General features: G+C 65.3%; 102 protein-coding genes and 1 tRNA gene (2 of these 103 cut by a window edge). 44 read left to right on the forward strand and 59 right to left on the reverse strand.

The features are described 5' to 3' along the window. The 4 genes in view from FA87_RS14850 to glyA are tightly spaced (at most 41 nt apart) and all read right to left on the reverse strand, a layout consistent with a single transcriptional unit that may run on beyond the window. A protein-coding gene (locus FA87_RS14850; RefSeq protein ID WP_043695593.1) for a Gfo/Idh/MocA family oxidoreductase crosses the window boundary here: on the reverse strand, positions 1–137 show its beginning. 850 nt of this gene lie to the left of the window's left edge; only the first 137 of its 987 coding nucleotides appear in the window; the start codon lies at positions 135–137; its stop codon lies off the left edge, out of view. Beyond that, on the reverse strand, positions 134–1198 hold the full coding sequence (ribD, locus tag FA87_RS14855) for a bifunctional diaminohydroxyphosphoribosylaminopyrimidine deaminase/5-amino-6-(5-phosphoribosylamino)uracil reductase RibD (RefSeq protein WP_036117160.1): 1065 nt from the start codon (positions 1196–1198) through the stop codon (positions 134–136). Before ribD ends, FA87_RS14850 begins: the two co-directional genes overlap by 4 nt. Positions 1199–1239: 41 nt before the next feature. Beyond that, positions 1240–1755, reverse strand: coding sequence for a transcriptional regulator NrdR (nrdR, locus tag FA87_RS14860; RefSeq protein WP_036110772.1), 516 nt, complete (start codon positions 1753–1755; stop codon positions 1240–1242). Positions 1756–1758: 3 nt separating this feature from the next. Next, positions 1759–3015 (reverse strand): serine hydroxymethyltransferase, encoded by a 1257-nt coding sequence (glyA, locus tag FA87_RS14865; protein ID WP_036110770.1) that lies wholly within the window; start codon positions 3013–3015, stop codon positions 1759–1761. 229 nt (positions 3016–3244) lie between these two features. On the opposite strand from glyA, the gene FA87_RS14870 reads away from it, so the two are divergent. Next, positions 3245–4210 (forward strand): hypothetical protein, encoded by a 966-nt coding sequence (locus FA87_RS14870; RefSeq protein WP_043695596.1) that lies wholly within the window; start codon positions 3245–3247, stop codon positions 4208–4210. A gap of 5 nt (positions 4211–4215) precedes the next feature. On the opposite strand, the gene FA87_RS20000 is transcribed toward FA87_RS14870, so the two are convergent. Then, positions 4216–5406 (reverse strand): hypothetical protein, encoded by a 1191-nt coding sequence (locus tag FA87_RS20000; RefSeq protein ID WP_052191371.1) that lies wholly within the window; start codon positions 5404–5406, stop codon positions 4216–4218. A gap of 256 nt (positions 5407–5662) precedes the next feature. Between FA87_RS20000 and ettA the strand changes: the two genes are divergently transcribed. The 3 genes from ettA (at position 5663) to FA87_RS14890 (ending at position 8797) form a co-directional block, all read left to right on the forward strand. Further along, entirely contained in the window at positions 5663–7321 is a 1659-nt protein-coding gene (ettA, locus tag FA87_RS14880; protein WP_036110767.1) for an energy-dependent translational throttle protein EttA, read from the forward strand. A gap of 157 nt (positions 7322–7478) precedes the next feature. Next, entirely contained in the window at positions 7479–8294 is an 816-nt protein-coding gene (gene pyrF / locus FA87_RS14885; protein ID WP_036110764.1) for an orotidine-5'-phosphate decarboxylase, read from the forward strand. Positions 8295–8413: 119 nt separating this feature from the next. After that, complete coding sequence (locus tag FA87_RS14890; protein ID WP_036110760.1) at positions 8414–8797, forward strand: hypothetical protein; 384 nt, start codon at positions 8414–8416, stop codon at positions 8795–8797. Between the two features lie 132 nt (positions 8798–8929). Here FA87_RS14890 and def read toward each other — a convergent pair whose 3' ends face one another. Further along, complete coding sequence (gene def, locus FA87_RS14895; RefSeq protein ID WP_043695599.1) at positions 8930–9466, reverse strand: peptide deformylase; 537 nt, start codon at positions 9464–9466, stop codon at positions 8930–8932. A gap of 199 nt (positions 9467–9665) precedes the next feature. Between def and FA87_RS14900 the strand changes: the two genes are divergently transcribed. Then, on the forward strand, positions 9666–11741 hold the full coding sequence (locus FA87_RS14900) for a carbon starvation CstA family protein (protein WP_036110758.1): 2076 nt from the start codon (positions 9666–9668) through the stop codon (positions 11739–11741). A 10-nt stretch (positions 11742–11751) separates the two neighbouring features. Further along, positions 11752–11958 carry a YbdD/YjiX family protein gene (locus FA87_RS20425; RefSeq protein WP_081996606.1) on the forward strand — a complete coding sequence of 69 codons (207 nt, stop codon included), beginning with the start codon at positions 11752–11754 and terminating at the stop codon, positions 11956–11958. A 47-nt stretch (positions 11959–12005) separates the two neighbouring features. Here FA87_RS20425 and FA87_RS14905 read toward each other — a convergent pair whose 3' ends face one another. Beyond that, positions 12006–12713, reverse strand: a complete 708-nt coding sequence (locus FA87_RS14905) for a FadR/GntR family transcriptional regulator (RefSeq protein WP_036110755.1) — start codon at positions 12711–12713, stop codon at positions 12006–12008. Positions 12714–12850: 137 nt separating this feature from the next. On the opposite strand from FA87_RS14905, the gene FA87_RS14910 reads away from it, so the two are divergent. Beyond that, positions 12851–13981: an aldose epimerase family protein gene (locus FA87_RS14910; RefSeq protein WP_043695602.1), complete on the forward strand. Its 1131-nt coding sequence runs from the start codon at positions 12851–12853 to the stop codon at positions 13979–13981. A gap of 3 nt (positions 13982–13984) precedes the next feature. Here the strand turns inward: FA87_RS14910 and FA87_RS14915 are convergent, their stop codons facing one another. The 6 genes from FA87_RS14915 to FA87_RS14940 form a co-directional block, all read right to left on the reverse strand. Then, on the reverse strand, positions 13985–14887 hold the full coding sequence (locus tag FA87_RS14915; RefSeq protein WP_043695605.1) for a DMT family transporter: 903 nt from the start codon (positions 14885–14887) through the stop codon (positions 13985–13987). After that, the gene (locus FA87_RS14920) at positions 14884–15738 is read right to left on the reverse strand and encodes a glycosyltransferase family 2 protein (protein WP_043695607.1); all 855 of its coding nucleotides are present in this window, start codon (positions 15736–15738) and stop codon (positions 14884–14886) included. Before FA87_RS14920 ends, FA87_RS14915 begins: the two co-directional genes overlap by 4 nt. A 16-nt stretch (positions 15739–15754) precedes the next feature. Then, positions 15755–19618, reverse strand: coding sequence for a phosphoribosylformylglycinamidine synthase (gene purL, locus FA87_RS14925; protein ID WP_043695610.1), 3864 nt, complete (start codon positions 19616–19618; stop codon positions 15755–15757). Between the two features lie 95 nt (positions 19619–19713). Further along, positions 19714–20463, reverse strand: coding sequence for a DsbC family protein (locus tag FA87_RS14930; protein ID WP_043695613.1), 750 nt, complete (start codon positions 20461–20463; stop codon positions 19714–19716). Positions 20464–20551: 88 nt separating this feature from the next. Continuing rightward, positions 20552–21484, reverse strand: a complete 933-nt coding sequence (gene xerD, locus FA87_RS14935) for a site-specific tyrosine recombinase XerD (protein ID WP_043695616.1) — start codon at positions 21482–21484, stop codon at positions 20552–20554. A gap of 54 nt (positions 21485–21538) precedes the next feature. Continuing rightward, the gene (locus FA87_RS14940) at positions 21539–21889 is read right to left on the reverse strand and encodes a hypothetical protein (protein WP_036110735.1); all 351 of its coding nucleotides are present in this window, start codon (positions 21887–21889) and stop codon (positions 21539–21541) included. A gap of 184 nt (positions 21890–22073) precedes the next feature. Here FA87_RS14940 and FA87_RS14945 point away from each other — a divergent pair, with 184 nt between their 5' ends. After that, positions 22074–22562: an RDD family protein gene (locus tag FA87_RS14945; protein WP_043698238.1), complete on the forward strand. Its 489-nt coding sequence runs from the start codon at positions 22074–22076 to the stop codon at positions 22560–22562. On the opposite strand, the gene FA87_RS14950 is transcribed toward FA87_RS14945, so the two are convergent. Beyond that, positions 22555–24567 (reverse strand): hypothetical protein, encoded by a 2013-nt coding sequence (locus tag FA87_RS14950; protein ID WP_043695620.1) that lies wholly within the window; start codon positions 24565–24567, stop codon positions 22555–22557. The genes FA87_RS14945 and FA87_RS14950 overlap by 8 nt on opposite strands. 58 nt (positions 24568–24625) lie before the next feature. After that, a complete protein-coding gene (locus FA87_RS14955; protein WP_052191372.1) occupies positions 24626–25630 on the reverse strand; it encodes a hypothetical protein in 1005 nt (334 codons plus the stop codon). A 183-nt stretch (positions 25631–25813) separates the two neighbouring features. Here FA87_RS14955 and fusA point away from each other — a divergent pair, with 183 nt between their 5' ends. Further along, positions 25814–27853: an elongation factor G gene (fusA, locus tag FA87_RS14960; RefSeq protein ID WP_043698244.1), complete on the forward strand. Its 2040-nt coding sequence runs from the start codon at positions 25814–25816 to the stop codon at positions 27851–27853. Positions 27854–27947: 94 nt separating this feature from the next. Here fusA and FA87_RS14965 read toward each other — a convergent pair whose 3' ends face one another. Continuing rightward, positions 27948–28493 carry a type 1 glutamine amidotransferase domain-containing protein gene (locus tag FA87_RS14965; protein ID WP_043695622.1) on the reverse strand — a complete coding sequence of 182 codons (546 nt, stop codon included), beginning with the start codon at positions 28491–28493 and terminating at the stop codon, positions 27948–27950. A gap of 104 nt (positions 28494–28597) precedes the next feature. Beyond that, on the reverse strand, positions 28598–29077 hold the full coding sequence (locus FA87_RS14970) for an SET domain-containing protein-lysine N-methyltransferase (protein WP_036110728.1): 480 nt from the start codon (positions 29075–29077) through the stop codon (positions 28598–28600). A gap of 152 nt (positions 29078–29229) precedes the next feature. On the opposite strand from FA87_RS14970, the gene FA87_RS14975 reads away from it, so the two are divergent. The 3 genes from FA87_RS14975 to FA87_RS14985 all read left to right on the forward strand — a co-directional run bounded on the left by FA87_RS14975 (position 29230) and on the right by FA87_RS14985 (position 32113). Beyond that, the gene (locus FA87_RS14975; protein ID WP_052191373.1) at positions 29230–29730 is read left to right on the forward strand and encodes a hypothetical protein; all 501 of its coding nucleotides are present in this window, start codon (positions 29230–29232) and stop codon (positions 29728–29730) included. A 39-nt stretch (positions 29731–29769) separates the two neighbouring features. Beyond that, entirely contained in the window at positions 29770–31545 is a 1776-nt protein-coding gene (locus tag FA87_RS14980; RefSeq protein WP_043695625.1) for an acyl-CoA dehydrogenase C-terminal domain-containing protein, read from the forward strand. A 91-nt stretch (positions 31546–31636) separates the two neighbouring features. Next, entirely contained in the window at positions 31637–32113 is a 477-nt protein-coding gene (locus tag FA87_RS14985; RefSeq protein ID WP_036110721.1) for a GNAT family N-acetyltransferase, read from the forward strand. 63 nt (positions 32114–32176) lie between these two features. Here the strand turns inward: FA87_RS14985 and FA87_RS14990 are convergent, their stop codons facing one another. Continuing rightward, on the reverse strand, positions 32177–32935 hold the full coding sequence (locus FA87_RS14990; protein ID WP_043695626.1) for a SapC family protein: 759 nt from the start codon (positions 32933–32935) through the stop codon (positions 32177–32179). A 269-nt stretch (positions 32936–33204) separates the two neighbouring features. Between FA87_RS14990 and FA87_RS14995 the strand changes: the two genes are divergently transcribed. Both FA87_RS14995 and dxs read left to right on the forward strand, forming a co-directional pair. Then, positions 33205–33807 (forward strand): HNH endonuclease, encoded by a 603-nt coding sequence (locus FA87_RS14995; protein ID WP_139382817.1) that lies wholly within the window; start codon positions 33205–33207, stop codon positions 33805–33807. Between the two features lie 76 nt (positions 33808–33883). Next, positions 33884–35779 carry a 1-deoxy-D-xylulose-5-phosphate synthase gene (dxs, locus tag FA87_RS15000; RefSeq protein ID WP_036110713.1) on the forward strand — a complete coding sequence of 632 codons (1896 nt, stop codon included), beginning with the start codon at positions 33884–33886 and terminating at the stop codon, positions 35777–35779. 24 nt (positions 35780–35803) lie between these two features. Here the strand turns inward: dxs and FA87_RS21020 are convergent, their stop codons facing one another. Together FA87_RS21020 and prmC are read right to left on the reverse strand one after the other, a co-directional pair. Continuing rightward, the gene (locus FA87_RS21020; RefSeq protein WP_043695629.1) at positions 35804–36940 is read right to left on the reverse strand and encodes a hypothetical protein; all 1137 of its coding nucleotides are present in this window, start codon (positions 36938–36940) and stop codon (positions 35804–35806) included. Continuing rightward, positions 36937–37761, reverse strand: a complete 825-nt coding sequence (gene prmC, locus FA87_RS15010; RefSeq protein ID WP_043695632.1) for a peptide chain release factor N(5)-glutamine methyltransferase — start codon at positions 37759–37761, stop codon at positions 36937–36939. Before prmC ends, FA87_RS21020 begins: the two co-directional genes overlap by 4 nt. 66 nt (positions 37762–37827) lie before the next feature. Here prmC and FA87_RS15015 point away from each other — a divergent pair, with 66 nt between their 5' ends. Together FA87_RS15015 and FA87_RS15020 are read left to right on the forward strand one after the other, a co-directional pair. Then, positions 37828–38685, forward strand: a complete 858-nt coding sequence (locus FA87_RS15015; protein WP_043695635.1) for an alpha/beta hydrolase — start codon at positions 37828–37830, stop codon at positions 38683–38685. Positions 38686–38795: 110 nt separating this feature from the next. After that, positions 38796–39692 carry an alpha/beta hydrolase gene (locus tag FA87_RS15020; RefSeq protein WP_052191374.1) on the forward strand — a complete coding sequence of 299 codons (897 nt, stop codon included), beginning with the start codon at positions 38796–38798 and terminating at the stop codon, positions 39690–39692. Between the two features lie 65 nt (positions 39693–39757). Here the strand turns inward: FA87_RS15020 and FA87_RS15025 are convergent, their stop codons facing one another. Then, positions 39758–40660, reverse strand: a complete 903-nt coding sequence (locus tag FA87_RS15025) for a phytanoyl-CoA dioxygenase family protein (protein WP_051943334.1) — start codon at positions 40658–40660, stop codon at positions 39758–39760. 141 nt (positions 40661–40801) lie between these two features. On the opposite strand from FA87_RS15025, the gene FA87_RS15030 reads away from it, so the two are divergent. Further along, a complete protein-coding gene (locus tag FA87_RS15030) occupies positions 40802–41920 on the forward strand; it encodes a Gfo/Idh/MocA family oxidoreductase (RefSeq protein WP_043695637.1) in 1119 nt (372 codons plus the stop codon). Between the two features lie 35 nt (positions 41921–41955). Here the strand turns inward: FA87_RS15030 and FA87_RS15035 are convergent, their stop codons facing one another. Both FA87_RS15035 and FA87_RS15040 read right to left on the reverse strand, forming a co-directional pair. Continuing rightward, on the reverse strand, positions 41956–42987 hold the full coding sequence (locus tag FA87_RS15035; RefSeq protein ID WP_197062423.1) for a LacI family DNA-binding transcriptional regulator: 1032 nt from the start codon (positions 42985–42987) through the stop codon (positions 41956–41958). A 43-nt stretch (positions 42988–43030) separates the two neighbouring features. Next, positions 43031–43510 (reverse strand): hypothetical protein, encoded by a 480-nt coding sequence (locus FA87_RS15040; protein ID WP_156128562.1) that lies wholly within the window; start codon positions 43508–43510, stop codon positions 43031–43033. A 175-nt stretch (positions 43511–43685) separates the two neighbouring features. Here FA87_RS15040 and FA87_RS20430 point away from each other — a divergent pair, with 175 nt between their 5' ends. Further along, on the forward strand, positions 43686–44111 hold the full coding sequence (locus FA87_RS20430) for a DUF4879 domain-containing protein (protein WP_079522636.1): 426 nt from the start codon (positions 43686–43688) through the stop codon (positions 44109–44111). A 70-nt stretch (positions 44112–44181) separates the two neighbouring features. On the opposite strand, the gene FA87_RS15050 is transcribed toward FA87_RS20430, so the two are convergent. From FA87_RS15050 to FA87_RS15060, 3 genes are all read right to left on the reverse strand, one after another. Further along, positions 44182–46866, reverse strand: a complete 2685-nt coding sequence (locus FA87_RS15050) for a M1 family metallopeptidase (protein ID WP_043695643.1) — start codon at positions 46864–46866, stop codon at positions 44182–44184. Between the two features lie 179 nt (positions 46867–47045). Then, positions 47046–47588, reverse strand: a complete 543-nt coding sequence (locus FA87_RS15055) for a carboxymuconolactone decarboxylase family protein (RefSeq protein ID WP_043695646.1) — start codon at positions 47586–47588, stop codon at positions 47046–47048. Between the two features lie 260 nt (positions 47589–47848). Further along, the gene (locus FA87_RS15060) at positions 47849–48397 is read right to left on the reverse strand and encodes a peroxiredoxin (RefSeq protein WP_036110690.1); all 549 of its coding nucleotides are present in this window, start codon (positions 48395–48397) and stop codon (positions 47849–47851) included. Between the two features lie 153 nt (positions 48398–48550). Between FA87_RS15060 and oxyR the strand changes: the two genes are divergently transcribed. Then, a complete protein-coding gene (gene oxyR / locus FA87_RS15065) occupies positions 48551–49510 on the forward strand; it encodes a DNA-binding transcriptional regulator OxyR (RefSeq protein ID WP_043695649.1) in 960 nt (319 codons plus the stop codon). Positions 49511–49522: 12 nt separating this feature from the next. Continuing rightward, positions 49523–50128 carry a hypothetical protein gene (locus FA87_RS15070; protein ID WP_043695652.1) on the forward strand — a complete coding sequence of 202 codons (606 nt, stop codon included), beginning with the start codon at positions 49523–49525 and terminating at the stop codon, positions 50126–50128. Between the two features lie 9 nt (positions 50129–50137). Here FA87_RS15070 and FA87_RS15075 read toward each other — a convergent pair whose 3' ends face one another. Continuing rightward, positions 50138–50656: an adenine phosphoribosyltransferase gene (locus FA87_RS15075; RefSeq protein ID WP_036110682.1), complete on the reverse strand. Its 519-nt coding sequence runs from the start codon at positions 50654–50656 to the stop codon at positions 50138–50140. A gap of 30 nt (positions 50657–50686) precedes the next feature. Further along, the gene (locus tag FA87_RS15080; RefSeq protein WP_043695654.1) at positions 50687–50962 is read right to left on the reverse strand and encodes a DUF2007 domain-containing protein; all 276 of its coding nucleotides are present in this window, start codon (positions 50960–50962) and stop codon (positions 50687–50689) included. Positions 50963–51062: 100 nt separating this feature from the next. Between FA87_RS15080 and FA87_RS15085 the strand changes: the two genes are divergently transcribed. From FA87_RS15085 to FA87_RS15125, 9 genes are all read left to right on the forward strand, one after another. Next, the gene (locus tag FA87_RS15085) at positions 51063–52790 is read left to right on the forward strand and encodes a glutamine--tRNA ligase/YqeY domain fusion protein (protein ID WP_036110679.1); all 1728 of its coding nucleotides are present in this window, start codon (positions 51063–51065) and stop codon (positions 52788–52790) included. Next, entirely contained in the window at positions 52790–53347 is a 558-nt protein-coding gene (locus tag FA87_RS15090; protein ID WP_043698254.1) for a nucleoside deaminase, read from the forward strand. The genes FA87_RS15085 and FA87_RS15090 overlap by 1 nt, the downstream gene beginning before the upstream one ends. Before the next feature lie 16 nt (positions 53348–53363). Beyond that, complete coding sequence (locus tag FA87_RS15095) at positions 53364–54056, forward strand: VTT domain-containing protein (protein ID WP_043695658.1); 693 nt, start codon at positions 53364–53366, stop codon at positions 54054–54056. Positions 54057–54119: 63 nt separating this feature from the next. Continuing rightward, entirely contained in the window at positions 54120–56030 is a 1911-nt protein-coding gene (locus FA87_RS15100) for a hybrid sensor histidine kinase/response regulator (protein ID WP_043695661.1), read from the forward strand. A gap of 87 nt (positions 56031–56117) precedes the next feature. Next, the gene (locus FA87_RS15105; RefSeq protein WP_036110667.1) at positions 56118–56882 is read left to right on the forward strand and encodes a response regulator transcription factor; all 765 of its coding nucleotides are present in this window, start codon (positions 56118–56120) and stop codon (positions 56880–56882) included. Between the two features lie 116 nt (positions 56883–56998). After that, positions 56999–57988: a phosphate/phosphite/phosphonate ABC transporter substrate-binding protein gene (phnD, locus tag FA87_RS15110; RefSeq protein ID WP_052191375.1), complete on the forward strand. Its 990-nt coding sequence runs from the start codon at positions 56999–57001 to the stop codon at positions 57986–57988. Positions 57989–58092: 104 nt separating this feature from the next. Further along, positions 58093–59481, forward strand: a complete 1389-nt coding sequence (locus tag FA87_RS20005; RefSeq protein ID WP_052191376.1) for a HAMP domain-containing sensor histidine kinase — start codon at positions 58093–58095, stop codon at positions 59479–59481. A 77-nt stretch (positions 59482–59558) separates the two neighbouring features. After that, positions 59559–60503 carry a DedA family protein/thiosulfate sulfurtransferase GlpE gene (locus tag FA87_RS15120; protein ID WP_197056491.1) on the forward strand — a complete coding sequence of 315 codons (945 nt, stop codon included), beginning with the start codon at positions 59559–59561 and terminating at the stop codon, positions 60501–60503. 66 nt (positions 60504–60569) lie between these two features. Beyond that, a tRNA-Lys gene (locus tag FA87_RS15125) sits at positions 60570–60645 on the forward strand. Between the two features lie 21 nt (positions 60646–60666). On the opposite strand, the gene queC is transcribed toward FA87_RS15125, so the two are convergent. The 18 genes from queC to FA87_RS15215 form a co-directional block, all read right to left on the reverse strand. Further along, complete coding sequence (queC, locus tag FA87_RS15130; protein WP_043695669.1) at positions 60667–61350, reverse strand: 7-cyano-7-deazaguanine synthase QueC; 684 nt, start codon at positions 61348–61350, stop codon at positions 60667–60669. Between the two features lie 23 nt (positions 61351–61373). Continuing rightward, complete coding sequence (gene queE, locus FA87_RS15135) at positions 61374–62066, reverse strand: 7-carboxy-7-deazaguanine synthase QueE (protein WP_043695672.1); 693 nt, start codon at positions 62064–62066, stop codon at positions 61374–61376. Between the two features lie 4 nt (positions 62067–62070). Continuing rightward, complete coding sequence (ybgF, locus tag FA87_RS15140; RefSeq protein ID WP_197062424.1) at positions 62071–62928, reverse strand: tol-pal system protein YbgF; 858 nt, start codon at positions 62926–62928, stop codon at positions 62071–62073. Between the two features lie 3 nt (positions 62929–62931). Further along, a complete protein-coding gene (pal, locus tag FA87_RS15145; RefSeq protein ID WP_036110655.1) occupies positions 62932–63441 on the reverse strand; it encodes a peptidoglycan-associated lipoprotein Pal in 510 nt (169 codons plus the stop codon). 245 nt (positions 63442–63686) lie between these two features. Continuing rightward, positions 63687–65015 (reverse strand): Tol-Pal system beta propeller repeat protein TolB, encoded by a 1329-nt coding sequence (gene tolB / locus FA87_RS15150; protein WP_156128563.1) that lies wholly within the window; start codon positions 65013–65015, stop codon positions 63687–63689. Positions 65016–65125: 110 nt separating this feature from the next. Beyond that, positions 65126–66067 (reverse strand): cell envelope integrity protein TolA, encoded by a 942-nt coding sequence (locus FA87_RS15155; protein ID WP_036110649.1) that lies wholly within the window; start codon positions 66065–66067, stop codon positions 65126–65128. Then, entirely contained in the window at positions 66054–66506 is a 453-nt protein-coding gene (gene tolR, locus FA87_RS15160; RefSeq protein ID WP_043695681.1) for a protein TolR, read from the reverse strand. The genes FA87_RS15155 and tolR overlap by 14 nt, the downstream gene beginning before the upstream one ends. Positions 66507–66518: 12 nt before the next feature. Continuing rightward, the gene (gene tolQ / locus FA87_RS15165) at positions 66519–67202 is read right to left on the reverse strand and encodes a protein TolQ (protein ID WP_036110643.1); all 684 of its coding nucleotides are present in this window, start codon (positions 67200–67202) and stop codon (positions 66519–66521) included. A gap of 32 nt (positions 67203–67234) precedes the next feature. Next, positions 67235–67639: a tol-pal system-associated acyl-CoA thioesterase gene (gene ybgC / locus FA87_RS15170; RefSeq protein ID WP_036110640.1), complete on the reverse strand. Its 405-nt coding sequence runs from the start codon at positions 67637–67639 to the stop codon at positions 67235–67237. After that, the gene (ruvB, locus tag FA87_RS15175; protein ID WP_036110638.1) at positions 67636–68676 is read right to left on the reverse strand and encodes a Holliday junction branch migration DNA helicase RuvB; all 1041 of its coding nucleotides are present in this window, start codon (positions 68674–68676) and stop codon (positions 67636–67638) included. The genes ybgC and ruvB overlap by 4 nt, the downstream gene beginning before the upstream one ends. Before the next feature lie 22 nt (positions 68677–68698). Further along, complete coding sequence (locus FA87_RS15180; RefSeq protein ID WP_036110636.1) at positions 68699–70600, reverse strand: potassium transporter Kup; 1902 nt, start codon at positions 70598–70600, stop codon at positions 68699–68701. 3 nt (positions 70601–70603) lie between these two features. Next, the gene (gene ruvA / locus FA87_RS15185) at positions 70604–71203 is read right to left on the reverse strand and encodes a Holliday junction branch migration protein RuvA (RefSeq protein ID WP_036110633.1); all 600 of its coding nucleotides are present in this window, start codon (positions 71201–71203) and stop codon (positions 70604–70606) included. Next, positions 71200–71721 carry a crossover junction endodeoxyribonuclease RuvC gene (ruvC, locus tag FA87_RS15190; protein WP_036110629.1) on the reverse strand — a complete coding sequence of 174 codons (522 nt, stop codon included), beginning with the start codon at positions 71719–71721 and terminating at the stop codon, positions 71200–71202. Before ruvC ends, ruvA begins: the two co-directional genes overlap by 4 nt. A gap of 41 nt (positions 71722–71762) precedes the next feature. Further along, positions 71763–72512 (reverse strand): YebC/PmpR family DNA-binding transcriptional regulator, encoded by a 750-nt coding sequence (locus tag FA87_RS15195; RefSeq protein WP_036110626.1) that lies wholly within the window; start codon positions 72510–72512, stop codon positions 71763–71765. A 50-nt stretch (positions 72513–72562) separates the two neighbouring features. Beyond that, positions 72563–73207, reverse strand: a complete 645-nt coding sequence (locus FA87_RS15200; RefSeq protein ID WP_036110624.1) for an alpha/beta fold hydrolase — start codon at positions 73205–73207, stop codon at positions 72563–72565. A 20-nt stretch (positions 73208–73227) separates the two neighbouring features. Continuing rightward, positions 73228–75000, reverse strand: coding sequence for an aspartate--tRNA ligase (gene aspS / locus FA87_RS15205; protein WP_036110622.1), 1773 nt, complete (start codon positions 74998–75000; stop codon positions 73228–73230). A gap of 73 nt (positions 75001–75073) precedes the next feature. Continuing rightward, complete coding sequence (locus FA87_RS15210) at positions 75074–75634, reverse strand: DUF3011 domain-containing protein (RefSeq protein WP_051943329.1); 561 nt, start codon at positions 75632–75634, stop codon at positions 75074–75076. Positions 75635–75733: 99 nt separating this feature from the next. Beyond that, on the reverse strand, positions 75734–76045 hold the full coding sequence (locus FA87_RS15215) for a zinc ribbon domain-containing protein (protein WP_036110620.1): 312 nt from the start codon (positions 76043–76045) through the stop codon (positions 75734–75736). 380 nt (positions 76046–76425) lie between these two features. On the opposite strand from FA87_RS15215, the gene FA87_RS15220 reads away from it, so the two are divergent. Further along, positions 76426–78852, forward strand: a complete 2427-nt coding sequence (locus tag FA87_RS15220; protein WP_081996697.1) for a TonB-dependent receptor — start codon at positions 76426–76428, stop codon at positions 78850–78852. Between the two features lie 77 nt (positions 78853–78929). Here FA87_RS15220 and clpB read toward each other — a convergent pair whose 3' ends face one another. Next, the gene (clpB, locus tag FA87_RS15225; protein ID WP_197062425.1) at positions 78930–81512 is read right to left on the reverse strand and encodes an ATP-dependent chaperone ClpB; all 2583 of its coding nucleotides are present in this window, start codon (positions 81510–81512) and stop codon (positions 78930–78932) included. A 165-nt stretch (positions 81513–81677) separates the two neighbouring features. Between clpB and otsB the strand changes: the two genes are divergently transcribed. Together otsB and otsA are read left to right on the forward strand one after the other, a co-directional pair. Beyond that, on the forward strand, positions 81678–82463 hold the full coding sequence (otsB, locus tag FA87_RS15230) for a trehalose-phosphatase (RefSeq protein WP_051943327.1): 786 nt from the start codon (positions 81678–81680) through the stop codon (positions 82461–82463). Beyond that, positions 82460–83875: an alpha,alpha-trehalose-phosphate synthase (UDP-forming) gene (gene otsA, locus FA87_RS15235; RefSeq protein WP_051943325.1), complete on the forward strand. Its 1416-nt coding sequence runs from the start codon at positions 82460–82462 to the stop codon at positions 83873–83875. The genes otsB and otsA overlap by 4 nt, the downstream gene beginning before the upstream one ends. Before the next feature lie 10 nt (positions 83876–83885). Here otsA and pgeF read toward each other — a convergent pair whose 3' ends face one another. Then, positions 83886–84620, reverse strand: coding sequence for a peptidoglycan editing factor PgeF (gene pgeF / locus FA87_RS15240; RefSeq protein WP_043695690.1), 735 nt, complete (start codon positions 84618–84620; stop codon positions 83886–83888). Between the two features lie 2 nt (positions 84621–84622). Further along, positions 84623–85597, reverse strand: a complete 975-nt coding sequence (gene rluD, locus FA87_RS15245) for a 23S rRNA pseudouridine(1911/1915/1917) synthase RluD (protein ID WP_036110604.1) — start codon at positions 85595–85597, stop codon at positions 84623–84625. A 69-nt stretch (positions 85598–85666) separates the two neighbouring features. On the opposite strand from rluD, the gene FA87_RS15250 reads away from it, so the two are divergent. After that, positions 85667–86494: an outer membrane protein assembly factor BamD gene (locus tag FA87_RS15250; protein WP_036110601.1), complete on the forward strand. Its 828-nt coding sequence runs from the start codon at positions 85667–85669 to the stop codon at positions 86492–86494. Positions 86495–87516: 1022 nt separating this feature from the next. Here the strand turns inward: FA87_RS15250 and FA87_RS15255 are convergent. Both FA87_RS15255 and FA87_RS15260 read right to left on the reverse strand, forming a co-directional pair. Next, on the reverse strand, positions 87517–89133 hold the full coding sequence (locus FA87_RS15255) for an NAD+ synthase (RefSeq protein ID WP_043695692.1): 1617 nt from the start codon (positions 89131–89133) through the stop codon (positions 87517–87519). Between the two features lie 60 nt (positions 89134–89193). Then, positions 89194–89907, reverse strand: coding sequence for a M15 family metallopeptidase (locus tag FA87_RS15260; RefSeq protein ID WP_043695695.1), 714 nt, complete (start codon positions 89905–89907; stop codon positions 89194–89196). A gap of 69 nt (positions 89908–89976) precedes the next feature. Between FA87_RS15260 and FA87_RS15265 the strand changes: the two genes are divergently transcribed. From FA87_RS15265 to FA87_RS20010, 5 genes are all read left to right on the forward strand, one after another. Beyond that, entirely contained in the window at positions 89977–91125 is a 1149-nt protein-coding gene (locus tag FA87_RS15265; RefSeq protein WP_043695697.1) for a DUF819 family protein, read from the forward strand. Between the two features lie 13 nt (positions 91126–91138). Next, entirely contained in the window at positions 91139–92533 is a 1395-nt protein-coding gene (locus FA87_RS15270; protein ID WP_043695699.1) for an SH3 domain-containing protein, read from the forward strand. A 9-nt stretch (positions 92534–92542) separates the two neighbouring features. Continuing rightward, complete coding sequence (locus tag FA87_RS15275) at positions 92543–93634, forward strand: dipeptide epimerase (RefSeq protein ID WP_043695702.1); 1092 nt, start codon at positions 92543–92545, stop codon at positions 93632–93634. 12 nt (positions 93635–93646) lie between these two features. After that, positions 93647–94402 carry a L,D-transpeptidase family protein gene (locus FA87_RS15280; RefSeq protein WP_043698262.1) on the forward strand — a complete coding sequence of 252 codons (756 nt, stop codon included), beginning with the start codon at positions 93647–93649 and terminating at the stop codon, positions 94400–94402. Positions 94403–94779: 377 nt separating this feature from the next. Then, on the forward strand, positions 94780–95478 hold the full coding sequence (locus tag FA87_RS20010; protein ID WP_052191377.1) for a reprolysin-like metallopeptidase: 699 nt from the start codon (positions 94780–94782) through the stop codon (positions 95476–95478). 177 nt (positions 95479–95655) lie between these two features. On the opposite strand, the gene sucD is transcribed toward FA87_RS20010, so the two are convergent. Together sucD and sucC are read right to left on the reverse strand one after the other, a co-directional pair. Then, positions 95656–96528 (reverse strand): succinate--CoA ligase subunit alpha, encoded by an 873-nt coding sequence (gene sucD / locus FA87_RS15295; protein WP_043695705.1) that lies wholly within the window; start codon positions 96526–96528, stop codon positions 95656–95658. A gap of 13 nt (positions 96529–96541) precedes the next feature. Then, entirely contained in the window at positions 96542–97702 is a 1161-nt protein-coding gene (gene sucC / locus FA87_RS15300) for an ADP-forming succinate--CoA ligase subunit beta (protein ID WP_036110570.1), read from the reverse strand. Positions 97703–97996: 294 nt separating this feature from the next. On the opposite strand from sucC, the gene FA87_RS15305 reads away from it, so the two are divergent. Next, positions 97997–99619, forward strand: a complete 1623-nt coding sequence (locus FA87_RS15305) for an ATP-binding protein (protein WP_043695708.1) — start codon at positions 97997–97999, stop codon at positions 99617–99619. Positions 99620–99686: 67 nt separating this feature from the next. Next, positions 99687–101093 (forward strand): sigma-54 dependent transcriptional regulator, encoded by a 1407-nt coding sequence (locus FA87_RS15310; protein ID WP_043695710.1) that lies wholly within the window; start codon positions 99687–99689, stop codon positions 101091–101093. A 491-nt stretch (positions 101094–101584) separates the two neighbouring features. Here FA87_RS15310 and FA87_RS15320 read toward each other — a convergent pair whose 3' ends face one another. The 4 genes from FA87_RS15320 to FA87_RS15335 all read right to left on the reverse strand — a co-directional run bounded on the left by FA87_RS15320 (position 101585) and on the right by FA87_RS15335 (position 107998). Beyond that, complete coding sequence (locus tag FA87_RS15320; RefSeq protein ID WP_043695714.1) at positions 101585–103147, reverse strand: hybrid sensor histidine kinase/response regulator; 1563 nt, start codon at positions 103145–103147, stop codon at positions 101585–101587. 27 nt (positions 103148–103174) lie between these two features. Beyond that, positions 103175–103621: a response regulator gene (locus FA87_RS15325; RefSeq protein WP_036110558.1), complete on the reverse strand. Its 447-nt coding sequence runs from the start codon at positions 103619–103621 to the stop codon at positions 103175–103177. Further along, positions 103618–105414, reverse strand: a complete 1797-nt coding sequence (locus FA87_RS15330; protein WP_043695716.1) for an ATP-binding protein — start codon at positions 105412–105414, stop codon at positions 103618–103620. The genes FA87_RS15325 and FA87_RS15330 overlap by 4 nt, the downstream gene beginning before the upstream one ends. A 235-nt stretch (positions 105415–105649) precedes the next feature. Further along, complete coding sequence (locus FA87_RS15335; RefSeq protein WP_043695719.1) at positions 105650–107998, reverse strand: GH92 family glycosyl hydrolase; 2349 nt, start codon at positions 107996–107998, stop codon at positions 105650–105652. 145 nt (positions 107999–108143) lie between these two features. Here FA87_RS15335 and FA87_RS15340 point away from each other — a divergent pair, with 145 nt between their 5' ends. From FA87_RS15340 to FA87_RS15355, 4 genes are all read left to right on the forward strand, one after another. Beyond that, positions 108144–109193, forward strand: a complete 1050-nt coding sequence (locus FA87_RS15340) for a LacI family DNA-binding transcriptional regulator (protein WP_036110551.1) — start codon at positions 108144–108146, stop codon at positions 109191–109193. 116 nt (positions 109194–109309) lie between these two features. Next, positions 109310–110545, forward strand: coding sequence for an L-fucose:H+ symporter permease (gene fucP / locus FA87_RS15345; RefSeq protein WP_239709178.1), 1236 nt, complete (start codon positions 109310–109312; stop codon positions 110543–110545). Between the two features lie 75 nt (positions 110546–110620). Continuing rightward, a complete protein-coding gene (locus FA87_RS15350; RefSeq protein WP_043695721.1) occupies positions 110621–111601 on the forward strand; it encodes a carbohydrate kinase in 981 nt (326 codons plus the stop codon). Continuing rightward, positions 111598–112815, forward strand: a complete 1218-nt coding sequence (locus tag FA87_RS15355; RefSeq protein WP_043695723.1) for an AGE family epimerase/isomerase — start codon at positions 111598–111600, stop codon at positions 112813–112815. The genes FA87_RS15350 and FA87_RS15355 overlap by 4 nt, the downstream gene beginning before the upstream one ends. 48 nt (positions 112816–112863) lie before the next feature. Here FA87_RS15355 and ligD read toward each other — a convergent pair whose 3' ends face one another. Next, the gene (gene ligD / locus FA87_RS15360) at positions 112864–113745 is read right to left on the reverse strand and encodes a non-homologous end-joining DNA ligase (protein WP_052191379.1); all 882 of its coding nucleotides are present in this window, start codon (positions 113743–113745) and stop codon (positions 112864–112866) included. 4 nt (positions 113746–113749) lie between these two features. Next, positions 113750–114349, reverse strand: the 3' portion of a protein-coding gene (locus tag FA87_RS15365) for a Ku protein (RefSeq protein ID WP_043695725.1). 354 nt of this gene lie beyond the right edge of the window; the window shows 600 of its 954 coding nt (coding positions 355–954); the start codon falls outside the window, past its right edge; it ends in the stop codon at positions 113750–113752.

Here is a 114349-nt window from a genome sequence, read left to right on the forward strand (position 1 = left end):
TCGCGCGCCTTGTCGCCATCGCGGCGCATCACCGCGACCAGCGAGGAATCGGGGACTTTCTGGAACGCGGGGCCGCTCTTCACCTCGGTCACCGCGCCGCAGCCGATGATGCCCCAGCGAACACGCGCGTACGTCATGACGTCGGGCGCAACTGCAGTCGCGTGTCGTCACCGACCTGGCGACGATCCACCGTGGTCAGACGCCAGCGCGACGCCATGTCGTCGAGCGGCGGAAGGTGCAGCATCGGTCGCCCGGTGTGACCCAGCAGGATCGGCGCGACGTAAACGAGCAGTTCGTCGGCAAGCCCGGCGGCGAACAAGGCACCGCAAAGCACCGGCCCCGCCTCCACATGAACCTCGTTGACGTCACGCAGCGCCAGCCAGTGGAGCACGGTGCGCAGGTCGAGGCCTCCGGACGCTTCGCGACGCAGGGGCGCGCGCTGCACGTCGGCAAGATGCGCGGGAATCGCCGCATCCGCGGCATGGAACAGAACCGTCGGCGCCGACCCGTCGAGCACGCGCGCACCGGCGGGCGTACGCAATGAGGTATCGATGATGGCCCGCAGCGGAGGCACGAAGGACTGGCCTTCCGGCAGGCGGACGGTGAGTTGCGGATCGTCGGCGAGGACGGTGCCGCTGGCGGACAGGATCGCCGAGGAGCGCGCGCGCCAGCGCTGCACATCCGCGCGCGCCGCTTCGCCCGTGATCCATTTCGACGAGCCGTCGGCGAGCGCCGTGCGACCGTCGAGGCTCATGGCGAGTTTGACGCGCACCCACGGCCGACCGCGCTGAATCCGGCTGAAGAACCCGATGTTGAGTTCGTGCGCGGCGTCACGCATCAGACCGACCTGCACGCCGATGCCCGCCGCACGAAGTTTTTCGATGCCTTCGCCGTCGACCTTGTCGAAGGGGTCCTCGTGCGCGATGACCACACGACCGACACCCGCGGCGATCAGCGCATCCGCGCACGGTGGCGTGCGGCCGTGATGTGCGCATGGCTCGAGGGTCACGTACGCCGTGGCGCCACGTGCCGACTCACCGGCTTCGTGCAGGGCGAAGATTTCCGCATGCGGTTCGCCGGCACGCGGGTGCCAGCCCGTGCCGAGCACGGTGTCGCCACGTGCGATGACGCAGCCCACGCGAGGATTCGGCTGGGTGGTGGCGAGCCCGTGCCCGGCGAGCCTAAGCGCGTGCGCCATGTGGACGTGATCCACGGCGGGGAAGAACGGCCGCGACATCCTCAGCCCTTGCGCCCGCGCCTGGCCGCATCCAGCAGCGGCAATTGCAGGCCTTCGACCGAGGGCAGATCGCGCTCGAGCTTTTCGATTTCCTCGCGGAACGCGTGGACGTCCTCGAACCGGCGATAGACCGACGCGAAGCGCACGTAGGCCACCTGATCGAGGGGTTTGAGCTCACGCATCACGAGTTCGCCGACTTGGCGCGACGGGACTTCGCGCTCGCCGAGCCGACGCAGATCGTTGATGACCGCGCGCACCGCGGTGTCCACCGCATCGCTGGCGACAGGCCGCTTCTGCAGCGCCCTCTCGAAGCTGACGCGCAGCTTGTGTTCGTCGAACGGCTCGCGACGATCGCCGGATTTGACGATCGCCGGGAGCTTCAGTTCCGCCGTTTCGAACGTGTTGAACCGCTCGCCGCACTGCGGACACTCGCGCCGGCGACGCACCGTGCTCCCGTCTTCGGTGAGGCGGGAGTCGATGACGCGGGTGTCTTCATGCTGGCAGAACGGACAATGCATCGATCAGCCGTAAACCGGGAACCTGGCGCACTGCGCCGTGACCTTCTCGCGGACCGAGGCGATGACCGCCTCGTCGCCCGGCGCGTCCAGCACGTCGCAGATCCACTGGGTCAGCTCGATGGTGTCCGCTTCCAGATAGCCGCGGGTGGTGATCGCCGGCGTACCGACGCGCAGGCCCGAGGTGACGAACGGCGAGCGCGGGTCGTTAGGTACGGCATTCTTGTTGACCGTGATGTGCGCCTTGCCGAGGGCCGCTTCCGCGTCCTTGCCGGTGACATCGCGGCCGATCAGGTCGACCAGCATCAGGTGGTTCTCGGTACCGCCGGAGACCACCTTGTAGCCACGCTCGATCAGCGTCTTCGCCATGGCCTTGGCGTTCTTCACGACCTGACCCTGGTACGCCTTGAACTCGGGCTCGAGCGCTTCCTTGAAGGCCACGGCCTTGGCCGCGATGACGTGCATCAGCGGACCGCCCTGGATACCCGGGAACACGATCGACTGGAGCTTCTTCTCGAGCTCCTCGCCAAGACCCTTCGCCACGATGATGCCGCCGCGCGGACCGCGAAGCGTCTTGTGCGTGGTGGACGTCACGACGTGGGCATGGTCGATCGGGCTCGGATAGTGCCCCGTGGCGACGAGGCCGGCGATGTGCGCCATGTCGACGAACAGGTACGCACCGACCTTGTCGGCGATCGCGCGGAAACGCGCCCAGTCCATGATCTGCGAATAAGCCGAGAAACCGGCGACGATCATCTTCGGCTTGTGCTCGACGGCGAGCTTTTCGATCTCGTCGTAGTCGACCAGACCCGACTCCGGGTCGATGCCGTACTGCACGGCATTGAAGATCTTGCCGGAGAAATTGACCTTGGCACCGTGGGTCAGGTGACCGCCGTGGGCGAGGCTCATGCCGAGAATCGTGTCACCCGGCTGCAGCAGCGCGAAGTACACGGCCTGATTGGCCTGCGAGCCGGAATGCGGCTGCACGTTGGCGTAGTCCGCCCCGAAGAGCTTCTTCAGACGCTCGATGGCCAGCTTCTCGGCGATGTCCACGTATTCGCAGCCACCGTAGTAGCGCTTACCGGGATACCCCTCGGCATACTTGTTGGTCAGCGACGAACCCTGGGCCTCCATGACGCGTGGGCTGGCGTAGTTCTCGGAGGCGATCAGCTCGACGTGATCTTCCTGGCGACGGGTCTCGTCGGCGATGGCCCTGGCGAGTTCGTCGTCATAGCCAGCGATCGTTGCATCCTTCGGGAACATCTCGACCTCATGGGGCAGGTGGGGAAACAAGACCGAAAGTGTAGCGGTAGCGGCGATTTGCGGCCACTGCCGCCCCGTCTCAAGGCAATTGGGACCCGCACCTACGTATCGCCGTTGCCACGCCCCGCCCGACTCCGGGGCGGGCGCCGACTCTGTGCGCCTTCGCTCGCAAAGTAAGGTTTGTCCGCGCTATGTGCGCATTTCCCCACACAGAATGGATTCTGCATCGATGCACCTGCCTCGCTCCGGCCGACTCGCCGTCAGCCTGATTCTCTTCGCCACCGCGTGGCACGCGGGCGCCACGACCGCCGATGCCCGGGTCACCACCTTCGACAAGCACGTGTCGGCCGGCCTCCCGCAGGCGTTCTCCCTCCCGGTCGAAGATGGCCAGACCGCCCGCCGGGTGCTCGTGGCCCGGCGCCTCAACAGCGACGTGGTGCTTCCGGACGGCAATCACGCCACGCTGTATACGGGTAACGTCGCCGGCCAGGAAGCCGTGTTCTCCCGGACTGGCGAGACGCTGAATATTTCCGTCGACGAACCCGCGGAAGGCAAGCTGGCGCGTTCCCGGCGAGCCGCCGCCCTTGCGAACCGCTCGCCGACGCCGCCGGAGAACGACGACGACCCGGCGGGGCCCGATGCGTTGCGCTTCTGGATCTTCCTGCACGACCGCGCGGGTGAGCCCGATTACGCGAAGTTCCATCACTGGTACCTGGGCTGGTGGATCAAGGATATGGAAACGGCGGTGCGGCCCGGCGTCGCGATCAAGGTCATCCTGCAGGCCAACGTACCGGGTATCACCGATCTCGATTACATGAATGCAAAGCCGGAGGCGCTCTATCGGGAGCTGCTGGTCAACGCGCGGAAGTACGCGGAGGCGCGGGGCGAACGACCCGATCGACTGACCAAATACATGCTTTTCGTCGGTGACAGACCGACCCGATGGAGGCAGGAAGGCACGTACGGTGAATCCGAAGCCCTGCGAGGAGTGGCCATGGCCACGGGCTGGGGGCCGCGTCACATCGTGGCTCATGAATTCGGTCACCTGCTGGATGCGCGCCACGAATACGCCGAGACCCGCTGGTGCGTGACCAACATGAAGGACTACACCATCGGCTTCGTCAGCTGCCGCTACTACTCCAGGCGCAACGACGACCAGATTCGCGCCTACGTGAGGCGCGCCCTGGAACCCTGACCGGCTCAGTTCAGGATCATGGAAAAGCTGCGTTCGGCCAGCACCTCCGGGTCGGGACCGTGCCGGAGATATGAACGGATGCGTCGGGCGTTGTCGTACGAAAAGCGGTGGCAGTCGCCGATGAGATCGTCGGTACCTGTAGCCATGTTGGTCACGCACCACCACCAGCCTTCGTAACGTCGCTCGGCCAGTCCGTGCTCGGCGCCCAGAGTGTGACCGAACTCGTGGGCCACGATGTTGACCCGGCCTTCGGTGGACGCCATGGCCTCGTTGCCGCCCTCGAACGCCACCCCGAACGCATCCGTCATCGGGCGGTCGCGGCTCATGAGCAGGTATTTGTGTTTGTAGGTCTTGCCATGGGCCAGGCCGTAAAGTTCGGCATAGGCCTTGACGGTCTCGTGCCAGTTGTCCAGCGCCTCGGGGTAGCCGTAAGGCATGTCGGTGACGCCGGGTATCCGATAGCGGTAGGACATGCGGATGTTCTCCGCCGGCAGGATCTTGCGCGCGAGTTCCGTAAGCCACCAGGCGGCGAACACGGAGTGGATATGCAGCGGTCTGGCGTCGAGATCGTCGTGAATCAGAACGAAGAAATGAGGGGAATAGGCCAGCGGATCCTCGATGGCGCGGACGCCGCGCCCCAGCGATGCCTGCTCCGACGATAACGGCGGGTCCATGTCGAACGGCCACCCCGGCATGACGTGCGACTCGTCACGCGGCCGGGGGACGGGACGGCGTCCCGGCTCGGGAGCGTCGGGGTTCCGTACACGCTCCCGCAGCACATCCGGACTCCCGGCCGTATAGCCCGTGACATCGACACCGTCCCGGACGGGCACGCTGATATCGACCTGAGTGCCGATCCGGGTGATCGCCGCCTCCCGCCCGCCAAACAGACCGCGATACATGCGCCCGGCGGGCATCCCCGGAATGTCTACCTCAATATTCAGAGCATCCTGCACGACGAGCTGCGCCGCCGCGACGTCGCGGCGCGGGCGGTGGACGTCGACCGGCACGGCGAGGTCGGCGGGCAGCCCGGCAGCCACCGCTTTATCGAACGCCTCGACGAAGCCACTCACCGGATCGTCGGCGGGCGCGGCGGGCGGGAGCGGATGTTCCGGCCCGTGCGCGAACGCACACGGCGTGGCGAGGAGGAGAGCCGCCAGCAGGCACGGGCCGGCACGAAAGACGGGGAGAAACATGCATTCAGTCCTTGAATGAGGGCGGAAGACCCGCCGGGGAGAGGAAGGTTACCGGCCTCGGACCGCCGCGGTGGGTCCACGGACAACCGCCGGGCGGCTGGCCTACGGGAATATCCGCCCTGCTCCCGGAACCGGTCGCAGACCCGCCCGGGGCGTCACTGGCACCTCCCGCGACCCGCTATAATGGGAGTTTGTACCCGCGCGTCGACGCCCCCTCCACCTCGGAGGGCAGGCGGCCGCGCCTTCCGGAGGCCGCATGCAATACATCTACACCATGAATGGGGTGAGCAAGATCGTCCCCCCGAAACGCCACATCATCAAGGACATTTCCCTGTCCTTCTTCCCTGGCGCCAAGATCGGCCTGCTTGGTATCAACGGCTCGGGCAAGTCGACAGTGCTGCGGATCATGGCCGGCGTCGACAAGGACTTCCAGGGTGAGGCCCGCGCCAATCCGGGTACGAAAATCGGCTATCTCGCGCAGGAGCCGGACCTCGACCCGAACAAGACCGTACGCGAAGTGGTCGAGGAAGGCGTCTCCGAGGTCCTGGACGCCCAGAAGCGCCTCGAAGAGGTCTACGCGGCCTACGCGGAAGAAGGCGCCGACTTCGACAAGCTCGCCAAGGAGCAGGAGGCCCTCGAAGGCATCCTCGCCGCCAACGATGCGCATGCGCTCGAGCGCCAGCTCGAAGTGGCCGCCGACGCGCTGCGCCTGCCGCCCTGGGATGCCCTCGTCGGCCCCCTCTCCGGCGGTGAGAAGCGCCGCGTCGCCCTGTGCCGCCTGCTTCTCTCCAAGCCGGACATGCTTCTGCTCGACGAGCCCACCAACCACCTCGACGCCGAGTCGGTCGACTGGCTCGAAACCTTCCTGCACGATTACCCGGGCACCGTGGTCGCGGTCACCCATGACCGCTACTTCCTCGACAACGCCGCCGAGTGGATCCTCGAACTCGATCGCGGTCGCGGCATTCCCTGGAAGGGCAACTACACCGAATGGCTCGAGCAGAAGGGCGAGCGCCTGAAGCAGGAAGCCAATCAGGAGAAGTCGCGCCAGAAGGCCCTGCAGAAGGAACTCGACTGGATCCGCACGGCAGCCAAGGGACGTCAGTCCAAGGGCAAGGCGCGTATCAACCGCTTCGAGGAACTGAACTCGGTCGAGTACCAGCGCCGTAACGAGACGAACGAAATTTTCATTCCGCCGGGTGAGCGCCTGGGTCAGGAGGTCATCGAGTTCAAGAACGTCACCAAGTCGTTCGGCGACCGCATGCTCATCGAAGACCTGTCGTTCAAGATCCCGCCGGGCGCCATCGTCGGCATCATCGGCCCGAACGGCGCCGGTAAGTCCACGCTCATGAAGATGATCATGAACCTGGAAAAGCCGGACTCGGGCGAGGTCAAGCATGGCCATACGGTCAAGCTCGCCTACGTCGACCAGTCGCGCGACGCCCTGGATCCGAAAAACAACGTGTGGCAGGAAGTGTCGGGCGGCTCGGACATCCTCACCATCGGCAACTTCGAAATCCAGTCACGCTCGTACATCGGCCGCTTCAACTTCAAGGGTACCGACCAGCAGAAGATCGTCGGTCAGCTGTCGGGTGGTGAGCGTGGCCGCCTGCACATGGCCAAGACGCTGCTCCAGGGTGGCAACGTGCTGCTGCTCGATGAGCCGTCCAACGATCTCGACGTGGAAACCCTGCGCGCGCTCGAAGACGCCCTGCTCGAGTTTCCGGGCTGCGCCGTGGTCATCTCGCATGACCGCTGGTTCCTCGATCGCATCGCCACACACATCATCGCGTTCGAAGGCGACTCGCACGTCGAGTTCTTCCCGGGCAACTACAACGAATACGAAGCCGACAAGAAGCGTCGCTTCGGTGATGACGCCGGCCCGAAGCGCGTCAAATACAAGAAACTGGTCTGACGAAGTCGTCACCCTGTGTAGGAGCGCGCCCTGCGCGCGAAAGGCCTGTCGCGAGAATGCCTTTCGCGCGCAAGGCGCGCTCCTGCCGGAACCTGTTACAAAAAATTACTTAAGTAATCTCTTGTAACACCCCCAAATTCAGCGAGCGAAGCCATCCATGAACTTCATGACCGCACTGAAGGACGCCTGGCGTCGCAACGATTCATTGCTCTGCGTGGGCCTCGACCCGGAACCGGGTCGTCTGCCGGCCGGGCTGTCCGGCAACGAAGGCATTTTCGAATTCTGCCGCGCCATCGTCGATGCGACGGCAGGCCTGGTCTGCGCCTATAAGCCGCAGATCGCTCATTTCGCCGCGCAGCGCGCGGAGGATGCGCTGGAGCGCGTCATCGCGCATATCCATGCAACCCAGCCAGGCATCCCCGTCATTCTCGACGCCAAGCGTGGCGACATTGGATCGACGGCGAAACACTATGCCGCCGAGGCTTTCGACCGTTACGACGCCGATGCGGTAACGCTCAATCCATACCTCGGTCACGACTCGATCGCCCCGTTTCTCGAACGCGCGGACAAAGGCGTGATCCTGCTTTGCCGCACGTCCAATCCGGGCGGGAAAGATTTTCAGGCACTCGATTGCGGCGGACAGCCGCTTTACATACGCGTCGCCGAAACGATCGCCCGCGAATGGAACACAAACGGCAATTGCGCCCTCGTGACCGGTGCGACGTGGCCGGAAGAGCTTGGCAGGGTGCGTTTGGCGGTGGGTGACATGCCGCTCCTCGTTCCGGGCATCGGAGCACAGGGCGGTGACGTGGAAGCGGTTCTCAGGCAAGGAAAAACCGCCGATGGCACGGGACTGATGATTTCTTCCTCGCGCGCCATCCTTTACGCTAGCGGCGGTCCGGACTTTGCGGACGTAGCACATCGCGCCGCTGATGACTTGAGAAAGTTGGTCAACTTGCACCGCGAGCACTAAGCAAAACAAAAGGCAGTCGCAAATTGCACGACTTGGCAACTGCAAAAGGCTTACGCTCGCGCTGCACGCTATCCAACAATACCGGGCTTAAGGCGCCACCGCGTTCTACCGGAGTTGTCATGCCACCTATGAACCGAGGTTTTTCCCAACGCCTGCATGTCGCGCTGGACATGGCTGGCGTGAAGAAAGGCCGCGGCCGCATCACGCAGCTGGCCGATCTTTTCGATGTCAGCCGTGAGACGGCACGCAAGTGGCTGAGCGATCTTGGCCTTCCCGAACTCGAGCGCCAGATCGATATGGCGACCCGATTTGGCGTGAACTTTGAATGGCTTGCGACAGGTCGCGGCTCCCCCAATGGCGCCACCGGCGTGCGCGAGAGTCCGGCTCTCTACCGCGCGGATTCGCGTGAGCAGCTACGCCTTGTCGGTCTTGTAAGCCGGCTTCCGAAGGAGCGTCGCAAGGCGTTGCTGGTGATAGTCGAGGCGCTCGCGGAAGCGGAATAAGCGCCGCAGCTTCGCCAGCCGTGCCATGTCCTGCCAGGCCCGGAACCGTATCACGCGAGATTCCGGCAAGAAATTACTTAAGTAATTTCGCCGTATAGGCGTCTATACGGCGAATCTTAAAGAAGAACGCCTTCAGTCGTCGCCGACGTCCATGCCGGGGAAAAGCACCTCGGTGAAGCCGAATTTCGTAAAGTCGGTGATCCGCGACGGATACAGCCGACCGATGAGATGATCACACTCATGCTGCACCACGCGGGCATGAAAGCCTTCGGCGGTACGATCGATCGGCGCACCGCTGGGGTCCACGCCCTGATAGCGAATCAGCGAATAGCGATTCACCGCCCCGCGCAGGCCGGGCACCGAAAGGCAGCCTTCCCAGCCCTCTTCCATATCCTGGGACAAGGGCGTGATCACCGGATTGAGCAGGATCGTCTGCGGAACCGGCGGCGCGTCCGGATAGCGCTCGCTCGAATCGAAGCCGAAGATCACCAGCTGCAGGTCCACGCCGATCTGCGGCGCGGCAAGGCCAACGCCGCCTGCGTCATGCATCGTGTCGAACATGTCCTGGATCAGCGTGTCCAGTTCGGGCGAACCGATCATCGCATCGGGCACCGGCGGTGCCACGCGCAGCAGGCGCTCGTCACCCATCTTGAGAATGTCGCGGATCATGGTCGTGCCCGGGGAGTGGGATTGCCTCAAGCATGGCGGCGGACGGCGCCGGGCTCAAGCCTCCCGTCGCCGCACCGCAGCACGCGCCCGGGTACGGAGCCATACGACCAATGGCTAATGCGTGAACCGCTCCTGGGACATTGACCCCCATCCCGGGCAGGACGACCCTTGTCACATCTGCAAGGGGAGCACCCAAACGATGCAAAGCGCCATTCCCAAACCCAGTCCCGCGGGGAAAATCCTGTGGGCCGCCATCGCCATCGTCGGCGCATGGTGCCTCGGCGTCGTCGCCCTGCGACGCGGCGAGCCCATCAACGCGATCTGGCTGGTGACGGCTTCCATCGCCGTTTTCCTGATCGGCTACCGTTTTTACAGCCGCCTGATCGCCGACAAGGTGCTTCAGCTCGACCCGAGCCGCGCGACACCGTCGGTGCTGCGCAATGACGGGCTGGACTATGTCCCCACCGACAAGTGGGTGGTCTTCGGGCACCACTTCGCCGCTATCGCCGGCGCCGGTCCCCTCGTCGGTCCCGTTCTCGCGGCTCAGATGGGCTATCTGCCGGGCACGCTCTGGATTCTGGTCGGCGTTGTCTTCGCCGGCGCCGTCCAGGATTTCATGATCCTCGGACTGTCCCTGCGTCGCGATGGCCGCTCCCTCGGCCACATGCTTCGTGCCGAACTGGGTGAAGTGCCCGGCGTCATCGCCATGGTCGGCGTACTGGTCCTGATGATGATCGTGCTGGCCGTGTTGGCGCTGGTCGTGGTCAAGGCACTGACGCACAGCCCCTGGGGAACGTTCACCGTCGCGGCAACCATCCCCATCGCCCTGCTGATGGGTCTCTATCTGAGGTACGTCCGACCCGGACGCATTCTCGAGGTATCGATCATCGGCCTCGTTCTGCTGCTGGCGTCCATCTGGTACGGCAAGACGGTGGCCGATACGCCGGCCCTGGCGAACCTGTTCGACTACGACGCCAGGGCGCTGGCCTGGTGGCTGATCGGCTACGGCTTCTTCGCCTCCGTCCTGCCCGTCTGGCTGCTGCTGGCACCGCGCGACTACCTGTCGACCTTCCTCAAGATCGGCACGATCGCCCTGCTCGCCCTCGCGATCTTCCTGGCGGCGCCGACCCTGCAGATGCCGGCGGTCACCAAGTTCATCGACGGCTCCGGGCCCGTCTTCGCCGGCAACCTGTTCCCGTTCCTGTTCATCACGATCGCCTGTGGTGCGGTATCGGGCTGGCACTCGATCATCGCGTCGGGTACCACCCCCAAGCTGCTGGCCAATGAGGGCGAGGCCCGTATGGTCGGCTACGGCGGCATGCTGATGGAGGCCTTCGTCGCCATCATGGCCCTGATCGCCGCGTCGTCGCTGCACCCGGGGGTGTATTTCGCCATGAACTCCCCCGGTGCCCTGGTCGGCACCACCGCGGAAGCGGCCGCTCAGGCCATCAGCGGCTGGGGCTTTACGGTGACTCCCGCCGAGCTGACGGACACGGCACGCAACATCGGTGAAAGCACCATCCTCGGCCGCGCTGGCGGCGCGCCAACCCTGGCCGTAGGCATGGCCCAGCTGCTGCACGGGATCATGCCCGGCGAAGGCATGATGGCGCTCTGGTACCACTACGCGATTCTGTTCGAAGCGCTGTTCATCCTCACCACCGTCGATGCCGGCACGCGTGTCGGCCGCTTCATGATCCAGGAACTGGCCGGCATGGCCTGGGCGCCGCTCAAGCGGACCGATTCCTGGCTGGGCAATGTCGTCGCCACCGTGATCTGCGTCGGCCTCTGGGGTTACTTCCTCTATCAGGGCGCCGTGGACCCGCTCGGCGGTATCAATACGCTGTGGCCGCTGTTCGGCATCGCCAACCAGATGCTGGCCGCGATCGCGCTGATGCTCGCAACGGTGGTGACGGTGAAGCTGAAGCGCGAGCGCTATGTGCTGGTGCCCGCGGTTCCCGCCGCCTGGCTGGTGATCTGCACGCTCACCGCCGGCTGGCAGAAGCTGTTCGACGCGAAGATCAGCTTCACGGCTGCCATGCAGAAGTACGCCGACGCCGCCGCGTCCGGCAAGCTGCTCGCACCCGCCAAGACCGCTGATGAAATGCAGCGCATCATCACCAATAACCGCGTGGACATGATCCTCACCGCGCTGTTCATGCTGCTGGTGCTGACCATGCTGTTCTTCTCGCTGCGTGCGATCGTCCGCGCGTGGAAGGCCAACCGCCCGACCGCGCAGGAAGAACCCTACGTCGCGCTGTCGAGCGTGGCGAACTGAGGAGGCCGCCATGGACACGAACACACCGAACGCGCCGCGCTCGCTATGGAAGTGGGCGGTCCAGACCGCCCGCCTCTGCTGCGGCGTGCCGGATTACGACGTGTATGTGAAACACCTGCGCGAGCATCACCCCGAACGCGATATTCCTACTTACTCGCAGTTTTTCCGTGAGAGGCAGGAAGCGCGGTATCGGGGGACGGGTGGGCGTTGTTGCTGATATCGCCCGTCGGCGTTTGAGCGAGGGCCGCGACGGAAGTCGCGGCCCTATTTTTTCCGCCCCTTACGCATGTTCGCCCGCGAATCGGCGATCAGGGCACGCACGGCCACGGCGGCCTCATTCGGACGACGTCGACGAATGGCTTCGTACACCGCCCGATGCTGCGGCAGCGAGTATTTGAAATGCTTCGCCGTGCGCGCGGACATCACGAAGAACGTCGCCAGCGCCGTCTCGATCACCGAAAACAAGGCGCTCAGCAGTTCGTTATTCGTCGCGGCCAGCACCGCCTCATGGAAGCGCAGGTCCGCCGCGGCCCAGGCATCGAGGTCGGCGGCATCCTCCATACCCTTCAGTGCCGCGGCGATGACGGCAAGCTGCTCCGGCTCGCGTCGCCGCGCCGCGGCCATGACGGCGGCGGGCTCGATGATCTCGCGCATCTCGACCAGCTTCTCGACAAAGTCTTCCGTCGGCATGGACGCGCAGCGCCAGCCCAGCACGTCGGCATCGAGGTGCTTCCAGAACTTCGGCTCGCGCACGCGCATACCGGTCTTCTGGCGTGTCTCGATCAGGCCTTTCGAGGCCAGGACCTTCAGCGCCTCGCGCAGCACGGTCCGGCTGACCGACATCTGCTCGGCGAGCACGGCTTCCCCGGGCAAGGCATCGCCCGGCGCGAAGACGCCGCTGACGATGGATTCGCCGATGTCCTCGGTCACTCTCGCATGCAGATTCTTCGCCCCGCCCGCCTTCCCAGCCATCACACCATGCCTTTTCCGCAACGACCCGCCCATCCTAGCGACGTAACGGCGTTACGCGATGATGCAGCGCAACTTGTCACTTGTCGGACAAATATGATCTGGTCGTAGGACTACCCACCCAAAGGAGTCGAGTTGTGATGAAACCGGTAAGCGCACTGGTCTCGGCGATCCTCCTGGCAACTTCCGCCGCGGCAACCGCCGGCGAAGCTTCCAGGGCCTCTTTCGGCACGACGCCGGATGGCAAGGACGTCACCGTGGTCACCCTCACCAACGGCAAGGGGATGACCGCGAAAGTCTTGTCGCTCGGGGCCGCGCTCTATGCACTCGAAGTGCCGGATCGCAACGGTAAACCGGGTGACATCGTCCTCGGCTACCCCGACCTGAAGGGCACTTTCGACAATCCGCAGTACTTCGGCAACACCGTTGGCCGGTATGCCAACCGTATCGCCAGGGGCAAGTTCACGCTCGATGGAAAGCAGTACTCGGTGCCGGTGAACAATGGCCCGAACTCCCTCCACGGCGGCAAGGTCGGCTTCGACAAGGTCATCTGGACCGTCGACAAGGTCGAATCCGGCGCCACCCCCAGCGTCACGCTCACCTACGTCAGTCCCGATGGCGACCAGGGTTACCCCGGCAAGCTCACCGCCACGGCGAAGTACTCGCTGGATGACAAGAACGAGCTGACCATCGAATACACCGCGACGACGGACGCGCCGACCATCGTCAACATCACCAACCACACCTACTGGAACCTCAGCGGTGAAGGCAGCGGCAGCGTCATGGACCAGGTACTGATGATCGCGGGCGATGCGTATCTGCCCACCGACGCGACGGCGATTCCGCTGGGCGAAGTGCGCAACGTGGCGGGAACCGATTTCGATTTCCGCAAGGCCAAGCCGATCGGCAAGGACATCCGCGACTCGAAAGAACAGCAGCTGGTCTTTGGCCGGGGCTACGACCACAACTGGGTGATCTCACGGAAGGAAGCCGCGCAGCCGCGCGAGGTGGCGCGGGTGACGGATCCGAAGAGCGGACGCGTGCTGTCGCTGTGGTCGGCACAGCCGGGCCTGCAGTTCTATTCGGGTAATTTCCTCGACGCGACGTCGTCGGGCAAATCGGGCGGTATCTATCGTCAGGGCGATGCCTTCGCGCTCGAGCCGCAGATCTTCCCCGATACCCCGAACCATCCTGACTTCGGCTCCGCGCGCCTGGAGCCGGGCAAAACCTACAAGAACACGATGACCTACAAGTTCACGACCACGAAGTAACCGCTATCCGACGTCGTGATGCAACGCTTCCGCCGGCCGACGCCGGCGGAAGCGGGGCGCCAGCTCCACGAGATACATCGCGGCAAGCACCATCGTTCCGCCAACGACCATGCGCGTCGTAAGCGCGTCGACGCCAAGCAGGACGGCGAATCCCGCCGCGAACACCGGCTCGGTCGTCATCACGATCGCGGCGCGGGTCGCCGGCATGTGCGCCTGTGCCCAGGTCTGCACCAGCATCGCAAAGGCGCCCGCGACCAGCGCCATGTACAGCACGGCGACCCAGGCCTTGCCGTCCGGCGGCAACGACGGGCCATGATGGGGCAGCGTCGCAAGCAGACATACGGCGGCGATACCGACCATCTGGACGGCCGACATGCCGAAGGCATCGCCCGGTTTCGACCAATGGCCCAGTCCAACGATGTGCAGCGCGTACAAGGCCGCGGACGCGAGGGTCAGCAGCACACCGATATCGATCTGGAAGCCGTTCAGGGCCAGAACCCCGAGGCCCGCGGTCGCCAGCACGACGGCCAGCCATGTACTCAGCGGCATACGCTGGCGGAACAGCACGAGCGCCAGAATCGGCGTAAGCACGACATACATGCCGGTAACGAAGCCACTGACACTGGGCGAGGTCAGCGCGAGGCCTTCCGTCTGCAGCCACTGCGCGAACCCATAGAGCACGCCGAGTGCGAGGCCACGCCTGCGCTCCGCACGACCAAGACGCCAGACCGGCCGCGCGAAGAGCACGAGCATCACGATGGCGGCGAGAAGGAAGCGCACGGCAAGAAAATCGACCACCGCCATACGACCGACGACGTCCTTGATGAGGACGAAGGTGGATCCCCAGATCGCCGTGACCGATAGCAGCCCGATAGTGGCGAGACCACCGCCTTTCCGCGCGCTCATCGCGGCTTGCGCATCAGCTGGCCGGGGATCTTCAGCAGGAAATGACTCCAGATGCCGAGCCAGACCGCCCAGCGCACGAAGGGGTTACGCGCGGAGGGATCGTGCCGGCGAAACCAGAGGTACATGCTGCGATGCTTGTGGCGGCTGACGAAAACGGGACGATGACGGCTGGATCCGCCCTTCCCGTGCAGGACGCGCACGTCGCCGGAGAGGACGACCCGGTATCCGGCGTCGCGCGCACGACGACAGAGATCCATATCCTCGCAGTGGAGGAAGTAGGTTTCATCGAAACCCGCCAGGCGGTCGAACACCTGACGCGGGATAAGCATGATGGCGCCGGAGACGATCTCGACCTCTTCCGCGCCACTGGGAATGGGCCCCTGAATATCGATACCCGCGTCACCGGCCAGTCCCAGCTTGGTACGCAGCGCGCGAGCCAGCAACGGATCGCGGCGGCGCGATGCCGGGTCGGGATGACCCTCGTTGTCGCATACGACCGCGCCGACGATGCCGGTGTGGACATCGATGTGTGCGGACATCCGCGCGATGGTGTCCGGCTCGACGAGGCAGTCGGGATTGAGGATGAGCAGACGTTCCCCGCGCGCCTGCGCCGCACCGCGGTTCACGGCGGGGCCGAAGCCGAGATTGGCGCGGTTGTAAACGACCCGCACCCGGTCGTCGCCCGCATAGGCGCGGTCCAGCGACTCGGGGACGCCATCGGTCGAGCCGTTATCGACGACGATGACTTCGACGGGCACGTCACTGGCGAGCGCGTGATCCACGCACTCGCGGGTGAACGGGCCGCTGTCCGCAAGGACGACGACAACGCTCGTGAGGCCGGGTGTATTCACCGTCTTCTCCGGGGAATCAGCCGACCCAGGCCCGCGCGTTGCGGAACATGCGCATCCACGGGGAGTCTTCGCCCCAGTTTTCCGGATGCCAGCTCAGCTGCGCGCTACGGAACACACGCTCCGGGTGCGGCATCATGATCGTGACGCGACCGTCGGCGGCGGTGAACGCGGCGAGACCACCCGGCGACCCGTTGGGATTGAGCGGGTAGCTCTCGGTCGGCCTGCCGCGGTTGTCGACGAAACGTGCGGCGCCGTGGCTCTTAGAGGGGCTGCAGACGTTCGGGAAGTACACACGGCCTTCGCCGTGCGCGACCGCGACCGGAATGCGCGAACCCGCCATGCCGCGGAAGAAGACGCTCGACGTGTCGAGGATCTCGAGCGTGGCCACGCGGGCTTCGTACTGCTCCGACTGATTGCGCAGGAACTGCGGCCAGTGCTTCGCGTCGGGAATGATGTCCTTCAGCTGCGAAAGCATCTGGCAGCCATTGCACACGCCCAGCGCGAACTTGCTGCCGTCTTCGAAGAACCGGGCGAACTGCTCGCGCAGCGCGTCGTTGTAGAGGATCGAGGTAGCCCAGCCGCGACCGGCCCCCAGGACGTCACCGTAGGAGAACCCACCGCAGGCCGCGAGGCCCACGAAGTCCTTCAGATGATGACGACCGGAAACGAGGTCGGTCATGTGCACATCGACCGCGTCGAAGCCGGCACGATCGAACGCGGCGGCCATCTCCACCTGGCCGTTCACGCCCTGCTCGCGCAGGATCGCCACGCGCGGGCGCTTGCCGGACTGAATGTACGGCGCGGCGATGTCGTCGGCAGGGTCGAACGTGAGCTTCGGCGAGATGCCCGGATCGGCATCGTCGAGGCGCCACTCGCTTTCCTGGTCGGCGCTGTGCGGGTTGTCGCGCAGACGCTGCATGGCGTGACTGGTCTCGTTCCAGGCGCGGAACAGCTCGGTCCAGTTCCACTTGAACGCGGTTTCGCCGTTCAGGTGCATCTTGATGCCGAGCTTTTCCTTCGGGCGACCGACCATGTGGGTCATACCCGCGAGGCCGTACTTCACCAGCAAGGCTTCGAAGGCTTCGCGATTGGCCGAAGCCACCTGCACCACCGCACCCAGTTCTTCGTTGAAGAGTGCGCGAAGCGTGGCTTCGGCCCAGCCGTCGAGACGGATCTCGAGGCCGCAATGACCCGCGAACGCCATTTCGAGGAGCGTGACGATGGCACCACCGTCCGAGCGATCGTGATACGCGAGCAGCAGGCCGGAGCGATTGGCTTCCTGGATGAGCTCGAACATGGCGCGCAGGCGCTTCGGGTCATCCAGATCCGGCGGCACGCCGCCGCCGCGGTTGAATACCTGGGTGAGCGCGGAGCCGCCGAGACGATCGCGACCGGCCCCCAGATCGATGAGCCAGAGCTCCGTATCGCCACGATCGAGCTTGAGCTGCGGCGTGAGCGTGCGGCGCACGTCGTCGACGCGGGCGAAGCCGGTAATGACGAGCGATACAGGCGAGACGGTCTTCTGCGCCTTGCCCGCCTCGTCGGTCCACACGGTCTGCATGGACAGGGAGTCCTTGCCGACCGGCACCGAGATATCCAGCGCCGGGCACAGATCCATGCCGACCGCCTTGACCGCGTCGAACAACGCGGCGTCTTCGCCGGGGTGATTGACCGCGGCCATCCAGTTGGCGGACAGGCGCACTTCATCCAGCTTCAGTGAGGCGGCGGCGAGATTGGTGATCGCTTCACCCACGGCCATGCGCGCGGCATCGGCGCTGGACAACAGCGCGATGGGAGCACGCTCCGCCATGGCCATCGCTTCACCGGTGTAGCCGTCGAAATCGGTCATGGTGACGGCGACATCGGCCACCGGCACCTGCCACGGGCCGACCATGGGGTCGCGCGCGTTGAGGCCACCGACGGTGCGATCGCCGATGGTGATGAGGAAGTTCTTGCTGCCGACGGCGGGCAGGCGAAGCACGCGCAGCAGCGCTTCATCCATGCCCATACCGGAGAGGTCGGCGACCAGGTCGACGCGCGGTTTTACCGTCACGGCGTCGCGGTGCATGCGCGGCGGCTTGCCGAACAGCACATCCATGCCGAGATCGATCACGGTGATGTCGCGTCGCGTGTCGCGAACGATCAGGCGGGCTTCTTCCGTCGCATCGCCGACGACCGCGTACGGGCAGCGTTCGCGCGCGCAGTACGCCTCGAACTCGGGGAGTTCGTCCGGCCCGATGGCGAGGACGTAGCGCTCCTGCGATTCGTTGCTCCACACCTGCATGGGCGAGAGCGTCGGGTCGTCGCAAGGCAGCTTCGACAGGTCGATGATGCCACCGACGCCGGCGTCGTTGAGGATTTCGGGGATGGCGTTGGACACACCGCCCGCGCCGACGTCGTGGATGCTGACGATGGGGTTGTGCTCGCCGCGCGCCCAGCAGGCGTCGATGACCTGCTGGCAGCGACGCTCCATTTCCGGGTTATCGCGCTGCACGGAGGCGAAATCGAGCTCCGCGCTGGAAGTACCCGACGAGACCGACGAGGCGGCACCGCCGCCCAGGCCGATCAGCATCGCGGGACCACCGAGCACGATGACCTTGTCGCCCGGACGGACGGCACGCTTCTGCACGTGGTCGGGACGGATGGCGGCAAGACCGCCGGCGATCATGATCGGCTTGTCGTAACCACGACGAACGCCTTTCTCGCCGGTTTCCTGCTCGAAGGTGCGGAAGTAGCCGCCCAGCGCGGGACGACCGAATTCGTTGTTGAACGCGGCGGCGCCGAGCGGACCGTCACGCATGATTTCAAACGCCGAGGCCATGCGCGGCGGCAGCGGACGATCTTTTTCCCACGGGCGCGGCAAGCCCGGAATACGCAGGTGCGACACCGAGAACCCGGTGAGGCCGGCCTTCGGCTTGCCACCGCGGCCCGTGGCACCCTCGTCGCGGATCTCGCCACCGGCACCGGTGGCCGCGCCCGGCCAGGGTGCGATCGCCGTCGGATGGTTGTGCGTTTCCACCTTGATCGCGTACGGCGCGGATTCCGCCACCGTGCGGAACACGCCGTCGGCGGGATCGACGAACAGGCGCTGGCCTTCATAGCCTTCGATCACCGCCGCGTTGTCGTGGTACGCGGACAAGGTGTGCGCGGGCGACTTCTGGTGCGTGTTCTTGATCATGCCGAACAGCGAGATGTCCTGCGGTTTGCCGTCCAGCGTCCAGCTGGCGTTGAACACCTTGTGCCGGCAGTGCTCGGAGTTCGCCTGGGCGAACATCATCAGCTCGGCGTCGGTCGGCGGACGACCCATCTCGGCGTAACGATCCGCCAGGTACGCGATTTCGTCGTCGGCCAGGGCCAGGCCCAGTTCCTTGTTGGCGGCGGCCAGCGCCGCGCTGGCGTCGCTGCCCAGTTCCACATGACCCAGAGGACCCGGCTCGCCCGCCAGGAACAGGCCGGCGGCGTCATCCAGACGGGTCAGCGGCGACTGCACCATCGGGTCGCAGAACGCGGCCATCACCGAGGCGTAGGCCGGATCGCCGGCCGCCGGCATGCCGGTGACCTGCCAGGCGGTGCCACGCTCCACACGGCGCACGTCGAAACCCGCGCCGTGAAGGATGTCGGTGGCCTTGCTCGACCAGGGGGAAATCGTGCCCAGCCGCGGCACGACCCAGAACGTCGCGTTTTCGGGGGCCGTGGTCTTCGCCTCGAGCACGGCGAGCAGACGCGCACGCGCCTCACCCTCCGGCGCGGCGGAGCCGTCCACGAAGTACGTGAACCAGGCGGCCTGAACCCGCGTCCCGTGATGCAGGGCATCCAGGTGGGCGTTCAGTCGTTCGAGGCGAAATGGAGAGAGGGCGCTCTGCCCGTCGAGTGCGATCATGCGGGGAGGTATAGGCGCTGAAGGAAAACGCCCATTCTACATGATGTTGCGCGGCAACATCGGGGCGGGCCCGATGTTGCCGGCGACCGGCCGGATCAGCCGCCGCGAATGGCGCCGGCCGGAGCCTGAAGGGCCTTCAGCAGCTGAGCCGGGGTGACATAGCCACCTACGACGTCGCCGTTCTCGGTAACGATGGTCGGGGTGCCGTTCACGCCCAGACGCTCGCCCAGCTCGAACTCGTCCTTCACCGGATTGGCGCAGGTGGCGGCCTTGGGGGTCGCGCCGCTCATCGCCGCATTGAAGGCGCTCTTGCGGTCGGCGGCGCACCAGACCGAGACGGCCTTGGTATACGAGGGGGTGTCGTTGCCCGCCGTGGTCTTCACGCCCTCGCGCGGCCAGAACACGTATTCCACCGCGATACCCTGCTTGTTGTACTCGGCGATCTGCGAGTGCAGCTGGCGGCAGAAACCGCAGTCGACGTCGGTAAAGACGGTGACGGTGTGCCTGGGGTTGGCGGGCGCGTAGATGAGGCGCTGCGAGGCCGGCACCTTGGCGAGCTCGACCTTGCGTGTGGCGGCCCAGCTGGCGGCGCTGAGATCGGTTTTCGACTTCAGGTCGATCAGGTTGCCGTTGATCATGTAACGGCCATCGGCGCTGACATAAACCATGCGGCCCGAGGCCACGACCTGATAGAAACCCGGCATCGGCGCGGCGGAGATGCTATCCACCGTAATGCCCGGGCCAAGCGCCTCGACCGCGTCGCGGACGGCTTTCGTATCGTCGGCGGCGTGGGCGCCCATGGCGAAAGCGCCAGCCATCAGCGCCGGGAGGATTTTTTTCAACATCGGTACGACTCCATCTGTCACCGGGGGGATGCGGGAGAGCGTTGGAACACGTTCGCCGCTTTCGGTTCCCCCGATTGTGGCATGGGCATCAGCCGCGCGGGTGGTGCTGGGCGTGAAGGCGCTTGAGACCTTCCTTAGCCACCAGGGTATAGATCTGCGTGGTGCTCAGCGAGCTGTGACCGAGCAGCATCTGCAGGGCACGGAGGTCGGCGCCGTGATTGAGAAGATGCGTAGCGAAGGAGTGACGCAGGACGTGCGGGGATACCCGTTTCGATGGAATGCCCACTTGCACGGCATAACGTTTGACGAGGGTCCAGAACATCTGCCGGGTCATCGCTCCGCCCCGCTTCGAAAGGAACAACGCCGCCGGCTGGCCGTGCCCTTTCGCCAGCAGGGGACGCGCCTCGCGCAGGTAGGTTTCCACATGCGCCAGCGCCTCCTCTCCCACGGGCACGAGCCGGTCCTTGCCCCCCTTGCCGGTGACCCGCAGTACGCCCTGCCGCGTGTTCAGACCCGCCAGTGGCAGATCGACCAGTTCCGACACCCGCAAGCCGGAGGCGTACATCAATTCGAGCATTGCGCGGTCACGCTGGCCCAGCGGAGTGCCGATGTCCGGCGCGACAATCAGCGACTCGATCTCCCGCTCGGCAAGCGCCTTGGGCAGTCCACGCGGCATGCGCGGGCGCTGCATCAGCAAGGTCGGATCCTCTCGCGCACCGTCGTCGCGCGCCAGCTGCGCGTAAAACCGGCGAAAGGCCGACTGTCGCCGCGCCATGCTGCGCACGGCGACGGGCTGGCTGCCGTGATACGCGGACAGATCGTCGCGACCGGCCGTGGCCAGTCCCTTTCCCCGCGTGCCGAGCCAGCGCGCCAGCCCCTCAAGGTCACGTTTGTAGGCTTCGAGCGTGCGCTCTGCGAGACCGTCTTCCGACCAGACGCGCTCGATGAAGCGGGCGATCAGGCGCGTATCGTCGGCGGCGAGTTCGGCGGGGCTTACGACAACTGACGCGGCGGAGGGCATGGCAAAGACGATCGAGGGATACGCCGCGATAGTCGCACGTCTGTTACGGATCGCTCAAAGCCGCTGAAGAGTTGACTGATAACCTGCAATCACATACCCGAGCTGATGCTCCACCGCTTCTTTGAGCACCTCGCGCTGCTCCGCGGACAGATGCTTCTTTCTTGCTTCCAGCGCGCACGCCTGCATCGTCTCCACGAGCGTATCGGCGGCCTGCCTAAATGCGCCGGTAGCGATCTCGGTGACACGCGAAAGATGATCGTCCGCGTCACGACGAAGCAGCAGGAATTCTTTCGGGACCATTTGCTGGTCCGCATCGAATGCGCGAAGGTAGGTATCCAGTGCGGAGAACGACGAACTCAGTCTGAGCGCCATGTCGAAGCGTCCTTGGTCGGTGACGCGGCCCATCACCGCATCCTCGTCGACAGCCTAGGAAGACGGACCACGCGGGGTCAATGAGAAGCATTTCACACATAGTGCTTAAAAACCATTGACTTGAGCGATAAGGAGCCGGATTCGGCTGTCGATTTATCGCGCCGCTTGCATGACGCATCCCGTCTACAATGCCGCGTCGCCAACGCCGTGGAATCGCATGACTCCGACTTCGCCCGCTCCCGCATGGCGCCGCTTCGCGGCGATCGTCTACGACGCGCTCGCGGTCGTCGCCATCGTGATGGTGGTGGGCCTGCTCGCGCAGATGGTCACCGGCGGGAAGCTCTTCGACGAGCACGGGCGGATGCTGACCTGGTGGTATCAGCCGCTACAGGGCCTCGTGGTGGGCGCTTATTTTCTGCTGTCGTGGGTTTCCGGCGGACAGACGCTCGGCATGCGGCCATGGCGCATCCGTGTCACGGATGCCAGGGGCGAGCCAGCGAGCTGGAAGCGCGGATCCGTGCGCCTCGTCATCGCGGCGCTTCCGCTCGCGCTCGTGCTGATTTTTCCGCTGACGTCGCTGAAGGCGGCCCTGTGGGCGCCGGTCATCGGGTGGGCGATCCTGCTGAGTCCCGCCTGGTTCGATCAACGGCGCCGCGCGATCCACGACATGGTCGCGGGCACCGAGATTCGCCGTCTGCCTACTTGAACTGATCGCTCGCGGGTACCCACGAGCCGGAATTCGCCGACGGCGCGGGCACATTGATCTTGATCGACCCCTCGCAACCGGGTGGCAAGGGCCCGCCGGTGATGCGCGCCGTCGTGCAGAGCGCGGTGTTATCCAGTGCGACCGGTGCGGCGGCGACGGTGGAGCTGTTCGCGGGCGGCAGGTTCTCCGCCAGCGGCTTCGCCGGCGCCATGGTCTGGGTCTTCGCCACGGCGTCCTGACTGGCCGGCTTGGGCGGACCGTCGCCACCGCTGCAGCCCAGCGTCAGCAGGGAGATCGCATTCATTCCCGGATTGCCCGCCGCCTTGCTGCCGGCGTTACCCGGACCCGCCGTGCAATTGAGGCGGATGCCGCGAGGGAGCGGCACCGCGAACTTCACCGTCGTCGCCTCGACACCATGACGCACGGCCGTATCGACGGACGATTCGCCCTTGGGCGTCCAGGCGCCGTCGAAACGGGTCGCCTTGTAATCGATATGCACGCGCGCGCCGTTCTGCGGCAGGACGTTTCCGCGTGGCCTCAGCTCGGTGTACGCGCCGACCTGCCCCGCTTTTTCGCCCTGCCCGCCAGCGACGCCGTCGCTCCGATCCGACGTGCCATTGGCCCCGGTGACGCGATCACCTTCGTCCGCGCCCCTGGCCGCGCCCGGTTTGCCGGACTCCTGATTCGCGCCAGGAGTGTTGGAGCCGGCGACGTTGGCGTCGCCGGGGGACGCCTTGCCCGCCGACTGGCCTTGCACGGGCTCGGCCGCCTTGTTGTTGCCCTGCTTGCCCTGGCTGGCGGCCGCCTGTGCGGTCGATTCACCGGCGGCCGTGTCGCCCGGGGCCTGACCAGGCGCCGATGGCGCCGTCGCGGCGCCGGCCACCGGACGCTGCATCTCACCCGGCGCCACCGCCGGTGCCTGCACCGCCGGGCGGTCCACCGTAGCGACGGGTGCCGACACCGTCGGTCTGGCCGCCGCGTCCGGGAGCGGTACGGCCTCGAGATCGGCATCGGCCTCGACCGGCGGCGCGGTCACGGGCTGGACGGACACCTTCGGCGGGACGGGGCGCGTATCCATCGCCAAGTCGGGCTTCGGCGGCGCCACCGGCTCGGGAGCGACCTCGGGCAAGGGCACGTCCTGTGGCGTCGGCGGTGCCGCGCTTTCCTCCACATCCGGCCGCGGAACCGTCGCCAGCGTCATCGACGTTTTGGGGATGGGCGCCGTCCTTTCGGAGGTGATCGTGGGCGGCGTCGGCGTGACGGTCATCTGCGACGCTGGCGTCGGCGGAATCGCCAGCGAGGCCGGGGGAGGCATCGGCGCGAGGCCTTCCGCTTGCGGCGGACGCACGGGTTCCGGCTGGAATGTCGGGGGCACGACCTGGGGCTTGGGCGTATCCATCGCCAGATCGGGCGGTGTCTGAGTGGGAACCGGGACCTTCTCCAGCTCGGGCTGCGGTGGCGGCGCCTTGGGCTGAACCAAAGGGCGATCCGCGACTGCCGCCATGCTCGGCGGTGGCGCCGCCGGCTTTGGCGCGGCCTTCACCCTGGGGGCTTGTGCGGCCGGCACCGCCACGGCGGGGCGCGATGGGGTTTTCGCCGCCGCCACGGCGGCCGCGTGCGAACCCTGGGCCGCGCGGCTGGCTGCGGTGGACCACTTCGTGGTGTATTTGACCTTGGCCACGGCGGCCGTCGACGGCGTGCCGCGCACGGGTGGCTTCGGCGGTGGCGGCTTGTCGATGAGGCGCACCTGCAGGGCGTCCGGGTGCTCCGGTTCGGGCGGTGGCGGGAGAACGTCATACGCCGGCCCCAGGATCATCCCGAACAGAAACAACAGATGGATGACCAGCGTGCCGACCCAGCCTGCGATCCGGCGGCCGCTCGCCCGCGGCTTCTCACGCAGCAGACGACGGTAGACAAGCGCGTGCATCGCCGCCTCGCGCGGCGAGACGGGCAGCGATGTGGCGGCGTCGGGTCGCTCGCTGTCCGGTGGCAGAGTGTTCGGCATCGGGCGCTAGTGTCCACGCTGACGCCGCGGCGCACAATCGTGGCGTGCGTCGCAGGCGTCAGTTACCGGTTCGGCGTGCGCGCTCGGCGTTTTCCTGATCCATCGCCTTCAGCGGCGTGTCGGTCGGGCAGCCCTCCTTGACCCGCTCGTCGGCACGGTACGCGGCGATGCATTCGGCTTCCGTGCGCTGAGGCGGCGCGCCCGGCAGATCCTTTACCAGCGGTGCATTAGCCATGTTCAGGCGTGTGTCGCCGTCCTTATGCGCGGCCTTCGAGGGGTCCTCGCCACCGCAGCCCACCGGCAGCACGAACAAGACCGTGGAGCAGTTCACCCGCGTACCGTGACCGAGGTCGATGGTCTTCTTCACCGTGGTCTTCTCGATGACGCGGCGCATGCCCTGACTGACCACGTTCTCGTCGCGCGGTGCCCAGTCCTTCTCGAAGCGGGTCTGCGTGTAGGTGACCGTGGTCTTGTGCGACATCACGCTGGTGTTATCCGTCGGCCGGGGGGGCGTGTAGTCCGAGCCCGCCGGGTTCGCACCGGTCTTCGGCAGGGCAATCGAGCCGTCGGTGCCGAACAGGTTGGGCGCGGGCCGCGCATCGGAAGGCGTCGCGGCGGGCGCCGTGTCGGCTGACGGCGGTGCCTCCGGCTTCTTTTTCGGCGGCGGCTCGGGACGGGTAGCGTCCGGAGAGCGGACTTTCGGCGGCGGTTCGTTTACCGGCGGCGGCGGAGGTGCCTCCACCGCGGGCGCCGGCGCGGTCGGCTCGATGAAGCGCACCTCGAGTACGTCAGCCTTGTCCTGGGGGACGAAGAAGCCGACCTGGACCCGCGGCTCCATCTCGTAGCGGATGACCAGAATCAGCAGGACGTGGAAGACCAGGACCGCGGCAAGCGCCAGGATGAAACGCACCCGGTTCCGCGGCGGCGGCTGCCGTCGCATAGCCCTGAGGACGGCGAGCGTCTCCGGGTCCAGCGGCACCAGCCCATGCAGGCGCGACGACGCCTCCGGCTCCAGCCGGTGGGTGTCGACGAACGGCGGTGGCGCCTTGCCGGGGTATTGCACGCGGGGAAATATCCCTTGGGCTCGATGAAAAGTCGCAAATGTTAGCGGGGTACTGCTGAGTGCAACGTAAGCCCGGGCTTCAGACCGCGCGGCGCCCGGAAGATTCCCCTTGATTCTTCATCCCGGGAGGAGAAGGCTAGCGGTCTGGGGGGATCCTTCGTGTCACTGAAGGAGGGTCGCATCGTGTCCCAATCCACGGAACGCATCCGCAGCCTCGCCCTCGCCGGACACGCCGGCGCCGGCAAGACCACCCTGTTCGAAGCCATGCTCCACGCCGGCGGCGCATTGACCGCCATGGGCAGCGTGGAGCGAGGCAGTACCGTTTCCGACACCGATCCGATGGAGAAAGCGCGCGGGCATTCGATCGATGCCTCGATCGCCTCCATCGAGCGTAACGGCTATCGCATCCATCTGCTGGACACCCCCGGCTACGCCGACTTTCGAGGCCCGGCACTCGCGGCGCTCGCCGCCGCCGACACGGTAGCGATCGTCGTCAACGCGGCCAACGGCATCGAACACGGCACCCGGGCCATGATGAATTACGCGAAGGAGCGTCGGCTCGCACGCATCATCGTGGTCAATCGCATCGACGCCGAGGGCGCGGACCTCGCTCTGCTGGTGGACGATCTGCGTAACGAATTCGGGAACGAATGCCTTCCCCTCAACCTCCCCGCATCGCAGGGACACACCGTGCGCGATGCCTTTTTCCAGACGACGGGAGATACGGATTTCTCGTCCCCCGGAGAGGCACACCAGCGCATCATCGATCAGGTGGTCGAGATCGACGACGACGTGATGGCGCACTATCTCGACGCGGGCGAGTCGGCGTTGAGCGCGACGGAAATGCGTGGTGCGTTCGAGCACTGTCTCCGCGACGGTCATCTGGTGCCCATCGTATTCACCGGCGCGCGCGACGGTATAGGCGTGAGTGAACTGCTGGAGATCGTGGAGCGTATTCTGCCCTGTCCCGGTGAAACGAATCCTCCCACCTTCCATGACGACGCCGGCACGCGTTTCGAGGTGGCCGCCGATGCCGGAGGCCATGTGGTCGCCGACGTGTTCAAGATCATCAACGACCCCTTCGTCGGCAAGCTCGGCGTTTTTCGCGTCTGGCAGGGAACGGTGCGCCGGGATTCGCAACTGCTCGTCGACGACGGACGCAAGCCGTTCAAGGTGGCGCATCTCTTCCGCCTGAAGGGGCGTGAACATGTCGAAGTGGACGAAGCCCTGCCCGGTGACATTGCCGCGGTGGCGAAGGTCGAGGACATCCACTTCGACGCCGTGTTGCATGATGCCCCGGACGAAGCGGGCATCCATCTCGATGCGGCGCCGTTCCCGTCACCCATGTTCGGACTGGCGATCGAACCGGCACATAAGGGGCAGGAACAGAAACTGTCGCAGGCACTGGCGAGGCTCGCGGAAGAAGACCCCTGCTTCCGCGTCGAACATCACAAGGAGCTGAATGAGACCGTGGTGCGAGGTCTGTCGGACCTGCACCTGAAACTCATGCTCGAACGGATGAAGTCGCGATATGACATCGACGTCGTTACGCATCCGCCTCGCATCGCCTACCGCGAGACCATCGGCGTGTGTGCCGACGGCCATCATCGGCACAAAAAACAGACCGGCGGCGCGGGACAGTTCGCTGAAGTATTCCTGCGCGTGGAGCCAATGGAGCGCGGCATGGGCTTCATCTTCGCGGATGAGACCAGGGGCGGCGTCATCCCGAACCAGTTCATCCCCGCGATCGAGAAAGGTGTGCGCCAGGCACTGGAACTTGGAGCGTTGGCGGGATACCCGATGCAGGACCTGCGTGTGACCGTCTATGACGGCAAGCATCACCCGGTAGACTCGAAGGAAGTCGCCTTCATCAGCGCGGGGCGCAAGGCTCTTCTCGATGCCGCCTCACGAGCACGGCCACAGGTTCTGGAACCGGTGATGGACCTGGAGGTATCGATTCCGGATCGCTATGTCGGCGACGTGACAGGTGGGCTCGCCGCCAAGCGTGCACAGATCATCGGTACCGACGCGTCACGGGGCGGCGAGACGCTCATCCGTGCGCGCGTGCCCTTGGCGGAGCTCACCGACTATCCCACGCAGTTGAAGTCGACGACCGGGGGACTGGGGCGGTACGGCATGGCGTTCAGTCACTACGACACGGTCCCACTGGCCGTGCAGCGGAAGCTGGCGGAGCGGTGGAAGCCGCGGGAGGACGAGGATTGATCCGGAAGACCTCAGGCCAAGGCAGGTCGATCGCCAGCGGCGTCGGCTCCCGCCAGGGCTGGCTGCGAAAGCCAGCCCTGGCGATGCTCCCAGGTCAGGCAGCCACAGCCTTGATCAAGGCATCCGTAAACGCCGGAATATCATCCGGCTTGCGGCTGGTGATCAGGTTGCCGTCCTGGACGACCTGACTGTCTTCCCAGTTCGCACCGGCATTGACCAGGTCCTGCTTCAGCGAAGGCCATGAAGTCAGCTTCTTGCCCTTCGCCAGCCCGGCGTTGATCAGCGTCCACGGCCCGTGACAAATCGCGGCGACGGGCTTGCCCGCACCTGCGATCGCCTTGACCAGAGCCAGCACCTTCTCGTCCGTGCGCAGGTTGTCCGGATTGATCACGCCGCCGGGAAGCACCAGCGCGTCGTACTTGCCGGCGTCGGCGTCGTCGAGGCGTACGTCGACATCGACGCTCTTGCCCCAGTCCTTCTTGTCCCAGCCTTTGATCTGCGTGGCATCGCCGGGCGAGATGACGTCCACCGTCGCGCCGGCGGCTTCGAGAAGGCGCTTCGGCTCGGTGAGCTCGGACTGTTCGAACCCGTCGGTGGCGATCACTGCGATGCGACGACCGTCGAGAGATTGGCTTGCCATGATGATGATTCCTCGGAAAGGGTGTGTTCCGAGGATCGATGGCGGAGCATGACCGGGGCGTCGCGCAGGCGTCGGCGCCCCGTGAGCAAACGTGAAGAGAAGGCTCAGGCGGCCTTGCGCTTCGGCTTGAGCATCGTACCGATGCAGTTCGGCGAGCCGCACAGGCAGGCCCAGATCTTCTTCAGGCGCGCCGTATGCGGCATGTCCAGCGTGATGCCGTAGTCGTAGGTCAGCTCCTCGCCGGGGGCGATATCGCGGATGGCTTCGATCAGCACGCGGTCCTTCTTCGACGGCTTGCCTTCCACGGCTTCCTCGACCACGGCCTGGCAGTTGGGATCGCAGCCATGATTGATCCAGCGCGCCGTATTGCCGTTGCTGTTGCCGTCCACGATGAACTTCTCGTTCAGCGTGAAGAGGAAGGTGTGTCCTGTCTCGCCACCGTCGCCGTACTTCTTGTCGGCCTGGGCGTGGGTGATGATATCGCCCTTGTATTCGACGATCTCGTCGCCGGCCTTGATGGGCGCGGTGGCGAAGACGCCGTTTCCGTGGATGGGCGAACGTCGTGCGGCGATGCGTCGGGTCATAGGGAGAATCGATGGTCTTGGATGATGATCGCTGATGATGCCTGCTCGCTCCCCGCTTGGGAACCGCGTTTCAAACGCACGTCTCGCGCGCATGCATGCCCGGCGCTACCATCCGACACCTGTTCGACGCACCCATGCCGGAAGCCCAGGGAATGATCTCGACCGTCCGCAACTCGTTCGTACGCATCGCGCTGCTTCTCGGCGTGGCCACGCTCGCCGCCTGCGGCCCCGCGAAAAAGAGTGTTTTTCCGCCGTCGGTGACCTTGCAGGAAGTCACCGCCAGGCCGGGCGGCGTCTGGCACCTGACCCTGCGCGTCCGTAACAACAGTTACGGCGGCATGTCGTTCGAGGCGTTCCAGGGCACCCTGCGGGTGGGCAACCTCGCCGGGGTGTTGCTCGATGCGAAGGTCGATCAGGACATCCCGTCGTTCGCCGCCGACGTGGCGAAAATCGATCTTTTGCCGACACCGGACATGTCGAAAGCGCTGGCCGAACTGGCCGCCAAAGGCAGCTCCGGCTCGTTGCCCTATGCCATCGAAGGAACGATCACCGCCCTCCCGGAGCAGGAAAAGAAGCCCCGCACCTTCGAGGTGCACGGACGCAACTGGCTGTCGCCGGTACCCGGCATCCCCGATACCTATCGCTCTCCCTGACCTCACCCAGCCGCGCCCGCCGCGACGCCAGGATTCGCCATGACGATCTACAAAGCCCCCCTCGACGACATGCGCTTCGCGCTTTACGACGTACTCGGCGCCGAAGCCGTGCTCGCCCGGCTGGAAGGCGGCGAGGGCCACACGCGCGACTTGCTCGATGCCGTGCTCGATGAGGCCGCCCGCTTCAACGAGCAGGTGCTCGCACCCCTGAACGCGAGCGGCGACCAGGAAGGCTGCCATTACGACAAGGCCACCGCGTCAGTCACCACGCCCAAAGGCTTCAAGGAAGCCTACCGCCAGTACGCGGAAGGCGGCTGGGCCGGTCTCACCGCGCACGAGAAGTTCGGCGGCCAGGGCCTGCCCGCCGTGCTGGGCGCGATGACCAAGGAAATGATCGACTCGGCCAACCTGGCCTGGGGCATCTACCCCCTGCTCTCGCACGGCGCCACCGACGCCCTCGAGCACCACGGCGACGCATGGCAGCAGGAAACCTTCCTGAAGCCACTGGTCGAAGGTCGCTGGACCGGCACCATGTGTCTCACCGAGCCGCAGGCCGGGTCGGATCTGGGCCTGCTGAAGACCCGCGCCGAGCCGAACGAGGACGGCAGCTACCGCGTTACCGGCACCAAGATCTTCATCAGCGCGGGCGAACACGATTTCGCCGAGAACATCATCCACCTCGTGCTCGCGCGGCTTCCCGACGCGCCGGCCGGCAGCCGGGGCATCTCGATGCTGGTCGTGCCGAAGTTCAAGGTAGGCAAAGACGGCAGCCTCGGCGAGCGCAACGCCGTCGCCGCCGGCGCCATCGAACACAAGATGGGCATCAGGGGCTCGGCCACCTGCGTGATGAACTTCGACGAGGCCGAAGGCTGGCTGATCGGTCCCGCGCACAAGGGTCTGGTGGCGATGTTCACCATGATGAATGCCGCGCGGCTCGCCGTCGGCATCCAGGGTCTTGCCGTGTCCGAGCGCGCCCTGCAGAACAGCCTCAACTACGCCCGTGAACGCCTGCAGATGCGTGCGCTGTCCGGTGCGAAACTGCCCGACAAGCCGGCCGATCCGCTCACCGTGCATCCCGACGTGCGCCGCATGCTGCTGACCCAGCGCGCCTTCGTCGAAGGTGGCCGCGTGCTCGCCGCCTACGCCGCGCTGCAGAGCGACATCGAGTCGCGCGATGCCGATCCGCAGGCGCGCAAGGAAGCCGGTGAACTGCTGTCCTTCCTGATTCCGATCGCCAAGGGCCTGCTCACCGAAGCCGCGCAGGAATGCACCAAGGAAGCCCTGCAGATCTTCGGCGGTCACGGCTATATCGCCGAGCACGGCATGGAGCAGTTCGTCCGCGATGCGCGCATCATCACCTTGTACGAAGGCACCACGCAGATCCAGGCGCTGGACCTGCTCGGCCGCAAGATCATGCAGCTGCAGGGCGCCGGTCTGAAGCATTTCCTCGGTGAGATCTCGGCGTTCTGCCAGGCGCACCAGACCACGGAAAACGTCAAGGCTTTCATCGGGCCTCTCGCCGTGGCGACCAAGACCTGGGGCGATCTGACCCAGGCGATCGCCCAGAGCGCGCAGGCCAACCCGGAGGAGCTGGGCGCGGCCGCGGTGGATTATCTCTATCTGTCGGGCTATGTGACCCTGGCTTACTGCTGGGCACGCAGCGTACTCGCCACCGAGGGGTCACACCTCTCCGCGGATGCGAAGCAGGCCAAGCGCGACACGGCCACGTTCTATTTCAGCCGCATCCTGCCGCGTATCCACGTGCACAAGGCGGCGATCGAGGCAGGCGTGGCGACGTTGCCGGAACTGCTGTAACCCGCTGGAGGGTGGCGGGGGTTTCCCCGCCACCCCCGAAGGTGTAGAAAAGGCTCTGGCCAGCCTTCCCACCGCGACGGTGCCCGACCCGATGAGCGACTCTCCGTTTCTGATCCGTCTCGCCGAGAGCGACGATGACGAGTTCATCCTTGGCCTGCTCCACCGTTTCGTCGACTTCCCACTGCCCAACGGGCGCAGCAAGACCGATTGCCTCAAGGGCATCGAGTCGGACCTGGTCAGACACCTCGACGAGCAACCGTCCAACAGCTACATCTTCGTCGCCGAGAACGAAGACGGTGACCCGGTGGGCTTCGTGCATCTTCAGAAAACCAAGGACTTCTTCACGCATCGCGACAACTGCCATATCTCCGATATCGCGGTGGCGAAAGAACACGAGGGCGAAGGCGTCGGTACCTTCCTGCTCGACCACGCCTACGCCTGGGCCAAGGACCATCGCTGCCAGTTTGTAACGCTGGCCGTGTTCCCCGGCAACGAGCGGGCCCGCGACATGTATGTGAAGCATGGCTTCGATACGGACCTGATACGGCTGGCGAAGCCGGTTCGCTGATCGAGGCGGTGGAACGAAAAAGGCCACCCTCGCGGGTGGCCTTTTTTTGATGGAGCCAGACAATCAGACCGTGGGGGTCGTGACTTCTTTCTGCTCGCGCGTGTCGAGACGCGCGGCCATGCGGTCGATGTTGGCCAGCGACACCAGGTGCGCGTAGATCCAGCCGAAGGCGCCTTCGCGGAGGAATTCACCGGCGACCTTCTCGTCGAGAGCGCGCAGCTTCTCTTCGTTGATGACGAACAGGCCGTTGAGGTTGATGCCCTTGCCTTCCTTCTGCAGGGTGATGGTGCGCGGCTCGAGCAGGTCGTGCTCGCGGAGCTTGCCCATGAACCACTGCGTACGGGCGACGTGGTCCTGGAACTCACCGAGGAAATTCACGGCGTTGGTCAGGGCCGGCGCGTCGGTGCCGTCTTCGTTGAACAGACGCTCACCTTCGGTTTCGTTGAAGCCTTCGTAGGCCTCGTCGAGGAAAACGGTGAAGTCGTCGCCTTCGGCACCGGCCGGCTTCTCGGCCAGCACGAACGGATAGCGGCGGACGAACGCCGGGATGTACATGCCCTGTTCCCAGAAGCCGTTCTCACCGACCAGCAGGTTCTCGCCCTGACGCAGGCCGAGGAGGGCCATCGGGCCGGCCTCTTCCATGGTGTTGCCAGCGAAGAGGATCGGGAAGTCACGCGCGGCGGGCGCGAACTCGACGCCGGTCAGGGGCACGGAGTGCGCCGTGGCCGCGAAACGGATGTTGTTCACCGCCTTGAGACGGAGATCGCGATGCGCCGTGCGATTCAGGGGAACCGGACGCTCGTAGAAAAGCACTTCTGCCACTGAGAAACCCTCATGGACCCGCCGGACCTGGGAAGCCACCCCGGCCCCCCTTCCAAACCCGCGCAGGCGTTAACGAACCCCCACTATATCAGCGCTTCATGACCGCTACAGCCCCGCAAGAACCGTACCGGGCGTGCGCGATTCCGTCGCAATAATGGGCTATGCTCGGGCGAACGCCTCCCAGGAGGCGGGATCGGCCCCCCGATCCGCACGGAGTTCGGCTTGCTGGAACGCTCTTTCGCTTTAGTGAAGGACGAGACCCGATGACGATGGAAGTGCTCCAAGAGGACCTGCCGAGGGTAAGCGCGCTGCATACGACGCGCGTGCTGTCGCTCGACGCGGCGGGCCGCATCCTGGACTGGATCAGCTGGCAGGACGCCGTCTGCCTGTATGTCCGCGGCGTGGTGGCCTGGACACTGGGCGACGCCTGCCTGACCGTCCACGGCGGGATGAACCGGGCGCTCGGCATGCAGAGCAGCCTCGAGCTTCACCCCATCGTGGCCAGCACCGGCCACTGCCGAGAACACGCCGTGGATCCGGCGCCGGCGCTGACCAACACGGCCCTCTTCGCCCGCGACCGGCACATCTGTCTCTACTGCGGTCACCACTACACCCGCCACGAACTCACCCGCGACCACGTGCTGCCCTTGTCCAAGAAGGGCGCGGACGAGTGGGAGAACGTGGTCAGCGCCTGCCTGGCCTGCAATCTGCGCAAGAGCAACCGTACCCCGCAGCAGGCCCGCATGCCGCTTCTGGCCGTGCCCTACCGGCCCAGCTGGGTGGAGCACCTGATCCTTTCCAACCGCAATATCCTGGCCGATCAGATGGAATTTCTGGTCAGCCATCTGCCACGGGATCGGCGCCCCGCCTGAATCCCGCCCGCCTTTGCCCGCAAGGTTTCACACGTCGTCCCTTGCCCCCGCCCCTCCGTAGGCGAACAATAGGCGGATGAACGACCTCTCCCGCTACCCTTATCTGGCGCAGATCGACTCGCCGGAGGATCTCCGGCGTTTCCCGGAAGACGAACTTCCGGCGATCGCCGACGAACTGCGCCGGTACCTGATCGAGGCCGTCGCCTCGTCGGGCGGTCACTTCGGCGCGGGACTGGGCGTCGTCGAGCTCACGGTCGCCCTGCACCACGTGCTCGATACCCCGCGAGACCGCCTCGTCTGGGATGTGGGTCACCAGTGCTACCCGCACAAGATCCTGACCGGCCGCCGCGACCGCATCACCACGATCAAGAAGAAGGACGGCCTGGCTCCCTTCCCCCGCCGCGAGGAAAGCGAGTACGACACCTTCGGCGTCGGGCATTCGTCCACGTCCATTTCGGCCGCACTGGGTATGGCCATCGCTCTGCAGCGCCGTGGCGACCACCGCAAGGTCGTCGCCGTCATCGGCGACGGCGCGATGACCGCCGGCATGGCCTTCGAGGCCCTCAACCACGGCGGCGACGTCGAGCCGAACATGCTGGTGATCCTCAACGACAACGGCATGTCGATCAGCGAAAACGTCGGCGCGATGACCAAGATGATGGCCCGCGCCATGTCCAGCCGCACGCTCAACGCCTGGCGGGAGCGGGCCAAGAAGGCCATGCCGAGGGAGTCGTTCTTCGGCCGTTTCTTCAAGCGCTGGGAAGAACACGCCAAGGGCATGTTCGTGCCGTCGACGCTGTTCGAGGAACTGGGCTTCCACTACACGGGTCCCATCGACGGGCACAACATGGCGCAGCTGGTCCAGGCCCTGGAAACCGCCAAGGACCTCCCCGGCCCGCAGCTCGTCCACGTCATGACGACCAAGGGCAAGGGCTACGAGCCTGCCGAAAAAGGTCCGATCGAATACCACGCCGTAGGTCCGTTCGACCCGGTGGCCGGTCTCGTCAAGAAGAGCGCGCCGGCCAAACCGACCTATACCGATATCTTCGGCGACTGGCTGTGCGACATGGCGGCCGCCGACGAGCGCCTGCTCGGCATCACGCCGGCGATGCGCGAAGGCTCCGGCCTGGTGCGTTTCTCGAAGGAATACCCGCAGCGTTATTTCGACGTGGCCATCGCCGAGCAGCATGCGGTCACGCTTGCTGCGGGCATGGCGGTCGAGGGTGCGAAGCCCGTCGTGGCGATCTATTCCTCGTTCCTGCAGCGCGCCTACGATCAGGCCATCCACGACGTCGCCCTGCAGAACCTCGATGTCACCTTCGCGGTCGACCGCGCGGGTGTGGTCGGTCCGGACGGCGCCACGCACGCGGGCAGTTTCGATCTGTCTTTCATGCGCTGCCTGCCGAACATGGTGATCATGGCGCCGGCCGACGAGAACGAATGCCGCATCATGCTGAGCACGGGCTATCAGTACCACGGCCCAGCCGCCATTCGCTATCCGCGCGGTACCGGCCCGGGCGCGAAGATGGTCGAGGCGCTGGAGACGTATCCGATCGGCAAGGCTGAAGTGCGCCGTCGCGGGCACCACGGTCTGGCGATTCTTTCCTTCGGCACGATGCTGGCACCTGCCGCTGTTATCGCCGCGGAGACTGATGCCACGTTGGTGAACATGCGCTTCGTGAAACCACTGGATGAGGAACTCATCCTCGAGATGGCGCGGACGCACAAAGCATTCGTCACCATCGAGGACAATGCCATCGCCGGTGGTGCCGGTGCGGGCGTGGCCGAATTGCTGGCCGCCAATGGCGTGACGTTGCCGATCCTGCATCTGGGGCTGCCGGACGCTTATCTCGAACACGGTAGCCGCGAGGAAGTCCTCACGATGGCCGGACTCGACCTGCCGCAGATCCGCAGCGCGATCGTTGCGCGGTTTCCGCAGTTCGTGGCGACGGAAGTGGCCAGCGCGGGCTGAGTCATCGCGCGTGGGCCGCCGGCATCAGCCGTCGGCCCAGTCCTTGGGAAGTGACTGTAGAGGCTGCGAGTCGACTCGCGACATCTCGAGCTCGTACGGCATGCCGTCATCGTCGACGTTCAATCGCACTTGCACCTGCACGCCGTCGCTATCGTCGAAGGCAAAGTCGCTTACTGCTCGCGTGTAGTCACCCGGCTCCGGGAACACGACACGAAACCCGCCCAGGCCACCATTCGCGAGATCGGTTACGCGAAGCGCATCGAGCCACGCGGCCTCGGGTTCAGCCATGCCTGCCTTGCCGATCACGTGCACGAGCAACGCGCGTTCGGGTACAAGTAGTGGACGCCCGGCATCCGCTGTCACCAGCTCATAAAGCCGATCGGCCCGCGCGCTCGTCCCGACGAACCGCTGCGCTTCATCAAGCGAACAGCGAACCGTCGCGCATCCGGAAAGATCGAGTGTCTGATCAGGGTCGGGATTGATCCCATGTCCACCGGACACGAATCCGTTAATACCAAGGGGACGAACACCGATATCACCCATCGCCACAAGCACGTCGGACAGGGCGGCCACGTCGAGAAGCGCGAGATCACCACGCCGCGTGATGCGACCGGAGCACCCGGCGAGCAATGAAGAAAGCGATGGAGGTTCGCGTCCGTCGACGGTGGCGAATCCTTCGGTCCAGCCACGTTCTCCAAGCGTGACAGCTCCGGTCATGAAGCCATCGGGATAGTCGGCAAAACCCGGGAGTCGCCTGCTGGCGGCTACCGCCTCTTCGGCAAGCGCGCGCGTCGAGAAGACTCCGACCACGCGCTCATGGTCGATTTCCGCGGGCTCTTCGAACTCATGCCAGACCACGTGAACCTCTGCCAGCTCCGCCGCCACACCCTCCGGAGAGTGGCGGGCGAGCAGCCCGGGCAAGCCGTCCGCGAGGGCGAATCCCATGGGCCAGAGCAGCACGTCGATGGCGTAAGCGATCACGCGAAATCCATCGGGGGTTCGCCTGAAACCGGGCAAATCGAGGTAAGCCGCGATGGACGATTCGGCGTTCGCACGCGACGCATGCATGCCGAGATCTTTGACGTCGCCGGCACCTGGGCCGATCGAGTGCACGTGATAAAGAGCAAAAACGTTGGGCAGGTTTTCGCTCGTCAGGCTCATCGGACTGCCAACCTCGCTCCGCTCACGCGATCCCGCGCCTCCAAATCCTGTGCGGTAAAGACGTCCACGAGACCCGTGCGCTCGAGAATGGAACGAGCAGCCTGACCCTGGTTCCATCCGTGTTCCATCAGCACCCAGCCACCGTCGACAAGATGCGCGGATGCGCCGGAGGCGATGCGCCGGATGTCGTCGAGACCGTCCTCCCCGGAAGCGAGCGCGCTTGCCGGCTCGAAACGCAGGTCGCCCTGCCCGAGATGTTCGTCACCGGACTCGATATACGGAGGATTGCTGACGATGACATCGAAACGCTCGTCCCCCACGGCGGCATACCAGTCGCTGGCAGCGAAGCGTACGTGCTGCAGACCGTGGCGCTCCGCATTTCGCCGGGCGACAAGCAGCGCCGGCTCGCTGAAGTCGACGGCCGTGACCGAAGCATCGGGGCGTTCCTTCGCCACGGCGAGGGCGATCGCCCCGCTGCCCGTACCGAGGTCGAGCACGCGCCCTCCCGCAGGCAGCCGATTCAGAACGAGCTCCACCAGAAGCTCGGTTTCCGGCCTCGGTATCAACGTGGCGGGTCCCACCTCCAGGGTCATCGACCAGAAGTCCCGCGTGCCCGTGATGTAAGCAACCGGCTCGCCTTCCGCACGGCGACGCACGAGCTCTCCGAACGCAGCAGTGGCGTCGGCGCCGAGTCCGTCATCGGCATGCGCGAAGAACCACGCACGATTCACCCCCAGCACATGGGCCAGCAGCAGCTCGGCTTCGAGACGGTCGCCAAGGGCCTCGGCGGCCTGGCGCAGGATCGTGCGGACATCGGTCATGGCTGGATTCTAGCCGCTGGACCGCAGGAAGGCCTATGCAAGGCGCCCACGGCTACAATCCCCCTCATGTCCCTTCGCGCCTTCATCCTTCTGTTCGTTGTGCTCCTCGGCGGCTGCAAGTCGGCGTTCTTCGGCGCGATGAATGCTCGCCAGTCCACCGATGGCGTCGTGGCACATCGCGATCTCGTTTACGACCGCGCACTGAATATCGCACTGGACGTCTACGCTCCGGCGCAGGCGACCCACGCGCCCGTCGTCGTTTACTTCTACGGCGGCAGCTGGATGAGCGGGAAGCGCCAGTGGTTCCGCTGGGTGGGCGAGGCACTGGCCGCTCGCGGCATCGTGACGATCATTGCCGACGTCCGACTCTGGCCCGACGCACGTCAGGACGGTTTCCTCCATGACGGCGCGGAAGCCATACGCTGGGCGCATGACCACGCGGGAGAATTCGGCGGCGATCCGCGCGATGAGTTCGTCATGGGCCACTCGTCGGGTGGCCAGATAGCCGCCATGCTTGCCGTCGACAAGCAGTGGCTTGCCGCCGTCGACATGCGTCCGCGCGATCTGGCCGGGTTCATCGGCGTGGCCGGAACTTACGACTTCATTCCTTTCGACGAACCCGAGTTCGCGGACATCTTCGGGCACACGCCTGCCGAGCAGGCGCGTTCGCAGCCGATCAACTTCGTGGATGGCGACGAGCCGCCCGCGCTTCTGCTGCAGGGGGAGAAGGACACGATCGTCTCGCCGGCGGAGGCCGTCGCGTTCGAGGGGCGTTACCGGCAGCAGGGGGAGCCCGTCGAACTGAAGCTCTATCCCGCCGTGGGCCATGAGGGGCTCTTGCTTGCACTCGGGCCCCGGCAGCGGTCGGCTCCGGTGCTGGATGACACCGTGGACTTTATCCGGCGGCATCCGGCGGCGCACTGAGGGCATCGCCAGCCGGGCTGGCTTCCCTATGGGTCTGGACCGCCGGGGACATGGCGCTGCGCGGACGTGGCGCTGCATCCGTTTTCACGGGCGGTCCGTAGAGTGCTTACATGACCCGACTCTTCCTCGTTTCCCTCGGCGCTCTGCTCCTCTCCGGCTGCCAGTCCGCTCTGTTCGGTGTGATCAATGCACGCCAGTCGTCCACCGGCGTCGTTGCCCACCACGACATCGTCTACGACCCGTCGGACGGGCTGGCGCTGGATGTGTACGGCCCCGTCGATGCGAAGAACGCGCCCGTGGTGGTGTTCCTCTACGGCGGCAGCTGGAAGAGCGGCAAGCGGCAGTGGTACCGCTGGGTGGGCGAGGCGCTGGCGTCGCGGGGCATCGTCACCGTGGTACCCGACTATCGCCTGTGGCCGAAGGTAAAACTGGACGGGTTCGTCGGCGATGCGGCAAAGGCCGTCCGCTGGACGCACGATCGCGTCGGCACCTATGGCGGCGACACCGGGCGCGTCTTCGTGATGGGCCATTCCGCAGGCGGGCACATCGCCGCGCTGCTGGCCACGGATGCGCGCTGGCTTGGCGCGGTCGGCATGAAGCCGCGGGATCTGTCCGGCTTTATCGGGCTGGCCGGGCCGTACGACTTCCTGCCGCTGAAAGACGACGACTTCATCGACATGTTCGGCCATACACCGGCCGAACAGGCGCGCTCGCAACCGGTGAATTTCGTCGATGGCGACGAGCCCCCCGCCTTGCTTCTGCAAGGTCAGGACGATTCGACCGTGCGGCCTTCAAATGCGCTTTCCCTGCAGCGGCGTTACGAGGCCCAGGGTGAATCGGTAGTGGTGAAGCTCTACCCCGACATGGGGCACATGGGCATTCTGTTCGCGCTACGCGGCGGGAAGAAAGCCCCGCCGGTGCTGGACGATGTCGTGCATTTCGTCGGGAGCCCGTCGCCAGCGACGCCGGTTGCCGCCAACGTGCGGACGCCGCGGGACGCGAAGTAACGTCGATCGGAGTGGCTCGGATGGGAACCACCCCGGCGGCGATACAGGCCGCAACGACGCCGCTATCAGCGCGCCTTCATCACATCCCGCCCTTCGGCATTTCCACCGCGCGCCGCGTCGAGCACTTCCGGGTACGGATAATTCAGTCCCAGTAGCTGCCTGATGTCCGCGCTCGCGTTCTTCACGAACTCGGCCGGCAGGGCTGCGGGGATGTCCTCCATCGGCTTGATGAACTTCGGCAGGTACTGCGTGATGATCGCCGTACGGTCGATAGTGCTCCGGTTGGGCATCGCGCAATGCCACACCGCGCCGAAGAAGATCACCGTATCGCCCGGCTCGCCGAGCATGCGTTCGCACCGGTCGAAGAAACGATCGCTCTCATCCGGGTAATGCAGCTGACGCTGCGAACCCGGTACATAGGCGGTCGCTCCCGTCTCCTCGGTGAACGGATCGAGCATGATCGTCGCCTGCGCGTTCAGCGGGAACGTCGAGTTGAGACGCACGGGATGCGTCTGCGGCGAGTGGTAATCCCAGTACGGATAATCGATATGGGGCTCCTGCCCGGGGCCGCCGGGAAGAATGCGATTGGCCGCGATCGAGCCCATGATGAACTCGCTGCCGATGAAGGCGCGCATGACCTTCATGATCGCCGGATGCGCCGCCATCCGCGAGAAAATCTCGCCCTTCGCGAGCAGATTCCATACGCGACGCTGCAGATTGATCCGCCCCGCCCGCTCGGCATCGCCCTGAAAATGCGTGACCTTTCCGCCACGGTCATCCGCGTTCGATTCGCGCATGACGATAGCGCGGGCCTCGGCGATCTCGTCAGCGCTGAACAGCCCCCGCAAGGTCACCGCGCCGATGCCGTCGAGCAATTCGTTGACGATGAGGCCCGTATCCAGCGTGTCTTCGGTGAAGACGCGCGGGACGATGGATGGTCGGCGATCGGTCTGGAAGGAGGCATTCATGCGGACTCCTGCGCGGTGCGCGTTGTGGGAGGACCGGCGAGATACCGGCTCGGTCACTACGCTAGGCCGATTTGCAAGCGCTTGCAAACTGCATTGCAGCATCCGTAGAGTCGGTCTCTCCCAACCCCGGAAGACCATGCCATGAGCGAGCTGAGGATCGGATTGATCGGCGCCGGTTACATGGGTAAAGCGCACACCCTGGCGTTCCACGGCGTGGCGGCGACTTTCGAACCGACGCTGCGCCCGATCTGCGAGATGCTGGCGACCTCGACCGCCGCGGGGGCCGCCGAACACGCCGCCCGCTGGGGGTGGAGGCGATCCACCGGCGACTGGCGGGAACTCGTCGACGATCCGGCGGTGGATGCCGTGGTGATCGCCACGCCACCGCGCACCCATCTCGACATGGTGATGGCCTGTGTCGCGGCGGGAAAACCGATCTTCTGCGAGAAACCACTCGGTGCCAGTGCGGAGGAATCCCTCGCCATGACCGAAGCGGTCGAGAAGGCCGGCCTGGCGAACATGGTCGGTTTCAACTACATCCGCACGCCGGCCAGTCAGCTCGCCCGGCAGATCGTCGCTTCGGGCGAGATCGGCGATGTCATTCAGATCAGTGCCGAGCATGTCGAGGACTATCTGCACGATCCCTCGCTGCCCGCCTCATGGCGCACGCGCATCGTCACGGGAACCGAAGCCGGCGCCCTGGGCGATGTCGCCACGCATATCGTCAACGCCTGCCTGCGCCTCGTCGGTCCGATCGCCAGCCTGGTGGCGGACACACGCATCGTCCAGCCGACCCGGGCCGGAGCACATGGTCCCGAAGCCGTGGAGAACGATGACCTTGGTCAGATGCTGTTGCGCTTCGCCAACGGAGCCACCGGCAGCATCAGCTTCAGTCGCATGGCCGCGGGACGAAAGATGGGCTACACGTATCGCATCACCGGTACCCGCGGTGCGATCGCCTTCGATCAGGAAGACCAGAACGCGTTGTGGCTGTATGACGCCTCACGCGACCCGGCTCGCCGAGGCTTTCAGAAGCTGCTGATGGGACCGGCGCACCCGGATTACCTGGCTTTCAATCAGGGCGTCGGCCACGGCACCGGATACAACGAACAGATCGTGATCGAGGCGCGGGATTTTCTGCGGGCGGTGGCGACGGGCGATGCCGTGTGGCCGACGTTTCGCGATGGGTATGAGGTCGATAAGGTGATCGCGGCGGCGCTGGTGTCGAACCGTGAGAGGCGGTGGGTCGATGTGGGGTGAGTTCTCGGCTGCCGGGGTCGCGCGCAGGCGCGCTCCTACAGCTTGGCGGCCTTGCGGAGGCTGTTCCGTTGGACGAGCTCGCAAGTGAATAGTTTGCTGCGCGGGATCGTCTCGGGGTTTTCCATCCAGGCGACGATGCGTTCGATGGCGTGCAGCACCATGTCGCGAATGGGCTGACGAACCGTGGTCAACGAATAGGACGCCCACGCCGCCAGCGGCATGTCGTCGAACCCGACGACGCTGATGTCCTCCGGCACGCTCAAGCCACGCTCACGACACGCGTCGATGGCACCAAGCGCCAGCACGTCGTCCGCACAGAAAACCCCATCGATGGCCGCACCTCCATCGAGCAACGCATGCATCGCTTTGCGGCCGTGCTCGTGGGTGTAGTCGCCCGCATGGATGGTCTCCAGCAGAAGACCTCCCGCCGCGGACGCGAAACCGTTACCGCGATCCAGCGTCGACGCATCGTGCGCGGAGCCGCCGATAAACGCCAGCCGGACCAGGCCGCGTTCGCGCATCGTCTCCGCTACCATCCGCCCGCCCGCCTGGTTGTCCACCGTCACCACCGGAACGGGCGACGAACGCCCTGGCCGGCCGAAGACATGCAGCACGGGCAGCCCCGCCTCGCGACATGAGGCCGCGAAGCCCACTGGCGGTGCGGAGGTCGCAATCAGCACGGCATCCACGTTGTACTGGCGCACCATGTCGATGGCTGCCCTGCCATCTTCGTCCTCACCGAGGTTCGCCAGCAGCGGGCGAAAGCCCCTCGCCTGCAGCTCGCGGGTGAACAGGTCGAAGACCTCCATGAAGGTCGGGTTGGCGAAATGATTCGAGACCAGCCCGATCAGCTCGGTGCGGCCGGTCATGAGGCTGCGCGCTAAATGATTGGGGCGATAGCCGAGATGCGTCGCCGCCTCGGTCACACGTTCGCGCGTCCTGGCGGAGACACTGGCACCTGGGGTGAACGTCCGGGAGACGGCGGAAATCGACACGCCGGCGGCTTCGGCGACATCGCGAGCGGTGGCCGAGATGGGACGTGGCGATGGGATGGTCCGCTGTGACATGGTGCAAGATTAGCGCATGACGCGGCCAACACGCCGAGGTAGATCACACCGTCACGGAGATGCGCGCCGAAGCTTGTTCCATGAGGCTCATGCGGGCTGCGAGCCCTTCGTAGAACACCGCAGCCGTATCGTAGCCGTTACGACGGTCGAAGCTGGCGATGCCTTCGATCGTCCCTTTAAGATCGATGGGCGAATCGGCCCGCTCGGTATACCACTCCCCTGGGATCGAACTTCCCAGTGCGGAGGCATCGCCAATATCGATCGTGCCATTTTTGAGGTTTTCGTCGAGGTAGGCCTGAAGCTGCCGCGGCGTGATGCGTGAGAAATCGATGCGCGCGACGTTGCCGGGCGCCGATGGCGACTCAACGGTCCGAGGTGAACATCTTGCGGGCACCGCTATGGACTGGGTGGCCGAAAGATACGAATTCGTTACTGGCGCTGAGACGTGCATGCCGATGTCCTCTTTTGAGAGAGGACCAAGCAAAGCAAAACCGCGGGTATGCCGCCAGCCATCAACAGCCATGCGAGACGAAATCTTTCGCACGATCGATCTGTTCGCTTACGAGGAAGACGAAAATAGGAAAAGACGAAGACGATCGAGACTCACCCTACGAAAGAGTCCTTAGTCCCTGATGTGTGATGCGCGGCGTCGTTCATAACAATGAGGACCCTGAAACTGGTATTCGTGGAGATCCTCGATGAAAGCAGACGTGCTCGCTGCAGCAGCCTTTTTTATGTTATCGACGCAAGCCTTCGCACAAGGAAACAATCTCTCCCGCGCTTTCGTATCATCCGTCACCTCGAGTAAGGGAGGCTTCGAAGACACGTCGGGAAGATCGTCGACCACCCGTGATCACGGAGGAACGTCGATGCTCATCAGAACGGATGACATAGGTTACGGGAAACACGCTCAAGCGCGATTGCTGGGCAGTCCCTTGCGTGAGGTTCAGACGCATGCGTTGTGCAAGGTCAACGGACGAACGGCGCCCTGCAACGGCCGCGGCACCGTCATTGGCTACCGTCGTACCTGGGAGGCAAGTGGCCGGGAAGGTGGGAACTTCGAGTACATGGTGATACCGAACGGCGTCGGCGCACCTGTGCGCGTGAGCTTCCAGATTCGCTGAGGCATCCCGGACAACAAAAAAAGCCGGGCGATCGCTCGCCCGGCTTTCGTACATCACCCACAAAGATCGATCAGCGCGTGATCGTCTTCGGGTCCTGCTTGGCCTTCAACGCCGCGCAGAGCAGCGTCTGCTCGCTGGTCTGCGCCAGACCACGCTCCGCGCCGCTGACCTGACCCAGACGCGGCTTGAAGAACGCGTCCAGACGGTCGGCTTCCTCCTTCGAGCAGCTGCCACCGGCTGCCATCTCCGGCAGCCTGCCGCCGGCGAAGCTGCCCGTGCGGGCGACGATCTTGTCGTAGTTCGCGGTGAACCACTTCCACAGATCGTTACGGGTCGCTTCCGTGGCGCGACCGCCACGAAGGATGGACGCCATCTCACCGACCTTGACGTCCTTGCCGAGCGAGAAGTCACGTGCCTTGTTGGCCAGCACGGGATCCTTGGTCGACGCGAGCGCGGACAGCATCGCATTTCGCTTGGCCGGGTCCGACGTCTTCGGGATCTCGGCGATCAGCGCGTCGATCGCGGGAGCGCCACGCTCCTGCACCGCCACGCCGAGGGCATCGGCCAGCAGGTCGGGATCGGCCGCTTCGAGATCGAGATGACCGTCCTTGCTCTTCAGAGCCGCATCGCCCTGCTTGAGCAGTTCGGCACGTACCGACTTCTCGGCGATGTCGTCGTCGCCCAGGAAGCCGACCAACGCGGAACGGGTGAGCGTGTCGTTGTCGGGCTCGCCGGGCTTCTTGCGGAAGCCGAGGCTCTGCACCTTGGGCAGGTAGGCGTCGATCGCCCACTTGCGCAGATGCGCACGCTGCGCGTCCGTCGACGCTTCGTTGTTGAATATCCAGCTGAACGTCATCAGCGGTGCGGTGAACACCTCGCGGGTCTTCGACGCGGTCAGCGGCTTCATGGCGGCAAGGACGTCGCCGGCATCGAGATCGCCGTGCTGGAACGCCGCACGGACGGCATCCGCATAGGCCAGCTGCTCGGCGTCGCTCAGCGTACCGACTACCTTGGTCAGCGCGGCGAGATCGGCCTTGCTCTGGGCAAAGCGGTAATAGCCGCGACCGTCGGCATTGGGCAGCACCCACGTGTTCTTCGTCGCGCCATCGAGCACCATCGTGCCGGTGGCCTGGTCGAGCAGTTCGCACTTGACCTTGTTCGCACCACCCGTGGTGCCGTAACGGACGCACATCGGCACGCCCCAGACGCGGCTCGCGTCGCCGGTGCTGCCGAGCGGCAGGTAACGGCTCTGCGCCAGATGCAACACGGTCTTGCCGCCTTCGACCTTCACTTCCGTCGTGACATACGGCACGCCGGACTGGTCGAGGAAGCTACGGAAGGCCTTCTTGAACGCATCGCCCTGACCGGCCGCCTCGGCGATGGCATCGATCAGATCGTCGGCCGTGGCGTTGGCGAACTTGTGCTTCTGGATATAGGCACGCATGCCCTTCTGGAAGACCGGGTCGGTGACATAACCCTCGAACATGCCGAGTACGGCCGCACCCTTCTGGTAGGTGATACCGTCGAACGCGGTCTCGATGTCGCCATTGCCGGTGATCGGCTGACGGATCTTTCGCGCGCTGACCAGGCTGTCGTTGTTCATCGCGCCCTCGGCACCACGCACGCGATCGAGGTCGGCGCGGTATTCCGGGTGCACCTTGGTCGTGACCTTCTGCTGCATCCACGTGGCGAAGGCCTCGTTGAGCCAGAGGTCGTCCCACCAGGCCATGGTCACGGTGTCGCCGGTCCACTGATGGGCCAGCTCGTGCGCGTTGACGTTGAACGAACCGCGTACGTACTGAGCGGCGGAATCCGGATCGATCAGCAGCAGCCAGTCGCGGAACGTGACCAGCCCGGCGTTCTCCATCGCGCCCGCACTGAAGTCCGGTGCGGCCAGCAGGTCGAGCTTGTCGTACGGGTAGCCGAAACCGTAGTAATCCTCGAGCGTGTGGATGATCGAGCTGGTCTCGCCCAGCACGTGCTCCATGCGGTGGCCCTCGCCCTTGGCGGCGATGCCGCGCAGCGGGGTGGCGGTGGTGCGGTACTGGGTCGGCGAGATGTCCGGGCCCTTGACCACATCCCACGGACCGACGGCGAACGCGACGAGGTACGTCGGCAGCGGCTTGGTGGTGGAGAAGGTCAGCGTCTTCCAGCCGGCGCCGGCTTTTTCTTCCTTGATCTGGGCGGTATTGGCGACGCCCTGTTCGTCGGAGGGGATGGTCAGGCTGATGTCGAACGGCACCTTGAACGAGGGCTCGTCGAAACCGGGGAACGCGTAGCGCGCGGAGACCGGCTCCATCTGCGTCATCGCGTACGGCACACCTTCGTGCGAGACCTTGTACAGGCCCTGCAGCTGCTTGTTGAGCGGCGCGGTGAATTCGATGGCGAGGGTGATCTCGCCTTCGAGCTTCGCACCGAGATCCACACGGGCGACACCTTCCTTCTCCGCGGCCACGGTGTATTTGCCCGTGTGCTTCTTGCCGGCGGCGTCGGTGACGGTGACCCTGGAGACCTTCAGCTCTTTGCCGTGCAGCCAGACGAAGTCCGACGGCTGCGTCAGCTTGATCCTGATGGTCGACGAACCGGCATAGTCTTCCTGCCTGGGGTCGACCTTGAAGGAGAGCTTGTAGCTTTCAGGCTGGGCCCAGGTGGGAAGATGGCCGGTGGGCGGCGCGGCGTCCGTGCCGGCGGCGAGCGCGGCGCCACAGCAGGCGGCGAGCGCGGTGAGAACGAGAGGACGGACGAGACGACGCATGGTGGGTGGGACTCCCCTGTGGGTAATCCCCCATCCTGGGAACAGGGGTGACCTTCGACACAGTGCCAGAAGGCACCCCCCGCTCGCTGCGGCGCGTCAGAAACCGGCGCCGGGCCCTCGTGGCGAAAAGAAAAGGCCGCGTTAAGCGGCCTTTCGGGGTCACAGTCGTCCGCCTCGGATCAGCCGGCGGCTTCCGCCTGCTCGAGCACCACGCCCACGGCGTGAATCACCGACGCAATACGCACGGCGCTCTGAATCGCCTGAACGGAAACCCCACCGTCGCGCAGCACCTTGTCGTGAGAATCGATGCACATGCCGCAGCCGTTGACGGCCGACACCGCCAGCGAAACGAGCTCGAAGTCGTTCTTCGCATCGCCCTTGTACGCACCGATGACGTTCATGCGCAGCTTCGCCGGGATGGTCGCGTATTCCGGGTGGCTGACCAGATGCTGGAAGCGGTAATAGATGTTGTTCATGCCCATGATCGCGGCCGAACCCTTGGCGGCGGTCAGCTGCTCGGCCGAGGCGTGCTCGGCGGCGAACGACGCGACGGCTTCGGTCAGCGGCTTGTAGCGCGTCGAAAACGCGGCGCCGAGGGCGACCATGGAGATCTGGGCGAGGTTGAGGCCCGGGGCGCCCGCTTCGCTCAACACGGAGTCGAGATTGAGCTTGAGGTCCTTGGCGTACTCGGGAAGCTGGCTGCGAAGATCGGCAATGCTCATCGGTGTGCTCCTGATCGTAATGAAAGACGTGCGGATAGGTCGCGGAATGGCTCGGAGCGCGGGCACCGGTTCACGCGGGGCGCGCCGAAGGCACGCCGCAAAGAATTCGGGAAGTAACGAAAAGAGCGTGTAGGAGCGCGCCCTGCGCGCGACCCGAGGTCATCGCGAGCACGCATCGCACAAGGTCCGCTCCTACACAGGGTGCCCGCGCCGCGCGGGGGAGGGAGGGAAGCGGCGCGGGACTTTCAACGCTTGGTACTTCAGGCGACCTTGAGGGTCTCGTCGCCGGACTTCCAGTTGCAGGCGCACAGTTCGTCGGTCTGCAGGGCGTCGAGGACGCGCAGCACTTCGTCCGGGTTACGACCGACCGAGCCGGCGGTGACGTAGGCGAACTGGATCTCGTTGTTCGGATCGACGAGGAACGTGGCGCGCTGGGCGACGCCGTCCGAGGTCAGGATGCCGAGGGCCGAGGTCAGGTCCTTCTTGATGTCCGCCAGCATCGGGAACGTCAGGTCCTTAAGATCGGCGTGGTCCATGCGCCAGGCGCGGTGGACGAACTCGGAGTCGGTCGACACGGCCAGGATCTGGCAGTCACGGTCGGCGAACTTCTCGTTGAGGTCGCTGAAACCCTTGATTTCGGTCGGGCAGACGAAGGTGAAGTCCTTCGGGTAGAAGAACACGAGCTTCCACTTGCCCTCGTACGACTTGTCCGAGATGGTCGTGAACGCGTCTTCGATCTTGTTGGCAAGCGGGCCGCCGTCGACAGCCAGCAGGTTGAACTCGGGGAACTTATCGCCAATGGTCAGCATGTTACGACTCTCCGTTGAGGGGTGTTGAACTCATTGCGCGCTTGGTGACGCGACTGAAAGCTAAGGTTAGCGGGGCCGGACAGATATCTCAAATCGATTGTAGGCATCAATGTGATAGGCTGTGACTATTGCGAACGTCCAGAGCCCGTCGCCATGAACCTGCGAGACCTTCAATATCTCGTCGCCCTCGCCGAGTACCGCCATTTTGGCCGGGCGGCGGAGGCTAGCTTCGTCAGCCAGCCCACGCTGTCCACCCAGATCCGCAAGCTGGAAGACGAGCTGGGCGTGGCGCTGGTCGAGCGCACCCCCCGAAAAGTGCTGCTTACGGAGACCGGCGGTGAAATCGCCCGCCGCGCGCGCGGCGTGCTGTCGCAGATCGATGAGATCAAGTCCATCGCCCAGCGAACCCGCGACCCGGAGTCGGGCACGATCCGCCTGGGCATCTTCCCCACCCTCGGTCCTTATCTGCTTCCGCACGTGATTCCTCAGCTACGGGCGCGTTTCCCGCGGCTCGAACTTCTCCTGCGCGAGGAAAAGACCGAGCAGGTGCTGCACATGCTGCGCGAGGGCACCCTCGACGCCGGGATCCTCGCCCTGCCCGTCCACGACGACTCCCTGCACGTCGAGTTCCTCTTCGAGGAACCCTTCGTGCTCGCCGTGCCCAGCGGGCATGCGCTGGCCGGGCGCGGCTCCCTGCGCATGGACGATCTCTCCGATCAGAACCTGCTGCTGCTCGAGGACGGGCATTGCCTGCGCGATCAGGCGCTGGAGGTGTGTCACCTCGCGGGCGCGGGCGAGAAAACCGGCTTCCGCGCGACCAGTCTGGAAACGCTTCGCCAGATGGTGTCCGCCAACGTCGGCATCACGCTGCTCCCGGCGCTTGCCGTGCAGGCGCCGGTCGCCCAGTCGCCGAACGTCGACCTGATCGCCTTCGAGGCGCCCGCGCCGAGCCGCCGGATCGCCATGCTGTGGCGCAAGAGTTCGGCCATGACGCCGTTCTTCGAAGCGCTGGCGGGGATCGTCCGCGACCTGCCCGCCGACCTCTTCCATCCGCGAGGGACGGGGGCGCGTCAACCGGACGGCCGCCCGGCCGTTGCCTCTCCATCCCTCTGACGGTTTCGTCGCATGCGTGTCTGGCTCGTCCTTCTGCTGATCATCTGTGGCTGGGGCGGCTATGCCTGGTGGCGGCATCGTCCCGTGCATGACGCCCCTGGCATCGTCGCGGGCGACATTCCCGACCAGGAAGCGCTGGGCTCGGGCACCCTGCTCAAGCGCGGACGCTTCACGCTCACGCCGCGCGCGAAATTCTCGATGAGCGGGCGTGTCCTGTCGCGCGAGGATTATCAGCTGGACGATCTCGCGCCCATCGCGCCGACGGACCTCGCCCTGGGCTGGGGGCGCATGTCGGACAATGCCGTACTGGACAAGATCCGCATCTCGCAGTCCAACCGGTTCTACTTCTGGTACACCGACCACTTCCCGATCCCGCGCCGCGAGATCGAGGATTCCAGCGCCAACATGCACATGATCCCGGCTAACGACAATGCCGCCCGGGAACTGCGCGATGTACGCCCCGGCGAGGTGGTCCACTTCGAAGGCTTCCTCGTCGACGTCGATCGCGACGACGGGTGGCACTGGAATACTTCACTGACCCGCGAGGACACCGGCGCGGGTGGTTGCGAAATCGTGCTCGTCGAAGACCTGCGCGAAGAGAAGCCGGCGAGCCGCTGATCGCGGCCGTCAGGACCCGATCAGGGCATGCAAAGGGGCGTCGCTTACCCATCTGGCCCGACCGTTCAGGCCTGCCAGTTCGATGACGACGCTGGCGCCCCGCACTTCGGCGCCAAGCCGCTCGACCAGCCGACGCGCGGCCTCGAGGGTGCCACCCGTCGCCAGCACGTCGTCCACCACGATGACCTTCTCGCCCGGCGATAAGGCCTGCGTACCGATTTCCAGGCGATCCAGTCCGTATTCGAGGCCGTAGTCGAGACCCACCACCGGCGGCGGCAGCTTGCCGGCCTTGCGGATGGGAACGAAGCCGGCATCCAGTGCGCGGGCCATGGCGGCGCCGAAAATGAAGCCGCGCGATTCGATGCCGCAGACAGCGCCGATGCCCTGGCCACGCCAGGGTTCACAGAGCGCGTCGATGCACGCGGCGAAGGCGGTGGCGTCGGCCAGCAGCGGCGTGATGTCCTTGAACATGATGCCGGGACGCGGAAAATCCGGGACGTCCCGGACGAGGTGGGAAATGAACGACATGGAGCTTTCCTGAAGAAGGGGGGCGGCGGCTCAGGCCGGCAGGATAACGCTGTCGTCGAGATCGTCGTCGTCGGCCGCGCTGGCGCGAGCTTCCACGAGCTGCCTGTCGATCGCGCGAACGATGCTCCCGGCGGCCTCGGTCGCCGCGTCGGGCACCATGACGGCGACGAAATCGCGCGCCGGGAGCTGACCCACCGCCCCGGTGAGGAACTCGCCCGCGATGAACGCCGGTATACCCGCGTGCTCGAGCGCGTCCTTCACGAGGTGGGCGTCGATCAGGGTCTCGGCGTGGTAAGCGATGCGCATGGGCCCAAGCTACCCCGCGCCGTGCCTCGACGGCAAGCGTCGCGGGCCCAACAAAGGTAAACTCGGACGTTTGCCGCGCCCTTCTTTCCGAGCCTAAGCGATGTCGACCGAAACGCCCGTCCTGCAGCAGAACTTCATCCGCCAGATCGTCCGCGACGACCTGGCATCCGGCAAGCACGCGGCTATCCGCACGCGCTTCCCGCCGGAGCCCAATGGCTATCTGCACCTGGGTCACGCGAAGTCGATCTGCCTGAACTTCGGTCTCGCCACCGACTACACGGGCGTCTGCAACCTGCGCTTCGACGACACCAACCCCTCCAAGGAGGACGTCGAGTACGTCGAGGCCATCCAGCGCGACGTCAGGTGGCTCGGCTTCGAGTGGGCCGAACTGCGTCACGCCTCGGACTACTTCGAGGTGTTCTACCGTTCGGCGCTGAAGCTGATTCGCAAGGGAGTCGCCTACGTCGATGACCTTTCCGCGGACGAAGTGCGCGAATACCGCGGCACCCTCACCGAGCCCGGGCGCAACTCGCCGTTCCGCGACCGCTCCATCGAGGAAAACCTCGATCTGTTCCAGCGCATGCGCGCCGGTGAATTCGCCGACGGCAGCAAGACGCTGCGCGCGAAGATCGACATGGCCTCGGGCAACATCAACCTGCGCGACCCGGCGCTCTACCGCGTGCGCAAGGTGCACCACCAGAATACCGGTGACGCGTGGCCGATCTACCCGATGTACGACTTCGCGCATTCGTTGTCGGACGCGCTCGAAGGCATCACGCATTCGCTGTGCACGCTGGAATTCGAAGACCATCGTCCGCTGTACGACTGGTGCGTCGACCACGTCGATCTGGCCAACGATGCGGCGCTCTGGCAGCCGCTGGTCGACGCCGGTCTGCCGACGAGCCCGAGCAAGCCGCGCCAGATCGAGTTCTCCCGTGGCAATCTGAATTACACGGTGATGAGCAAGCGCAAGCTGATCACGCTGGTGACCGAGAATCTGGTGGACGGCTGGGACGATCCACGCCTGCCGACCATCGCGGGCGTGCGTCGCCGCGGCTTTACGCCCGCCGGCATCCGCCTGTTCTGGGAACGCATCGGCGTGAGCAAGCAGAACAGCACGATCGACATGAGCGTGCTCGAAGGCGCCGTGCGTGAAGACCTCGACGTGACCGCGGCGCGTCGTCTGGCCGTGATCGATCCGGTCAAGCTCGTCATCACCAACCTCGATGCCGCGCATGCGGAATCGCTGACCTTCCCGAATCATCCGAAGGACGAATCGTTCGGCAGCCGCAGCGTGCCGTTTTCGCGCGAGCTGTGGATCGAGCGCGAGGATTTCGCTGAAGTCCCGCCCAAGGGATTCCATCGTCTGAAGCCCGACGGCGAAGTGCGCCTGCGTGGCGTCGGTATCGTCCGTTGCGACGAAATGATCAAGGACGCGGACGGCACCATCACCGAACTGCGCTGCACGCTCGATCTCGAGTCGCGCACCGGCATGCCGGGTGCGGATCGCAAGGTCAAGGGCACGATCCACTGGGTGAGCGCGCGCGATGCCGTCCCGGCCGTCGTGCGCCTGTACGACCGCCTGTTCGATGTCACCGATCCGGACGACGACAGCGACGGCAAGACGTACAAGGACCACATCAACCCGAACTCGCGTCGGATCGTGCATGCCTACGTCGAACCCGCGGCCGCCGCTGCCGCGCGGGAGGACCGCGTGCAGTTCGAACGGCTGGGTTTCTTCGTGGCCGATATGCACGACCACACGCACGACGCGCCGGTATTCAACCGGATCGTCACCCTGCGCGATTCGTGGGCGAAGCAGGCCTGATGCTGTACGCACAGGTCCATCTCACGCTGCCCGCCTGGGTCCACGAAGCGGTCGACACGTCGGTGACGTACGCCGGTGACGAGGCCAAGGTCGGCCTCGCCATCGAGCTGTCGTCGCGTAACGTCGATCTCGCCACGGGCGGCCCGTTCGGTGCCGCGGTGTTCGATGCCAACGACCGGATCGTCTCCATCGGCGTCAACCGGGTCGTGCCGCATAGCTGCTCCGTCGCGCACGCGGAAATGATGGCGTACATGACGGCCCAGCAGCGCATGCAGCGTTTCCGCCTCAACGAGGACGGCTCACGCTTCGTGCTCGCCACCAGTTCGCAGCCCTGCTGCCAGTGCTACGGCGCCACCGTGTGGGCGGGCGTCGACGAGTTGCTGATCGGTGCCCGATCGGCGGACGTCGAGGAGCTCACGCCGTTCGACGAAGGTCCCCTGCCCGCCGACTGGATCGGTGAACTCGAGCGTCGCGGCATCGCCGTGCGCCGGGACATCCGCCGCGATGACGCTCGCGACGTCCTGCGCCGTTATGGCGAATCCGGCGTCGCCTACTGATCCGGATGCTCACCCGGTGAAACGCTGGCGCGCCGCCCTGCCTCTCGCCCTGATGGTGCTGGCCGGCGTCATCGCGCTCGCCAGTGGCGCACTGGACCGCCTTCACCCCAGTCACCTGCTGGCGGAGGAAGGCATGCTACGCGCGAGCATCGCCGTCCATCCCGTGCTCTCCCGTGTGTCGTATGCCGTGCTGCTGACGCTGGCCATCGCGACCGGCGTGCCCGGTACGATCGTCATCGTTCTGGCCGGCGGACTGCTCTTCGGCATCGCCGAGGGCAGTGCCCTGTCTTCGCTGGCCCTGGTGGCCGGCTCCCTGCTTCTCTATGCCGCCAGCCGGCATGCCTTCGGTCACGGAGGGCGCCAGCCGCCCGATCTGGCACGGCGCGTTCGCGAGGGCTATGCGCGGCGACCGGTCAGTTACACGTTCGCCTTGCGCTTCGTTCCCGTCGTGCCACTGGGCGCCATGACCGTCGTGCTGGCCTGGCTCCGCTGCCCCCTGTGGCTGTTCATCGCCGCCACCTGGCTGGGCGGCACCGTGTCGCTCGTGATCGAGAGCGCGATCGGTGCCGGCCTGGCCTCCACGCTGGGCGGGGATGCGCCTTTCAGTCTGATCGACCCCCGCATCCTGCTGCCGCTGTGCGCCTTTCTGATCGTCAGCCTGCTGCCGCTGGCGGCTCGCTCCGTCCGGGCACGCCTTCGCCGCGACTGAGCCGGCGGAACTGCGCTAGGCTGTAGCCTCGCGGCGCCTGGGAGAGGCCCGCCGGGGGAGTTCATGGGCGACGTGTCGACTTCGTCATGGCTGGAAAAGGTGTGGCGTCGCACGTCGCTCGTGCAGCGCCTCACGTGCGTCGCGCTCGTGCCCACGGCGATCAGCGCCTTGCTGCTGGTGACGCTGCTGACCCGGCATCAGATGGATACTCTGCACGAGATGGGCCGCTCGACGGCGGACGCCATCGCACAGCAGTCCGCCACGGTATCAGGAGATGCCCTGCGCACCGGTGAGCGCCGCGAAATCGCCCGTATCGCCCAGTCCATCGTTCAGCTCCCTCAGGTATCGCGCGTAAGGATCAGCGACCGTGACGGCGAAATCCTCGCCGACCGCGTCAACGGCACGATCGGCGATGACGACAGCCTGACCGTGGCGCGCGAGGTGCTCGATCCCCTGACCCACCGGGTGGTCGGGTCGGTAACGGTAGACGTCAGCGTCGAGGACGCCATCGCCGCGCAGCGCGCCAGCATGCACAACGCGTTGCTCTGGCTGGCGCTCAGCCTGTTCATCGCCGTCATGATCGGCTGGTCGACCGCGCGCTGGCTGAGCGCGCCGCTGCGCAATCTGGCGATCGCCGTGCGACAGCTCGGCCTGGGCGACCGTACCGTCGTTGTCCCGGTCACCGACGACACCGAAATCGGCGATCTCCAACGCGGCTTCAACGGCGCCGCGTCGAAGCTATTGCATGCCCAGATCGGTATGGAACGGGAAATCGCCGCCGCCACCGAAGAGCTGGCCCGGAAAAATGCGGCACTGGAAGCTGCCAGCGTGGCCAAGGCCCGGTTTCTGGCCGCCGCCTCCCACGACCTTCGCCAGCCCCTGTATGCCCTCACCCTGTTCTCCTCGGGCCTTGCGGTGGATGAATACGATCCGCTGAGACTCAACCGTATCGCGCACATCCAGGAGTGCGTGGATGCGCTGGATCATCTGTTCAGCGAACTGCTGGACCTGTCCCGCCTCGAGACCGGCGCCATGCCGGCGGTGATCCGCGACGTCGCGCTCGATGACGTGTTCGAAGAGGTCAGCGTGAATTTCCGCATGGTCGCCGAACAGCACGATCTGCGACTGGTCGTCCGCACGACGGGCCTGTGGGTGCGATGCGACCGCACGATGCTGGCGCGCATCCTCAACAACCTCGTCAGTAACGCATTGCGCTATACCCGCTGTGGCGGAGTGCTGGTCGGCGCCCGCAAGCGGCTGGACGGCCGGGTGAGGATCGACGTCTGGGATACGGGACTCGGCATCGGCGACGAACATCTGCGGCACATCTTCGACGAGTTCTATCGTGTGGAAAGCGGCCCCGAAACCGGCCGGCCGGAAGGAACGCGACGAGGCCTCGGGCTGGGCCTCTCGACCGTGCAGCGCCTGGCCGGCCTGCTTGGCAGTGAAGCGTCCGTGCGTTCCCGGCCAGGCAAGGGCAGCGTGTTCTCGATCACCTTGCCCGAGACCCAGGCCGGCACCCTGGAGCCGCGCCAGACGCCCGCGCAGGCGCCCGCCGCCACGCGTGACGTCGCCGGCATGCGGGTCCTCGTGATCGACGACGAGCCCAGCATCCTCGCCGGCATCAGCTATCTGCTCGGCAGCTGGGGCTGCGAGGTCATGACGGCGGAGGACGCTCAGCAGGCCATGGAAGCGGTGCACCAGTGGATACAGCCGCCGGATATCGTCATCTCGGATCTGCGGCTGCGCGAGGGTACCGGGCTGGACGTCATCGCCCTGCTCGACCGTTATTACCGACGACGCCCCGGCGACGCGCCTCCCTTCGCGCGCGTGCTGATCACTGGCGAGACACGCGGCGACTTTCTGCGCAACGTCGATGCGAGCACCACGCAGGTACTGTTCAAACCGGTTTCGCCCGAACGCCTCCACGAAGTAATGGTTTCCGCGTGGGCTGTCCATCATGCACCCGTCTGAGCCGGATGGCCTGCTTGCCGACGACCGGCCGGAGGGCTATGGTCCGGGGAACGGGGATGCCTGTGGCAGTGCGGGCGGAGGAGTGGCATGCGTGTCTTGATCGCGGATGATCATCGTCTGATCATTGAAGGGGTGAAGCTGAAGCTTCGCGAGCTGGGTGACCACGTCGAATTCGTCGAGGCCGAAAGCGTGGCACAGCTCCGGGCGCAACTCGCTCGCGAACCGCTGCCCGACCTCGCCTTGATCGATATGGCCATGCCCGGCGCCAATGGCGTCGAGCACATCAAGGAGGCGCTCGACACGCTTGCCGATGCGGAGGACCGGGTCACCGCCGGCGACAGGGCGAGCAGCGACCTCACGGAAGACGAACGGCGGCATGCCGCGGACCTGATCGGCGCCCACACCGCGCAGAAGCGCGCCGTGATCGTGCTGTCCGGCACGGAAGATTCCGCCGCGATCCGACATGTGCTGGATCTGGGCGTACAGGGTTACATCCTCAAATCTTCACCGCCCGACGTGATCCTCAGCGCGGTCCGACTCGTCGTGGGAGGCGGCATCTACATACCGCCCGAGGCGATGAAAGCGGCTGCTTCGACGCCTGTGCCCGCCTTTGCGTTTCAGGGCAACGGCAGCGACGGGCTGACCACCAAGGAGCGCCTGGCTGCGGTCCTCACGGACCGCCAGATCGACGTCCTCAAGCTGCTCGCAAAGGGACGGCCGAACAAGCTGATCGCACGCGAACTGGGCATCAGCGAGGGCACGGTAAAAATCCATCTGGCCGCTATCTTCCGTGCATTGCACGTGCGCAACCGGCTGGAGGCCCTCGTGGCCGCCCAGCATCTGGGCGACTGACGGCCGGCACATTCTCGACCGGGATCCGGCGTAAGCTCGGGTCCAGGGTGTGACGCAGGGCGGGCGCGATGCAGGCAGGCGTGAGGAACGCGGCAGGACGTTGGGCGCGCGGGTGGTTGACCGCGTGGTTTCTGTGCGCCCTGTGGATCGCCCCTTCACCAGCGTCACCCCGCGACAGGAACGACATCGATCCCGATGCGCCGCTGACCTTCGGCATCCTGCCCATCGGCGGCCCCGTCGAGTCGCTGGAAGCCTGGCGGCCTCTGCTCGACGATCTTCATAAAGCTCTGGCACGGCCCATTCGCGCCGTCTCCGTGACGACCTACGAAGGCATCGCCCAGGCCATCAGCGAGCAGCGCGTGGACATCGCCTTCCTGTCGGGGCGGCTGGCCCTGGACGCGGTGACCCAGCAGAACATGCAGGTGATCGGCCGGCTCACCCGCGGTGACGGATCGAAGGGCTATTACGCCGAACTGATCGTGGCATCCGATTCGCGTATCGGCAATCTGGAGCAGCTGTTCTCACGACCGGGCAAGTGGCGGTTCGCGCGCGGTGAGGCGCTGTCGACGTCGGGTTACCTCGTCCCGGAAACCCAGCTCTTCGCCGCCCGGGGCGTCGATTCCGACACGTTCTTCGCCAGCGTGCATATCGACAACCATCAGAACAACGCGCTGGCCGTGGCCAACGGCGAAGCCGACGTCGCGACCAACAACACGGCCGATCTCGAACGTTTCCAGCAACATTTTCCCGATCAGTACGCCCGGCTGCGCGTCATCTGGAAATCCTCGCTGATACCGCATGCCGTGATCGTCATTCGCAACGATCTACCGGCATCGCTGCGCGACCGTGTGGCGAGTTTCATTACGGGTTACGGAAAGGGGAAAGACGGCACCCGTGAGGAAGCCAACCTGAAGCTGATCCACGACATCAGCGGCTTCGCACCGGCGAGCAACGCTGACCTCGTAGCTTTCGCCGACATCGAATACGCGCTGGAGAAACGCCGGGCCACCAGCGCACAGTGGGTAAGCGAGGGCGCGCGCGAGACGCGTTTCCATAAGATCGAATCCGATCACCACGCGCTCGTCGCCCGGCTGCGCGGCAAGTGATAGACCGTAAGACCTAAGCCGCAAGGACTAAGCCCCCTTGTCTATCGCGTCACGAACACGCGTTTCATAGATTCGTCATGGAGTCCGGTGCCACAAGGCAACCCATGAACGCGTCGCTGCACCTGCCAGGAAGGATCGTGTCGTTGCGCCGCCAGCTCGTCCTCAAAGGGCTGCTGCCGATGACGGTCGTCGCCCTGGCCATGACGGCCACCCTCGCGGTGATGCAACTTCGCGCGCTGGGATCGGAGGCGCACGCCGTAGCGCGTATCCAGGCGGTCAGGCTCGCCGGCGCCGTCAACGGCGTCACGGGCGACGACGCCCTTCGCGACGCGCTTACCCGAGCGCTGTCGCGCAGCGCGCCGACGCAGCGCGCGACCCTTTATCGCGATGATGCACCCGACCTGATCGTCACCAGCGGGCGCGATGCGCCGGATCGTCATGGGCTCCACGTTCGCCTCAGCACCGCCGCAGGGGAGCTGGAAACGGTGTCCGATGCGTCCGCACTACGCGAAAGGCGCACCGCCGCGACCCTGATGTGTCTCCTGCTCGGCGCAGGTGTCTGCGGCGTGTTCTTCCTGACGCAACGTGCTGTGGAACGCGATGTCGCGCAGCCGGTCGAGCGGCTGCGCGCACGCCTGGAACACGCGCTTCATCCGCGCGGCACCCACGCCGGCACACCGGACGCCCCCTTGCGGGCCATTGATGCCTTGCTGGACGAGCTTGTCGAACTTCGCGCGCGGCACGATGCCGCCATGGCGGACGCGCTTCGCCAGCGGTTGCAGGACATAGCCCGGCACACCCGTTTCGTTGAGCAGGTCGGTGACCACTTCCGGCAGCCGCTACAGGCACTTTCCCTGTTTGTCGCGGGCATGCAACCGGGGGAGGACCTGCGCCAGCGTGCGGTGCTCGGCCAGATGCGCACCAGCCTGACGCGCCTCACCGAACTGCTCGACGGGCTGCTCGAGATGGCGCGCTTCGACGCCGGCGCCGTCGAGCCGACGCCGACGGTGGTGCTGGCAGCCGACCTCTTCGTCCGGGTCCGCTCCCATGTCGAAGCGGACGCCATGCGACTTGGCGTCGACGTGCGCTGGCGTGGCGGACGGCTGCCTTTCCATGCCGACGGCGCCCTGCTGGTCGAGCTGCTCAACCGCCTGGTGTCGTGCGCGGTACTCAGCACACCGCATGGTCGCGTACTGGTGGCGATACGACGTCGTGGTGACGCCATTCGTCTGGAGGTACGGGATAACGGCATGGGCGTCGAGCCGGCGGAACAGGCGCGCCTGTTCGAGGAGTTCACGCGCCTCCCCGGCCAGCCTGGCTATGGACTCGCCCTCGCCGTGGCGCGCCGCATCGCCGATAGCCTCGGCGGCCACATCGGCGTGCGATCCAGCCCGGGACGCGGCACCTTGTTCTGGGTGCAGCTGGACCGCGCAGCCATCGGACCCACACCTCGCGGTGTCGTGTCCGCCCTGATCCGTCACGCCGCGTCCTGAGACACGCTACCTGTCCGCGGACGCCCGACCGGCGTATCGTTGCGTGAGCATCAGGACCTTTTTCGAGGGTGGCGGGCGTGGCGAGCATCAACTGGTCGGACACAGCGCCGACGGTCGCTTTTCTCGGCGTATTCGCGGGCGCCATCGGGCTGCCCGTACCAGCGATGCCGACGCTCATCGTCGTCGGCAGCACCCTCGTGGCCTCGCGCGATCCGCTGCTCATCATGGCGACGTTCGCCGCCGCGCTGGCCGGTGCCTTCCTGGGTGACGCGGCGTGGTTTCTGACCGGACGCCGGTTCGGCTACCGCGTGCTCGATGGCCTCTGCCGCATTTCTCTCTCGCCCGACACCTGCGTGCGGCGCGCTAGCGGATTCTTCGAAAAGCGGGGCGTCAAGCTGCTGCTGGTCGCCCGGTTCATCCCGGGGCTGTCGCTCGTGGCGATTCCTATCGCGGGTGCGGGCGATACCCGGTTCGTGCGCTTCACGCTCTACGACCTGCTCGGCGCCTCCCTGTGGATCGCCGTCGGCCTCTCGGCAGGCATGCTTTTCTACCGGCAGATCGACGCCGTTCTGGCACTCCTCCGCGAGTTCGGACTGGGCATGGCGGCCGTTGCCGCGATCGGTATCGTCTTGTGGATCGGCTTTCGCTACGCGCGACGCTCCCTGTTGCTGCAACAGCTGCGCAAGTCCCGGATTTCGGTCGACGAACTTTCGCTGCTGCTGGCCAGCGAACCCGGCGCCCTGATCGTCGACGTGCGCTCGGCCATCAGCCGACGCGACGACCCGTTCGTGATCCCGGGCTCCCGCCTGTTCGATTTCGCGACCGCGGACGCGGATATCGCCACCCTGCCGCGGCACAGTGCGGTCGTCATTTACTGCTCGTGCCCCAACGAGGTCTCCGCCGCGAAGGTGGCCGAACGGCTAAGCAAGCTCGGCTTCCGCAACGTCCGGCCACTGACCGGCGGCCTGGGCGCATGGCGTGACGCGGGCCGCGACGTGGAAGCGATCGTCGCCACGACCTGAATCAGCCCACGAGGCGGGTTGTGCGCTGCCCTGCCCGCCGACTAAACTAGGCGGCTTCGCGCGTATGGGTCGTTAGCTCAGTTGGTAGAGCAGCGGACTTTTAATCCGTAGGTCGCCGGTTCGAATCCGGCACGACCCACCATTCGCGGCGAAAACCCCGCACTCAGACGTAGTGCGTAGGATCCGGCACGCCAGCCTTGGCGAAGCCTTCGGCACGCAGCCGGCATGCATCGCAGTGACCACACGCCCTGCCCTCGGCGTCGGCCTGATAGCAGCTGACCGTGGCCGAGAAATCCACACCCAGACGCATGCCTTCGCGGACGATGTCACCCTTGCCCATCTCCATCAGCGGCGCATGGATGCGGATGCCCGCCCCTTCGACGCCAGCCTTGGTCGCGACGTTCGCCAGTGCCTCGAACGACTCGATGAACGCCGGGCGGCAGTCCGGATAACCGGAATAGTCGACGGCGTTGACGCCGCAGAAAATGTCCGTCGAGCCGAGCACTTCGGCCCAGCCCAGCGCGATCGAAAGCATGATGGTGTTGCGGGCGGGCACATAGGTGACCGGGATACCTTCACCGCCATCTTCGGGCACATCGATATCGGCGGTCAGCGCCGACCCGCCGATGCTGCGCAAGTCCACGTGGACCGTCTTGTGCGTAACCGCGCCGAGCATCTTCGAGACACGCTCCGACGCCTCCAGCTCGGAGCTATGACGCTGACCATAGGCGACGCTGAGCGCATACACGTCGAATCCTTGCTCGCGGGCCATCGCGATGGTCACCGCGGAGTCCATGCCGCCGGAGACGAGGATCACGGCTTTGCGGGAGGGGTTCGGCGTATTCATGGCGGTACCTTTCTAAAGACGTTTCAGTGGCCGGCCGCATCGTTCCATAGCAGCTTGTGCAACTGCAGCTGGAAACGCACCGGCAGGCGCTCGGCGATGATCCACTCGGCCAGCTCGCGCGGCTCCACCTTGCCCCACACCGGCGAGAACAGGCACATCGCCCGGCTATCGAGGTGGTGTTCCCGGACCGCGTCACGCGACCACTCGAAGTCGCCGCGACTCGCGATGACGAATTTGACCTGGTCGTGGGGCAACAGGTGATCGAGGTTGGACCAGAGATTGCGTGCGCTCTCGCCCGAGTCAGGGGCCTTCAGATCCATGACTTTACGGACGCGCGGATCGACCGCGGAGACATCGAGCGCACCGGAGGTCTCAAGCGACACGTCGTGCCCGGCGTCGCAGAGCTTGCTCAAGAGGATTTGGCAGCGCTTCTGCGCCAGCGGCTCGCCCCCGGTCACGCAGACGTGGCGGGTCCCGTAGCTGGCGACTTCGGCGACGATGGCATCGATGTCGTGCCACTGGCCGCCGTGGAACGAATACTCGGTATCGCACCAGACGCAGCGCAAGGGGCAGCCGGTCAGGCGCACGAATACCGTGGGCCAGCCAATCGCATCGGCTTCGCCCTGGACGGAGTGGAAGATCTCAGTGATCCGCAGCCGCTCCGCGACGGGCGCGACCGGCGAGACGTCCGCCGGGATTGCGGTGCTGCCGTTCATGGGATCAGTTGGCCGTCTGGCGCTGCAGACGACGCAGGCGTTCCTGTGCGAGGCCGGCAGCCTTGGAACCGGGATACTTCGCCGTGACCTGCTTGAGCGTGGCAATGGCGGCGTCCTGCTGCTTCAGCTCGATCTGGCAATAGCCGACCTTGAGCAGGCCGTCGGAGACCTTGTCGCTCTGCGGGTACTGCTTGACCAGCCGCTGGAACGCCTCGATCGCCACCGGGTAGTTCATCGTGACGTAGTACGACTCACCCAGCCAGTAGTAGGCGTTGGGCGCGAGCGGGCTGTCCGGATACTTGATCAGGAAGTCGCGAAAACCACGCGATGCGGTGACGTAATCGCCGCCACGAAGCGACTTGAACGCCGCGTCGTACGCGGCTTGCTGGTCGCCGCTGGCGGGAGCGGAAGCGGCGCCTGCTGCCGTCGGGGCCGCGGCAGCGGCCTGGGCGGCCGGACCCTGCTGCGAGGCGGCAGGCGGCGCGGCGGAGGCCTGCGGTGCGGCGGGTGCGGCGGGCTGCTGGCCCTGAGGCGCGGCGCCACCCTTTTCGATACGGCCCAGACGCGAATCGACATCCGCGTACTGCGCCTTCTGGGAATCCTGGAGTTGCTGGTTCTGGTGCTGCAGTTCTTCGATCTGACCCTGCAGCTGGGCCACCTGCTGCTGGAGATCGTTGACCTGATTGACCAGTGTGGTCGAACCGGCCTGGGCCTGCGACTGCTGCTCGAGCCGCGCGACGCGATCGGCGAGACTGAGGCGCGTGTCCTGCGCGGTGGCGGGCAGACCAAAAAGCATGGCGGACGCAAGAGCGCCCGCCATGCCAAGCCTGGCCGTAAAGCTGGTAGCCAGAGTCTTCTTCATTACTTACTTCGCGGTGTAGACGATCTCAACGCGACGGTTCTTGGCCCAGCAGTCATCGTTGTGCTCACGGCAGGTCGGCTTCTCTTTGCCGTAGCTCGTGACGTTGACCTGACCAGCCGAACCACCAGCCGCCTGGAGAGCGCTGGAGACGGCATTGCCGCGACGCTCGCCGAGGCCGAGGTTGTACTCGCGGGTACCGCGCTCGTCGGTGTTACCCTCGAGGGTCATGGCCGACTGCGGACGATCCTGCAGGTACTTGGCGTGGCAAGCGATGATCTGCTGGAACTCCGGCTTGACGTCGTTCTTGTCGAAGTCGAAGTACACAACGCGCTGACGCAGGCAAGCGTCGGTGTCGAGGTCGGACGGCTGGTACTTGCCGTCGTTGGTCGGAGCCTGGGTCTGCGTGACCGGCTGCGATTCGGTCGGGGCGACCGGCTTGACCTGCTTCTTGGAGCAAGCGGCCGCGCCCACGCAGAGCAGGGCAGCCAGGGTGACGGTAACAGTCTTATTCATGGGACGTTCCTTCAAACAGTTGAGTTCCGACAGTCGGTTTTCGGTTTCGGGACAGGCACCGCCGGTTGTCCGGCTGTTTTTCTACTTACATCTACGCCGACGGGGCGCTGTCCCGCACCCTGCGTCTTCGTTCCGATAACCGCCGCGAAGCGGCTACCGGTTAATTGTCGTCCGCAGAAAAGGCGCGGAATATCCGCGCCCCTCCCTGGACGTTGCCGACGCCGCGCCCCCGAAGGGTCGCCGCATCAGCGCTGTCGATAGGGTCCCCACGACGGTTCGCGCACGTCGCCGTCCGAGAGGACGAGGCGCTGACGCACGGCACCATCTGCCGAAACCGCATACAGGACGCCGCGCGTACCCTGCGATGCGGCGTAAAGCAGCATGCTGGCGTTGGGCGCGAAGCTGGGCGAATCGTCCACGTTACCCGGGGATACGAAGCGCACCTGCCCGCCCAGACTGCGGTCCATGATGGCGATACGATACACGTTCCCGTTGCCCTGCACCATCGCAATCTGCTTACCGTCAGAGCTGACGGAAGCGCTGGCGTTGAAGCCACCCTGGAAGGTCACGCGGGTGGCCGCGCCGCCGGCGGCGGACATCTGGTAGATCTGGGGCTTACCCGAGCGATCCGAGGTGAAGAGGATGCTCTGGCCGTCCGGGGTGAAGGTCGGCTCGGTGTCGATCGCGAAGTTGTTGGTCACCCGCGTTTCGGTGCGGCTGGCCACGTCGATGACGAAGATCTCGGGGTTACCCACGTAGGACAGGCTCACCGCCAGCTTGCTGCCGTCGGGTGACCAGGCGGGAGCGCTGTTGATGCCGCGCGGGTGCGAGGCGATCAGGCTGCGCGAGCCCGTATTGATGTTCTGGATATAGACCGCCGAGTTGCCACTCTCGAAGGAGACGTAGGCGATCTTGCTGCCGTCCGGCGACCAGGCCGGCGAGAGCAGCGACTCACGCGAACGGGCGACGACCTGCGGATTGAAACCGTCCGAGTCGGCCACGATCAGCGAGTAGGTCGCGTTGTTACCCACGCCCACGGCGGTAATGTAGGCGATGCGAGTCCAGAAGGCGCCGCGGACGCCGGTGATCTTTTCATAGATCTGGTCGGCGATCTGGTGGGCGACGCCACGCAGGTCACCCGCCGGCGCGGTGAAAGACTGGGCCAGCAGGCTCTGCTGCTTGTTCACGTCCCACAGCTCGTAATCGATCTTCAGGTTGCCGCCCCCGGCGTCGCTGATGCGGCCGATCGTGAGGAAATCCTGCTTGAGCAGACGCCAGGTGGCGAACTTGATGTCCGAGCCCTGAGACGGCGTCTCGACGATGTCGGCCTTGTCCAGCGAGCGGAACTTGCCGGAGCGGTTGAAATCCGCGCGAATGACGTCGGCGACGTCGGTCGGAAGCGGCGCACCGCCAGCCTGGGCGAACGGCACCACGGCAATCGGGGTAGCCGTCTTCAGGCCGCCGACGATGTCCACATTGAGGGACTGGGCAGCGGCCGGACCGGCCACGAAGGCGGTCAGGGCAACCAGGAGGATGGCGAGGCGGGAAAGCATTCTGCGCATGGGCGGATTCATTGCGACCTGGGGTTGGGGGACGGCGACGGCATGTTAGCGCGCTGGAAGCGGCCAGCGTGACCCGATTATGAACCGCCCCGCCCGGCGCAGCCGGATCGGGGCGCGACACATCATTGCGGCCTGAACGTGAAGGTGAGGTTGCGCTGAAAGACGTCCTCGAAGCCCTGATAGGGCAACGGCTGGGCGCGCAGCACCGCGTTCTCGATCGAGGCCTTGCCCGCCGCGTCATAAGGACAGCTGGCATCGGCCTTCGCGCTGAGCACCTGCCCACCCGGAATCTGGGTGATATGCACCGCGCAAGGCGCGTCCGGCATATTGTCCGGGCGCAGCCAGTTCGGCGTCACCGCGTTCTGGATGGCGGCGATGTACAGAGCCTGCTTGCTGTTGTCCTTGCCGTTCTGGCCAGTCTGAACCTTGTCGGCAGGGGGAAGATTCTCCCGGCCGTCGTCCTTGGCGTTGGCCAGATCCTTCAGCTGCTGCTCGGCTTGCTTCTTCTTGCTGTCGGCCTGCTTGGTCTGCGACTTGGCGGCATCGAGCTGCTTGAAGATCTCGTCGATCTGCTTCTGTTTTTCTTTCTTCTTCTCTTCCTGCTGCGCATCCAGCTCTGCCTGACGCTGACGCTGTTGCTCTTCCTGCAGGCGCTTCGCGTCCTCGGCCTTCTGCACGGCGTCGTCGACCACCTTCTCCTGGTCCTTCAGGGCCGGCGTCTTGGGCGGCGGCGGCAACGTCTCGACCTTGGGCTTCTCCGGCTGCGGCGGCGTCGGCGTGGGCTGCGCGGGCGGTGGCGGCACGGTGTTGGGCACCGGCTTCTGCGTGTGCTTGGGAGGCGGCGCGCCCGTCGGACCGATCAGGGTCGCTTCGATGATCTGACCCGGCAACTGGATGGGCGCCGGACACTTCAGCGGATTCCAGTCGGCGGGCAAGCCGATGGCGTCGGCCCACTTTTCGTAGTCCGAGCACGGGATGATCGCGAGGCCCAGGAAGGCCACGATACCGATGTGCAGGAGCGCGGCGAGGACGACCGCGCGCGGCGTACCGTTACGGTTTTCCATTCTGCGCGCCCGACTCCGGCTGGCTCATCAGGCCGATCTTGGAGACGCCCGCTTCCTGGAGGATCGGGAGGATCTGGTAAACCTTGCCGTAGCCCACGCGCTGATCGCCGGCGACGAGCACCTGAAGCTCGGGATTGGCATCGTGGAACGCCGTGATCTTGCTCTTGAACTCATCGGCGCTGACCGGCTCGCGCTTGGTGCCGTTCGCGGTGAGGTAGATCTGCCCACCCTCGTCCACCGAAACGACGATCGGGTCTTTCTTGTCCTGCAGGGACTTGGCGTTGGTCTGCGGCAACTGGATGTCGACGCCGAGGTTCATCATCGGTGTGGTGACCATGAAGATGATCAGCAGCACGAGCATGACGTCGATGTACGGCACGACGTTGATCTCGGACTTCAGCTTGCGCTTGTGACGGCGATGTACGTTACGCGTGGCCATGGGGCGGCGGGCTCAGGCGACGTCGTCGGCGTGGATCTGGCGCTGCAGCACCGAGGAGAATTCTTCCTGGAAGACCTCGTAACGCGACGCGACGCGCTCCACCTTGGTGGCGAAGCGGTTGTAAGCCCAGACGGCCGGGATGGCGGCGAACAGGCCCATGGCCGTGGCGATCAGGGCCTCGGAGATGTGCGGGGCGACGACCGAGATGGTCACGTCCTTCATCTCACCCAGGCCCTGGAAGGCACCCATGATGCCCCAGACGGTACCGAACAGGCCGATGTAGGGGCTGATCGAACCAACGTTGGCGAGGAATTCGAGGTTCTGTTCGAGCTTGCCGATCTCGCGGGTGCCGGCCACGCGCATGGCGCGCTCGGAGCCTTCCATGATGCGGTCGGCATCGGTCACGCGGCGCTGGCGCTGGCGAGCGAATTCGCGGAAACCCGCCTCGAAGACGTTCTCGATGCCGTGCTGCCCTTCGCGGTTGCCCACCTCGCGGAACAGGGCGGCCAGGTCGGCGCCGGACCAGAAACGGTCCTCGAAGGTCTCGGCGTTGTCGTGGGCGGTCTTCAGCTGGCTGTACTTGCGGATGATGATGACCCACGACAGGAACGAGAAGACGAGCAGAAGCAGCATCACCAGCTGCACCGGCAGGCTCGCTTCCGCGACCAGCTTGAAAATGTTCAGTCCACCGTTCATCGCTTGAAGGCTCTCCGCCGGGTATCTGGGGCTTAGGTAATAGGGAAGGTCTGGGGGAACAGCCCGGCCGGAATCTGGGCCGGACGCATCGTGTCGAGGTTGACGCAGGCTGCTCGCACCGTGGCTCGCAACAACGTCGTGCCCCCACACACGATCTCCTGACCGAACAGCATACTGGCTGAACGCCTCTCTTTGACGGCGACCGTGACCTGGAGTTCATCATCCAGACGGGCCGGACGCAGGAAGTCCAGGTGCATCTCGCGGACGACGAAGCCGAGCGAGGTGGATTCCCTCAGGGCCAGCTGGTCGATGCCCTGGGCGCGCAGCCATTCGGTCCGGGCCCGCTCCATGAAGCGCACGTAGTTGGCGTGATACACGACACCACCGGCGTCGGTGTCTTCCCAGTAGATGCGGACAGGAAAGCTGAAATCGCTCATGCGTCGTCCGAAAAAAGGTCGGGCATGGCCGTCTGACGCGGGGGCGGATTGAGCCCGAGGTGGCGCCAGGCCTTGGCCGACGCCATGCGGCCGCGCGCGCTGCGGATCAGGTAACCCTGCTGGATCAGGTAGGGCTCGACCACGTCCTCCAGGGTGCCGCGATCTTCACTCAGGGCCGCCGCGAGCGACTCGACACCGACCGGGCCGCCCTCGAAGTTCTCGATAATCGTACGCAGCAGGCGGCGATCGAGGTCGTCGAAACCTTCCGCGTCGACCTTGAGCATGTCCGTCGCCGCCCGGGCCAGGGCATGGGTGATCTTGCCGTCGCCCCGCACTTCGGCGTAATCGCGCACCCGGCGCAGCAGCCGGTTGGCGATACGCGGGGTGCCGCGCGAGCGCCGGGCGATCTCGATCGCGCCATCCATATCGCAGTCGATGCCGAAGATTTTCGCGGCACGCCGGACGATCGCGGTCAGCTCGTCCACGCTGTAGAACTCCAGCCGCTGGATGATGCCGAAGCGATCGCGCAGGGGGCCGGTGAGCAGGCCCGCGCGCGTGGTGGCGCCGATCAGGGTGAAGGGCGGCAGGTCCAGCTTGATCGACCGGGCGGCAGGACCCTCGCCGATCATGATGTCGATCTGGAAGTCTTCCATCGCCGGATAAAGGACCTCCTCGACCACGGGCGACAGCCGGTGGATCTCGTCCACGAAGAGGACGTCATTGGCTTCGAGGTTGGTCAGCAGCGCGGCGAGATCGCCGGCGCGCTCGAGAACGGGGCCCGAGGTGGAGCGCACATTGACGCCCAGCTCGTTGGCGATGACGTGGGACAGCGTGGTCTTGCCCAGACCCGGAGGCCCGAAGATCAGGACGTGATCGAGCGCACCCTGACGACGACGCGCCGCTTCGATGTAGATCGACATCTGCTCGCGCACCGTCTCCTGGCCGAGGTATTCGGCCAGGCGCTTCGGCCGGATGCTCGCCTCCAGGGCGTCGTCATCCATGGCGGCGGTGGCGGAAATAATGCGGTGCTCGGACATGCCCGCATTATGGCATGCCGCCTCAGATCTCGACCTGCGCGCCCAGCTCGATCAACCGGTTGCCCGGAATCTGAAAGAACGCCGTGGCCGGCATCGCGTTACGCGCCAGGAAGGCGAACAGCTTGTCGCGCCACAACGCCATACCCGGACGCCGGGCATCCGCGACGATCGTTTCGCGGGACAGGAAGAACGTCGTGTCCATCATGTCGAAGTCGAGCCCCCGCGAGCTGGCGCGGGACAGCGACAGCGGAATATTCGGATCCTCAGCGAAGCCATAGCGCAGCTGCAGCCCGAAGAAGCCGCCACCGTACTCGATGACTTCCATCCGCTCGTCGAAGTCCGCCACCGGCGTCTCCAGCATTTCGACGGTAAGGAGCACGTTGCGCTCGTGCAGCACCTTGTTGTGCTTAAGGTTATGCAGCATGGCGTGCGGCACGGCGTTCTGGTTGGCCGTGAGGAACACGGCCGTCCCCGGCACGATCAGCGGCGGGTGATCGGCGATATTCGCGACGAAGGGTTCGAGGGCCAGGCCGGACTGCTTGATCTCGCGGACCACCAGCTCCCTGCCCCGCCGCCACGTCGTCATCATGGTGAAGATCACCACGCCGAGCACCAGCGGGAACCAGCCGCCATGAGCGATCTTGAGCGCGTTGGCACCGAAGAACGCGAGATCGGTGATGAGGAAGATGACGCCGACGGTGATGACCGCCGACCAGTGCCAGTTCCAGCGACGGCGCGCGACCACCAGGGCGAGCAGCGTCGTCATCGTCATCGTACCGGTCACGGCGATGCCGTAGGCCGCGCCCAGATTGTTCGACGAGCGGAAGCCGATGACGGCGAGGAACACCAGCACCATCAGCAGGCGATTCACCCAGGGCACGAAGATCTGGCCGGACATCTCGTGCGAGGTGTGCACGACGGCCATGCGCGGCGAGTAGCCCAGCGACATGGCCTCGCGGGTCATCGAGAACGCGCCGGAGATCACCGCCTGCGAGGCGATCACGGCGGACGCCGTCGCCAGCGCGATCATCGGATACAGGAGGTTCTCCGGCACCATCTTGTAGAACGGGTTCTCGATGGCGGTCTGATCGTGCAGCAGCAGCGCGCCCTGCCCGAAATAGTTGATCAGCAGCGCCGGCAGGACGAAGAAGAACCAGGCCAGGCGAATCGGCTTCTTGCCGAAGTGACCCATGTCGGCATACAGCGCCTCACCACCGGTGAGTGCCAGCACGACACCACCAAGCGCGATGAAGGCGGAGCGGCCGTGCTCCGTGAAGAACTTCACGGCGTAGTACGGATTCAAGGCCCAGAGCACCTGCGGATGCTGGATCAGCTGGCGCAGCCCCAGCCACGCTAGCACCAGGAACCACAGCGTCATGACCGGCGCGAACGCCTTGCCGACGATCTCGGTGCCGTGCCGCTGGATCGCGAAGAGCACCACCAGGATGACCAGGCAGATCGGCACCACGTAGGTGTCCAGCGATGGCGCGGCGACCTCCAGGCCCTCCACCGCCGAAAGCACGGACATCGCCGGCGTGATCACGCCATCGCCATAGAACAGCGAGGCGCCGAAGATGCCGATCGCGGCCAGAACCCAGCGCGCCCTTGGCGAACCGCTGACGCTGCGCTGCGCCAGCGCCATGAGCGCCATGATGCCGCCCTCGCCCTTGTTGTCGGCGCGCATCACGAAGGTGACGTATTTGAGCGAGATCACCATCAGCAACGACCAGAAGATCAGCGAGAGCACGCCGAGCACCGCGGCAGGCTGCGGCGTCATGCCGTGCGTGCCGAGCGTTTCCTTCATCGTGTACAGCGGGCTGGTGCCGATGTCGCCGAAGACGATACCGATGGCGCCCAGAGCCAGCGCGGCCAGTTTCTTGCCGCGCGCGTTCTGAAGTTCTTCGGCGGGATTGTGATGGCCCATGGCTCAGCCCCCCAGGGCGGCGCGGAGCGCCTTGCGGATGATGGCTTCGGCGGTGTCGCCGTCGGCGGCGGCCTTCTGGACCAGACGCGACGCTTCGACCGGCTTGTAGCCCAGCTGCTGAAGGGCCACCGTGGCTTCACTTACGGGATCGACCGGCGCGGACACGCCCGCCCCCATCGCCGCCGGCAGGCGCACGCCCACCGCGTCGACGCGGTCACGGAGTTCCACGACCATCCGCTCGGCGGTCTTCTTGCCGATGCCCGGAATCTTGGTCAGGGCCACGACGTCGCCCGCATGAACCAGGCGCGACAGCTCATCGGTCGACACACCCGAAAGCACGGCCAGCGCGATCTTCGCGCCGATACCGCTCACCTTGAGCAGGTTGCGGAACATCGCCCGCTCCGCTTCGTGCATGAAGCCGTAAAGCGACACGCCATCCTCTTTCACCGCGTAGTGCGTGAGAAGGATGACCTCCTTGCCGGTCGCCGGAAGGTCGTAAATGGTCGACATGGGAGCGTCGACCTCGTAACCCACGCCACCCACCTCGATGAGGAGGGAGGGCGGCTGCTTGCTGATAAGAGTGCCTCGCAGGCGGCCGATCATCGGCGACGTCTCCATGCCGTGCGCGGGATACCCACGCGTTCAATGCTGGAACGGGTATGCGCGTGGGCGATCGCGATCGCCAACGCGTCGGCGGCGTCCGCCTGGAGCGGACCCTTGATACCGAGGATCATCCCGATCATGTGCTGGACCTGGGTCTTGTCGGCGCGGCCGGTACCGACCACCGCCTGTTTGACCTCGGTCGCCGCGTACTCATGCACGACGATTCCCTGGCTGACAACGGCACACACGGCCGCGCCACGCGCCTGACCCAGCTTCAGGGCCGAGTCGGCGTTGCGCGCCATGAACACACGCTCGATCGCGGCTTCCGCGGGAGCATGCGTACCGATGATGGCGCAGAGTTCGTCAAAGATGCGTTTCAGCCGGAGGGGAAAGGTCGCTTCCCCGCCGACAACGAGCGCGCCATGCCAGACATGGGTGAGCGCGCCATTGTCGGCGACGTCGATGAGACCGACGCCCGTACGCTGGCTACCCGGATCGATACCGAGGATGCGGGTCATGACAGCGAATTAATACGCAAGACGATAAGGGGCCGGAGGCGTCACGCCTCGTCCGCATCCTGCGTCGGGAGAACGGCGTTGTGGTAGACCTCGTCGACATCGTCCAGCGCGTTGAGCCGGTCGAGAAGCTTCTCGAAATGCTCCAGCGCCTCGCCCGTCGGCGTGACCAGGGGGCCGTTGGGCCGCATGACCACGTCGGAGCCTTCGACCTCGAAGCCCGCCGCCACCAGCGCCTTGCGCATGGCCTCCACGGCGATCGGGTCGGCGGCGAGCAGCACCGTACCGACGCCGTTTTCGATGACGATGTCTTCCGCGTTGTTTTCGATCGCGGCCTCTTCGAGCTTGCCCTCGATGTCCGCGTCGCCGCCGGTATGGATCAGCACCTGACCCACACGGGTGAACTGGAACGCGACCGAGTTGGTCGTCCCGAGGTTGCCGCCGAGCTTGGTCAGCGACGCGCGGACGTCGGCGACCGTGCGGGTCTGGTTGTCGGTGACGCAGTCGATGATCAGCGCGGTGCCCGCCGGGCCGTAGCCCTCGTAGCGAACCTCGTGCATGTCCGCCCCGCCCTCGGCACCCGAACCGCGCTTGATCGCGCGATCGATGGTGTCCTTGGTCATGTTGGCGCCCAGCGCCTTGTCGACAGCCGCGCGCAGGCGCGGATTGCCGTTGGGATCGGGCACGCCGCCACGGGTGGCGATGGTGATTTCGCGGATCAGCTTGGTGAACACCTTGGCGCGCTTGGCGTCTTCGGCATTCTTGCGACCTTCGATGGAGGGGCCTCTACCCATGTTCGATTCCTGGACTTACCGGACGGACGAGGGCGCGATTCTATCCGCAATCACGTCGGGGGGCTAAGGGGGGTATCGAAACGCCCCTCCCTCAGAAAGACACCGACCTGCCTGGCGACGTCCGCCGACACCAGCATGCCGGTGTGGCTGGTCTCCAGAACGCAGTGCGCGCAAAGCCCCGGCAGGCGGGTTTCTTCCACGCCGACGGAGCCATCGTGCTCGGCGCCGAGTTCGCCGACGAAAGCCCCCAGACCAACCGGCATGCGGCCGGCGATCATGCCGACCTCGCGGGAACCGTCCCAGCGGTCCAGACCGTGCTCGAGCAGACCCCGGGCGCGCCCCAGCAGCATGTCGCCGCCCCAGCGGTGGGTCAGCCCACGGGCCGCGCCACTGCCATTGAGCGGCGAACCGAGGCATACGATGCGACCCTCGGGCAGGTCCTCGTCGCGGCAGGCCAGCAAAGCAAGGATGCCGCCCAGGCTGTGCCCTACGACGTGGACGGGCCCTGGCCCCAGATGGCGTATACGCTTGCGCAGCCGCGCGATCGCCTGCTCCGGCGGCGCGGCCACGCTCATGTATTCGAACTGGTGAACCCGGAAACCTTCCTCGCGCAGCCGCCGGCTGAGCATCGCCATGGCGAAGCCCCGCATCCACAAGCCATGGAGGAGCAGGACATCGGCAGGCGAGTCACTCATGGACGCGGGGCTCCGAGGGGTCAGGCTTTCAGCGCCTCCGCGGCGGCGACGCGGACGTGCAGTTCTTTCAGCTGCGGCTCGGAGACCGGCGACGGCGCATCGGTCATAAGATCCTGGGCGCTGGTGGTCTTCGGGAAGGCGATGACGTCACGGATGGATTCCGTACCCGCCATGAGCGCGGCGATGCGGTCGATGCCGAAGGCTAGGCCGCCATGGGGCGGCGCGCCCATGCGCAGCGCCTTGAGGAGGAAGCCGAACTTGGCCTCCGCCTCGTCCGCGCCGATGCCGAGCAGGTCGAATACGGTGCTCTGCATCTCGGGACGGTGGATACGGATGGAGCCTCCACCGATCTCGTTGCCGTTGAGGACCATGTCGTAGCCGCGGCTGACGGCGTCAGCGGCATGGGCGCGAAGATCGGCGATGTCGTCGACCTTCGGGGCGGTGAACGGGTGATGGAGCGCGACGAAGCGTTTTTCTTCGTCGTCGTACTCGAACATCGGGAAGTCGGTGACCCACAGCGGTTTCCAGCTGTTTTCGACCAGACCGCGATCGCGACCGACACGGATGCGCAGGGCGCCCATGAAGTCGGTAACCGTCTTCCATGCGCCTGCACCGAAGAACACGATGTCGCCGTTGCCGGCGCCCGTGAGCGACAGCACCTGTTCGAGCGCGGCGTCGTCGAGGAACTTGGCCACCGGCGAGTTGATGCCTTCGCGGCCCTTGGCGAGGTCGTCGACCTTCAGCCAGGCAAGGCCCTTCGCGCCGTAGCGACCCGCGTATTCGGTCAGACCGTCGATGTCCTTACGCGACAGATCCGCCGCGCCAGGCACGCGCAGGGCCGCCACGCGACCGGCCGGATCGTTGGCGGGACCGGAGAAAACCTTGAACTCGACGTGCTTCACGGCCTCGGCGATGTCCGTCAGCTCGAGCGCGATGCGCAGGTCGGGCTTGTCGGACCCGAAGCGGCGCATGGCCTCGGCATAGGTCATACGCGGGAACGACGCATCGAGCTCGACCTTGCGCACTTCGCGGAAGACGTGGCGGATGAGGTTCTCGACGAAGTCCTGGACGTCACGCTCTTCGACGAAGGCGAACTCCAGGTCGAGCTGGGTGAATTCCGGCTGGCGGTCGGCGCGGAGGTCTTCGTCGCGGAAGCAGCGGGCGATCTGATAGTAGCGATCGAAGCCGGCCATCATCAGGATCTGTTTGAACAGCTGCGGCGACTGCGGCAGCGCATAGAACTGGCCCGGGTGCACGCGGCTGGGGACCAGATAGTCGCGCGCGCCTTCCGGCGTGGCCTTGGTCAGGATCGGGGTTTCGATGTCCTGGAAACCGGCGGTATCGAGATAACGACGCAACTCGCGGACCAGTGCGGTACGCGTGCGCATCATCTGCTGCATCTCGGGACGGCGCAGGTCGAGGTAGCGGTAGGTCATCCGCATGTCCTCGTTCGGCGTCTCGTGCTGCGCGAACGGCAGGTCGCGGGCTTCGTTGAGGATCTCGACGGAATCCGCCAGGAGCTCGACGGTGCCGGTCCTGAGCTTATCGTTAGGCGACAGACGCTGGCGAATCTGGCCCGTGACGCGGATGACGAACTCGTTTCCCAGATCGCCAGCGACGGCGAAGGCGACGGCATTCTCGCGCTCGATCACGACCTGGGCGATGCCCTCGTGGTCACGAAGGTCGACGAAGGCCACGTGGCTCTGCAGGCGAAGGGTGTTGACCCAGCCGCACAGGGTGACTTCCTGACCGATCAGCGACTCGTCGATGAGTCCGCAAAAATGAGTGCGCATGCGCTTGAAGCTTCGTGGGAAAAGACCCCGGATCGTAACACGACCGGGGTCCCCAGGCGCCGACGGGAGCCGCTCAGCGGCCGATATCGAACTTCGCGCGGCAACCGTGATCGGCCCAGATGCCGTCCCGGGTGAAGCCGTAGCTGTAGCCCTCGCGACAGGAGGCATTGGAGTTCTGTTCGACCAGGCGAGCACCGCGGCCGAGCGGCCAGCGGCAGAACACGCGCTTGTTGTCTTCGCTGTCGCAGGAGACGATCTGGCCGCTGTTGCCGCCATACCCCGGACGACCGCCACCGGGACGACCATCGTCACCCCAGCCCGGCCGACCGCCATCGCCCCAGCCCGGACGGCCGCCGCCCCAGCCGCCGGCCTCCTGGAAGATGCCGCGGCAACCGTCGTCAACCCACAGGCCGTTGCGGTCCATGTCCCAGGTGCGACCCCGTATGCAGGCGGTCTTCGAATCCTGGCGGATCAGGCGGGCGTCACGCCAAGGCACGCGGCAATAGGAACGCCGGCCGTTGTCACTGAAGCAGTTGACCGTGTCGCCGCCGCGCTGGGCATGGGCGACGTGCGGCGTAGCGAACAGGCCCGCGCCCAGCGCCAGCATGCCGACCAACCCAAGAATGCGTTTCATACCCCTGACCTCCGATGTGTGTGGCGCAAAAACTATCGGAAGGATCCGCAACGCTGTTTGAACGGATCGCAGGAAAACGTTGCCGCGAAGAGCAGTCCGTCAGTCGCCCGTGGACTTCGAGCCCGCTGCGGGAGCGGGAGCTGGAGCGGGCGCCGGGGACGGAGCCGGCGCAGCGGCCGGCGCGGGCGCGCCGGACGAGCCTTCCGCAAGATTTCGCTTTTTGTCGCCGTCCTTCTTGAAATCCGTCTCATACCAGCCACCGCCGGCAAGGCGGAACTGCGGCGCGCTCAGCATCCGGCCGACCTGCGGTTCGCCGCAGCTGGGGCACACCGACGGATCGGCGTCGGACATCTTCTGCAGCCGCTCGAAACGATGACCACAGGCCTTGCACTGGAATTCGTAGATGGGCATGACGCGGGAGCCTTGGGATTCAGCTCGGCATTATCTGGCCGGCGCGGGGATTTTCAATGATCCGCCCGGCGGCACGAACGCGGAACCGGGCACAGGATTTTGCATTGCACCAACATGGTCTTACGAGCCAGTTTCGTGCCAAACCCTTAAAAAAGGGGCTCTTCATGCCTTCGTTTCACCATTATGGCGCATTTGTTACGAGCGTGTTGACGCACCGCAAGGTGCGTGCATAGCGTGAATCCAACGCGGCACTTTCGCCCGCGTCCGCGGGGTGTCCCGCCTCGCGTACCGTAGCTCGCCCTGGGGACCCATCAATGACGACAGGCAAGACCCTACGACGCAAACCGTCGGCCAGCTTCTGGCTACCCGCGCTTGGCCTCATGATCGTGACGCCCGGCTATGCACAGGACACCACACCGCCCCCCGATACGAAGGAGGCACGCCAGCTCGATCAGGTGGTGGTCACGGGTACACGCAGCACGACGCGGACGGAAGCGAATTCGCTTTCCCCCATCGACGTACTTTCGCCCAAGGATCTTACCTCAACCGGCAGTACCGACCTCGCCACGGCGCTCGGACGCCTGCTGCCCTCCCTGGACTTTCCGCGTCCCGCGATCAACGACGGTAACGACGCGATCCGCCCGGCCAGCCTGCGCGGCCTGTCCCCCGACGCCACGCTGGTCCTCGTCGACGGCAAGCGCTATCACACTTCGGCACTGGTCAATTACAACAACTCGGTGGGACGCGGCGCCGCACCGGCCGACCTCAACTCGATTCCGATCTCCGCGATCGACCACATCGAGGTGCTGCGTGACGGCGCCGCGGCGCAGTACGGATCGGATGCGATCGCCGGCGTGATCAACGTCGTGCTCAAACACGGCGCCGGCGAAGGCAAGAACTCGATCAATGCCAACTACGGCACCATGGACAAGGGCGACGGCGAAACCAACGGTATCGACGGGTCGCTCGGCATCGACCTCGGCGGCAAGGGAGCCGATGCGAAGGGCTGGGCGCGTATCGCGTTCAACTACCAGAATTCGATGAACACCAACCGCGCCTCGCCGGTGAGCCTGTTCACCCCGGAAGAGGCCGCCGACGGCAACGTCGCCCACCAGCGTTACGGCGACCCGGCGGTAAAGACCTATCAGGTACTGACCAACTTTCAGTACGCGGTCGCGCATAACGTCGACGTCTATGGCTTCCTCAGCCTCAGCCGTCGCGACGTCGTCTCCAACGGCTATTACCGCGGCGCCACCAACGCGCGCAACGTACCCGACATCTACCCCGACGGGTTCCTTCCGCAGATCGTCAACCATACCAACGACTCCACCGGCGTACTCGGTGTCAAAGGCGTGACCGACGGCGGATGGCGCTGGGACGCCTCCGGCAACTACGGCATCAACAGCCTGGTGTTCGACGTACAGAACAGCATCAACACCAATCTGTACTACTCGACCGGCGCGTCGCCGACGTACTTCAACGCGGGCACCTTCAAGAACTCGCAGGCGCTGGCCAATATCGACATCGGCAAGGATTTCAGTGTCGGCTGGCTGCCCAATCCCCTGACGCTCGCTTTCGGTGCCGAGTACCGCAAGGAGAAGTACCAGATCGATGCGGGCGATCCGGAGTCATACTACTTCAATCAGAACACGCTGATTCCGGGCACGGACACGCCGTATGCGGGCGGTGCGCAGGTGTTTCCGGGCCTCAACCCGACCGCTGCCGGAAGCTTCACGCGACACAGCGAGGCGGCGTACGTCGATCTCGAAACCGACCTCACCGACAAGTTCTCCGCCGGGGTCGCCGGCCGCTACGAGCACTACAGCGACTCCGGCTCGACACGCTCGGGCAAGCTTTCCGCGCGCTACCAGTTCGTGCCTGAGTTCGCTCTGCGCGGCACCATCTCGAACGGCTTCCGCGCACCGTCGCTGGCCCAGCAGAACTATCAGTCGGTCGTGACCATCATCGACCCCACGACCGGCCAGCTTGCGCAGACCGGCACGTACCGCACCTCCGATCCCGCGGCCGTCGCCCTCGGCGCCAAACCGCTGAAGCCGGAGAAATCCGCGAACTACAGCATCGGCGCGGTGTGGGAACCGACCGCGGATTTCAGCGCCACGCTCGATCTGTACCAGATCCGTATCTGGCACCAGATTCTCTACTCCGACACCATCAGCCTCACCGACCCGTTGCTGGCGGCGTATTTCAACAGCGTGGTACCCGGCCAGCAGGTAACGGCGATTCAGTACTTCGCCAACTCGGCCGCCACACGCACGCGCGGTGCCGACCTCGTCCTGAACTATCGCGTGCCGACGACGAGCTTCGGCCAGTTCAACCTGCTGGCGAGCGGAAACTACAACAAGGTGAAGGTGCTCTCGGTCGGGGCGACGCCAGCCGTGTTGCAGGAGAATTCGTCAGGCCCGATCGAACTCTTCGGCCGATCCAGCCAGGGCATCCTGACCAGCGCGACACCGCGAACGAAGTTCCTGCTCGGTGCCGACTGGACACTCGGTGGATTCAACGCCCATGCGGACCTGACTCGCTACGGCTCGGTGATCCGCGTGAATACGGATCCGAGCACCGACCAGAAGTTTCCGGCACGCTGGCTGCTCAATCTGTCCGGCGGTTACACCATCGGCCAGTGGAACTTCGGCGTCGGCGTGGATAACGTTACCAACCAGTACCCGCAGCGCGTGAAGCCGACCAACAGCGGCGAGGACTACTTCAGCGGCCTGCAGTACTCAGCGCTGTCGCCGTTCGGCTTCAACGGGCGGTACTACTACGCGAAGGTGGGGTTCCGGTTCTGAAGAACCGGAACGTGTAGGAGCGCGCCTCGCACGCGATCGTGAAGAATCGCGCGCGAGGCGCGCTCCTACACGGGCTTTTATGCCGCCTCGAAGATCAGGTGATTCCCATCCGAATCGACCCGGATCGTCTGCCCGGCCGAAAACGCGCCCTGCAGGATCCGCTGCGCCAGCGGATTTTCCAGCTGCTGCTGGATAGCCCGCTTGAGCGGGCGAGCACCGTAGACCGGATCGAAGCCCGCACTGCCCAGCAGATCGAGCGCCTTGTCACTCAGTTCCAGCGACAGCTGACGATCGGCCAGACGCTTCGCCAGGTAATCCAGCTGGATGCGGGCGATCGACCGGATCTGCTTCTTGTCGAGCGGGCGGAACACCACCAGGTCGTCCAGACGATTGATGAACTCCGGACGGAAGTGCGCCTGCACGACACCCAGCACGGATGCCTTCATCTGCATGTAGTCGGCCTCACTGTCGCCCGCCTGCTCCTGGATCAGGTTGGAGCCCAGGTTCGAGGTCATGACGATCACGGTGTTGCGGAAATCGACCGTGCGACCCTGACCGTCGGTGAGGCGACCGTCGTCCAGCACCTGCAGCAGGATGTTGAACACATCCGGATGCGCCTTCTCGACCTCGTCGAGCAGGATCACGCTGTACGGACGACGACGCACCGCTTCGGTCAGGTAACCACCTTCTTCGTAACCGACATAGCCTGGAGGCGCGCCGACGAGGCGGCTCACGGAGTGCTTCTCCATGAACTCGCTCATGTCGATGCGGACCATCGCGTCCTGCGTATCGAACAGAAAGTCCGCCAGCGCCTTGCACAGTTCCGTCTTGCCGACGCCCGTGGGGCCGAGGAAAAGGAACGAGCCATAAGGACGGTTCGGATCCGACAAGCCGGCACGCGCGCGACGAATCGCATCCGACACCGCGCGCACCGCCTCTTCCTGCCCGACGACACGGGCGTGCAGCGCGCTCTCCATATGCAGGAGTTTTTCGCGCTCGCCTTCGAGCATCTTGTTGACCGGAATACCCGTCCAGCGAGCGACGACCTCCGCGATCTCCTCGGCCGTCACGCGGTCCTGCAGCAGTGTGAAGTCCTGCTTCTCGGCCTGTTGCGCGGCCGCCAGCTGCGCTTCCAGGGCGGGTAACCGGCCGTACTGGATCTCGCTCATCGCACCGTAATCCTGGCGACGCTGTGCGGCTTCGAGTTCGAGGCGAGCCTGTTCGATCTGCTCCTTGATCTTCGTGGCGCCCTGCAACATCGCCTTTTCGGACTTCCATACCTCGTTGAGGTCCGAGAATTCGCGATCGAGGCTTTCGATATCCGACTCGAGGTTGGCGAGGCGCTGCTTCGACTCGTCGTCCGGCTCCTTCTTCAGCATCTCGCGCTGGATTTTCAGCTGGATCAGCCGGCGTTCGAGGCGATCGAGTTCTTCCGGTTTGGAGTCGATCTCCATGCGGATACGCGATGCCGCTTCGTCCATCAGGTCGATGGCCTTGTCAGGCAGCTGACGATCGGGGATGTAGCGCGCCGAAAGCGTGGCGGCCGCCACGATGGCCGGATCGGTGATCTCAACGCCATGATGGACGGCATAGCGCTCCTTCAGGCCGCGCAGGATGGCGATCGTGTCTTCCACGCTCGGCTCACCCACGTACACCTTCTGGAAGCGACGCTCGAGCGCGGCATCCTTTTCCACATACTTGCGGTATTCGTCGAGGGTCGTGGCACCGATGCAATGCAGTTCGCCACGCGCAAGCGCCGGCTTGAGCATGTTGCCCGCGTCCATCGCGCCGTCGGCCTTGCCCGCACCGACCATGGTATGCAGCTCGTCGATGAACAGGATGACCCGACCTTCCTGTCTGGACAGGTCGTTGAGCACGGCCTTGAGGCGCTCCTCGAATTCGCCACGGAATTTCGCGCCCGCGATCAGCGCGCCCATGTCGAGCGAAAGGACGCGTTTGTCGCGCAGGCCTTCCGGCACTTCGCCATTGACGATGCGCTGCGCCAGGCCTTCGACGATGGCCGTTTTGCCCACGCCGGGCTCACCGATCAGCACCGGATTGTTCTTCGTGCGGCGCTGAAGCACCTGGATCGTGCGTCGGATTTCCTCGTCACGGCCGATCACCGGATCGAGCTTGCCGTTCTCGGCCCGTTCGGTCAGGTCGATGGTGTACTTCTCGAGCGCCTGCCGCTGCTCTTCGGCGTTCTCGGACTGCACCTTCTCACCACCGCGCAGCTTCTCGATCGCGGCCTCGAGGCGCTCCTTCGTCGCGCCTGCGGCCTTGAGCGCACCACCCACTTCGCCACGATCCTCCAGCGTCGCCAGGAGGAACAGCTCACTGGCGATGAACTGGTCGCCACGCTGCTGGGCCAGCTTGTCGGTGAGGTTCAACAGGCGGTTGAGGTCGTTGCCGAGGTTGATGTTGCCCTCCTGGCCGCTGACGCGCGGCAGGCGGTCGAGGATCTCGCCCACACGCTGGCGCAGCGCGGGTACGTTCACCCCGGCCTGGGTGAGCAATGGACCCGTCGAACCGCCTTGCTGGTCGAGCAGCGCGACCAGGACGTGGGCCGGCTCGAGCATGTTGTTGTCGCGGCCCACGGCCAGCGACTGTGCGTCCGCCAGGGCCTGCTGGAAACGCGACGTAAGTCTGTCCATTCGCATCGTAAGGTGTCTCCCAAAAGGTGATGGCGCGACCCGGGACCTCCCCGCGACCGCCTCTGGCGCAAGAGATGCGGCTCGAACATTAGTCCTTCAACGGTCAAAAGCGAGCACTTTTTTCACGCGAGCGACGGCATCCTCGGGGGATAGCCGCCCGATGGAAACGCCGTGACAGCCGACCGCGACACCTTGCCCCGTCCACCTGTGGATCTGATCGACAGCCGGACCGCTCTCTTCCTCGACGCCGATGGCACGCTCCTGGCGTTCGCCGACGACCCCGCCGCCGTCGCGCCCGCGGACGGCCTGATGGATACGCTGGATGCCCTGCGCAGGGAACTCGGTGGCGCCGTGGCACTGGTCAGCGGACGGGCCATCGCCGGGCTCGACGCGATCTTCCATCGTCCGGACTGGGCGGCTGCCGGGCAGCACGGCCTGGAGCGCCGGGACGACAAGGGCCAACTGGTGACGGTGCCGGTCGACGAGGAAGCCCTGGCCCGGCTGCGTGCGACGGTGCACGCCGTCGCGGCGGAACTGCCGGGGGTTCGGGTGGAAGACAAGAGCTGGTCGGTGGCGCTGCACTGCCGGGAACACCCCCGCTACGAAGCCGAACTGGCCAGACGCACGCCAGAGATCGCGGCGGCGTTTCCCGGCTTCGAACTCCAGCCGGGAAGCTACGTGTTCGAGTTCAAGCCGCGCGGCATGGACAAAGGGGTGGCGGTCGCCGCCTTTCTGGCAGAAGCGCCCTTCGCGGGCAGACGCCCGGTCTATCTGGGTGACGACCTGACCGATGAGCACGCCTTCGCCGTCGTCAACGAACGGGGCGGCGCGTCCATCCGGATCGGCACGCGGACCCCGTCGCAAGCCGCTTTCACATTGTCTAGCCCGAGCGACGTTCAGAATTGGCTGGATTCCGTGAAAGCCACGTTGACGCAAGGAGCCGTACGCGCACAATGAGCCGACTAGTCGTCATATCGAACCGCGTGGCGCTGCCTAAGCAGACGCAGACCGGTGGCCTTGCCTCCGCGATGAACGCGGCGCTGCAGGAAATGGGCGGCCTCTGGTTCGGCTGGAGCGGCAACATCGCCGCTGAGACCGGCAAGGAGCTGCACGAGGTCAGCGACGGACACATCGAATACGCCACGATCGACATGTCCAAGGCGGACCATGACGATTACTACAGCGGCTTCGCCAACCGGGCGCTGTGGCCCCTGTTCCATTATCGGGGCGATCTGGTCGACTACCGGCGCGACCACCTCGAAGGCTATTTCCGGGTGAACCGCGCGTTTGCCAAGCGCGTGGCCAAGCTGCTCAAGAAAGACGACATCATCTGGGTACACGACTACCACCTGATTCCGCTGGCTTCCATGCTGCGCGAGCTGGGGGTCGAGAACCGGATCGGCTTCTTCCTGCATACGCCCCTGCCCGCCGCCGGTCTGCTGATCACACTGCCCCGCCACCGCGAACTGCTCGAGCCGCTGGCGTCCTACGATCTGGTGGGCCTGCATACGCAGCGCGACCTGCGTGCGCTGGAAGACTATTTCCTGCACGAACTGGGCGCTGCGATGCGCACGGGTGGCCGGATCCGCGCCGCCAACGGCCGCATCTTCCGCGCCGGTGTCTTCCCGATCAGCATCGATACGGCCGAAGCGGTCGAGCTGGCCCATCGCGCCGAAGACAGTGGTGCGGTCGCCAAGCTCCGGGCCAGCATCGACGATCGCCAGCTGATCATCGGCGTCGACCGCCTCGACTACTCCAAGGGCCTTCCGGAGCGCTTCGAGGGCTTCGCGCGGCTGTTGCGCGACCACAAGGACATGCGCGGCCGGGTCTCGCTGCTGCAGATCGCCCCGCCTTCGCGCTCGGACGTTCCGGAATATCGCTCGCTGCGCCGCGAACTCGAGCGCAGCGCCGGTCACATCAACGGCCAGTACGCCGAGCCCGACTGGGTGCCCATTCGCTACGTCAACAAATCCTTCGGGCACAAGGTGCTCGCCGGGTACTTCCGTGTGGCCAAGGTCGGCCTGGTCACGCCCCTGCGCGACGGCATGAACCTCGTCGCCAAGGAATACGTGGCCTGCCAGGACCCGCAGGATCCGGGCGTGCTGGTGCTGTCGCGCTTTGCCGGTGCGGCCCAGGAACTGGACGCCGCCCTGCTGGTGAACCCGTCCGATCTGGACGAGGTATCGGAAGCGCTCAAGCGAGCCCTCGAGATGCCGCTGAAGGAGCGGCGCATGCGCTGGCAGTCGATGATGGACGTGCTCGAGCGGAACGACATCACGACGTGGCGCAACGCGTTCCTGCATGCGCTGATGGAACCGCCCAGGGTGAAGCCGGAAATCTACGTGCAGCGGCCCATGACGGCCCCCTGAGGCCGTCGCCTCAGCGGGTCCAGATAAGACTGGCGAAGCGGCCGCTGGCCGCACCGTCGCGACGATAGGAGTAGAGCCGGTCGTCGCGGAAGGTGTCGAAGCCGCCACCGGACACGTTCGTCACTCCCGCACGGGACAACTTGCGCTGCGCCAGCACATACAGATCGCAGTGCCAGTGTCCGGGCCGCGTCGGCGTAAAAGCCGCTTCGGCGCCCGGATCCGTGTCGACGAAGGCCGCACGGACCTCCTCGCCCACTTCGTAAGACGCTGCACCGATCGCGGGCCCCAGCCAGGCCTGAACGCTATCGGCATCCATCCGGGCCACGGTGCGCTCCAGGACACCGGCCGCCAGCCCGCGCCAGCCGGCGTGAGCGGCGCCGATGGTCTCGCCATCCGTCGAAGAAAAAAGCACCGGCAGGCAGTCCGCCGTCAGGATGGCCAGGACACGGCCCGGCCCGCGCGCGATCGCGGCATCGGCCACGGGCTCTTCACCGTGGGCGCCCGGTGCGTCGGCCACGTCGACACCGTGGACCTGGCGCAGCCACAGCGGCGCCTCGGGAAGCCCGAGGGCCGGCAACAGCGCCGCGCGGTTGGCGGCCACCGCCTCCGGCGCATCGCCCGAGCGCAGGCCCAGATTGAACCGTCCGTACGGACCGACCGATACGCCGGGGCCGTTCCGGGTGGCAACGACGGCGCCGACGCCCGCGGGCGCCACCCAGTCCGGAACGATCCAGGCCCCGGTCATACTCAGTCCTCGATCGGATGCAGCTCGGTGTCGAGCCGCAGCGTCGCGATCAGGGCGTCCTGATCCGCAGGCCGCGGCGAATCGAACTCGAGACGCTCACCGCTGATCGGGTGGTCGAAGGCCAGCTTCTCGGCATGCAGAGCCTGCCGACGGAAGCCGCGCAGGGCGTCGATTAGCTCCTGACTGGCGCCGCGCGGCAGGCGCAGCCCGTTGCCATAGAGCTGATCGCCGACCAGCGGATGGCCGATATGCGCCATATGCACGCGAATCTGATGGGTACGCCCCGTCTCCAGGTTGCACTGGAGGACGCTGTGCGAGCGGAACCGCTCGCGCACCCGGTAATGGGTGATCGCTTCCTTGCCGCCGTCCACCACGTCGCGGACCCCCTGCTTCAGGCGATCGTGCTGGTGACGGCCGATCGGCTGATCCACCGTACCGCCGGCGACCATGGTGCCAAGGACCACCGCTTCGTACTGCCGGTGGACGTCGTGGCGCGAAAGCATGGCGACCAGGCCCGTGTGCGCCGCCAGGGACTTGGCGACCACCATGAGACCCGCCGTGTCCTTGTCGAGGCGATGCACGATACCGCCGCGTGGCAACTCGGCGAGCGACGGCGCGTGATGCAGCAACGCGTTCAGCAGGGTGCCCGCCGGATTGCCCGCCCCGGGATGGACGACCAGCCCCATAGGCTTGTCCAGCACCAGGAGGTCGTCGTCCTCATAGCGGATGTCCAGAGCGATATCCTCGGGCAGGGCGTGGACTTCCGCCTCCAGCTCCGCTTCCAGCACCACGTGCTCCCCACCCCGGACGAGATGCCGCGGAGCCACCCGGGCCCCGTCCAGCAACAGTTTCCCGTCCTTGATCCAGCCCGTCAGGCGGGATCGGGAGTAATCGGGGAACATCTCGGCCACGGACTGGTCGAAACGCCGTCCAGCGGCCGTCACCGGTACCGTGGCTTCATGCCGGACCGTCGTCATACCGACCCGCCCGGCCGAAGGCCGGTTTCGGCTATCATGCCCATTCGCTTAAGCATCCGAACTCTCTCAATGCGTGCAACCAAGATCACCATTCTGCTCGTCCTCGCCCTGTCGATGAGCGCCTGCTCGATGTTCCGCAGTAAGAAGGAGACGATCGACACGATGCCGGTCGACCGGCTGTATGCCAATGCTCACAACTCGTTGGAGCATTCCGATTACGCCGCGGCCGAGAAAGCGTACCAGCGACTGATCGCTCGCTTCCCGTCGGGTGACATCAATGAACAGTCGCAAATCGAACTGGCGTACGCGCAGTACAAAGACAACAAGCCGGATGACGCTTACTCGACGATCAACCGCTTCATCAAGACGTTTCCGACCCACAAGCATGCAGATTATGCCTATTACCTGCGCGGTCTGATCAATTTCGATCGCACGGGCGGCATCATCGAGCGCTACCTGCAGCGTGACAACTCGGGTTCGACCCGTCGCGACCAGGGTTTCAACCTGACCGCATTCGACGATTTCAGCCAGCTGACGCGTCGTTATCCGAACAGCGCCTACGCCACCGACGCCCGCCAGCGCATGATCTTCCTGCGCAATCAGCTGGCCCGCTTCGAGATCAACGTGGCCGAGTACTACCTGCGCACCAAGGCCTATATCGCTTCGGCGGATCGCGCCCAGTACGTGATCGAGCACTACCAGCAGTCGCCGGAAACGGGCGACGCCCTGGCCATCCTGACCCGCAGCTACCTCGGTCTCGACCGTCAGCCGCTGGCGGACCAGAGCCGCAAGGTGCTGGCCCTGAACTACCCGGACCACCCGTACCTCACGGACCCGAACTGGCCGCACCATCCGTCGATCTGGCGCAAGGCGATCCCGTTCTCGGGGCACCATTGATCCCTGGATGACGAAGAAAACCGGCGAAAGCCGGTTTTTTTTGCGGGCATGTTTGTCTGAGCTCGGCTTCGCCATCGCGTTTAGCTTGCCGGGGCGTGGGATGTCGCCTGTAAGAGCCGGCGGGTGCCACCCTCGCGTCCACGCCTGCGGCGACCCCTCAGGGAAAGGCCGCTCCGCGGCCGTCTTTCAATGGCCTTCGGCCGGGTCGGGCTCCGACTGGGGGTTTTCGAGTCGGCTGTCCCTGCCTCCCCGAAAACGGCCGGTCATCCATGACCGGCCCCCTTGCGGGCCTCTTCCAGTCGGAGCCCTCGCCTGCGGCTACCGGACGCGAGGGTGGCACCCGTCGGCTCTTTGGAGGACTGAGGTTGCGGGTGGGACGAGCGGCGGTGCGCTTCGTTGGCTGGGACCGCTCGCTTGCCTGGGGTGTATGGCCTCGTTCGCCTTAGGGAGGCTGAGGGTTCGCGAACAGGGTTCGCTCCTACGGTCGAGGCGAGGCGTGCAGGCAGGCAGGCAGGCAGGCAGGCAGGCAGGCAGGCAGGCAGGCAGAGCATGCGGCGGGAGGTATGAGGCGTGCAACGTGCGGCGGCCATGCAGGCGGCGGTGGCTTCGGTGCGCCAGCGTGCTGGCGATAGCCAACGAAGCGGTGAAGCCCAAACCCGCTCGACCACCACCCGCCTCAGTGCACGGAAGAGACGGCGGGGGTGACCCTCGGGGCCGGTAGCCGCAGGCGAGGGCTTCGACTGGACAAGGCCGCGCAGGCGGGGCCGGTCAGGGATGACCGGCCGTTTTCGGGGAGGCAGGGACAGCCGACTCGAAAACCCCCAGTCGGAGCCCGACCCGGCCGAAGGCCATTGAAAGACGGCCGCGGTAGCGGCCTTTCCCTGAGGGGTCGCCGCAGGCGTGGCCGCGAGGGTCACCCCCGCCGGCTCTCCAACGCGACACGACACACCGCGACAAAGCCGAACGCGATGGCGCAAGCCGAGCATTCAGCTCTTAGTTCTTAGTTCTTAGCTCTAAGTGACTCACCGCCACCCCGAAGTAATCGGATACCGCCGCTCGCGTCCGAAAGCCTTGGTCGTAACGCGCGGCCCCGGAGCCGCCTGACGGCGCTTGAACTCGTTGATGAAGACCATGCGGATCACGCGACGCACCGTGGCGTCGTCGTGGCCGGCGGCGATGATGTCTTCCGCCGAGGCCTCGCCCTCAATGAAGTGCTCGAGAATCGCATCGAGTTCATCATACGGCGGCAGGGAATCCTGATCGGTCTGCTCATGGCGCAGTTCCGCCGACGGCGGACGCTCGATCACAGCCGCCGGAATGGCTCCGTCGATCGCCGAGCGCCACCGCGAAAGCGCGTAGACCACGGTCTTGTAGACGTCCTTCAGGGGCGCGTAGGCGCCGCACATGTCGCCGTACAGCGTGGCGTAGCCCACCGCCATCTCGCTCTTGTTGCCCGTGGACAGCAGGAGCTTGCCGGTCTTGTTCGACATCGCCATCAGCAGCACGCCGCGGGTTCGCGATTGCAGGTTTTCTTCCGTGATGTCGGGTTTGCGACCCTCGAACACCGGCGCCAGAGCGCCGGTAAAGGCCTCGTAGATGCCTTCGATGGGTAGCACGTGGTACTCGACGCCCATGTGCTCGGCCTGGGCCTTGGCTTCCCGCAGGGACAGGTCCGAGGTGTATTCCGTCGGCATCATGATGGCCGTGACCTTGTCCTTGCCCAGCGCATCGACCGCCATCGCGAGCGTCAGGGCGGAATCGATACCGCCCGACAGACCCAGCAACACACCGGAAAAATGGTTCTTGCCGATATAGTCGCGGATACCGCGAACGATACCGTCATACATCAGCGCCTCCGGCGAGCGGGTATCCGGCGCCGGCCAGTCCACGGCCGTGAGGCGACGCGTGGCGGTATCGAACTCCACCGTCAGCAGCATTTCCTCGAAGGAGGGAGCGCGCGCCGCGATCTCGCCATCGGCCTGCACCAACAGCGAATGGCCGTCGAACAGCAGGTCGTCCTGACCACCGACGAGGTTTACGTAGGCGATCGGCAGCCCGGTCTCGCGGGCGCGGTCGCGCAGCAGTGCCTCCCGGGTCGCGGCCTGGCGCTTGTCCCACGGCGACGCGTTGATCACGAGGATCAGCTCCGCGCCAGCGCCGGCGAGGCGGCTGGCGGGGTCCGATTCCCAGATGTCCTCGCAGATCAGCATGCCGACCTGCACACCCTCGATCGCGAACACCCGCGTAGCGTCGCCATGCTGGAAATAGCGCTTCTCGTCGAACACGGTGTAATTGGGCAGCGCCTGCTTGTGGTACGTCCACTCCAGGGCGCCTTCGCGAATGAGCGACGCCGCGTTGTAAACCTCGCCCTGCGCATCCGGGTAGCCGACGACCGCCGAAATACCCGTGATGGCCGGCAGCAGGGCATGCAGTTCGCGATGGCAGGCTTCGAGGAAACTGGGACGCTGCAGCAGGTCCTCGGGCGGGTAGCCGGACAGCGTCAGCTCGGGGAAGGCGATCAGCGACGCGCCGAGGCGATCGCGCGCTTCATCGGCCAGCGCCTTGACCCGTCGCGCGTTGTCGGCGGTGGCACCGACGGGGAAATCGAACTGGGCCAGGGCGAAGCGAAAGGTGGACATCGGGAATCCGTGCGGTCGCGGGGACTGCCTATGATAAGCCACCGTTGCGCCGACGCGGGCTCATTGCACCGGTACGTCGTAGATCGTGTCGCCATCGGCCGCGCCGGAGAGGGTGAAATGCCACCACTCCTGCGGGTAATTGACGAACCCGCGCGCCGCCATGGCCTTCAGCAGGCGCTGGCGGTTCTCGTGCTGAAGCGGTGTGACGCGCGGATCGTCCGTATGCGCCAGCGGATCGAAGAAGTCGAAGTCCGTGCCCATGTCGAGCGGCGTGCAATGGACGCCCTCGCACCGCATCAGGGTGAGGTCGACCGTCGCGCCCTTGCTATGACCTGACACCGGAGCGATGTACTCGCCCAACAGCTGGTCCTTGCGCAGGGCGGGATAATGCGATGCCCTCGTGCGGGTATCCGACACATCGCCCGCCCAGCGGACGAAGGCCGCCACGGCGCGCGCCGGGCGATAGCAGTCCCACAGGCGCAGCCGGTAGCCCTGCGGGCGCAGATCCCTCTCCACCTGAGCAAGGGCCCGCGCTGCGCCGGTGCGCAGCAGGCAGGCCGGCGCGAGATAGCCCGGCACCGTGGCGCCGGTGAAATTGTCCGGGGCCGCGTACTTCATGTCTTCCGCGATATCCGGCGCCATCGTGCGGATATCCGTCAGCCCCGCGTCGGCGGGCGTACGCGCCGCGGACAGGTGCGGCGTGTCGGTCGCGACGGAGCGACCGCAGGTGAGCACCAGCGACAGCAGCAGGAGGGGCCAGGGCCGGATCGTCATGTGCCCATCTTGCCATGCCCATCGAGTCGCATTTGCTGACATCATGCCCCGTCGCCTGCGGAGAAACGCATGATCGAATCGGTTTGGCCCTATCTGGCCGTCATGCTGCTCGTCGCGGGCTTCTGGCCGGCGATCGAGCGACGGTTCGGCTGGAAGGTGTTCGAGGTCCTCCCGCCCATCGTGCTGACCTACCTCAGCGTCACCGCCCTGTCGGTCGCCGGACTCTGGTCGGCATCGCCCGGCATCCACGCCGCCCAGTCGGTCATCGTGGGGCACCTGGTTCCCGCCCTGCTCTTTCTTCTGATGATCGGCTGCGATCTGCGCGCGATCTTCCGCCTGGGTCCGCGGGTGCTCGGCGTGTTCGTCTGCACCTCGATCAGCCTGTTTATCGCCTTTATCGTGGCCTTCCTGCTGTTCCGTCACTGGCTGCCGGGCGATGGCTGGAAACCGCTGGCGTCTCTTTCGGGCAGCTGGGTGGGCGGAACGGCCAACCTCATCGCGGTGAAGCAGGCCATCGGCATGTCGGACACCTCACTGGCGACCGCGCTGCTCACCGATGCGCTCTGCTATTCGATGTGGGTGGTGGTGCTGTTCTCCGTTGCACGCCTGGCACCGGCGTTTAACCGCTGGACACGTGCGACCTCCAGTGCCGACCTCATCGTGACCGAAACCGCACCGCGTGCGCCGGCGACCATGGACGGCGTGCTGCTTTGGCTGGGCTTCGCGCTGCTGGTGGCGGCACTGGCCCTGGGCGTGGCCGCGCGACTCCCCGTGGGCAGCATGGTCTCCGCGACCACATGGACCATTCTCGTCGCGACGGTCGCCGGTCTGATCGTCGCGCATACGCCACTGGCACGCTTGCCCGGCGCACAAGCCGTGTCGAGCGCCCTGCTGATTTCCGTCGTCGCCGTGCTCGCCTCGCAAAGCAGCTTCGCCGGTATCGCCGCCGCGCCGATCTACCTGTTGTGCGGGGTCACGGTGATCGCGTTGCATGCCGTGCTCCTGTGCGCGGCGGCGCGCGTGTTCCACTTCGACCTGTATCTTTGCGGCATCTCCTCACTGGCACATATCGGCGGCGTGGCGGCCACACCGGTTCTGGCCGCGACGTATTCGCGCTCGCTGGTACCGGTCGGCATCCTGCTGGCGCTGCTGGGTTATATCCTTGGTACCGGCTTCGGCCTCGTCGTCGCGGCCGTGCTGTCCAGACTCGCTATCTGACCGGGATCCCCGCATGCCCCTGTTTCGCCATCGCCTGCTGTTCGCCGCCCTCCTCGCCGGATTTCCGGGGATGGCGTCGCTGGCGAGCCCACCACCGATCGTCGATACGGGCATCCCCGGCGTGACGGATGCCCAGCTCTCGCCAGACTGGTGGGTCGCACGGCTGCCGGACGCGGATCGCGTCGTCCTCGACGCGCCATCCATCGCGGCGCTGAACGATAAGCTGCGGCGCCTCGATCCCTCGATGCACGACATCCGCCATCTGCCATCGTCGCTGACGCGCGACCAGGTCATGGTCTGGATCGACAGGGTCTCTCAGCGCCCGGCCCGTGCGTTGTTCGACGCGAAAGGCCAGTCACTGCCGGCGAGCGCCATCGATTCGATACTCGCCAACGATGCGACGAACGCCATTCCTTCAGAAGTGACACTGCGCTATGGCATGGCCGTGCGTCGCGCACCGCTACGCAGCCATGCCACCGATGCGCGCGTGTTCACGCAGCCCGTCGATACCGACATCGATCGATTCCAGGAAAGCGCGCTTTTCCCCGGCGACCCGGTAGTCGTCGTGCACAGCAGTGCCGATGGTCGCTGGGTGTTCGCGGTCAGCGCACGCTACGCGGCATGGACACCGGCCGAGGCGATCGCCTATGGGACGGCGGCGCAGGTATTTGCCCATGCCGACGCCACACCCTTCCGCGTCATCACCGGCGCCGCACCGCACACCGTGTTCACGCCCGAGGCACCCGCGCTCTCGGAGCTGCAGCTGGACATGGGCACGCGCATCCCGCTGGACACGTCGCTGTCGCCAGGCCAACCGGTCAACGGACAGCATCCGTATACCTCATGGGTGCTCAGCTTGCCGGTGCGCGACGCACAAGGCGCTCTGTCCTTCCGGCCCGCGCTGCTCCAGCGCAATCAGCCCTCCGAGGCCGACTATCTTCCGCTCACCCGCGCCAACGTGATTCGCCAGGCGTTTCGATTTCTCGGCGAGCGCTACGGCTGGGGGCATGATTTCAACGGCCGCGACTGCAGCGGATTCGTCTCCGACGTTTATCGCAGCATGGGCGTGCAGATGCCGCGCAACACGGGCGACCAGGCGTCGAGCCCGGGTCTTTCGCACACGGCATACACGTCGAAGGACGGTCACGATGCCCGCGTCGCCGCGGCGATGGCGCTTGAGGTCGGTGACCTCGTCTACATTCCTGGCCACGTGATGATGGTGATCGGTAAGGTCGACGGCCAGCCGTACGTGATTCACGACGTCGGTGGTATCAGCCTCCGTGAGGGAAACACCACCCTGCATCGCATCAAACTCAACGAAGTTTCCGTCACCCCGCTACTGCCACTGATGTTCGACAAGGACACCAGCTTCGTCGATCGCATGACCAGCATCGTCCGCATCCGGTGAGGCCGTGCCATGAAGATCGTTGAGATCCGTCTGTCCATGCTTCGCGTTCCGCTACGCACACCGTTCCGTACGGCGCTTCGTGAGGTGGACAGCGTGGAGGACATCGTCGTGACAGTCCACACCGATGATGGCCATGTCGGCTACGGCGAGGCGCCTCCGACGGCGGCGATCACCGGCGAGACGCATGCGTCGATCATCGCAGCCGTACGTCGGCATATCGCGCCGCGTCTCATCGGCGAGGACATCGCCGATCTCAACCGCGTCGTCGGCCTCATTCAAAGCGCATTGGAAAAAAATACGAGCGCCAAGGCAGCCGCGGAGATCGCCATTTACGATCTCTGGGCGCAATACCACGGCGCACCGCTTTACCAGCTGCTCGGTGGCGGTCATCCACGGCTATCCACCGACCTGACCATCAGCGTGAACGACGTCGACACGATGGTCGCCGATGCACTGAACGCCATCGCCCGTGGCTACACCTCGCTCAAGATCAAGATCGGCAAGAAGATCGACGACGATATCGTCCGGGTGCGGGCCATTCATACCGCCGTCGGCGAATCGGCGCTCTTGCGTCTCGACGCCAACCAGGGCTGGACCGCCGCGGAAGCGGTGCGCGCGATTCGCCAGCTTGAAGACGCGGGCGTGCGCATGGAGCTGGTCGAACAACCTGTGAAAGCGCACGACCTCGAAGGCCTGCGACACGTCACGCGCCACGTCGATACGCCGATCATGGCGGATGAGAGTGCCTTCGGCCCGAAGGATCTGCTCGAACTCATCCGCCTGCGCGCCGCCGACATCGTCAACATCAAGCTGATGAAGACGGGCGGCATCTCGGGTGCACTGCGAATGGCCGATATCGCCGCCATGCACGGTATGGAATGCATGATCGGCTGCATGCTCGAAAGCAGCATCAGCGTGGCGGCGGCCGTTCATGTGGCCGTCGCAAGATCCAACGTCATCACGAAGATCGACCTGGATGGACCCTCGCTGTGCACGTTCAATCCGGTGGACGGCGGCGTCGACTTCGATGAGTCGCACCTATCCATACCGCCTCTTCCGGGCCTGGGCATTCGCTCGATTCGCGGCCTCGAGCCTCTCTGAATGGTGATCCGCATGCGTCGCCTCCCTCGCTTTCTGCTTGTATCGCTTCTTCTTTCGATCACGGGGCTCACCATCGCCTTCGAGGCGCCCGTGGCCTGGTCGGTATCGCGGCAGATGATCGTGGTCACCACGGAGAACTGGGACGCCACGCAGGGCATGCTGCGCCGTTTCGAACGCGAAGAAAGTGGCTGGCGGGCGGTCGGATCGCCGGTGCCGGTCACGATCGGCAAAGGTGGCAGCGCATGGGGCATGGGACTGCATCCGCCGCAGACCGACGGCCCGACGAAGGTCGAAGGCGACGGGCGCAGCCCGGCGGGGATATTCCGGATCGGCGAAGCTTTCGGTTACGCGGAACGAAACGGCACGGCGCTCCCCTACCGGGGGCTCACGGCGTCCGACTATTGCGTCGATGTCGACGGCTCGCCGTATTACAACCAGCTGGTCGATGAAAACAAGGTAGGCCATAGCGCGGTCGAAGAGGCCACGGAGGCGATGCGGCGCGACCTGCACTTCAACGGCGACCACGCCTATCGCATCGGTTTCGTCATCGAGCACAACGCCGGGGGACGCAAGGGCGCGGGCAGCTGCATCTTCGCGCACCTGTGGAAGTCACCGACATCGCCGACCGCCGGATGCACGGCGATGACCGACGAAGCCATGGAAGGACTGCTCGCGTGGCTCGACCCGAATAAGAAACCCGTGTTCGTGCTGCTGCCGCGAGGCGAATACGCGAGGCTTCGTGGCGCCTGGAATCTGCCGGCGCTCTAGGGCGCCAGGTGGTCACTCATTGACCAGCGAAACGCAAGTCGGTGGTGGGAAAGACGAATCGTCGGTTATCCACACCCTTATGCAGATCGTATCCACATTCGCTGTGGATAAGCGCGCTCTAGTCGCCGGGGCGGTGGGCAAAAAATAAGCAGCGCAACGCAACCGACTGTCACGCGGCGGGTTTCCGGAGTTATGCACATGCTTATGCAGCGACTGTCCACACAGGCTGTGGATGAATGGCCATCGCCCCCGACTCTCGCTGTCAGCGAATGAAGCGATCCATGTGAGCACTTTGCCAGCGGCGTGTTTCGCCGACAGAAGAGCCCATAACGAAAGGCTAAGCTGCCTGGCCTGTCTTTCCAGCACACGGAACCGTGATGACTGATACGCGCCGCCTCAGCTGCCCGAACATGGCCTTCGCCCTCATGCTGCCCATGTCCCTGCCGGTACTCGCTGCCGAAGGCGACGCCAGCGCGCCGATACCGCCTCGGCTCGACATCCATCTCTTCGTACACGATGACGTCCGGCACTACATGTCGCACGAACGGATACACGCCGGTTATGTCGCGTGGTGGCTTGCCGACATGAGCAAGGTCGTGCCGTTCGCGCGCATCGAGGTGCGTTACCTTCCGCCGGTCAACGGCGTTACCGACATTCCTTACATGCACGATGCCGCGCTGGGCGACTGGACCCACACCGTCATGGCCTGGGCCGACCGCGAGGGGATGACGCCCAGCCATACGCGCAAGTTCCTCCTGATCACCCCCCAGGTACCGCAGCCAGGCGCGTCAGGCATTGCGTGGCAGGGTGGCAGCACGGCGATGGCATCGATCAACGGGCGTTACCGGGTGGTGGCTCACGAGCTGGGCCACCTGTTCGGCGCAGACCACGAGCATGGTGCGGTCAACTACACGGGAGGCTGGTGGTGCGAGAGCAACATGTATGCCTCATCCCTGAGCCTGCGCGGCAACTGCTACACCTATACGCCGGAGAACCAACGGCGCATGCGGAAGTACATCATCGAAAACCCCGGAGCGGACGTCGGGAGCCGACGAGGCCCGCTGGTCGCCGACTGACGCCCGCTGATCAGGAAATGACCAACATGAGCTAACCGCTTGCCCACATTGGGCATCCCCGACTTATGCACAGCGTTATGCAGGCGGTATCCACACAGGCTGTGGATGAAATGCGCGCATAAAAAAACCGCGACCCGAAAGCCGCGGCTCTTTAGGCTCGCCGAAGCGAACGGGGTATTACTTCATCAGACCCGCGAGGGTCTTGCCGAGGTCGGCCGGCGACTTGACCGTGGTCACGCCTGCCTTCTCGAGCGCGGCGAACTTGGCTTCCGCCGTGCCCTTGCCGCCCGAGATGATCGCACCGGCGTGGCCCATGCGCTTGCCCGGAGGTGCCGAGGCGCCCGCGATGAACGAGACGACCGGCTTCCTGACGTACTGGCTGATGAACTCAGCCGCGTCTTCTTCGGCGCTGCCACCGATTTCGCCGACCATGATGATGCCTTCGGTCTGCGGATCGTCCTGGAACAGCTTCAGGCAGTCGATGAAGTTCAGACCGTTGATCGGGTCGCCACCGATGCCAATGCAGGTGGACTGGCCGAGGCCTTCGTTCGTGGTCTGGAACACCGCTTCGTACGTGAGGGTGCCCGAACGCGAGACGATGCCGACCTTGCCCGGCTTGTGAATGTGGCCCGGCATGATGCCGATCTTGCACTCACCCGGGGTGATGACGCCCGGGCAGTTCGGACCGACGAGCACGACGTCCGGGTGCGACTTGAGCACGTTCTTCACGCGCATCATGTCGAGCACCGGAATGCCTTCCGTGATCGTGACGATGATCTTGATGCCGCCGTCGATGGCTTCGAGGATCGAGTCGGCCGCGAACGGGGGCGGCACGAAGATGACCGAGGCGTCGGCACCGGTCTGGTCGACTGCGTCACGCACGGTGTTGAAGACCGGCAGACCGATGTGCTCCGAGCCACCCTTGCCCGGCGTGACACCGCCGACGACCTTGGTGCCGTAGTCGATCGCCTGTTCGGCGTGGAAGGTACCCTGCTGTCCGGTGAAACCCTGGACCAGGACCTTGGTGTTCTTGTTGATCAGGACGCTCATTAGAATTCGCTCCTCAGGCCGCTGCGGCCACGGCCTTGCGGGCCGCATCGTTGAGATCGTCGGCCGGCGTGATCGCCAGACCCGAGTTGGCCAGGAGTTCGCGACCCTTTTCGACGTTCGTGCCCTGCAGGCGCACGATCACCGGGATCTGCAGACCCACTTCCTTCACCGCGGCGATGATGCCTTCGGCGATCAGGTCGCAACGGACGATGCCGCCGAAGATATTGACCAGGATGGCCTTCACCTTGTCGGAGGACAGGATCAGCTTGAACGCTTCGGAGACGCGCTCCTTCGTGGCGCCGCCGCCGACGTCGAGGAAGTTGGCCGGCTCGCCGCCTGCCAGCTTGATCACGTCCATCGTGGCCATGGCCAGACCGGCGCCGTTGACCATGCAGCCGATCGTGCCGTCCATCGTCACGTAGTTGAGGTTGTGCTGGACGGCGGCCGCTTCGGCGGCGTCTTCCTGCGTGAGGTCGCGCATGGCGGCCAGGTCGGCGTGACGGAACTCGGCGTTGTCGTCCGAGTTGACCTTGCCGTCGAGGGCGGCGAGGTTGCCGTCTTCGAGAATGGCGAGCGGGTTCAGCTCGACCAGGGCCAGGTCCTTCTCGTTGAACAGCTTGTACAGGCCAAGCATGATCTTGACGAGCTGACCGACCTGCTTCGGATTCAGGTCCATCTTGAACCCGAGATCGCGGCACTGGTACGGCTGCAGGCCTTCGACGAAATCGACCTGGAAGGTGTGGATGTCTTCCGGGGTTTCGGCGGCCACCTGCTCGATGTCCACGCCGCCGTGCTTGGAGGCGATGAAGGAGATCGACTTGGTGTCACGATCGGTGAGGATCGAGAGGTACAGTTCCTTCGCGATGTCGGTCGCGTCGGTGACCAGGACCAGGTTCACCGGCAGCGCACGGCCGGCGGACTGGTAGGTTTCCATGTTCGTGCCGAGCATGCCCTTGGCAGCGGCGCGCACGTCGTCGAGACTGCGGCAGAACTTGACGCCACCGGCCTTGCCGCGACCGCCGGCATGGATCTGGGCCTTGACCATCCACTGCGAACCACCAAGGTGCTTGGCGGCGTCGACAGCGGCATCGGGAGAGTTGGCAACCTTGCCCGGCGGCACGGCGATGCCGTACTTGGCGAACAGTTCTTTAGCCTGGTACTCGTGGAAATTCATTCGATACCTCGAGCGAACGGGAGAAGCGTGTGAATGCATGCGGGCCGGGAGCGGCCTGCACGGGAGTGGGGGATGAATCGATCGATTGCGCCAAAATGACGCAATACGGCCGCGTATTTTCCCGGAAGGCGCCCCGGATGGAAAGAGGCGCCGCGACATTTCGTCGCTTTTCGCCCTTTTTCGCTGCTGGAACTGCGTGTTGCCCCGGGGTCGCCGCCGCCTATACTGGCGGTCATCGAGGCCCTGGGGGGCCACCGGCGGAGAACCACCCACGTGTCCACGCCCGCGCCGACCATGGCCGCCCGCTCCCGTGCGGTGCAGACCACCGCACGCCACGAACTGTTCTTTTTCAACTACTTCCGGCTGGGCCAGGCGGCGGTCTACACCGCCCTGGCGTTCCGTCCGGAGCACATGAACTGGCCGGCGCTGCCGGAACCCGTCTTCGCCCGGGTGCTCGCGCTGGCCTACCTCTTCGCCGCCCTGATCATGGTCTCCCGAACCCGGGGCACGTTGCATCGCCCCGTCCTCATCGTTTCGATCGGTCTGACCCTGGATATCGCAGCCGCCTTGCTCGCCCTGGTGCTGATGCACGATGTCCGCATGGGCGTGGCGATGATGCTGGCCGTCAACATCGCGACGGGCGCGCTGCTGCTGCCCTTCCGGCTGTCGATGTTTTTCGCCGCGCTGGCCACCCTGGGCATGCTCGGCCATTCCCTGTTCGACCTGGAAGCCGCCGCCAGTTCGGACCGCGAGCTGGTGGAGTACGCGCTGTTCGGCGCCGCCTATTTCGCCTGCGCATCGCTGTGCTATGTGTTGGGGCGCAACATCCGCGCGTCGGAAGCCCTGGCCGAACAACGTGGCATCGATCTGGCCAACCTGTCCCAGGTCAACGAACTGATCATCCGTCGCATGAAGACCGGCGTGCTGCTGGTCGACGAAGGCAACCGGATCCACCAGCTCAACGAGTCCGCATGGATGCTGATGGGCAATCCTTCGGCGGAGCAGCGCGACCTGGGGAGCCTGGCGCCCGAGCTGTCGCGGCGCCTGTACCACTGGCGCACGTCCGGCAAGCTGGACGAGAGCGCGACCATGCTGGCCGATGGCACCCCCGAGGTGATCCCCCGCTTTTCCCGCCTGGCGCCCAACGACGACTCGCACGTCCTGATTTTCCTCGACGATACGTCGCTGGTATCGCGCCGCGCCGAGGAACTCACCCTCAGCTCGCTCGGCCGGCTGTCGGCCTCGATAGCCCATGAGATCCGTAACCCGCTGGCGGCGATCCACTATTCGGCGCAGCTGCTGGCCGAATCCACGGACATGAACGACACCGACCTGCGCATGGTGGAGATCATCAACAACCACTGCTCGCGCCTCAACGAGATCATCGAGAACATCCTCCAGCTGTCACGGCGCGAGCGCTCCCGGCCGGAAACCCTGGACCTGAGCCAGTGGGTGCATCACTTCGTAACCGAGTACCGGCAAGGGAACGATCTGGGCGCGGACATCCTGCGCGCGGTGTCCGGCAGTGAGCCGGTCGCCGCCGTCGCTGACCCCCAGCACCTGCAGCAGGTCATCTGGAACCTGGTCCAGAACGCGCTGCGCTACGGCCGCCTGCCCGGCGAACCGGCGCGCGTGATGCTGGTGGCGCGCCATTCCGAAGCCGGAATTCCCATCCTCGAGGTGATCGATCGCGGCCCGGGCATCCCGCCGAAGGTGGCGGCCCAGATCTTCGAGCCGTTCTTCACCACCCACGAATACGGCACCGGGCTTGGTTTGTACCTGGCCCGCCAGATGACCGAAGCCAACCAGGCCGCGCTGGAATATGTGCGGGTCGCAGGGGGTGGCAGCTGCTTCCGGATCAGCCTGACGCCGCCGGCGCGTACCGCCGCCTCGGTCCCCCTGGCGGCCCGCGCGTGAACGCCGCGCTTTGCGCAGGCCGCCCGGGCGGTTACATTTGTCCCCATTACCGAACCTTTCGGATCCAATGAGCAAGCAGTCCGTACTGGTCATCGACGACGAGCGGGATATCCGCGAGTTGCTGACCATCACCCTTGGTCGAATGGAACTCGACGTGGACGCTGTGGGCAGCGTCACCGAAGCGCGGAATGCGCTGGCCTCCCGTCGCTACGACCTCTGCTTCACGGACATGCGCCTGCCGGACGGCAGCGGCCAGGAGATCATCGAACTGATCGCCGCCAGCCACCCGGATATGCCGGTGGCGATGATCACCGCCTACGGCAACGTCGACGCGGCGGTGAACGCGCTGAAGGCGGGCGCGTTCGATTTCGTCTCCAAGCCGGTCGACATCCACCTGTTGCGTCGCCTGGTGCGAACCGCGCTGCGTCTCTCCGAGGAGCGCAAGTCGGAAGCCGGCGCGAGGGGCGTTCCCGGCGCCGATCGTCTGATCGGCGATTCGCCGGTGATGGTCGAGGTCCGCGGCAAGATCGCCAAGCTGGCCCGCAATCAGGCGCCGGTCTACATTGGTGGCGAATCGGGCGTCGGTAAGGAACTGGTCGCGCGCCTGATCCACGAACTGGGCCCGCGTGCCGCCGGCGCCTTCGTGCCGGTGAACTGCGGCGCCATTCCTTCCGAACTGATGGAAAGCGAGTTTTTCGGTCACCGCAAGGGAAGTTTCACGGGTGCTCACGCCGACAAGGAAGGCCTGTTCCAGGCCGCTCAGGGCGGCACGCTGTTCCTCGACGAAGTCGCCGAACTGCCCCTGCACATGCAGGTGAAGCTGCTGCGCGCCATCCAGGAAAAAGCGGTACGTCCCATCGGCGGACGCGACGAGATCCCGGTCGACGTGCGCATTCTTTCCGCCACGCACAAAAATCTGGCGGGGCTGGTCGAGCAGGGTCTGTTCCGACAGGACCTGTTCTATCGCATCAACGTCATCGAACTGCGCGTGCCGCCTCTGCGCGAGCGTCGCGGCGACGTGCCGAAGCTGGCCGAGTTCGTGTTGAAGCAGCTCGCCGTAGAATCCGGCGGCGGCGCCCCGGGCCGCCTGCAGCCCGATGCGCTTGCCGCGCTGGAGGCGTACCAGTTTCCCGGTAACGTCCGCGAACTCGAGAACATCCTCGAGCGCGCGATGGCGATGTGCGAAGGCGATATCATCGAAGCGGATGATCTGATGTTGCCGCAGCGTGTGGCGGTGCCAGCGCCTGCTACCGCCGATCCGGCCGCTCCAGCCAACGGCGCGGCCGCCGTCGTGGCGCCAAGAGCGGCAAGCGGTGCTGACGGATCGCTCGAAGACTTCATCTCGAACATCGAGCGCGACACCATCATCAAGGCACTCGAAGAGTCGCGCTACAACAAGACCGCGACGGCAAAGAAGCTCGGCATTACCTTCCGCGCGCTGCGCTATAAGCTCAAGAAGCTCGGGATCGACTGACCGGCGATCAGCCGGGACGCGAAGCGCGTCCCGGCCTCTTGCGCGTTCGGAGCCACGCCTGCCAGGCGACGTAGCCGCGGCGGCAGGCAAGCGTCAGCCCCCAATAGAACACCACCGCCATCAAGGCATTGAGTACGAGCCATCCGAAAAGTGGCCAGGCTCTATGGAACTCGAGCTCCGGCGACGGAAGTCCAAGCCATGGAGTGATAAAGAGCGGGACGCCCATCACTCCCCGCACGATGTCGAAGTGGATTCCTTCGACACACCGGGGAGAGTCACACGACGTTTGCCAGAGAAGCACCAACACAGCGAGCACCAGGTGCAGCAGGGATCCTGCGGTGAACCATGCGATACGCGTGCGACAAGCCATCCTCCGCTGAATGGCTCTCGCTTTCTTGTGTGTGTCCCAGTACATCAGGCACCCCGGAGAATTAATGGGTGCCCACGTTACTTAGCGACAGAAGCCCGCGATATGGAAGGATTCTGAAAAATCAGCCTGATTTCGCTTCGCTCGCCTCAAGCGCCTCGCGCACCTTGCGCAGCAACGCCCTGGACTGGATCGGCTTATCCAGCACGTACAGATGATCCAGCTGGGGCAGTTCGTCGAGGTTCGGCGGTGAATCCGGGCGCGCGAGCAGCAGTACCGCGCGACTGTAACCGTGCTCGAGCAAGGCGGCCAGCGTGCGCACGCCGGTGAACAGGTTCATGTCCGCGTCCATGACGACCAGGTCAGGAACACCGTGCGCTTCGATCCACTGCAATGCCGCCGTACCACTCTGGCTCGCGCCGGCCTGGTAGCCATAAGCGTCCAGCGTATCGACCAGCAGCGACAACTGCACCGCCTCTTCGACGACGACCAGCACACGCTCGGCTTCGCCCTGGAGCGACGCGTCCATGATCGATGCCGGCGCCGAATCTTCCTCGTCGCTGCTTAGCGGCAGGTAAAGATGAAACTGTGTGCCCTCACCCAGAACACTGCGAACACGCATGAGGCCGCCGTGACTGGCGACGATGCGCTTGCATGACAGCAGGCCCAGACCCGTTCCGCTTTCCTTCGTGGTGAAGAACGGCTCGAACAGGCGCGCGAGCACTTCCGGCGGCATGCCCAGACCGGTGTCGATCACCGACAGGCGCAGGTAACGACCTGGAAGCGGCTGTTCACCCTCGAGGAAGAAGTCATCCGCGAGGTTGGCTTGCGCCGTCTCGATGCGCAGCGTGCCGCCGGCGGGCATCGCCTGGAAGGCGTTGAGGCTGAGATTGAGCAGGCACTGCTGCAACTCGGTATGGTTGCCCTCGAAGGTCACATCCGGATCGAAGACCTCCACGCTCATCTGCACCGTGCGTGGCACGCTACCCTGGAGCAGCAGCTTCAGCGCATCGAGCAAGGCGCCCAGGCGAACCTGCTCCGCACGGCGCGCGCCGCGCGCGAACGACAACATCGACGACACCATCTCGAGCCCGCGTCGGCCGCAATCGCGAACCAGCGTACCCAGACGCGCGAGGCGCGGATCGTCGGCGTAATCCTCAAGCGTGTCACCCGCAAGCAACAGCGGCTGCAGAAGATTGCGAAGATCGTGACTCAGGCCACCCGCCAGCAACGCGAGGCTCTCGAAGCGCTGGGCGCGAATCAGTTCCTGTTCGGCACGTGCACGGGCACGCTTCTCTTCACCCTCGCGCAGCGCGCGGCGCACCGCCGACGCGAGGCGCGCCGTATTGTGTTTGAGGATGTAGTCGGTCGCGCCGTTGCGCAGTGCCTCGATAGCCGCCTCTTCACCCAGCGTCGCCGAGATGAAGATGAAGGGAGTCGCGACGTCGCGCTCGCGCAACAGCTGTAGCGCACGCTCGCCGCTGAAAACGGGCAGGCTCAGGTCGGAAAGGACGATGTCCGGATGGAAGTCATCCAGCCCGGCGATGAACGCGGCCTCCTCGTCGACAAGGAGCACCTCGTAATCGAGTCCGTCCTGCTCCAGTTCGGACAGGATGAGCTCGGCATCGAACTCATTGTCCTCGACCTGAAGGATGCGCACCTTGTTGTTCTTGCCCTGCCCGCCCATGTCAGTCGCTCGGCTCGTTGGTGGGAATCACTCGCCTTCCGGGCGCTGGTTCAGCACCGCCCAGAAGTGGCCGAGGGTCTGCACGGCCGTGAAGAACTGCTGTACGTCCACGGGCTTGAGCACGTAGGCGTTGACGCCGAGATCCCAGCTGCGGGCAAGATCGCTCTCTTCGCGCGACGACGAGAGGATCACCACCGGCAGACGCTTCCACTTTTCCTCGGCACGGAGCTCCTTCAACACTTCGAGCCCATCTTTGCGCGGCATCTTGATGTCGAGCAGGATCACCGACGGATCGCCCTCCGGGCGATTCGCGTACGGACCGCGGCGGTGCAGCCAGTCGAGGCAGTCGACGCCATCCTCGACGTGCACCACGGGATTGGCGAGCTTGGCCTCACGCAGCGCATCGATGGCCATCTCGGCATCGGCCATCGAGTCTTCGACGATGAGGATCGTGCGCAGGTCGCGCTGATTCATGAGTCACCTGTCTGGGCACCCGGAACGTCGGATACCGGCAATGAAAAATGGAAAGTGGCGCCGCGATCGGTTTCCCCCTCGGCCCACGTCCGCCCACCATGGCGCGCGATGATGCGTCGCACATTGGCCAGGCCGATACCGTTGCCCGGGAACTCCGAGGCACGATGCAGGCGCTGGAAAACGCCGAACAGCTTGGTCGCATACTGCATGTCGAAACCGGCGCCGTTGTCGCGCACGGTGAATTCGTAATCGCCCGCGGACGTACGCTCCAGCGTGACCTCGATGATCGCGCGCTCGCGGTTGCCCGTGTATTTGACGGCATTGCCCAGCAGGTTCTGCCAGACCGTACGCAGCATATTCTCGTCACCGACGACGATCGGCATCGGCGCGATGCGCCATTCGATCTGACGGTCGCGCGCTTCGGTTTCGACCAGTGCGCGCGCCTCCTCAACCAGCGACTGCATGTCGACCGGTTGCAGGCGCAACGCGCCACGGCCGAGGCGGGAGAACACCAGCAGATCGTCGATCAGCTGTGCCATGCGCCGTGACGAACTGCTGATCACGTCGATGTAATGCTTGACGCGGTCGTCCGACCGGTCGGCGAGGTGCGCTTCGAGCTTGCCCGCGAAGCCGGCGATGTGACGCAAAGGCGCGCGCAGATCGTGCGATACCGAGTAGCTGAAGGCCTCCAGTTCGCGGTTGACGTCGGAGACCTGCTCGACCTTGCCTTCGAGCTGGCGATTGAGCTCGCTCACCTTCTGCTCGACCAGCGCGCGCGCCGTGATGTCGCTGACGGTCAGCAGTACCGCCGGGGCATCGCTATCCGATTCTTCGATGCGACGGGCGTTGATGACGACGAAGCGATCGATGCCATCAACCGTGCGCTGGGTCAGCTCGTAATCCCACAGCTCGCGATCGCGCGCCACCACGTCGTTCAGGCGCTGCAGCAGCGAGGTATCGCTCCATGCGCCGTCGCCGATCTCGTTGAGGGGCGGATTCTTGTCGCTCTCGGTATCGAAGCCGTACAGCTCGGCAAACGCGTTGTTTACCAGCAGCGTACGCAGCGACGCGTCCAGCATGGCGATCGGCTCGCGTACCGCCTGGACGATCAGCTGCGACCGATGCACGGCGCCCGATGCCTTGGATTCCGCTTTCAGACGGATCGCGATCTGGCGCTCGGAGACGACCACGACGATCGCCAGCAGGGCGATCTGCGCCAGCGATGCGATCAGCAGCACCGTACGGTTGTCCGTGGCCGAATCGACCGCCTGGCCGCGACGCTGTTCCAGCAGGGCCGATTCCTCCGAGAGCAGATCGATCACCGTCTGCCGGATGGGGAAGAGGATCCTGAGGTCTTCCATCGTCCTGAAGGCGCCATCGCGGTCGCCCGCCTTCAGCTGCTGCAAGGCCTTTTCACTGAGCGAGGCGCGACTATTCGCGGTCGCCTCGAGGCCACCCAGGCGCATGAGCTGCTCGGGATTGTCGGCCATCATCGTACGCAGTTCGGCGATGAGGCCGGGCACCAGCTTGCGGGTGGCCAAAACGCGTTCTTCCAGCGCCTGATCGGGCGGCGCCCCGGCGACGAGGCTGTAAGCCGCCGCTTCGCTACCGCGCAGGATCGCATCGGCGCGGTAGACGTTGGCCTTGATCTCAGCGGTATGGGTGACCCAGTCACGCGTGGTCAGCGCGGCATCCGAACTCGACCGGTTGACGACGTAGGGCAGCGCGACGATGACCAGCACGGCCGCGAGCAAGCCCGCGATCCGCCAGCGCGCTCCGATCCTTACCATCATGCTGCCGTCATCCCCACAACGATACCTGCCCTGTTAAGGGCACGATTATAGACGCGGGATGTCTTGATTCGCTGACGGAACACGGCACGACCCCTGAAACACGAGGACGGGCGCGCCATTCCCCACTGCCTGCCGGAACCGGCAGGAGAGATGAGGAATGGCGCACCCGTCCTTATGGAGGTCTGCTTTTTGCCCAAAAAGCCGTGAAGACATCGTGAGCGCAGTCGTTACAGTCTCAGGGTGCTGCATCGCTCATGGAATAAGGCGCCGAGGCCGGACCCTGCCCCCAACCCTTCGCCGGCTCGGCCTGCATGCTGAAGTGCAGCTCGCCACCGGCGACGATCTCTTCGTGGCGGATGAACGTCCGGTCCAGCGGCTTGCCGTCCAGCGTGACCTTGCCCACGTACGGATGCTTCGCATCCAGGTGGTCGGCCGAGACCGTGAAGTGCTTGCCACCCGGCAGATTCAGCGTGGCCTTCTCGACGAACGGCCGACCGATGACGTACTGGTTGCTGCCTGGCGCCACCGGATAGAACCCCAGCGAGCTGAAGATGTACCAGGCCGACATCTGCCCCAGGTCGTCGTTGCCGACCAGGCCGGTCGGCGTCGGTGAGTACTGGGTCTTCATGATCTGGACGAGGCGCTCCTGGGTTTTCCAGGGCTGACCCGCGTAGTCGTAGAGGTAAGCGACCTGATGGCTCGGCTCGTTGCCGTGAGCGTACCAGCCGATCAGGCCGGTGATGTCTTCCACGTGCGCGAACGATTTGGGGTCGACCTTGGCGTCGAAAACCGAGTCCAGCTTCCTGACGAAGGCGTCCTTGCCGCCCAGCGCGTCGATCAGGCCCTTGACGTCCTGCGGCACGTACCACGAGTACTGCCACGCATTGCCTTCGGTGTAATCGCTGCCATAGGCGGCCGACGACGGGTCGAACGGCTCGCGGAAACCGCCATCGCTCTTGCGGGCGCGAAGGAAGCCGGTCTTCGTATCGAAGCTGTTCTTCCAGTTGCCGGCACGCTTCATGAAGGTCGCGGCGACATCGTCCCTACCCATGGCCTTGGCCATCCGTGCCAGCGACCAGTCGTCGAACGCGTATTCGACCGTCTTGGACGCCGCCTCCGGTTGCCGATCGATGGGCACGTAACCGAGCTTCATGTAGTCGTCGATGCCGCCATACGGCCCGTACGTGGCGCTGGCCACCATGGCCTCGAGCGCCTTATCCGGGTCGTAGCCACGGATGCCCTTCATATACGCATCGGCAATGACCGGTACGGCGTGATAGCCGACCATGCACCAGGTTTCCATGCCCTGGTAGGCCCAGATGGGCAGGATGCCGAAGGGGCTGGACTCGCGCGAGGCGATCAGTGAACTGACGAACTGGCTGCTCATGTCGGGGCGCAGAAGCGTGATCAGCGGCTGCTGGGCGCGATAGACGTCCCATAGCGACCAGGTCGAATAGAAATCGAAGCCCCTGGCCGTGTGAACCTGGTTGTCCGGGCCGCGGTACTCGCCGTTGACGTCCATCGACAGGCTTGGCGAGATCATCGAGTGGTACAGCGCGGTATAGAACATCCTGCGACTCTCGGCCGGCGCCTTGACGTCCACCGTGGACAGCACCTTCTCCCACGACTGGCGGGCCTCCACGCGGCGGGCATCGAAGTCGAAACCTTCACCGTCCTTATCGAGGTTGGCCACGGCGTTGTCTTCGCTGACGGAGGAAACGGCCACCTTGACGATCAGCGGCTTGCCGAGGTCACCGAAGTCGAACACGCCCTCGAGCGCACGCCCGGTCATGGCGTCCGCGTCTTCCGCCCGGTTTCCCGGACCGCCGAAGCCCCGGTACGGCACGTTCTCTTCGCGGTTCTTCAGACTGCGCGACGTCATCGGCTGGTTGAAACGCATCGCGAAATACAGCTGACGACCGGGAGCCCAGCCCCGCGTGGTGCGGCCGCCGGTGACGGTACCGTCCTTACGCACGCGAACCGAGGACCAGAGCACCTTGCCGTCGTAGTCGTAGATGCTGGGACGCAGGTCGAGCAGCAGATGGGCCGGCTTGCCCTTAGGGAACGTGTACCGATGCCAGCCCACCCGTGAGCCGGCGGTCAGCTCGGCACGAACGCCATAGTCGGCCAGCGTGACGGCGTAGTAACCTGCCTCGGCTTTCTCGCTCTTATGGTCGAAACGCGAGCGATAGCCGCTGCCGGGCTGGTCGGGGGAACCGGGATCCAGCTTGACGTCGCCGGCGATGGGCATGACGAGCACGTCGCCCAGATCGGAATGGCCGCTGCCGGAGAAGTGCGTATGGGAAAAACCCAGAATGCTCGAGTCGCCGTACTGATAGCCGGCCGCCCATTTGTAGGCGTGCTTGAAATCGGGCATCGCCGTGTCCGGCGAGAGCTGGATCATGCCGAAAGGCACGGTCGCACCGGGGAACGTATGACCATCGCCACCCGTGCCGATCGTGGGGTCGACGGCCTCGAAGGCACCGGACGGTTTGTCCGCGGTGGCCGCGAAGGCGAGGGCCGGCAGGGCCAGGGCGAGGGCGGCGGACAGCAGGCCGCGGCGCAGACAGGTGGAGCTCGGCATCGATGGTTCCCCTCAGATCGTTTGGATCGTGACAAACAGGTCGAACGTAGCAAAGATAGCGCGGCTGCGCATGTTGCAGTGCGTGATGCATCCCGAACCCTACCGCGCGATGATCGCCCGGTTTAGATCGTTTGAAGGAGCCACAATGCCCAGGATCACCCCGCAACGCCGCAAGGTCACGCTCGCCGATATCGCGCTGGGCTGCGACGTGTCGCGAGCGACGGTGTCCCTGGTGCTGCGCGGCAGCCCCCTGGTGAACTCCGCCACCCGTGCTCGCGTCGAGGCGGAGCTCAAGCGCCAGGGCTACGTTTATAACCGCGCCGCCGCCAATCTGCGTCGCCGGACGTCCTCCAGTATCGGCCTGGTGATCAACGACCTGGGCAACCCGTTCTTCGCCGAATTCGCCGCGGGGGCCGATGAGGCCCTCGCCAGCGCGGGTTACGTCACCCTGCTCGGCAATACGGGGGAATCCCCCGATCGCCAGCAGGCGGTACTCAACTCGCTGGTGGAACACGGTCCGGCAGGCATCATCCTCTCGCCCGCCGAAGGCAGCGAGGGTGAACAGGTGCTGGCCGCGGTGGGTATGCACACGCCCCTGCTGGTGTTCAACCGCGAACTCCCGGACGATGAGGGCGCCCATCGCTGGGACACGCTCGAGATGGACAACGAGCACGGCGCCCGACTGGCGACCGAACACCTCATCGCGCTCGGCCACGAGCGCATCGCCTTCTTCGGCGGCCACCGCGATTCCAGCTCGGTCGCCCAGCGCCGCCGCGGCTACGCGGGTGCCATGCAGGATGCGGGACTCAAGGTCGATCCCAGCTGGCTGGTGGAGAGCGCGCCCACTCGCCTCGAAGCCGCGCGGCAGACCGGCGCCCTGTTCGCACGCGATCCCGCGCCTACGGCGGCGGTTTGCTACAACGACGCCGTCGCGCTCGGGCTTATCCTTGGCCTGACCAAACGCGGCCGGCGCCCGGGCGAGGACTTCGCTCTGACCGGTTTCGATGACGTCGCCGAGGCCTCGGTATGCGTGCCGCCCCTGACCACCATCGCGGTCGATCCGCGTGGCCTGGGCCGGCGCAGCGCCGAGCTCATTCTTGAAAGACTTACCAACCCCGAGACGGACACCGCTTACACGATCGCGCCAGTACGGCTGGTCGTACGCGAAAGCAGCTGCCCGCCGTCTTCTCCCTGACCCACCAACTGGAGCGCCCCATGGCCACCGGATCCACGCCATTGCCCACCTCTTCGCCCTCGTCGGCGAATTCGGGCGACACCCGCTACACCTATTTCCCGCTCGCTCTCGGCGTGATGACCACGATCTTCTTCATGTGGGGCTTCCTCACCTGCCTGAACGACATCCTGATCCCGCACCTTAAGGGTGTGTTCGAGCTGAACTACTTCCAGGCGATGCTCATCCAGTTCACGTTCTTCGGTGCGTACTTCATCATGGGCCTGCCCGCGGGCAAGCTGGTGGCGGCCCTCGGTTACAAGAAGGGTATCGTCGCCGGCCTGATCATCGCCGGCATCGGCGCGGCGCTGTTCTGGCCGGCCGCCGGCATGCGCGTGTATCCGATCTTCCTCGGTGCGCTGTTCATCCTGGCCACCGGCATCACCGTGCTGCAGGTTGCCGCCAACCCCTACGTCGCACTGCTCGGTCCGGAGAAGACGGCCTCCAGCCGCCTTACGCTCGCCCAGGCGCTGAACTCGTTCGGCACCTTCCTCGCGCCGTTCTTCGGCGGTGTGCTGATCCTGTCCAACGCCGTGAAGAGCAGCGACGACATCGCCAAGCTCAGCGCCGCCGAGCAGGTGAGCTACCGCGCGACCGAAGCCAGTGCCGTGCAGGTGCCGTACATCGGCCTGGCCGTGGTTCTGGTGGTGATCGCCATCGGCGTCTACCTGTTCAACCTGCCCAAGCTGGAAGAAACCACCGAGAAGGCCGACGAAAGCCACCACTCGCTGATGGACGCCCTGAAGACCCCGCACGTGTTCTTCGGCGTGCTCGGTATCTTCTTCTACGTCGGCGGCGAAGTGTCGATCGGCAGCTTCATGATCAACTACCTGCAGCTGCCGGAAATCGGCAACATGACGGGTGAAGTCGCCGCCTCGCACGTGGCGTTCTACTGGGGCGGCGCGATGGTCGGCCGCTTCATCGGTTCCGCCCTGCTCGCGAAGTTCTCGCCGCGCGTCCTGCTGGCCGTGTTCGCCGCGATCAACGTCCTGCTCGTCATCACCACGATGGTGACCACGGGCACCGTGGCCGTGTACAGCATCGTCGCCATCGGTCTGTTCAACTCGATCATGTTCCCGACGATCTTCTCGCTGGGTATCGAGCGCATGGGTCCGCTCACCAGCAAGGCGTCGAGCCTGCTGATCATGGCCATCGTCGGTGGCGCGCTGATCCCGGTCATCCAGGGCGCGATCGCCGATCACATCGGTCTGCAGCACGCCTTCTTCGTCCCGCTGATCTGCTACGCGTACATCGTGTTCTACGGCCTCAGTGGCTCGAAGATCCGCAACGTCCCGGTCGCCGCCAAGGCCGGTTGACGCTCCTGACGACGGCCGGCGCGATGCCGGCCGTCGTCTTTCCAATCCCTCGCCCGAAAAGGACAGGCCGTACGCATGTCTTCCATCCTCTGCTTCGGCGAGGCGCTGATCGATTTCCACGCACAGCCCCAGGGCGGCGCCGGTCAGCCTCCCGCCTTCGTTCCTTTTGCTGGCGGTGCGCCCGCCAACGTCGCTGTCGCCGCCGCCCTCCTTGGTGCCACGGCACGCTTTGCCGGCATGCTCGCGCGCGACATGTTCGGCGACTTCCTGCTCAAGAGTCTCAAGGATCTCGGTGTCGGCACGGACGACGTGGCCCGCACCGACGAGGCGCGCACCGCACTCGCTTTCGTCGCGCATGACGACAAGGGCGATCGTAGCTTCAGTTTCTACCGTCCGCCCGCCGCGGACCTGCTGTTCCGTCCCGAGCACTTCCGTGCCGGGGCCTTTGACGATGTGTCGATCTTTCACGTCTGTTCGAATTCCCTGACCGAAGCCGCGATCGCCGCGACCACGGTCGAAGGCATGCGTCGCGCCCGGACCGCCGGCGCGCTGGTCAGCTTCGACATGAATCTGCGACCCGCCTTGTGGCCGAAGGATGAAGCGCCGCTGCCGCGCCTCTGGGAAACGCTGAACGAAGCCGACGTGATCAAGCTCAGCGCCGAGGAGTTCGCGTTTATCCACGCGGGCGCCGGCTCCGACGATGCCGTGCTCGAGCGCCTCTGGCGCGGCAAGGCGCGCCTGCTGCTCGTCACCGACGGCGGCGAACCGATGCGCTGGTTCACCCGTGAGGCAAAGGGCGAACTGAAGGGCTATGCGGTCGAAGCCGTGGACACGACCGCCGCCGGCGATGCGTTTGTCGGCGGCCTTCTCGCGCGTCTCGACCATGAAAAGGTCACACCGGCCAGCTTCGACGCACTGATCGCGGACGAAGCACGCCTGGTCGACCTCGTCCGTTTCGCCGCCGCCTGCGGCGCGATTACCGCCACCCGCAAGGGCTCGTTCACCGCCATTCCCGAACAGGCCGAAGTGAAGGCCTTCATGGAGAAGCACGCATGACGACTGTCCCCCTCCCCGATTTTCACAACGTCGATGTCCTCCGCGACCATGTCGCAAAGACCATGGCGTTCTACAAGCCGAACGAAGTCGACCCCGCGGGCGGCTTCTTCCAGTACTTCAAGGACGATGGCTCGGTCTACGACAAGACTCACCGCCACCTCGTCTCCAGCACGCGCTTCGTGTTCAACCACGCGATGGCCTACCTCGAGTTCAGCAAGCCCGAGGACAAGGAACTCACCATGCACGGGTTGAAGTACCTGCGCGAGGTGCATCTGAATCCGGAAACCGGCGGTTACGCCTGGACCATCGCCGACGGCAAGCGCGACGACCAGATGAACCACTGCTACGGCCTGGCCTTCATGCTGCTGGCCTATTCCTGCGGCGTCAAAGTCGGTTTCAACGAGGCGAGGGCGTGGCAGGGCGAGATCTGGGATCTGCTCGAGAAGCGTTACTTCGAGCCGACGTACGGTCTGTACCGCGACGAGGCCGACAAGGACTGGAACTTCACCGGTTACCGCGGCCAGAACGCGAACATGCACATGACCGAGGCCATGATCGCCGCGTGGGAAGCCACGAAGGACGACCGCTACCTCGACCGTGCGCTGCTGCTGGCCGAGAACATGACCCAGCGTCAGGCAGGCCTCACGCCCCAGAAGCTGGTGTGGGAGCACTACCACAGCGACTGGACGATCGACTGGGAATACAACCTCGACAATCCCAAGCATCTGTTCCGTCCCTGGGGTTTCCAGCCAGGCCACCAGACCGAATGGGCCAAGCTGCTGCTCATGCTCGAGCGTTACACCAGGGGCACGCCGAAACATAAGCCGTGGCTGGTGCCAACCGCGAAGCATCTGTTCGACGAGGCGCTGGCCAAGGCCTGGGACGGCCAGTATGGCGGCATCGCATACGGATTCTCGCCCGAGGGCGACGTCTGCGACGACGACAAGTATTTCTGGGTGCAGGCCGAATCGCTCGGTGCCGCGCAGCTCCTGTTCGAGACCACGGGTGAGAAGAAGTACGACGAGGCTTACGAGAAGATCTGGGCTTACAGCTGGGAGCACTTCGTCGATCACACGTATGGCGCGTGGTATCGCATTCTCAAGCGCAACAACGAGAAGTACGACGACGAAAAGAGCCCCGCCGGCAAGACCGACTACCACACGATGGGCGCGTGCTACGAAATCATGGCCTCCCTGCGCCGTATGCAGAGGTGACAGGGCCTGTGCGAAACACGGATGCGGGCGAGCCCCGCCCGCATCCCTTCAACGCTTCGATGGCAGCGACTGCTTCAGCGTCTCTATCCCATCCCACGGGTCCGCCGTAAGTGACCTCGCCCGTTTCAACGCTTTCGACAGGCCGAATGCAGCGCCTGTCTTGAGCCGCGCTATCTCCTCCCAGCGTACCGGCATGGCGACCGGCGCCCCCGCGCGTGCACGCAGCGACCATCCCGTGACGCTGGTCGCACCCCTCGTGTTGCGTAGCCAGTCGATAAAGATCAGCCCTTCACGCTTCGCCTTGCTCGCTTCCGCGATATACCGTGTCGGGGCAGCATCCACCATGTCGCGCGCAACGCCTTCGCAGAAGGACTTCAACACCTCCCACGACGGTCCGCGGTCGAACGGCGCGACCACGTGCAGACCCTTGCCTCCCGATGTGCGCACAAACGATTCGAGGCCGGAGGCGGCCAGTCGCTCGCGGATGGCCCGGGCGCATGCGACCACAGCCTTCCACTCGACGCCCGCAGCGGGATCGATATCGAAGATGAGACGATCGGGCCGATCCGGATCCTCGACCCGTGCACCCCACGGATGAAACTCCAGCGTGTTCATCTGTATGAGTTCGAGAACGCCTTCGACATCCTCGACGTACAGGTATTCCGCGGTACCTCCGTCCTTCTCTTTCAGCTTTACCGCTTTGACATGCTTGCCCAGCGCATCCGCGTGGTGCTTCTGAAAGAAGCACGCGCCCGTCGTTCCGCGGGGACACCGCACGACCGACAACGGGCGTCCATGCAACTCCGGCAGCATGTGTGACGCCACCGCTTCGTAGTAAGCGGCCACATCACCCTTGGTCGGCCCGCCTTCACCGAACACCTCGCGGTCGGGGTGCGTGATGGCGACGCCGTCGACGATAAGCGGATCCATGGCGTCAGCCCGCCCGGCGGCGCTTGGCAGGTGTCTTGCGCGCCGCCATTTTCTTCACGGGCGCCTTTTTTGCCGCCGTTTTTTTCGCGGCGGTTTTCTTCGTGGCTGTTTTTTTCACGGGAGCCGCGCCGACCGCATCCTTCTTCGCAGGCGTTCGCGTCTTTGCGCCCAGGCTTTTCTTCAGCAGGGCCATGAAGTCGACCACGTTGGTGGTGGCGTTCTCCGGTGTCCGGTCGTCTTCATCGTCCACCGTGGTCGTGACGCCCTTGGTCTTAAGACGCTTCTCGATCGTCTTGCGCAACTTGTCGCGGAACTCGTCCCGGTAGTCACCGGGCGACCATTCGGCGGACATCGACTCGATCAGGTCCGAGGCCATCTCGATTTCGCGTGGCGATATGCGGTATGACGACGCGCCCTTGTCGGGCAGCTCGTAATCGTTCATATCGACGATTTCGGACTGATAACGGAGGATGTTGAGAACCAGACCATCGCCCTGCGGCATCACCGCCGCGAGGTACTCCTTCGTGCGGATGACGACACGCGCGATACCGATCTTGCCGGTCTTCTTCAGGGTTTCGCGGAGCAGGACATAACCCTTCTCAGC

Source organism: Luteibacter sp. 9133, from assembly GCF_000800155.1.
In the GTDB taxonomy this organism is placed as follows: domain Bacteria; phylum Pseudomonadota; class Gammaproteobacteria; order Xanthomonadales; family Rhodanobacteraceae; genus Luteibacter; species Luteibacter mycovicinus.

Excerpts from the sequence above, each read along its gene's own strand:
- ribD (WP_036117160.1), bottom strand. The coding sequence starts at position 1,198 with ATGGCGCACGCGCTTAGGCTCGCCGGGCACGGGCTCGCCACCACCCAG.
- nrdR (WP_036110772.1), bottom strand. The coding sequence starts at position 1,755 with ATGCATTGTCCGTTCTGCCAGCATGAAGACACCCGCGTCATCGACTCC.
- glyA (WP_036110770.1), bottom strand. The coding sequence starts at position 3,015 with ATGTTCCCGAAGGATGCAACGATCGCTGGCTATGACGACGAACTCGCC.
- FA87_RS14870 (WP_043695596.1), top strand. The coding sequence starts at position 3,245 with ATGCACCTGCCTCGCTCCGGCCGACTCGCCGTCAGCCTGATTCTCTTC.
- FA87_RS20000 (WP_052191371.1), bottom strand. The coding sequence starts at position 5,406 with ATGTTTCTCCCCGTCTTTCGTGCCGGCCCGTGCCTGCTGGCGGCTCTC.
- ettA (WP_036110767.1), top strand. The coding sequence starts at position 5,663 with ATGCAATACATCTACACCATGAATGGGGTGAGCAAGATCGTCCCCCCG.
- pyrF (WP_036110764.1), top strand. The coding sequence starts at position 7,479 with ATGAACTTCATGACCGCACTGAAGGACGCCTGGCGTCGCAACGATTCA.
- FA87_RS14890 (WP_036110760.1), top strand. The coding sequence starts at position 8,414 with ATGCCACCTATGAACCGAGGTTTTTCCCAACGCCTGCATGTCGCGCTG.
- def (WP_043695599.1), bottom strand. The coding sequence starts at position 9,466 with ATGATCCGCGACATTCTCAAGATGGGTGACGAGCGCCTGCTGCGCGTG.
- FA87_RS14900 (WP_036110758.1), top strand. The coding sequence starts at position 9,666 with ATGCAAAGCGCCATTCCCAAACCCAGTCCCGCGGGGAAAATCCTGTGG.
- FA87_RS20425 (WP_081996606.1), top strand. The coding sequence starts at position 11,752 with ATGGACACGAACACACCGAACGCGCCGCGCTCGCTATGGAAGTGGGCG.
- FA87_RS14905 (WP_036110755.1), bottom strand. The coding sequence starts at position 12,713 with ATGGCTGGGAAGGCGGGCGGGGCGAAGAATCTGCATGCGAGAGTGACC.
- FA87_RS14910 (WP_043695602.1), top strand. The coding sequence starts at position 12,851 with ATGAAACCGGTAAGCGCACTGGTCTCGGCGATCCTCCTGGCAACTTCC.
- FA87_RS14915 (WP_043695605.1), bottom strand. The coding sequence starts at position 14,887 with ATGAGCGCGCGGAAAGGCGGTGGTCTCGCCACTATCGGGCTGCTATCG.
- purL (WP_043695610.1), bottom strand. The coding sequence starts at position 19,618 with ATGATCGCACTCGACGGGCAGAGCGCCCTCTCTCCATTTCGCCTCGAA.
- FA87_RS14930 (WP_043695613.1), bottom strand. The coding sequence starts at position 20,463 with ATGTTGAAAAAAATCCTCCCGGCGCTGATGGCTGGCGCTTTCGCCATG.
- xerD (WP_043695616.1), bottom strand. The coding sequence starts at position 21,484 with ATGCCCTCCGCCGCGTCAGTTGTCGTAAGCCCCGCCGAACTCGCCGCC.
- FA87_RS14940 (WP_036110735.1), bottom strand. The coding sequence starts at position 21,889 with ATGGGCCGCGTCACCGACCAAGGACGCTTCGACATGGCGCTCAGACTG.
- FA87_RS14945 (WP_043698238.1), top strand. The coding sequence starts at position 22,074 with ATGACTCCGACTTCGCCCGCTCCCGCATGGCGCCGCTTCGCGGCGATC.
- FA87_RS14950 (WP_043695620.1), bottom strand. The coding sequence starts at position 24,567 with ATGCCGAACACTCTGCCACCGGACAGCGAGCGACCCGACGCCGCCACA.
- FA87_RS14965 (WP_043695622.1), bottom strand. The coding sequence starts at position 28,493 with ATGGCAAGCCAATCTCTCGACGGTCGTCGCATCGCAGTGATCGCCACC.
- FA87_RS14970 (WP_036110728.1), bottom strand. The coding sequence starts at position 29,077 with ATGACCCGACGCATCGCCGCACGACGTTCGCCCATCCACGGAAACGGC.
- FA87_RS14975 (WP_052191373.1), top strand. The coding sequence starts at position 29,230 with ATGATCTCGACCGTCCGCAACTCGTTCGTACGCATCGCGCTGCTTCTC.
- FA87_RS14980 (WP_043695625.1), top strand. The coding sequence starts at position 29,770 with ATGACGATCTACAAAGCCCCCCTCGACGACATGCGCTTCGCGCTTTAC.
- FA87_RS14985 (WP_036110721.1), top strand. The coding sequence starts at position 31,637 with ATGAGCGACTCTCCGTTTCTGATCCGTCTCGCCGAGAGCGACGATGAC.
- FA87_RS14995 (WP_139382817.1), top strand. The coding sequence starts at position 33,205 with ATGGAAGTGCTCCAAGAGGACCTGCCGAGGGTAAGCGCGCTGCATACG.
- dxs (WP_036110713.1), top strand. The coding sequence starts at position 33,884 with ATGAACGACCTCTCCCGCTACCCTTATCTGGCGCAGATCGACTCGCCG.
- FA87_RS21020 (WP_043695629.1), bottom strand. The coding sequence starts at position 36,940 with ATGAGCCTGACGAGCGAAAACCTGCCCAACGTTTTTGCTCTTTATCAC.
- prmC (WP_043695632.1), bottom strand. The coding sequence starts at position 37,761 with ATGACCGATGTCCGCACGATCCTGCGCCAGGCCGCCGAGGCCCTTGGC.
- FA87_RS15015 (WP_043695635.1), top strand. The coding sequence starts at position 37,828 with ATGTCCCTTCGCGCCTTCATCCTTCTGTTCGTTGTGCTCCTCGGCGGC.
- FA87_RS15020 (WP_052191374.1), top strand. The coding sequence starts at position 38,796 with ATGACCCGACTCTTCCTCGTTTCCCTCGGCGCTCTGCTCCTCTCCGGC.
- FA87_RS15025 (WP_051943334.1), bottom strand. The coding sequence starts at position 40,660 with ATGAATGCCTCCTTCCAGACCGATCGCCGACCATCCATCGTCCCGCGC.
- FA87_RS15030 (WP_043695637.1), top strand. The coding sequence starts at position 40,802 with ATGAGCGAGCTGAGGATCGGATTGATCGGCGCCGGTTACATGGGTAAA.
- FA87_RS15035 (WP_197062423.1), bottom strand. The coding sequence starts at position 42,987 with ATGTCACAGCGGACCATCCCATCGCCACGTCCCATCTCGGCCACCGCT.
- FA87_RS15040 (WP_156128562.1), bottom strand. The coding sequence starts at position 43,510 with ATGGCTGTTGATGGCTGGCGGCATACCCGCGGTTTTGCTTTGCTTGGT.
- FA87_RS20430 (WP_079522636.1), top strand. The coding sequence starts at position 43,686 with ATGAAAGCAGACGTGCTCGCTGCAGCAGCCTTTTTTATGTTATCGACG.
- FA87_RS15050 (WP_043695643.1), bottom strand. The coding sequence starts at position 46,866 with ATGCGTCGTCTCGTCCGTCCTCTCGTTCTCACCGCGCTCGCCGCCTGC.
- FA87_RS15055 (WP_043695646.1), bottom strand. The coding sequence starts at position 47,588 with ATGAGCATTGCCGATCTTCGCAGCCAGCTTCCCGAGTACGCCAAGGAC.
- FA87_RS15060 (WP_036110690.1), bottom strand. The coding sequence starts at position 48,397 with ATGCTGACCATTGGCGATAAGTTCCCCGAGTTCAACCTGCTGGCTGTC.
- oxyR (WP_043695649.1), top strand. The coding sequence starts at position 48,551 with ATGAACCTGCGAGACCTTCAATATCTCGTCGCCCTCGCCGAGTACCGC.
- FA87_RS15070 (WP_043695652.1), top strand. The coding sequence starts at position 49,523 with ATGCGTGTCTGGCTCGTCCTTCTGCTGATCATCTGTGGCTGGGGCGGC.
- FA87_RS15075 (WP_036110682.1), bottom strand. The coding sequence starts at position 50,656 with ATGTCGTTCATTTCCCACCTCGTCCGGGACGTCCCGGATTTTCCGCGT.
- FA87_RS15080 (WP_043695654.1), bottom strand. The coding sequence starts at position 50,962 with ATGCGCATCGCTTACCACGCCGAGACCCTGATCGACGCCCACCTCGTG.
- FA87_RS15085 (WP_036110679.1), top strand. The coding sequence starts at position 51,063 with ATGTCGACCGAAACGCCCGTCCTGCAGCAGAACTTCATCCGCCAGATC.
- FA87_RS15090 (WP_043698254.1), top strand. The coding sequence starts at position 52,790 with ATGCTGTACGCACAGGTCCATCTCACGCTGCCCGCCTGGGTCCACGAA.
- FA87_RS15100 (WP_043695661.1), top strand. The coding sequence starts at position 54,120 with ATGGGCGACGTGTCGACTTCGTCATGGCTGGAAAAGGTGTGGCGTCGC.
- FA87_RS15105 (WP_036110667.1), top strand. The coding sequence starts at position 56,118 with ATGCGTGTCTTGATCGCGGATGATCATCGTCTGATCATTGAAGGGGTG.
- FA87_RS20005 (WP_052191376.1), top strand. The coding sequence starts at position 58,093 with ATGAACGCGTCGCTGCACCTGCCAGGAAGGATCGTGTCGTTGCGCCGC.
- queC (WP_043695669.1), bottom strand. The coding sequence starts at position 61,350 with ATGAATACGCCGAACCCCTCCCGCAAAGCCGTGATCCTCGTCTCCGGC.
- queE (WP_043695672.1), bottom strand. The coding sequence starts at position 62,066 with ATGAACGGCAGCACCGCAATCCCGGCGGACGTCTCGCCGGTCGCGCCC.
- ybgF (WP_197062424.1), bottom strand. The coding sequence starts at position 62,928 with ATGAAGAAGACTCTGGCTACCAGCTTTACGGCCAGGCTTGGCATGGCG.
- pal (WP_036110655.1), bottom strand. The coding sequence starts at position 63,441 with ATGAATAAGACTGTTACCGTCACCCTGGCTGCCCTGCTCTGCGTGGGC.
- tolB (WP_156128563.1), bottom strand. The coding sequence starts at position 65,015 with ATGAATCCGCCCATGCGCAGAATGCTTTCCCGCCTCGCCATCCTCCTG.
- FA87_RS15155 (WP_036110649.1), bottom strand. The coding sequence starts at position 66,067 with ATGGAAAACCGTAACGGTACGCCGCGCGCGGTCGTCCTCGCCGCGCTC.
- tolR (WP_043695681.1), bottom strand. The coding sequence starts at position 66,506 with ATGGCCACGCGTAACGTACATCGCCGTCACAAGCGCAAGCTGAAGTCC.
- tolQ (WP_036110643.1), bottom strand. The coding sequence starts at position 67,202 with ATGAACGGTGGACTGAACATTTTCAAGCTGGTCGCGGAAGCGAGCCTG.
- ybgC (WP_036110640.1), bottom strand. The coding sequence starts at position 67,639 with ATGAGCGATTTCAGCTTTCCTGTCCGCATCTACTGGGAAGACACCGAC.
- ruvB (WP_036110638.1), bottom strand. The coding sequence starts at position 68,676 with ATGTCCGAGCACCGCATTATTTCCGCCACCGCCGCCATGGATGACGAC.
- FA87_RS15180 (WP_036110636.1), bottom strand. The coding sequence starts at position 70,600 with ATGGGCCATCACAATCCCGCCGAAGAACTTCAGAACGCGCGCGGCAAG.
- ruvA (WP_036110633.1), bottom strand. The coding sequence starts at position 71,203 with ATGATCGGCCGCCTGCGAGGCACTCTTATCAGCAAGCAGCCGCCCTCC.
- ruvC (WP_036110629.1), bottom strand. The coding sequence starts at position 71,721 with ATGACCCGCATCCTCGGTATCGATCCGGGTAGCCAGCGTACGGGCGTC.
- FA87_RS15195 (WP_036110626.1), bottom strand. The coding sequence starts at position 72,512 with ATGGGTAGAGGCCCCTCCATCGAAGGTCGCAAGAATGCCGAAGACGCC.
- FA87_RS15200 (WP_036110624.1), bottom strand. The coding sequence starts at position 73,207 with ATGAGTGACTCGCCTGCCGATGTCCTGCTCCTCCATGGCTTGTGGATG.
- aspS (WP_036110622.1), bottom strand. The coding sequence starts at position 75,000 with ATGCGCACTCATTTTTGCGGACTCATCGACGAGTCGCTGATCGGTCAG.
- FA87_RS15210 (WP_051943329.1), bottom strand. The coding sequence starts at position 75,634 with ATGAAACGCATTCTTGGGTTGGTCGGCATGCTGGCGCTGGGCGCGGGC.
- FA87_RS15215 (WP_036110620.1), bottom strand. The coding sequence starts at position 76,045 with ATGCCCATCTACGAATTCCAGTGCAAGGCCTGTGGTCATCGTTTCGAG.
- FA87_RS15220 (WP_081996697.1), top strand. The coding sequence starts at position 76,426 with ATGATCGTGACGCCCGGCTATGCACAGGACACCACACCGCCCCCCGAT.
- clpB (WP_197062425.1), bottom strand. The coding sequence starts at position 81,512 with ATGCGAATGGACAGACTTACGTCGCGTTTCCAGCAGGCCCTGGCGGAC.
- otsA (WP_051943325.1), top strand. The coding sequence starts at position 82,460 with ATGAGCCGACTAGTCGTCATATCGAACCGCGTGGCGCTGCCTAAGCAG.
- pgeF (WP_043695690.1), bottom strand. The coding sequence starts at position 84,620 with ATGACCGGGGCCTGGATCGTTCCGGACTGGGTGGCGCCCGCGGGCGTC.
- rluD (WP_036110604.1), bottom strand. The coding sequence starts at position 85,597 with ATGACGACGGTCCGGCATGAAGCCACGGTACCGGTGACGGCCGCTGGA.
- FA87_RS15250 (WP_036110601.1), top strand. The coding sequence starts at position 85,667 with ATGCGTGCAACCAAGATCACCATTCTGCTCGTCCTCGCCCTGTCGATG.
- FA87_RS15255 (WP_043695692.1), bottom strand. The coding sequence starts at position 89,133 with ATGTCCACCTTTCGCTTCGCCCTGGCCCAGTTCGATTTCCCCGTCGGT.
- FA87_RS15260 (WP_043695695.1), bottom strand. The coding sequence starts at position 89,907 with ATGACGATCCGGCCCTGGCCCCTCCTGCTGCTGTCGCTGGTGCTCACC.
- FA87_RS15265 (WP_043695697.1), top strand. The coding sequence starts at position 89,977 with ATGATCGAATCGGTTTGGCCCTATCTGGCCGTCATGCTGCTCGTCGCG.
- FA87_RS15270 (WP_043695699.1), top strand. The coding sequence starts at position 91,139 with ATGCCCCTGTTTCGCCATCGCCTGCTGTTCGCCGCCCTCCTCGCCGGA.
- FA87_RS15275 (WP_043695702.1), top strand. The coding sequence starts at position 92,543 with ATGAAGATCGTTGAGATCCGTCTGTCCATGCTTCGCGTTCCGCTACGC.
- FA87_RS15280 (WP_043698262.1), top strand. The coding sequence starts at position 93,647 with ATGCGTCGCCTCCCTCGCTTTCTGCTTGTATCGCTTCTTCTTTCGATC.
- FA87_RS20010 (WP_052191377.1), top strand. The coding sequence starts at position 94,780 with ATGACTGATACGCGCCGCCTCAGCTGCCCGAACATGGCCTTCGCCCTC.
- sucD (WP_043695705.1), bottom strand. The coding sequence starts at position 96,528 with ATGAGCGTCCTGATCAACAAGAACACCAAGGTCCTGGTCCAGGGTTTC.
- sucC (WP_036110570.1), bottom strand. The coding sequence starts at position 97,702 with ATGAATTTCCACGAGTACCAGGCTAAAGAACTGTTCGCCAAGTACGGC.
- FA87_RS15305 (WP_043695708.1), top strand. The coding sequence starts at position 97,997 with ATGGCCGCCCGCTCCCGTGCGGTGCAGACCACCGCACGCCACGAACTG.
- FA87_RS15310 (WP_043695710.1), top strand. The coding sequence starts at position 99,687 with ATGAGCAAGCAGTCCGTACTGGTCATCGACGACGAGCGGGATATCCGC.
- FA87_RS15320 (WP_043695714.1), bottom strand. The coding sequence starts at position 103,147 with ATGGGCGGGCAGGGCAAGAACAACAAGGTGCGCATCCTTCAGGTCGAG.
- FA87_RS15325 (WP_036110558.1), bottom strand. The coding sequence starts at position 103,621 with ATGAATCAGCGCGACCTGCGCACGATCCTCATCGTCGAAGACTCGATG.
- FA87_RS15330 (WP_043695716.1), bottom strand. The coding sequence starts at position 105,414 with ATGATGGTAAGGATCGGAGCGCGCTGGCGGATCGCGGGCTTGCTCGCG.
- FA87_RS15335 (WP_043695719.1), bottom strand. The coding sequence starts at position 107,998 with ATGCCGAGCTCCACCTGTCTGCGCCGCGGCCTGCTGTCCGCCGCCCTC.
- FA87_RS15340 (WP_036110551.1), top strand. The coding sequence starts at position 108,144 with ATGCCCAGGATCACCCCGCAACGCCGCAAGGTCACGCTCGCCGATATC.
- fucP (WP_239709178.1), top strand. The coding sequence starts at position 109,310 with ATGACCACGATCTTCTTCATGTGGGGCTTCCTCACCTGCCTGAACGAC.
- FA87_RS15350 (WP_043695721.1), top strand. The coding sequence starts at position 110,621 with ATGTCTTCCATCCTCTGCTTCGGCGAGGCGCTGATCGATTTCCACGCA.
- FA87_RS15355 (WP_043695723.1), top strand. The coding sequence starts at position 111,598 with ATGACGACTGTCCCCCTCCCCGATTTTCACAACGTCGATGTCCTCCGC.
- ligD (WP_052191379.1), bottom strand. The coding sequence starts at position 113,745 with ATGGATCCGCTTATCGTCGACGGCGTCGCCATCACGCACCCCGACCGC.